A 115,343-nucleotide genomic window follows, 5' to 3' on the forward strand; every position below is an offset into this window, starting at 1 on the left:
TATCTGGCCACCTTGGACATGCTCTCGGGCAAGTACCCTTCGGATGAATTCGCCACGCTCAAGCCGCGGCTGATCTGGGACCGGGATGCCGGCACCCTCACCGCCCGGCCCGGGGCGCAGCGCCTGGCCGTGATTTCCGGCGGCACCATCCCGGACCGCGGGCTGTTCGGGGTTTTCCTGGCCGGATCCGAGGATGACAAGGCGCCCAAGCGCGTGGGCGAGCTGGACGAGGAAATGGTCTACGAATCGCGCGTCGGGGACATTTTCGCCCTCGGGGCGACCAGCTGGCGCATCGAGGACATCACCCACGACCGGGTGCTGGTCACCCCGGCCTTCGGCCAACCCGGAAAGCTGCCCTTCTGGCACGGCGACGGGCTGGGACGCCCGGTGGAACTCGGGGCAGCGCTGGGCGAATTCACCACGAAGCTGCTGGCCAGCGAACGCACCGAAGCGGCCGAAGTGCTGCACGGCAGCGGGCTGGATCCGTTCGCCGCGAACAATCTGCTCAACTACCTGGACGAGCAGCGCCGGGCCACCGGCCAGGTGCCCAACCACCAGAATTTCGTGATCGAGCGCTTCCACGACGAGCTGGGCGACTGGCGGGTCATCCTGCACTCCCCGTTCGGCTTGGCCGTGCACGCCCCGTGGGCGCTGGCCGTCGGCGCGCGGGTCCGCGAACGCTGGGGGCTGGACGCCTCGGCGATGGCCGCCGACGACGGGATCGTGCTGCGCATCCCCGCCATGGACGATGAGCCGCCCGGGGCGGACCTCTTCGCCTTCGAAGCCGACGAGATCATCGAGGTGGTCACCTCGCAGGTGGCCAATTCCGCGTTGTTTGCCTCCCGCTTCCGCGAATGCGCCGCCCGCGCGCTGCTGCTGCCGCGGATCAACCCGACCAAGCGCACCCCGCTGTGGCAGCAGCGCCAGCGTGCCAGCCAGCTGCTGGATGTGGCCCGCAACTACCCGGATTTCCCGATCATCCTGGAAACCGTGCGCGAATGCCTGAATGATGTCTATGATCTGCCGGCACTGTCCAGGATCCACTCCAGCATCTCCTCGCGGGCCATCCGCCTGGTGGAAGTGACCACCGAGCTGCCTTCGCCCTTCGCCCAATCCCTGCTTTTCGGCTACGTGGCGCAGTTCCTCTACGAATCCGACGCGCCGCTGGCCGAACGCCGCGCCGCCGCCCTGAGCCTGGATCCGGTGCTGCTGGGCGAATTGCTCGGGCGCAACGACGTGCGCGAGGTGCTGGACCCGCTGGTCATCGCGGCCTTGCAGGATCAGCTGCAGCATCTGGCAGCCAACCGCCGGTTGGCGGGCATGGAAGGCGCCGCGGACCTGCTGCGGCTGCTGGGTCCGCTGGATGCCGGGCAGCTGGCCGCCAGGCTGCGCGATCCGGCCGATGACGAAGCGGCGCTGGATCCTGCCAGCGCCCGGGCCCACGCCGAGGCCCTGGTTTCCACGCGCCGGGCTTTCACCTTGCGCCGCTCCGGCCAGCTGGTGTACGCGGCCATCGAGGATGCCGGCAAGCTGCGCGATGCGCTGGGCACCCCGCTGCCCACCGGCATCCCGGCGGCCTTCCTGGAGCCTGCCACCGCTCCGATCCAGGACCTGGTCTCGCGCTTCGCCCGCACCCACGCCCCGTTCACCCTCGGGGAGCTGGCCGCGCAGCTGGGACTGGGCGTGGCGGTGCTGCGCCCCGTTCTCGACCAGCTGGTGGCCGCCGGCCGCTTGTCGCTGGGGGCCTTCCGCCCGCTGGAGCTCGTCCCCGAGGGCGTGGCCGGCGACGAATACTGCGACGTGTCGGTGCTGCGCACCATCCGCACCCGATCCCTGGCGGCGCTGCGCGCCGAGGTGGAGCCGGTGGACCAGGACACCTACGGGCGCTTCCTGCCGGCCTGGCAGCAGATCGGTTCTTCGCTGCAGGGAGCCGACGGCGCCTATGAAATCGTTGCCCAGCTCGCCGGCGCCGAGGTCCCCGCCTCCGCCCTGGAATCCTTCGTGTTCCCGGCCCGGCTGAGGGGCTACCAGAATTCCTGGCTGGATGAGCTGTGCAGCTCCGGGGATATCCTGATCTGCGGCGCCGGAGCCGCCGGCGGCAAGGACGGCTGGCTGTCGCTGCACACCGCCGAGCATGCAGCGCTGAGCCTTCCCCAGCCCGATGCCAGCGCGCTGCAAGCCCTGGACCTGCGCGTGCTCCAGGCCTTCGAGTCCACCGGCGCCTACTTCGCCGAGGAGCTGGCCGGGCGCATCCACCGCAGCGATGAGCCGGCGGCCAGCAGCCACGAGGTCGCCGAATCCTGCTGGAGGCTGTTCTGGGCCGGGTACATTTCACCGGATACCATGGCGCCGATCCGCGGCTACCTGGCCGGCGGAAGCACCGCGCACAAAATCGCCAAGCCCGCCCCGCGGGCCCGCGCCGCACGATTGAACCGGCTCTCCGGGCTGAACCGGCTGGCCCGGGAACAAGCCGGCGGGCCGGCGCGAGGCTCGCGCGGCGCGGCCCGCTGGTCGCTGCTGCCCGCACCGGTAGCGGACCCCACGATCAGCGCCCACGCCACCGCGGAAATCATGCTGGAACGCTACGGGGTGCTCACCCGCGGCTCGGTGGCCGCCGAGTCGGTGCCCGGCGGCTTCGGCCAGCTCTACCGGGTGCTCTCGAAGCTGGAAGAAGCTGGCCATGCCCGGCGCGGCTACTTCGTCGAGAAGCTCGGCGCCGCCCAGTTCTCCACCTCCACCACCATTGACCGGCTGCGCGGATTCCAGCTGGCCGATGACCCGCGCCGACAGCCGGTGGCCACGGTGCTAGCTTCCACCGACCCGGCGAACCCCTATGGCGCGGCGCTGGCTTGGCCTGCGACCGAAACCGGGCACCGCCCCGGGCGCAAGGCCGGCGCAATCGTCGGGCTCCTCGACGGGGCCCTGAGCCTCTATCTGGAGCGCGGCGGGCGCACGGTGCTGACCTTCGGGCAGCTGCCCGAGCCGTCCTGGCGCATCCTCGCCACGGCGATGGTCGCCGCGCTGCGCACCGCCCAGGTCGACAAGATCGCCATCGCCACGGTCGACGGGCAGCCGGTGCAGGACCATCCGGTCGGCGCCGCCCTGCTGGGCGCCGGTTTCTATGCGACGCCCCAAGGCATCCGCTTCCGCCGCTGACCCGCTATCGAAGGAGCGTTGCCCATGCCCGAAGGCGATACCGTCTACCGCGCCACCGCCCGCCTGCACCAGGCGCTGGCCGGCGAAATCCTGCTGGCCTCCGATTTCCGCGTCCCGGCCCTGGCCACCGTGGACGTCGCCGGGTACACGGTGCGCGAGGTCGTCCCCCGGGGCAAGCACCTGCTGATGCGCCTGCAGCCGCCGGCTACTGCGAACCCGGCCTTCGCCCAGCCTGCGCTGACCTTGCATTCGCATCTGCTCATGGAAGGGCGCTGGGATCTCTATGCGCCAGGCGAACGCTGGAAGCGCCCGGCGCATACCGCCCGGGTGGTGCTGGAAACAGCAAACGTCAAGGCCGTGGGCTTCGAGATCGCCCAGGTGAAACTGCTGCCAACCGAACAGGAGTCCGAGGTGGTCGGCCATCTGGGACCCGACCTGCTCGGGCCGGACTGGGATGCGCAACGGGCGCTGGACAACCTGCGCGCCGATCCGCAGCTGGGCATCGGGCAAGCGCTGCTGGACCAGCGGATCATGGCCGGGGTGGGAAATGTCTACCGCAGCGAGATCCTGTTCCTGCGGCGCGTGCATCCGCTCACCGCGGTGGGCGAGGTGGCCGGCCTGCCGGCATTAATCGAACTGGCTCACCGCTTGCTGGTGGTGAACAAGGACCGGTCGCGGCGGGTGACTACCGGGCAGCCGCGCACCCGCGACCCGCTGTGGGTCTACGGCCGGGCGTCGAAGCCCTGCCTGCGCTGCGGAACCCGCATCGGGCTGCTGCGCATTCCCTCGGCTTCCACCGGTGCTGAACGGGACTGCTACCTGTGCCCTTCCTGCCAGCCAGCGGCCTAGGCGGCGGGGCGCGGTTGCAAGCCTAGAGGTCGACTTCGCCCTGCACGCAGCTGTTCACGTCGCCTCCCACCCAGACCACGCCGTCCTCAACGCGCAGATGCACCCGGCCCTGGTACCCGATCGCGGTGCCTTGGGCGGCGATGTAGCGTTCGGGAGCCAACCCGGAATCGGCCAGCCACCGGGCCAGGCCCGCATTGAGGCTGCCGGTAGCCGGGTCTTCCCACACTGGGTCCCCGCCGACGAAAGCACGCACTTCGAACTGCGTGCCGGCCCCTGGCTCCCGCGGACCTGCAACCCCGATGGCCAGCGTCCCCAGGGCGTTGGGATCCGGGTCCAAGGCCAGTACCTGCTGCGCACTGGAGAGCCTCACCCCGATCCATTCCGGGCCGTTGACCAGCCATGAGGCATCCTGGATCTGCTCCCGGGGAATCGCCAGTACCTCGGCGATGCGCTGCACCAGCAATTCGGCAACCGGTTCGTAGCGGGTCAGCGGCGGTGCAGCGAACCATAGCCGTTGCGGCTCAACGCGCACCTCCACCAGCCCGGCGGCGCATTCCTGGATGACCCGTCCCTTCTTCTTGGGAACCCCGCCGGCCTTCAGCCAGGCAAAGGCCGAGCCCAGCGTCGGGTGGCCGGCGAAGGGGAATTCCTGGGTGGCAGAGAAGATCCGCACCCGGTAGTCGGCGGCCGGATCCTCCGGTTGCATCAGGAACGTGGTCTCGGCCAGGTTGGTCCACTTGGCAAATCCTTGCATCTGCCCGCTGGCCAGGCCTTCTGCATCGTGGACCACAGCCAAGGGGTTGCCCAGATATGCAGTGGGAGAAAAGACGTCGACTTCGCTGTATTTACGCATGGCCATCGAACCAACCTAGCAGACCGCGGCCTGCGCGGTCCTGGCAAAGATGGGAGAATAGCCCCTATGGCTATGGAATCCCCGCTTCCCGTGCGCAACGGCGTCAATGCAACTCGTCTTCGCCTCCCGCGGACCGGTTCGTGGGCAACTGTCGCAGATTATTTGCTTGAGCGCTTCGGCCATGTGGATCCAGAGGGCATCCTGCGCCGCTTCGATGATCAGCAGATCGTTGGCTTGGGCGGCACTCCGCTCACCCGCCAGACGCCCCTGGGCGAGCACGAATTCATTTGGTACTACCGTTCCCTGCCGGTAGAAACTCCCATTCCCTTTGAAGCCAGGATCCTGCACCAAGACGAGCATCTGCTGGTCGTGGACAAGCCGCATTTCCTCCCCACCACACCCGGCGGACGCTTCATCCAGGAATCCGCGCTGGTGCGCCTGCGCAACCAGACCGGCATCGATGATTTGGTGCCGATGCACCGGCTGGACCGGGCCACCGCCGGGGTCATTCTTTTCGCGGTGAATCCGGCGACCCGCGGCGATTACCAGATGCTCTTCGAACGCCGCGAGATCGCCAAGCGCTACAAGGCGGTGGTCGCCCTTCAGCCGGGCGAAGGCCTGGAAACTGGACGGGTGCTGCATCCAAATGGGGAGCATTCGCAGGTCAAACCGGAATCCGAGCTGCGTGACCTGCTGCAGCGGATGCCGTTGCTCTTCGAGAACCGGATGGCCAAGGTCAAGGGCAAGCTGCGTTCCATTGTGGAAGAAGGGGAGCCGAACGCCCAGACCCTGGTCAAGCTCGAGGTGATCGGAACGAGCACCGGTTTCCATGCCGGGCTGGAGGTCGCCTTGATGGATCTGGAACCGCGATCGGGCAAGACCCATCAGCTGCGAGTGCACCTGGCTTCCTTGGGCCTGGGCATCATCAATGACGCGTTCTATCCGCGGCTGTGGGATCTGGCCCCTGATGACTACCGGCGCCCGCTGCAATTGCTGGCGCACACCATTTCCTTCACCGATCCGCTGACCGGCCACGCGCGCAGCTTCAGCTCGCAACAGCGGCTACTGGAAGCGCCGTCGGTCCCATAACCCCTTCTCACGGGGGAAGAATTGCCCTAGGCTGGTGCCTATTATCCCGTGACCCGTAAGGATGAAGGCAAGATGGCCGAACACCAGCGGACCCCGCAACTCGATTCCCTGGTGGAGTCGGCCCAGTCTGCCATTGCTTCGGCGGCAGAACGGTCCTCCTTCGTGTTGCCCTACGCGGCGCCGGATCATCGCCCCAACCCTGCAGTGGAACCTTTCGATACGGTCCGCGGCTACCTCTTGGGCGCTTCGGGCTTATTGCTGCTACTGACCTCGTTGGCGTTGCCTTCCGGCCTGCATGGACGCGCGCCGTCCAGCCTGCTGGATACCAGCCTGGTGCATTCGGTGTTGTGGCCGGCAACTGCCATCGCGCTGGTCCTCAGTGCCGCGTTTTCGCTGCGCCGCGACCAGCTTTCGGCGCGACGCCAACGAATCATTTCCCTTTATTCGATCCCGGCCACAGCGATGATGGCCTGCGCCATCACCCTGGCCTCCGGGTTCTTGGCCATCAGCGCGGCCATCCTGGCAACCATTGCTTCGCTGCTGTCCCTGTACGGCGTGCTCCAGCTGAACAGGAATACTGCGCGAAACCGCATGGAGCGCTGGGCAACCGATGCCCCGGTAAGCTTCTTTGCCGGTTCCAGCCTGGTCTATGCCCTGCAGCTCTGGTTTGCCGCCGCCGGATGGAATGACGGCGGGCAGGGACTTCCTGCTGTGGTGGTGACGGCCGGAATTTCAGTGGTTGCCGCCGCCTTCGCCCACTCGGAGCGCGGCCGCCACGCCTTTGCCAGCGGCTTCGGAATCTGCATGATCGCCGCTGCCATCCAGGGCTGGCTCAATGAGTCCGCACCGCTGTGGGTCTGCGCGGTCTGGATCTTCATGGCCTTGCTGGTCTTCCTGATGGCCGAGAACCGCCGGTTCCAGATCAGCCATGCCGAGCACCGTGCGCAGCGCGGCAAGCCCATAGAGTTCTAGGACTGGCCGCGCCCGCCACGGGTGCCTAGCGTGGCGCCATGCGGATGGCTCCATCAAGGCGAATGGTTTCGCCGTTGAGCATCGGGTTGGCCACGATGTGCTCCACCAATGCCGCGTATTCTTCCGGACGTCCAAGACGCGAAGGATGCGGCACCTGGGCTCCGAGCGAGTCCTGGGCAGCCTGCGGCAGGCCGGCCATCATCGGCGTGTGGAAAATGCCCGGTGCGATGGTCATGACGCGGATCTGGTGGTTCGCCAGCTCGCGAGCCAGCGGCAGGGTCATGGCCGCTACTGCTCCCTTGGAGGCCGCATAGGCCGGCTGCCCGATCTGGCCGTCAAAGGCCGCCACCGACGCGGTGTTGATGATGACCCCGCGTTCGGTGGTTCCCTGCTCATCGCTCAGCGCTTCGCTATGCGCCATGGCTTCTGCGGCCAGACGGATCACGTTGAAGGTGCCGTTGACATTGATGTCCAGCACCTTGGCGAAGCGCTCCAGCGGCAGCACTCCGTCGCGGCCCAGCACCTTGCCTGGTGTTGCCACACCGGCGCAATTGACCAGCACCCGCAGGGTGCCAAGTTCCTTGGCACGTTCGATGCCGGCAGCCACCTGCTGCGCGTCAGTGACATCAGCTGGCACGAAGCGGACATTCGCGCCGATCTCGGCGGCGATTTCATCGCCATCCTCACGCGGCAGGTCGAGTACCACCACATGCCTGGCCCCGGTGGCCAGCTTCTGCGCCGTGGCGCGTCCCAATCCCGATAGGCCGCCGGTGACCAGAGCGACTGAATCCTGCAACTGCATGTTTACCCCTTTGTAGACAGTGGTCTTGTGATCTACATTACTGGCCAGTTGCGTGGAGGCGAAGAATCTTGCCCGCGGGCATGGAAAAACCGCTGGACCCCGCGATGGGATCCAGCGGCTCTTGCACTGTCCTGCAGCCTAGTGGCTCGGAACCGTCGCAGGCTCGGCTTCGACTCCAGCCGATTTCTTCTTGCCGCCAAGCAGGAAACCGATCACCACGATGCCGACGCTGCAGCCGGCACCGATCAGGAAGCCAGGCTGGAAGCCTTCGACCGAAGCGGTCAGCGGATCGCCGCCAGCCGCGATCTTCGCGGCGGTGGATGAGGCGACAACGCCAACCAGCAGGGCGGTGCCCATGGCGCCCGCCAACTGCTGCAAGGTCGAGAGCAGGGCCGAACCGTGCGAGTGCAGGCTGTGCGGCAGCGGGTTCAGCGCAGTGGTGAAGGCCGGGGTGAAGATGAAGGCCAGGCCCAAGCTCATCACCAGGTGCATGACAACCAGCAGCCAGATCGGAGTGTCCACATCCAGGACCACCGCGTAGCCCAGCAGCGAAACCAGCAGCACCAGGGCGCCGGGAACGATCAGCGGACGGGCGCCGACCTTGTCGTAGAGCTTTCCGACCAATGGCGCCAGGACACCCATCAGCAGACCGCCCGGGAGCATGATCAAACCGGTGGTCAGGGTTTCAATGCCCAACACGTTGGTGAAGAACATCGGCAGCAGGATGATCACGCCGAACAGCGAAATCATCGAGAACATCATCAGCACCAGCGAAAGGGTGAAAGCCCTGTAGTTCAGCGGACGCAGATCCAGCAGCGCCTTGTCTTCCTTCTGCAGGTTCAGCTGCAGGAAAACGAAAGCGAGCAGGCACAGAATCGCGCCAACAAGGATGCCCAGGTTCAGCGGGGTGACGCCAACCGACAAGCCGCTGAGGCCGTAGACCAGGCCGCCGAAACCCGGGATGGCCAGAATCAGCGAAGGAATGGACAGCGGCGTCGAGGCGCCGTCAACGTCCTTGGACAGTCGAGGGGTGCCGATCAGCAGAGCCGCTACCGCGATCGGGATGATCACGATGAACATGAATCGCCACGACAGGTACTGCAAGATCAGTCCGGATACCGTCGGGCCGATGGCCGGGGCTACGGAGATCACGATGGAAACATTGCCCATCAGCACGCCGCGGCGCTCAGCCGGGACCAGATGCAAGATGGTGGTCATCAGCAGCGGCATCATGATGGCGGTGCCGCTAGCCTGGATCACACGGGCCACCAGCAGGACGCTCAGGCCCGGCGCGAGGGCAGCCAGCAGGGTGCCCAGAGTGAACAGGCCCATGGCCAAGACGAAGACATTGCGGATGCTCATCCGCTGAAGCAGGAAGCCGGTCATTGGAATGACCACGGCCATAGTCAGCATGAAGATGGTTGACAGCCACTGAATTGCGTCAGCGGTGACATTGAATTCATCCATCAGAACAGGCAGGGCCACGTTCATGATGGTCTCGTTCAGGATGACCACGAAGCTGGAAACAATCAGCACCGCAATCGTGGTGAAGTTCTGTTTGCTCAGTCGTTCTGGAGCGTTCGTCACGGCAGGAATCTGCTTCCACGAGGATTCGGAAAAAGGAAACGCTATCTGACGCTTGCGGCTGCTTCGCCGGGCAAGGAAGTTCAAATAGCTCTATCGATTTTATCGCTTGGGATTGCGGTGCACTAGGGGTGCAGGAAACCTTATAGGTGAGTTCGGCAACACAGATCCAGCTTCACGGAATGTCGAGGGTTTGTGTACGAAGATAGAACCATGAACGTGCGCACTCCTGACCCATACCCTGGATGGCTCTCCGAAGAAGACCTCTACGAGGCACGGCAGCGCCTGCCCATGCTCTACGTCGAGGCCATTCCCGTGCGCCTGGACCCGCTGGGCTACGTCAACGAGGTGGGCCTGCTGCTCACCGGCGATGATGACGGGCGCATGCTGCGCACCTTCGTTTCGGGGCGCGTGATGTACCGCGAGACCATACGCGCCGCGTTGATCCGCCACATCGAAAAGGACCTGGGCACCATGGTGCTTCCGCAGCTTCCGGCTTCACCGGTGCCCTTCACCGTTGCAGAATACTTCCCGGCGCCGAGCGAAACCGGCCTGACCGATGATCGCCAGCATGCCGTATCCATGTGCTACATCGTGCCGGTTCGCGGCGAGACCAGCCCTCGCTCCGATGCGTTGGAGCTGACCTGGCTTTCGCCCAGCGAAGCGCTCAGCTCGGATATCCAGGGCGAGTTCGCTGGCGGTCGAGAAAATATTCTCCGTCAGGCATTAGCCCATGTCGGAGTGAATATCTAGCCCTGCTGCCCGCTGTTTGGAATGATTCCCTGCCGGCGCTTGATGATTGATCCAACCCAGCTTCCCAAGAGCACCCCGAGCATGCCCACGGTGCAGCCGATCAGGGTCTCGACCACGCGGTCGTACATCACCGAGCCGCTCAGGCCCGTCACCAGCGAGACGCCCACGAGCGCCATCGGGGTAATGAAGACCTGCGCCAGGAAATAGTTGCGCATGACCAGCAGCTCGGCCATGAATTGGCATATGGCGATGAAGGCGAGCAGGATCCAGACCTGCGGGTTCAGGAAGATCAAGACCGCCATCAGGACCATGCCTGCCAGGGTGCCAAGCATTCGGTGCACGCCGCGCCGGATGCGCAAGGTCGTGGTGTGCCCGACCAGGGGAACCACCGCGGCCACCATCGCCCAGTAGTTGTGCCCGGCTTCCAGGCTGCTGCCCACGGTATTGGCCAAGGTGCCGGCCACGCCGGCCGTCAGGATGTAGAACAGCCCTTCCCACCAGATGGCCTTGCGGACGTTATCCGATAGTGGCGGCAGCGGGGTGCGCTTCCACAAGCTGCTCCACTGCCCGAGTGCACCGGCCGCACCGATGGCTACCGACAACAAGATCGTCAGGGCCGACACGAGCAGGGCTTCGCCGATTGGCGCGGGGACGGGGATCGAGGCAATTGCCGCGAATGCGAAGATGTGGAACAGCGAACCGCCGGGCCGCAGCCGCATGAAACCCACCAGCACCGAGCAGGCACCGGCCACGAAAGTCGTCGCGCCAACTACTTGCCACTGCTTGATTCCAGGGTCCGAATGGTCGATCCACCAGTGCGAAGCGGCCAGCGCCAGGGCGATTACCGCGAAGAACAAGGCCCCGGAACGCACCTGCATCCGCAACCGGTTCCAGTAGCCGTCCACGCGCCCATACACGCCGGTAAAGGCGCCGAACACGGCAAAGACCACAAGGTCCAGCCGTTCAATCGCGAAGAGGGTGATCAGAGGCGCAAAAACACCGATGCCGGTGCGCAGGCCGATCCAATGGTCCTTGCGGGCAGGCCCCAGCGTAATGAGCGCCTTGGCGGATTCCTTCAGATTCTCCAGACCCACATCTTCCTTCCGTCGCGTTGGACACAACACGTACGCTCCATTATTCGCGCTTTGCCTTGTGAAACGTTAGGTTTTGGCGCACATTGCCCCTGTCGTTTTCCTCACCGCGCGGTTAATACGGCACACTTGGTACGTGTCCGAAAAGAACTTTGACCCCAGTGCCCCGCATGCCCGCCAGGATGAATTCGGCTTTGAAGTCGGAACCCGGCTGACCGCTCCGGACGGTTCCCCGATGTTGGGACGTACCGGCGTTATCCGTACCCCGCACGGCGACGTCAAGACGCCCGCGTTCATTGCGGTAGGCACCAAAGCTACCGTCAAGGCAGTCACCCCGGTGCAGGTCCAGGAGCTTGGCGCGCAGGCTGTGCTGTCAAACGCCTACCACCTGTATCTTCAGCCGGGCGCGGATATCCTCGATGAAGCCGGCGGACTAGGCAAGTTCATGGGCTGGCAGGGCCCGACCTTCACCGACTCCGGCGGATTCCAAGTCATGAGCCTGGGCTCGGGCTTCAAGAAGGTCATCGACATGAAGTCCGTAGACCAGTCTGGTCCGGACGACGCCGTGGCCCCGGGCAAGGAACGCCTGGCCAATGTGGACGAGGACGGCGTCTGGTTCAAGTCCCATCTCGACGGCACCAAGCACCGCTTCTCCCCTGAGATCTCCATGGGCGTGCAGCACCGGATCGGCGCGGACATCATGTTCGCCTTCGACGAGCTGACCACCTTGCAGAATTCCCGCGGCTACCAGGTCGAGTCCCTGGAGCGCACCCGGCGCTGGGCCGAGCGCTGCATTGCCGAGCACTTTGCATTGACCGACTCCCGCGAAGGCAAGGAATACCAAGCCTTGTTCGGCGTCATCCAGGGCGCCCAGTACGAGGACCTGCGCCGCAAGGCCTGCCAGGACCTGGGGGCCATGGCCTTCGATGGCTTCGGCATCGGCGGCGCCTTGGAGAAGGAAAATCTGGGAACCATCGTCGGCTGGTGCGCCGAAGAGCTTCCAGAGAACAAGCCGCGCCACCTGCTGGGCATTTCCGAGCCGGATGACGTCTTCACCGCGATTGAGAATGGTGCCGATACTTTCGACTGCGTCTCGCCCACTCGCGTTGCGCGCAACTCGGCGTTCTATACCCCCTGGGGCCGTTTCAATCTTTCCGGCGCACGCTACAAGCGGGATTTCACTCCGCTGGTGGAAGGCTGCGAGTGCTATGCCTGCAAGAACTTCACCCGTGCGTACATTCACCACCTGTACAAGGCCAAGGAACTGCTCAGCCACACGTTGATTTCCATCCACAACGAGCAGTTCACTGTTTCGCTGGTTGAATCCGCGCGCCAGGCGATCGAGGACGGAACCTTCTTCGAGCTCAAGGACAAGGTGCTCTCCAGCTACTACGCTGGCGAACCGGATCCGCAGGGCCAGCCGGCCGCCCTGTAGCCAAGGGCCGCAAAGCAGTCGAGGCATCGATTCTCCACACACTGGGCAGTGCAAGGAGAATCGATGCCTCGGGCTTTTCTAGGCCGAAACGCCCTGCCCTGCGCGGGTCATCGGCAAATGCATGATCCCGTCGTCGTCATAGTCTTCTCCGGAGCGGAGGAAACCGAACTTTCCGTACCAGCCCTCCAGCTGGGTCTGGGCGCTGAGCTGGATCTCCGCCTCCGGAGCGCAAAGCGCCACGGCACGCTGCATGAGTTCCCCGGCCAGGCCCCGGCCTCGGGCTTCTGCGGCCGTTGCAACCCGCCCAATGCGCGGAGTGCCGCTTGCGCTGTCCATGATTCGCACAGTACACAGCACTTTCCCGTTCTCGGTGGCCACCAGATGCACAGTGCCGGCATCCAGATCGCGGCCATCGATGTCCGGGTAGCACGATCGCTGCTCGACGATGAATACCTCGGCACGCAGTTTCAGTATTGAGTAGAGCAATTCTGCGGAAAGCCCATCGGGCTCGTGGATGGAAATCAAATCGTTCATCCTCCAAGTCTACCTACGCCCCCGCGCCCAGCTTCCTGCCGGAAAGTTGAACCAGGGCACTTGCACCAAAGAGCATTGCCGCGATCCACAGCAACGGGGGAATGGGAGTACCGGGGCTGAGCACCAAGAAGAAAATTGGCGAGAACGTGGCAGCTGCCCGAAGGAAAGTCGCTGTTCCCAGGAAAAGATACGTGGCCACGGCCGAGTCGCTGGTGGCTCCCCCGAGTAATGCATCCCAGTCCCGTTCTTCCCTGCTGGCGTGGGCACTGCTAGCCGCAGCACACCCCAACGCGGCGACCAGGCCTGCGGCGGTCCAAAGCCAAATGCGATCCAGCTGGATCATGCCCAGCATTCCCAGCCCGCCGGTCAAGAACAGCAAGGCGGTGGCTGAAAATAGCATCGCATACAGCGTTGCTGCCCGCATCAGGCGCTGTTCCGAAATCCCTAGCAGCTGGGTGAGCTGCCGTTCGGAAACAAGCGGTGCAATGGTCGCGGAAATGCTCAAGGTAAGAACCAGGCAGAGCACCAGGTAAAAGGCCGCTGCGCTCAGCGGGTTGGCAATTCGCTGAACCGTGGCGGCCAACGCGAAAGCCAGGAGCAGGAACCCGGCCACCGAATGCCAACGGCCTCCCCTCAGCAAACGGAGGCAGAGAATGCGCCACGCCACCGGCAACTTGGCGGTGAGCTTGCCACCGCGTGCGCGCCTGCGGCTAATAGCGGATGTCGCCGGAGCCGAGAGGCCTCGCGAGTCGCCCTGCATCAAAGCCCCCACGGCGAATTGCTGGTGCTCTCCGGCAAAACGCAACGCCTGGCCCGGAATCTGGTCAAAATGGCGAAACGCACCGTACGTACTCGCGCCGCTAAGTACCAGGACAACGAGCAAGGCGAGCACCCAGGCAGCCGGCTCCAAGGTGGCCGCAGCCATAGCGCCAACCAGGCTTTGGGCCCAAGGAATCTGGAACATCAAGAGCATCCACAGCACGGCCAAGGCGATGAGCAGCCCGAGGCCCACCCAGTCGCAGATCCGTCGCGCAGCTATTTGGTGGTTCTTCCCCTGGATCGCCGTGGCCGCGTTGGCAAGCCCGACACCGGCCACTGCGAAGCAGGCGAGCCCAAGGACTGCAACGGGTACCGGGAGCGATCCGGCCAGCCCCAGCATCACGATCAGCCACAGCGCACCGGCAAAGCTGCTCGCGAAAAGACCGATGAGCACCGCATTTCGCCACGTCGGCTGACGGATAGCCCGGAGCTTGACCGGCAGCGGCAGCCACCAGTCGGCCTTGGCCGCACTGAGCCCGCAAGGCCCCAGATAGAGCATGAGCCGAAAGGTTGCCAAGCCGGCCAGGGCCAATAGCACGAAAGAGAGGTCCTGCAAGCGCCAGACGGCGCTAGGCAGCACTTGGTGCGCTACGCCCTCGCCCAAGAGCACAAACAGCATGCCAAAGAGTGCGCTGAAGAGGTAGGCCAACGCCACCAGCGCGGCCAGCGCCCAGACATAGGCATCGGAAAAGCTGTCGAATTTCTCGGAGAAATTCCGCCGCTTCTTCGCTCGATTGACCACTTCTCGAGGATTGAAATCAACGGCATGGCTTGCAACCCGGCTAGCGCTCAAGCCACTGCGCCCCTGCCTGCGGATCAAGCAGTTCGCCCTCGTCTTCATCCAGAAGCAGCACTTGGTCCACGCAGCTTCGCAGCATCAGCGGATCATGGGTCACCGCTAGCAAAGTTGTTCCCCTGCCGCGTACCCCGGCAAGCCGCTGGTACAGCTTCTGCCTGATACGAAGGTCCAGGCGTTGTTCCGGTTCGTCAAGAATCAGCAGTTCTGCCGGACGGATCAAGGCCGCGGCGAGCAGCAGCTTACGGCGTTGGCCAGAAGACAGCTCGCCGGGAAGGTGATCGGCAGCAGCAGTGATTTCGAAGAAGTCGAGTTCTGCCTGGACTAACTGGACCCAATCATCCAGTCCGTGTCCACGAGCGACCATTTCCAGATGTTCGCGCACGGTGAGTTCTTCGAAGAAGGCGCCATCGGTGACCTGTACTGCGACGGTACGGCGAAAATGCTCCGAGCTTTCATTCACGGGAAGGCTTTGGAACTCGACGGTGCCTTCCACCGGAATGAGATGTCCCAGGATGGTGCGGATCAGTGTTGATTTTCCGCTGCCATTGGCACCGATAATTCCTAAGCCAGCACCGGGAGCCAGCTGCAGGTTGATCGGCCCGCAGATCACGCGATTGGGATAGCCAATGGTCAAGTCGCGTGCTTCTAGCTGAACTCCAGCGCTTTGACCTGTCTGCATGCCATCGATTCTAGTGTCCGGATACAGCTGTGGGCATCGCCCTCACGGATGATGCCCACAGGATCACTAGCTTGCGACGGCCGCTTGGCTGTAGCCAGGTTCGCGCTTCTTGAACCATTTGATGACCATCGAGGTCACCGGAACAAACAGGACCTCCACGGCAGTCTTGTAGATGAAGCCCACCACCACGTAGTTGATGAATGTCGGCGCATCGGCGATGCCGATAACTGGCGCTGCAATGGCACAGAAGATCAGGGTATCCAGGAACTCCCCAACACCGCTGGAGCCGATCAAGCGGAGAATCAGCCCGCGCTCGCCGGTACGTTCCTTGAGCTTGACCAGCACCCATGAGTTGGCCAGCTGCCCCACCAGGAAGCCGCAAGCGGAGGCGACGACGATCTGCCAGATCGGGCCAAGGGCGCGCTCAAATGCGTCTTGCCCGTCGTAGAACTCGGCTGATGGCAATTGGATCATGACCCAGAAGCAGAACACTGCGAAGAAGGCCAAGGCGAAAGTCACCAGGATTGAACGGCGAGCCGCCTTCAATCCGTAGACTTCCGCAATGACATCGCCCAGAATGTAGGCCAGCGGGAAGAGGAAGAAACCGCCATCGGTGACCAGCGGACCGAAGCTGACACCTTTGGAGGCGCCGATATTCGAAAGAATCACGACCGCGCCCATCAAGGTGAGCACCGTGGAGAAGTAGGGAGAACCCGAAGAAGCGAAAACCGCGTTCTTGGTTCGAATCAGATTGTTGCTGGCGTTGGAATCGCCCATGAAATTTTCCTTGTCAAAGTGGTTCGCCAGAACATCGCTAAAAGGCACGGCCCTGCCCACGAATCAAAAGGGTGAAGGTTCCATGCCTGCGCGCTGTCCCGCTGTATTAGCACTTACGCAACAAGTATCCCATGCATAACTGCGGCCACGTTCTCACCTGTTGAAGACCAACCATGTTTCAGAAATCAAAGAATTCCAAAATTCATATCTCACTTGAATGTCTTCGAACTATAAATTCGAGGAAACAAATAGTGCAGTGACCGTCCTCCCGTACATCAGCATGAAAATTTTCCTTTTTTGAACGCGTTCAAATAATTGGTAGAATCGGATCCACCCACTTCCATCCAAAGGCTCCATGACAACGCAACCACGCACCGAAAAAGGCCAGCAGACCCAAGCCAAGCTCTTGGCAACTGCCTTGGAGTGCTTTGCCACGGACGGATATAAAGCCTCGAGCATGCGTGCCATTGCTTCGAACGCAGGGGTTTCCCTGTCGCATGCGTACTACTACTTCACGTCCAAAGAGGAGATCGTTGCCCAGCTCCTGCTGAACCTGCGCAGGGAGCAATTCGATCTTTGCGCGGGGATGCTCGCAGAGGGAAATACCCTCGAAGCCAACATCCGCGCAGTACTCGACACGGGCGTCGAAGCGTTGGCTCCCTATCACGATTTCGGGCCTGCGTTCCTGCGTCTGATGCTCGCGCGCGATATGGGCAACGACGAGATTTCCAGCATTGAATTGGAGATATGGGAGAAGGTCGTTTCCGGATCCCGCCCGTTGCCCCCATTAGGCATACGACGCGATCTGCCGAAGTTCTTGCTGCTGGTCTCCCGCCAGATCTTCTCGGCGTGGGCTTTCGACCAGTCGCCGCAGCAGCGCCGATCCAGGCTTCTGATGAAGAACATGGCACCGGTTGCCGCCAAGTTCGCGGTGCTCTGCCGCTTGCCTGTGGTGCGCTCGCTCTTTGAAGATGTGCTGGCACTGATGGATCCAGGGCCAGCAGGGATTGCCGAGGTGTCCATGGCAGATCCTTCACCGCTGAGACGGCCGAAAGCCTCCTGAAAAGCCGCGGATTGCGCGAGCCGGCAAACACCCTGACACAGAGTTCCGTATCACCGCGCCTTAAGGCGTAAAGTCAAACATGCCGATAGGTGATCCCTAGCGAACCAAAGGAGAATGCAGCACTATGAGCGCAATGGCACGAGCACTGCCAAGCTGGACCCACGACTACGCCACGCTGCGTGATCGCATTGCTTCCTTCCCGAACCAGCACGAGATTCGTTCGGTGAATCAAGACGGCGAAGACGTGGAAATCCTCCGCTACTGGCCTGATGCTTCCTGGTCCGCGCCAAAGGACGCGCAGCGCTTGATCCTCTTGGGCACTCCCAACGACGGCACCGCTGCAGAACTCGCCACTTCGGGTTGGCAGCCAAGCACGACCATGCATCTGCTGGCCGGCAAGCCCGACGACGTCGAGCAGGTAGTCAAGCTCGCCGATACGTCCGGGCTTTTCGAGGCTCCAATGGATAACTATGACGTCGTTGAGGTGACCGACTTCGACCGTCCGGTCGCCCGAGGACGCATGCGCTACGGCGAAAACTACGGCCTGCTTACCGACCCGGACCTTTTCTCCCCCGCTGATCCCGATGCGGCTCGCCGCGCGGTACTGGCTAACTTTGCAGGCGCAGCTTTCGGCCACGGGCTGCCCTGGCTGCTGCTGGTAGCCACCGCAGAACACGCCCAGCAGCTTCCCGAGGGCTGGTCCAAAGCGACCACGCTCAGCTTCTGGCAGCACGGCTAATCCCATTCCCTACCCGCACTACCCGCAATTGAGACTATGACTAATACAAACACTGCCTCTCCAGCCATGACCCTGACCATCGCTGGTTCCGAAGCCACTGGCGGCGCAGGCGCCCAGGCCGATTTGAAAACCTTCCAGGAACTGGGAACCTTCGGCATCGTGGCTTTGACCTGCATCGTCTCCTTCGATCCCAAGGACTCCTGGAACCACCGCTTCGTTCCCGTTGACCAGCAGGTAATTGCCGATCAGCTCGAAGCCATCCAGGCCTGCTACGAGGACAAGCTCAGCACGGTCAAGCTGGGCATGATGGGCTCGCCAGCAACGATCAACACCGTTGCCACCGCGTTGAATTCCCAGCAGTGGGACAACGTACTGCTGGACCCGGTGCTGATTTGCAAGGGCCAGGAACCAGGCCACGCACTGGACACCGACGAAGCCCTCAAGGCTGCCTTGCTGCCCTTGGCTACGTTCGTCACCCCGAACCACTTCGAGGCTGAACAGCTCTCGGGAATCAAGATCACCACCGAAGATGATCTGATCGAAGCCGCCAAGAAGATCCACGAGGTCTCCGGCGCGGCGGTCCTGGCCAAGGGTGGAGTCCGCATCGCTGGCGAAGACGCCGTGGACGTTTTCTACGATGGCACGACCCTCGAGGTCTTGCGCGAGAAGAAGATCGGCGAAGTTGCGGTCTCCGGCGCGGGCTGCTCGCTGGCCGCAGCCGTAACTGCAGAGCTGGCCAAGGGCGCTACCCCGCTGGAGGCAGCCCGCACAGCCAAGGCGTTTGTCACCGAAGGCATCCGCAACCGCGTTTCTGGCAACACCCCGTTTGACGCACTCTGGCAGGGCGGCCGCCGCTAGGCCCTGGCTGCTGGAGTGTTTGCTGGCCACTGCCGTTCACGGCGGTGGCCAGCAAACTGCTTTAACCGTGATCCCAGTCATTGGCCTAAGCCAACCGCACTTGTTATGGTTATTCCGGAAGTGCTCAGAATCAATGCGTGGAGAACCACAGGAGGGAGCGGTCGGCTATGCAAGCCACTTTGACGCTCTGCCCGTTCGTCTGCGTATCGAACGGGGTTGGCAACACATTTTCCGCTTAGGGCTTCTGCCTTAGGCAATGTTCCAGTGCCCCCAATTTTTCGTTCCCTTGCAGACCTCAACACCTTGACGATTCGTGATTCCGTGCGCTCATGAAGCGCGTGCGGACTATTTGAGGATTTCCCATGCAGCCATTGACCGAAAAAACCATCCGCTCTTCCTTCATCAACGCCAGCCGCCAAGAAGCGAAGAAATTGACCCTGCCCGAAAACTTTGCCTCCCTCGAGTGGGATTCGCTGGAGTACCTGGGTTGGCGCGACCCGAAAATGATGCAGCGCGGCTACCTGCTCCACACCGATGAAGCGGGGCAGACCCGCGGCATCCTCTTGCGCCCCACCGACGGTGGCCGCAAGCCGACCAACGCCACGATGTGCGAGATGTGCCGCGATGTGAACATCCCCTGCGCGGTAGGCATGTGGACGACCAAGCGCGCTGGCCAGGCTGGACGTGACGGCAATACCTTGGGAACATTGATCTGCCTGAACTTCGAGTGCTCCCGCAATGTGCGGATCCCGCCTCCGAAGAATCCGATCTACCCGGACCCAATGGTTGTCGTTGCCGAGCGCATCCAGCTGCTCGACGAGCGCGTGCATAGCTTCCTGAACCGCCTCTAGGCAACCGCAGCCTTCAAGCCGATTCCGGCGCCGCCCGCCCAGCAAGTAGTGAACTGATGAGTAACAAAGCGTCCAAATTTTCTCAAAAATGGACGGGCCCATCAGGCCTTGCTGGGCGGGTTTGTCGCAGTGGTTCGCGGATTTTATTGTGAAATTCCCAAGCCAGCACAATATCCAACCAAAGGTTACTATTCAATAACCCCTTGATATATGAGCTACGTCACCTAAGATTCCAGCTATGGGTATACGCACTAGCGGACGTTTACCCCGGACGATCATCAAGGCTCGCACCGCTTTTATGTCGCCCGCCCATGACGGGAGCAGCACCGCTATCCAGCCCAGCTAGGAGAATCATGGTCACTCGCCGCACGCAGAGAGTGCCGCGCCTGATTTTGGGATCAGCCACTGCGCTTGCACTGGCTGTTACCTTGTCAGGACCGGCAAGCGCAGCAGGAATCCCCCAACCAGGCGACGGCGAAAATGCCGCGTCCCTGCCAATCACCAGTTCATCAGCGCTGTCCAACCTGAAAGTCTCCGGACCTCTTGCCAAATCAACTGGTGAAGTGTCTGTTTTCGTTCAGTTCCAGGGTGATGGCGCCTTCGAGACGGTGAAGAAGTCCGGCAAGAAGAAGGACACTGCCAAGGTCAAGAAGATCGGCAAGGAGGTCAAGGCCAAGGGCAAGCAGCTGGCAGCCGAGGCCAACTCGAAGGTCATCTACACCACGCACAACGCACTGCAGGGTGTCGCACTGACCGGTGATGCCGCTGATCTGCGCAAGCTTGCACAGCGTAGCGACGTTGCCAAGATCAGCTCCATCGTTCCCAAGAAGCCCTCCAACCGCAGCTCGGTAGTTGACACCGGCGCCCTGGAATCATGGAAGTCCCTGGACAAGACCGGCGACGGCGTCAAGGTGGCTGTACTGGATACCGGTGTGGACTACACCCATGCCAGCTTCGGCGGCCCGGGCACCTTGGAAGGCTACAAGGAAGCCCAGGCTTCCGATGAGCTGCCCGGTGCAGATTCGGGCCTGATCGACACCAACAAGTTCATTGGCGGTTGGGACTTGGTTGGCGATGACTACAACGCCGACTCCGACGATCCCACCTACCAGCCAATTCCGCATCCGGACCCTAACCCGCTTGACTGCCAAGCTGCCGGACACGGCTCCCACGTTGCCGGAACCACCGCAGGCTATGGCGTCAACGCCGATGGCTCGACCTTCACCGGGGACTATTCCTCGCTGGACGCCGACGCGCTGGCGCAGATGAAGGTCGGCCCGGGCTCGGCCCCTGATGCACAGCTCATCGGCATCCGCGTCTTCGGTTGCGGCGGCTCCTCCTCCGTGGTTGGCCAAGCACTGGACTACGTACTTGATCCGAACGGCGACGGCGACTTCTCGGACCGCGCCGACGTGGTCAACATGTCCCTTGGTTCGGATCATTCCCCGGCCAACGACCCTGAAAATGACATTGTCGACGCCCTGAGCGCAGCCGGCATCCTCTCGGTTGTCGCTTCCGGCAATGCCGGTGATGTCACCGACGTGGGCGGTTCGCCGGGCAACTCGCGTTCCTCGCTGACCGTAGCCAACTCCGTTGGCTCGCACGTCACCCTGGACAAGATCCAGGTCGATGGCCCCGACAATGTCGCCGGTTCGGCCTCGGGCCAGTACTCGGCGAACTTCAACTACACCAATGCTGATCCGGCCGCCTTGTCCGGAGAAGCAGTGATGGCTCCGGCCGATAACGCATTCGGTTGCGACGCTTTCGAAGAAGGTTCGCTGGAAGGCAAGTGGGTTTGGCTGCAGTGGAGCGAGAACGGCGAGTTCCCTTGCGGTTCCGGCGCCCGCTTCAACAACGCTGAAGCCGCCGGTGCCACCGGCGTCCTCTTGGATGCAGAAAGCAACCTGTTCGATGCAGGCATCGCCGGCAACGCGACCATCCCAGGTGCGCAGTTCACCTTGGACGAGTCGAACAAGCTGCGCCCAGCAACTGAAGCTGGCACGCTGCAGGTTACCCTGTCCCCCGAATTCGTTGGCGGTTCCTCCAGCGAGTCCGGCGTTGCAGACACGCTGAATTCCTCTTCATCGCGTGGCGTCCACGGTTCCAACGGCGTGGTCAAGCCGGATGTGGCTGCCCCAGGTACCCAGATCGGCTCGGTTGGCGTGGGCACCGGTACCGGCACCGCCGTGATGACCGGTACCTCGATGGCCACTCCATTGGTTGCTGGTATCGCCGCGCTGGTTCTGGAAGACAGCGACTACACCCCATATGAAGCCAAGAGCATCATCATGAACACCGCGGCCACCGACATCAAGGCCGCCAATGGCGAAGCCTACGGTCCGAACCGTGTTGGTTCCGGTCGCGTGATGGCCGATGCCGCACTCCAGAGCCCTGCTTTCGCCTACGATTCCGAGGCAGCGGATCTGACCAGCGTGGTCTTCGGCGTTATCGAGCTGGGAGGCAAGAAGCCGTTCAGCGCGCAGCGCGAAATCACCATTGAGAACACCAGCGGCAAGGCGCAGAGCTACGACGCCAACTACGTGGCCGCTACCGAGATCCCAGGCGCAAGCTTCACCTTGGATCGCAGCAGTGTCACCGTGCCGGCCGGCGGCAGCGCCAAGCTGAACGTCACCCTGAGCGTTGACCCGCAGCAGTGGGCCAAGACCATCGATCCAACCATGGCTACCAGCCAGTCCGGTCTGGCTCGTGCCTGGGTTGCCGATGCCAGCGGTCGCGTCGAGCTGACTGCCAGCAATGCTCCGACCCTGCGCATTCCAGTCCAGGCAGCACCCAAGCTGGCTGCTGACATGGAGGGCAAGCTCAAGAAGATGAAGAAGGGCGCGGATACCACCACCCTGAGCCTGAAGGGCAAGGACATCACTGCTGGCGAGGGCGCTACTTCGGTCACCTCCCTGCTCGGCGCCTTCGAACTGGGTGCTTCGAGTGAACGCGGCGACGATTCGCTGGACAGCATCCCGGCGGCCCGTTCCGTGGACCTGCAGCACGTTGGCGCATCGAGCACCGCTGCCCGCACCGGTGTGGCTGACGGCCTGCTGAACGTCGGCATCTCCACCTGGGCCAACTGGGCCCACCTGGCTGGCGGCACCGAGCTGGATGTCGAGATCGATACCAATGGCGACGGCGAAGCCGACTTCGTTACCTTCAACGCCGCATTCGACGAAGTTGACCTTGACCTGGCAGCAACCTTCAACCTCGCCACCGGCGAGCAAGTTGATCTGCAGCCAGTGAACGGCATGCTCGGCGATGTCGATACCAACACCTTCGACACCAATGCAGCGGTCTTCCCGATCTCCCTGTCAGCCCTGGGGCTCGATGAGGATTCGTCGGAGATCTCCTACCGTGTGCTGGGCTACTCCTGGTACAACACCGATGAGAACGGCTCGATGATCCCGGTTGACCAGACCGACTGGATCGACTTCAACGTGGCAGCGCCACAGGTTGATTTCGGTGCAGAAGGCACCTTGTTCACCGATCTGTCCGGTACCCAGATCCCGGTGACCGTTGCAGACAGCACCAAGGCATCGAAGGCACTGTTGCTTCACCTGCACAACGGCAATGATGACCGTGCACAGGTTCTGGAAGTAACTGACGGAAAGAAGAAGGGCAAGAAGTAGGCCTTCCACCTCCCAAGAGCAGGCCCGGGGCACTTCCTAGCGAGTAAGGAAGAGCCCCGGGCCTACACCTTTAAGATCCAGCCGCGCAGCTTATTGCATGCGCAGCTTCTCTTCGAGAACCAGTACTGCGGCTTCTCTTACCTGGGCCGCGAATTTCCCATCGGCCTTGGCCTCGGCTGCCAGGGCCTTCGCCATGGTGATGGCCGGAGCCGATTTTACGCATAGCGGAACAGTTCCGCCGGCGGCCACGAACTTCACTGCGCGCTCGCCCACCGGCAGGTAGCCGACCTGCTTGGCTTCACAGAGATCATCGGAAATCACGATTCCCCCATACCCCATTTGCTCACGCAGCAATCCGGTGATGATCTTCGAAGAGAACGGTGCATCATTCTTTCCATCGAGCCGGGAGTAGCGGGCGTTGGAGACCATGACCCAGGACTTGCCCTGCTCGATAGCCTGCTCGAATGGCTGCAGATCGCTGGAGTCCGCATCGATCTTCGTATCGGTCACTTTGGTACTGGTATCGGTGTTCCCAGCGACCCGGCCCAATCCGGGGAAGTGCTTGACTACCGGTTGCACGCCTTCGGAGCGCAGCGCTTCGTTCACCGTCGAAATGGCCTTGGAGACCCCCGAGGCGTCATGCGCGTATTCGCGGCCAAAGTAGCCGATGGGTGCGTTGCCGGTGCCGATACTGGCAGGAACAACGTCCGCCACCGGAGCCAAATTCACGTTGATGCCGGCTTCAGCCAGTTCTTTCCCGGCGGCGCCCACTTCACGCTCCAGCTTCGATACAGGCCACCCTCCCTGCGTCAACGCAGTCGGCAGTTCGGTGAAACCGGGGCCCTGGAGCACCCGGACAAAGCCCCCTTCCTGATCGGTGGCCACCCAGACCGGCAATTGCCCGGGAATGCCGGACTCCAAGCCCTGGGTAATTTCCTGGACCTGGGCAGCGGTCTGCTTCACCGGCAGTTGCGAACGGCCACGCAGGAAGACATTGGAAATTCCCTGCTTCTTCATCGCAGAAATTTCCGCAGCGGTTGCTCCTGTTGCCGGGACACCGGCCATCACGAGGCTCGCTGCCTGTTCGCTGGCGCTCAGCTCGTCGGCCAGCGCTTCTGCTTGCTGGCGCAGAGAGGGCTCCTGGCTGCGGCTAGGCGATGGGCTTTCTTCAGCCCCGGAGTTGCCGGACGGGCTGGGAGTTGCCTGCTGCGCAGGAGTCCTCGTACTGCTCGGGCTGCTGGAGCTGCCCGCGGACGTGCTCGAAGCTGGTTCTTGGGCATTCGGCGCACTGCAGCTAGCGAGCATCACCGTCATCAGGATTCCGACTGACATGAGCTGCTTGGCACGGGTAGTCATGAGATCATCCTCCCACCGTAAACTGCGAAGTTGCCGAAGAGCCGAGAACCTTTTGCCGTGGGCAGAACGCTAGGCACGCACCACCAGCAGTTCATCCCAGTCGGTGGTGTAGCGCTGCGAAATATGCTCTCGTTTCATCGACCATTCAGGGATTTTGGCCATCCCGGCATGCCCCAGGCCAATGGATTTGGCACCGAATCGAAGGGAGATATCCTGGACTACCGAAGAGACGTTCTCTTGTTCCTCGGCAGCCGGATCGGGACTCTGGCCAAAGAGGTCCAGCTGTGGCTCGCCCGGAGAATCGCTGAGCCCGGAGAGGATCACTCCCCCGCGAACATAGTCCATTCCCGGTTTCATCAGATCCCGCATCGCGGCAATTGCCAGCTTGCTGAGCACGATGGGATCCCGCGTCGGACGCGGCAGGCGCACCTGGGCACTGGGGAATGAGGCTTCTCCCCGGGCGAAGCGGCTGGTGCCCGCGGTGACGGTAAGCAATGAAGCGTACAGGCCTTCGCGCGCCAAGCGGCCGGCAGCCTTCTGCGCATAGATGGACATGACTTCTTCCATCGCTTCATAGGTGCGCACCGGCGTGGAGAAGGAACGGGTGAACATGACCTGGCCGCGGTCCGCGCGCTCCTCCACCGGACCGATGCAACGTTGCCCGTTGAGTTCGAAGACCGTGCGCTGCAAGACGACAGAAAACTTCTTGCGGATCGCCAAAGGGTCAGCTGCTTGCAGGTCCGCGATGGATTCAATGCCCATGGCTGCCAGCTTGGCACCGGTTTTGCGGCCCACGCCCCAGACATCGGTGACTGGAACCCGGTTCAGGATACTGCCCAGGACCTCGGGATCCATGAGCTGCTGGACGCAGACTCCGCCCAGTCCCGGATTGTGCTTGGCAATATGGTTGGACAGCTTCGCCAGGGTCTTGGTGGATGAGACACCCACGCAGACTGGCACCCCAATAGTCTTGTCAATGGCGGCACGGATCTGGGCCGCGGTGCTGCGCACCTGCTCCAGGTTGCCTTCCAGGCCGACGAAAGATTCATCGATGGAATACACCTCGTGCCAGGTCCCGAAGCGTCCGAGCAATTCCATGACACGGGCAGAAATATCCCCGTACAGTTCATAGTTGCTCGACCGCACCGCAAGGTTGTGGGAGTCCATATAGCGTTGGACCTTGAAGAAGGGTTCTCCAGTAGGAATGCCCAGATCCTTGGCTTCCTGGGAACGGGCCACCACGCAGCCGTCATTGTTCGACAGCACCACCACGGGACGATTGCGCAGCGAATAGTCGAAGGCCCGCTCGCAGGAGACGTAGAAATTGTTGACGTCCACCAGGGATACGTGGTCAGCGGACATGATGCAGGCACCTGGTAATGACGCCGAAGACACTGACCTCATCGCCTTCGGCCAGTACTACGGGCAGGGGCGATTCATCGCTGAGCAGCCCAACCTCGTGGCCGTCAATCTGCCAGCGGCGCACCAGCATCTGCCCGTTGAGGTTGACGATGACCACAGAGCCGTGGCGCACGGCCAGCGATCGGTCCACGATCACTTCATCGCCGTCGAAGATACCAGCTGACCGCATGGCGTGGCCCGAGACGCGCATGATGAAAGTGGAGACACGGTCACGGACCAGCAACCGGTTCAGGTCCAGTCCGCCGTCAAAATAATCGCGTGCTGGCGAGGGGAAACCCATCGCGGATACCGCTTGGACCGGCCCTTGGGTTGCTCCCGGAGGCATCAGCTCCTGCTCTTCAGCCACACCCCACCACTTTCTAGTACAAATATTCGAATACTTGAATTGTAGCGTGTTATCCAGCAACCTTCATGTTTCCGGCGAGCGCGCTAGCCCCGGGACTCCGTGGCAGAGGTCCTCCCATGGACCCTGGCCTGTGCTTTCCAGCTGTACAGCGCGGCGGATACAACGATAACCAGCAGCGTCGCGGCACCGGAGACCACGATAATTGCCCTGGCCGGGCCAATCAGCAATCCCGGGGTGCCGATGAGATAGCCCAATGCGACCATGATGTTGATGAGCATCCGCAGCTGCGCCCAAGCAGCACCATGGCGGGATTCCGGCACGTATTCGTAAATGGCTGTTCGCACTCCAGTATTGTGCAGTCCATTGCCCAGCCCGCCGGCAAGGAACACCAAGGCCAGGCCAGCCGCGTTGGACCAGAGCCCTTCCGTGAGGATCGCGGCGCCCACCAGCCCTCCACCGAGCAGAATCGGCAAGACGCTTCGGGTACCGAAGCGGCGATTGCCTCCCAGCAGGGAACCGAACACTGCGCCCACGGACCAGGCACCGAGCAATACCGCGTATCCAGTGTCGTTATCGGTGATCCCGCGCAGGTAGAACACCCCCGAAACGCCTTCTGCTGCGGTAAACAGCACGATCGCTGCCACCGGGAGCAGCAAGATCCGCAATTGTGGATTGCGCGTCAATGCAGCTCCACCGGGCGATACCGGTCCACCCGGATCCGGCTCGTTCCCTGCGTCTGCTCCTTTCCCGTTGGCGGCTTGCGAGCGGGACAGGAAGATGGCCGCCAGGGCCAGTGCCAGGAATCCTGCCGCCGCGTACCAAAGCACCGCGCCGATCCCCGCTTTCGCGAAGACGAGTGAAGCTATCGCCGGCGCGATGATTCCCGCAAGGGACGTCGCTACGACAAGGAAGCTGCTGGCACGAGCAATGCTGAAGCCTCCGCGGATGCGCGGAATGATCTTGAAAATGACCGCTCCGTTAACCACCGCGCAAATACTGGCCACAGGCATCAAGGCGAGGCTCGCGAAGATATTGGAGGCAATGGCCATCACCGCGAAGATCGCCACGTGCACGCACAGGTTCAGGATCCACACCCGGACAAGGGCTGACCCGTCCACCCAACGCCCTATAGCCGGAGCGGCAAGGATCGGCGGAACCAAGCCGGCGAGGAACAACGCGGTTACGCCCCAGGACCCCAACTGATCCGCGGATTCCAGGGTCAAGGCAAAGACCGCCATGCCCTCGCCGAGCATGGAGAGCAATGCAACCACGCAGAACAGGACGCAACGCACCGAAGACTGCACCTGGCCCCCTTCCTCCGCGCGCATGCCACGCTGGCCTAAAGGTTCTAGTCTATGGGTAGGAGGATTCGCCTCCGAGGACATATTGCGCCAAAGGAGTCTCGTGAAAGTATTACTGGTCAGCTGCGGAGATGTCGCCACCGAGGCAGGACTGCGGCTCCAACAGGAGGGCCATCGCGTCACCGGCTGGCGGCGCAACAGCCAGAAGCTGCCCGCAGGATTTACCGGCCACAGCGTAGACCTGCTCGATGCCGCCCAGTGGCCAAGCATCGATCCGCAGACCGAAATCGTCGTGCTCACTCCCGTGCCAGCCACCCGCGATGCCGATGGCTACACGCGCGGCTATCTGCAGGTCGCCAAAGAACTGGCTTCACGGCTGACAGCCCAATGCCCCAATCTTCGCCGGCTTATCTACATCTCCTCCACCGCAGTGATGGGCGGCGCCAACGGAGAACTCGTCGACGAATCAGCACCGCTTGCCCCAGCTAGCCCCACCGCGCAGGTCCTTGCGCACACCGAGGCAGCGCTCGCCGGCAGCGGCCTGCCGGTAACAATCCTGCGGGCGTCGGGAATCTACGGCCCGGGCCGCACCCGGCTCATCGATCACGTCACTGCCGGAGCCGCACAGATTCCCGCGGGCTCGCATTGGACCAACCGCATCCACCGCGATGACCTGGCCGCGGCCATCGTTCACGTTGCGGCGCTGGGAGAGCAAGCCGCTGGCCTCTACCTGGCCAGTGACAGCACCCCAGCCCAGCTAGGCGAGGTCTACCAGTTTTTGGCCAAGGAACTTCATTTGCCTGCGCCGGAAGAGGCAGGACAAGCCCCGGCTCGACGTGCTGCCGACCGCCGGCTCGATAATTCCAAGCTGCTAGCCAGCGGGCTTGAACTGCAGTATCCGGGATTTGCCGAAGGCTACCGCGCGATCCTTGCCGGGGCATCAACCCGTCACGCCTAAAGCGCGTAAAAGACAGCCTTAAAGGAAAACCGGCTTGCAGCGCATCGCCATGATGCACCGCAAGCCGGTTCTTTTATTTCGTTCCGGGTGTGGACCGAAACGCCTAGAACCCCTTGCGCAAGGGGTTGAAGTGCCGGGCGATGCCTGGAACCTCCTGGCCAGCAATCTGGGCAGCCAGGATCTTGCCAGTCAGCGGTCCCAGCGCAACGCCCCACATGCCGTGGCCACCGCCAACCGACACGCGCGAGGATCCGGTCTGGCCAATGAGTGGCATGCCGTCCGCGGTGCATGGGCGTCCACCCACCCATTCTTCTTTGCGGTTCTCCCAGTTAATCCCCTGGTAGACCGGGGTCGCAGCGGCAACGATGGCCTCAATGCGCTTCGGCTCCAGCTTGTGGTTGGCGTCGCGGAATTCCATGGTGCCGGCGATGCGGAAGCGATCGCCCAGCGGGGTGCAGGCAACGCGCTGGGTCGGGAAGTAGATCGGGTGCGTTGGCATGTGTTCCGGCTCCACGGTGAACGAGTAGCCGCGGCCTGCCTGAACCACAACGTTCACACCGAACTTGCTGGCCATGTCGGTCATCCAAGCACCGGTAGCCAGCACCACGTGATCCGCGGTGATTGAACGGCCTTCGGAACCGATGACGGTGACCGAGCCGCCATTGTCGCGCACATCGGTGACGTTGAAGGCTCCGATGATGTCGCCGCCGCGGGCGATGACGGATTCGGCCAGTGAATCCATGAACTTCGGCGGGTTGATGTAGCGCTGGTTCTTGATGGCTACGCCCGCAGCGACCTTATTGGACAGGGTCGGCTCGATGCCGCGCAACTCGTCGCCGGTGAGCAATTCGTAATCAACTTCGCCGCCGGTCTTCTCGATCATCTCGAATTCATGCAGCAGCGCATCGCGGTCGCTGAGCGAGGTGAAACCGGTCAAGAATGGATTTGCCGGCTTGGTCGGCTCCTGCACTCCCGGCCCTGCCGAAGTCGCCTGCGCGATTTCGTCGAAGGCATCCAAACCGGTCGCGCCGATTTCCGAGTAGACCCGCATGGCTTCTTCCCACTTCTTCGGGGTCGAGTGCCAGGCAAAACCGATCAGGAAGCGGAGCAACTTGGCATCGGCCTTCAGCGGAATGTACAGCGGGGATGCCGGGTCGAGCATCATCTTCAGGCCGTTCTTGAAAATTGCAGGCTCCGCGATGGGCAGGGTCAGCGCTGGGGTCAACCAGCCGGCGTTACCCCAAGAGGAACCGGACGCGACGCCGCCGCGATCCACGACGGTGACCTTAATGCCCGCTTCCTGCAGGTACCAAGCGGTCGACAGGCCAACAAAGCCAGCGCCTACAACAACGACATGATCTGGCACGCCTACTCCAGCCATGATCCACTCTCCTAGCATTTCGACGGCCTCTCCACACGAGCCCGCATGTCTTCACTGTCGCGCGATCCCCAGGGAAAATCAACGCGTCCTGACGATTCGACGGTGAGCGCCACCACACCGGCAGGAGGTTCGTGTTTCTTGCGGTAAATGATTGCCTATTCCGAACTTTCAACAAGTACTTCCTCCCGTACGGGCACTTTCCCCAGAGGCTGCATCACTATCGCCCATCGGGAACTTCGCCTCCAGCGCGTCCTGCGTAGACTGGAGAGAAGCGAATTACCAATCCCGCCGATCAGCCATTTCTAAGGAACTGCACCACACTCATGGCCTCACGTAAACCAGCCAAGAAGAAGCCTGCCCAGGGTCATCCAGCCCGCCGTTCCGGCGCCAGCAGCGTGCCTTTTGAATCTGAAGTGCGCCAAGCTCTTCAGCCATTCAAGTCCTCGCTCTTCCGCCACTTCCACGAAGAGGGCCAAGCAGCCAGCGAGACCCGCGCAGCGCTCGAAGGGCTCACTACCCTGCTGACCGTGCATGCCCAGTTGCGCCAGAGCGTTGACGTCAAAACCCTGGATCCGACGATTCTGGGTGAACAGCTGGGCCACTTGACGTCGCTGGGCAAGGAAGTTTCGGAAGCCAGCGCTGCGATCCTCAAGCATTACCTGACTTTCCTGGGCACGACCGCTAATTTCGGCGGAAGCGTGGATGACTTCAAGCAGACTTTCGAATTCCTCTCCCGCATGGCTGGCGATTCACCCATCGTGGCACCTTATCTCGAAGATGATGAGGCCAACGGCAGCCTCGAAGCGATGCCCTTCGTTTTTGCGGCTCGCGAGTTGATCAGCTGGGTTGGCGAAGGCAAGCCGACCACCCCAGCTGGCGTACTCACCGGCGATACGCTGCAGGATGCGGCCAGCGCGCTGGGCCTGTTCGTCAAGGTCGATGAATCCGCCGGCGTTCCAGAGGATGCCCAGTGGGAGCCGGAAGACGGCACTGCCGTTTCTTCGCTGGCCGACATTCCACGCCTATCGGCATACTGGGACGCCCTGATCGGCACGGCCATGCTGCGCTACCAGGAACCGAACGCAACCCCAACCGAGTCGCTCAGCGATGCGCTGCTGGCATCCAGCGGACAAGGCGCCCGCTTGGTCAAGGAGCTGATTGCAGAGGTTCTCTACTCGCACATCCTGATCAACACCTTGGAGCAGCCGGGCAAGGCGCAGATCGCCGAGATGGTGGCCGGCGTGTTGAGCAATGCCGCATCATCGACACCGCCACGTGCCGAGTTCGCGTTGCAAGTTCCGACCGAAGATGACCTTCCCGCCGAGCAGCATCACCTGATTGCCAGCCTTGAGGAGGTTGTCCCCCAGGTCGAGTCCCTGCTGCGCGTCTTTGAACGCGAAGGCCTTGTCGAGATTAATGACGAGATCACGATTCCTGTGGTCTTGCGCTCTTCACTGGAACGAGCGCTGGCCAAGGTCTCTGATCATGTTTTGAAAGACACCCAAGAGGCAGAGGCTTCCGAGGTTTAGACCACCAGCAACGGCAAAGGGTGCGAGAGCTAATTCGAGTTCTCGCACCCTTTGCCGTTGATTCATCGACTAGCCGATGCACGTGGCCAGCTCGGCGTCGTGCCACGGCAGGCGATCGAACCATGGGCCCCGCTTGGTTCGCCGGCCTTCACGGCCAAAGAATCTGCGGTTGCTTCTGCGTTGATCGCAGCATCTGCCGTCTTGCTATCAAAGCCGCCCTTAGGCTCCACGGCCAGGCCTTATTGTTGCCAAACAACCGTATCTGCCTGGGTACTCATGCGCGCTCGCTTCCCAGACAGGAAATGCTCTCCATAGGCGCAACACCCCGCCACGCAGGCCCATTCCGACCTGAGGTGTGAGGCAGAACGCAGAAACACGGGCTGGGTTTAAGTTATAAAAGGTACGTTGCATTACTGACAGACAACGGCGTGCGATGGGGGCACAGCGCCGATGAAAGATCAGTCCGTTTACGCAATGCAACGTACCTTTTAATCACCCTCGGATCCTTAGTGATGCCACTCGCAAAACACCACCAAGTACCTTCCCGGTGATCGGTCTTCACCGATACATGTCTAACTTATCGCGTCCTGCGAAAATCCGAAATCATACTTTAGTAGGAGGGTAGGGGTCAGAACGGGATGCTTGCGCGCAGTGCCCAAACACCGTTTTCGGAACTGGTTGCAAACTTTCCACCAAATGCACGCATCCTGTCACCCATGCCAATCAGGCCTGTCCCGCCTTCGGGCAACCCACTCGCCTTCTTGTCGAAATTCCCCATCTGATTAGTAATTTCCAGGATACCCTCTGCCCCTTGGACCGTGAGTTCGAAGGTGCACTTCCCGCCCAAGGCACCGTGCTTTATCACATTTGTTGTACCTTCTTGCATGACCCGATAAATCGCAGTCTGTGCAGAACGGGGCAATTCGGAAATTTTCTCGTCAGTGGTGGAGCTCACCTCGAAATTTGCCTCTTTTAGCCTCTGAACGAAAAGTTCTGCACCCTGAAGCGCGTAAACAGTAGTAGCGGCCGGCTTATCAATGCCCTGGGACGAGGGATCTGCCATGGTCCCATCAGCCCTCAGGACATTGAGCATCAGGCGTAAATCGTGCAAAGTCTCAGTACTCAGTTTGGCGATGACATCCAGAGCTTCGAGGGCCTTCTGCCCATCGTTTGCGAATTTCGCGGCCTTCGACTGCATGGCCACGACCGTGATGTCATGCGCGACAATATCGTGCAGATCCCGGGCAATGTTCTTTCGCTCCCGGTCGACAGCAAGACGAGTCTGCTCTTTGACCGTATGCATTTGCCGAAGAGCGAGCTCGTTCTTCTCGCGCAGCAAGTAAATATTCCTCGTTAAGAAGAACGCCATCGCCGTCAACGGGGCAATCCCGACAAGCAGAACCGCGTCTTGCCCGGACTGGACGCCGAACTGCACCATCCACGCTGCGGACAAGGTTAGGAATAAGGCCCTAACACTCATGGCACTGGCCGTAGCTGCCAGCGCCGAAAAAATCATGAATGAAACGACAGTCCAGAAGAACAAGGCGCCGTCCGTGAGGAAGAAATAGGCAACTGCCACAAACAATCCGACGGATACGGCAACCCAGCGAAGACCAAGCACAAGAATTGCGCACAGTCCAACGCCGAGCAACGCGCCTCGAACCGAAATATCCGACGAACCACTAAATCCGTCTTCCAGCAGAGTCACGAACTCGCTACTGGAAACCGCGATCAGAACCGCAATACCAGTCCAAACAATGACACCCCGACCAGCGAAGAGCTTGGTCAGGGTGTCCTTTAGTCGTCCATTCATATGCCGAATAATTCCCGGCTCAGATGATCAAGTCAAATAAACCGCGTTATGGGCAGGCGACGCCGTAGCGTTTGCAGAACCACTCCGAGAAGGCTGAGCCAAAGCCAGCAGGAGTAGCAACGTTGCCACTGCTGGAGGCTGGAGAGCTCGCGGCAGATGCAGGAGCTGCCACGGCGGTCAATGGTGCCAGAACTAATGCTGCTACGGCCAGCATTTTCAAACCCTTCATAACAAACTCCACATCAGATCAACTTATATACTTTCAGGTGAACAGGCCAACATGAGGCCACCCGCATCGAATCAGAGGAATCAGATGGAACAAATAAAGGTCCTTATTGTCGATGATGAACCTCTAATTCGGCATGCGTTGGGCACAATCCTAGCAACAGACCCCGGAATTGTAACGGTTAATTCTGTTGAAAATGGACAGGCCGCCGTCGAGTATTGCAGCGGCAATCAAGTGGACGTTGTGCTCATGGATTTGCAGATGCCGATAATGGACGGGGTTAGCGCTACTAAAGCAATCAAATCTGCCGAAGACAGCCCCTCAGTGCTTGCCATTACCGCCTTTTCTTCGGACGACTATCTGGTTCCGGTACTGACCGCTGGGGCCAGCGGATACTTGGTAAAAGACTCTGAACCAGATGAAATTATTCATGCGATCCATGCCGTTCACCAAGGAACTGCAGCCATTTCCCCGTCGGTTTCTTCTGATCTAGTTTCTGCGGTTCGCGAAGCTTACCGGGATAATTCCCAAGACATTCAAGAACTGGCCTATGACTTGGGAATTACCAATCGGGAATTCGAGATTCTAAAACTGCTCGCACGCGGGCTAAACAATACCGAGATTTCAAGAACTCTGACTATTTCCGAAACCACGGTTAAAACCCATATGGCGAAGATTTTCGTTAAGCTGAATGTTCGCGATCGGGTCCAGGCCCTGGTTGCGGCCGCGCGTATGGGCCTTATCGAAATCCCGAAAGACTAGCGCCTGCTTTCCAGCTATTAGTGTGAAGTCAACCTCTTTGACACCTTGCCCGGCTGGTTCGGGAATATCTGCGCGCCATATGCGTTGAACATGAGCATAGACCGCTCAAGTTTCTATTAGGAGGCTCACTTGCCAGCATTTTTCGGCGCACCGTCAGATGGCTCGTTTGAGGAATTCCTCTCTCGATTCCTGTCTTCACGTGCCCAGGCAGCACGTCCCATCGACCTCACGCGCCTGCTTTCCGCCCGCACCCACGAAGCGGTAGCCACCGCGGCAGCGATTTCCCAGGAGCATGGCCACGACGAGATTGATTCCCTGCACCTCCTGATGGCTCTGCTGCGCACCGAACCAGTCGGCGAGCACCTGACCGCCATGGGTATCGACATCGAGGCTTTGAGTGCAGATGCCATCGCGCGCATGCCCAAGTCCCAGGAGAAGGGCGAGAAACCATCCCACCTATCGTCGGCAGCTCAGCGCAGCCTCTTTGACGCCTATCAGGTTGCTCGTAACTACGGTTCGACCTACATCGATCCTGATCATCTTTTCCTGGCCTTCGTTTTCAACCCGGAATCTCCGGTCAGCCAGCTCCTGGCGCAGCACGGCATCACCGGCCAGTCCTTGCAGCAAGCCGCCATGGAGCAGGCCCAGCGTGGCCAAAACGATACCCAGAACCAGTCCGATTCCGAGTCCGACGTGTCCATGCTCGAACGCTACGGAACCGATCTGACCCTGCTGGCCTCCGACGGCCAGATTGATCCGGTGATCGGACGCAAGGAGGAACTGGATCAGGTTATTGAAATCCTGGCCCGTCGCACCAAGAACAACCCTGTGCTGATTGGCGAGGCCGGCGTGGGCAAGACCGCCATTGCCGAAGGCCTGGCCCGCGCCATCATCGATGACCAGGTACCAGCCCAACTGCGCAATGCGGCCTTGATCTCCATTGATCTTCCGGGCATGCTCGCCGGAACCCGCTACCGCGGAGATTTCGAGCAGCGGCTCACCGGCCTGCTCGACGAGGTAGCCGCAGCCGAAGGGCAGGTGCTGATATTCATCGATGAGATGCATCTGCTGGTCGGTGCAGGCTCTGGCGAGTCCGGCAATATGGACGCCGCAAATATCCTCAAGCCGCGTTTGGCGCGTGGCGAGCTGCACATGATCGGCGCCACTACGCTCGATGAGTTCCGCAAGGTGGAGAAGGACAGCGCGCTGGCTCGGCGCTTCGGCAAGGTTACTGTCGCCGAGCCGTCGGAGGAAACGGCACTGGCCATTGTGGACGGCCTGCGCGAATCCTACGAGGATCACCACCAGGTGCAGTACACCCCCGAAGCGCTCAAGGCCGCGGTGACGCTCTCTGCCCGCTACCTGAACGACCGCCAGCTTCCTGACAAGGCCATCGACTTGATCGATATCGCCGGTGCCCGGCGGTCCATCGCTGCCGGAGATGCCGAGGATGTGCAGTCCCTGCGTGCCGAATTGGTAGACGCCGAGCGTGAGAAGTCACGCGCTATCGGCGAGGAACGATTCGAAGAAGCTGGCGCATGGCGTGACCACATCGTGGAGATGACCGCGCGCATCAAGGCTGCTGAGGAGGCCGGCGATGCAGGGGTCACCCGGGTAGTGGATGAGAAGCAGATTTCGGAAGTGATCTCCCGATCCACCGGCATCCCCACCTCGCGCATCTCGGGAGATGACAAGGCACGCTTGGCTTCGCTGGAAGATTCCCTGCATGCTTCGGTCATCGGCCAGCACGATGCCGTTGCCGCTGTGGCACGCGCCGTGCGTCGCAACCGTACCGGAATGTCGCCAGCAGGTCGCCCCATCGGCTCGTTCCTTTTCCTGGGTCCCACCGGCGTCGGAAAGACCGAACTGGCCAAGGCCCTGGCTGCAAACCTCTTCGGTTCGGCTGAATCGCTGGTTCGAGTCGATATGAGCGAATACGGTGAGAAGCACACCGTGGCGCGCCTGATCGGAGCACCTCCGGGGTACATCGGCCATGACGAGCCCGGCCAGCTGACCGAGAAGATCCGCCGCAACCCGTATTCGGTCGTGCTGCTCGATGAAATCGAGAAGGCTCACCCGGACGTGTTCAACGTGCTGCTGCAGGTACTCGATGACGGCCGGTTGACCGACTCAGCCGGGCGCACTGTCGATTTCTCCAACACGCTGATCCTGATGACCAGCAACCTGGGCGGCGAGTACTTGGCCAACAAGGCCGGAAACTTCGGTTTCACCTCCGCCAATGCCACCAGCGAGGCTGGAGAAATCCGGGCCAAGGTCATGGGCAAGGTACGCGAGTTCATGCGCCCAGAGTTCCTGAACCGGCTGGACGAGGTACTGCTGTTCTCCAAGCTCTCGCAGTCCGAGATTGGCCAGATCGTCAAGCTGGTCATCGCCGAGACCGAAGCTCGCTTGGTGGACCAGGAGCTGAAGCTGGAGGTGAGCGACGCTGCCGTGCAGTGGCTGGCAAACGAAGGCTACGACCCCGAGTTCGGTGCTCGCCCGCTGCGCCGGCTGGTACAGCGCAAGGTACAGGATGCCATTGCCGACCTGCTGATCAGTGATTCGCTTGCCGCTGGTGACACCGTTTCGGTGGACTACGCCGCTGGCATGCTGAAGGTGCAGAAGAAAGTCGAGATGCCGACTCCACCTGCTCACAACGAGCACGCGCCAAACTACTTCGATAGCTAGGCCGGCCTAGCCCATAAAGGGGCTTGCTTGGTCGGGACTTCCGTCCCGGCCAAGCAAGCCCCTTTTCTTCGCTTAGAAAGTGCGCTAGTCAGCTGCAGAAATGCAGTCAACCTCTAGCTAAGCAGGAAGACTCCCGGTACCTTTGACTGCATGGCGAACATTGGAATGATCACCCTTGATGCCCTTGACGAGAAAGCTGCCTCGGCTTGGTGGAGGGCTGTTCTGGGCGGGAAATATCTGGGCCAGTACCCGGGGTTCACCATGATCAGCGTCCCTGGCTTCAGCGCGAGGTTGGGGTTCCAAAAAGTTGATGAGATCACTGCCGGCAAGAACCGGGTTCATCTCGACTTGGAAGCAAGCACCAGCCGCGAGCAGGAAGTCGCCCGTTGCACAGCCGCTGGCGCAACACGCGTTGAGGACCACACCGAAGATCCCACTTTTGGCTGGACCATTATGCGCGATCCTTACGGAATCGTCTTTTGCATTTCCGACCCACACGAGGACTGAGGACATGTCGCTGTTCGCCAGGAAATCATCGGAGGCTTCGACTCACCGGGTGCAGATCCATTTTGCCCAGCCGATGACCGAACGCCTGCGCAAAGATCATGAAGCGGGCCTGCTCGATACATTGTTGCCCAAATACAAGTCTTCCGGAACCATCATCAGCGCCAAGACCACATTGGACGCGTCCGAGGAGCCGATCTCCAGCGACATTAACCTTGAAGTGGCCACCCCCGAACCGAAGAAGCTGTTTTCCGAATTGCTCTCTTCGCTCATCGATGGAGGACTGGGGCATGGTTCCTGGCTGATTATTGATGGACAACGCACCGAAGTAGGCGGCAGCGAGTACGTTTTGCTTCGAACCAGGCTTGGGGCCGAATCGGAATCGGATCTGGAGCCAACAGTCAGGGCCCTGCAGCATGCATTGGGTGACGGCGAAATCGGATGGCATGAGGATGTCTACTACCGGCATGATGGCCCGGTGTTCGTTTACAACGGCGACTCCGCCCAAGCCATCATCCACACATTGGAAACAGAACTGGTGAAGCATCCGTTGCTGGGCAACGCAGAGATCCTTTCGGTTTCCCCGCAACAGTAAAAGGACTCGATGGAACTCTCCACCACTAAGGTGCCTTCCGAGGAACAAATACTCTCGCTCTACAACGCGGTGGGCTGGAGCGCCTATACAGACAACCCAGACGTACTATTCGAAGGCCTGAAGAATTCAGCATGCGTAATCTACGCCTACGACGTAGACCACCAGTTAATCGGCCTTGTGCGCGTGGTCTCGGATAATGCCACCATCTGCTACGTCCAGGACATCCTGGTGCGTCCATCTACGCATCGCACCGGCGTAGGCCGTGCTTTGTTCTCTGCCGTACTAGTGAAATATGAGCATGTGCGTCAGCTGGTCCTGATCACCGATGATGAACCCGGGCAACGTGCCTTCTACGAATCCATGGGGCTCACGGAAGCGTCGGATTTCCGTCCCGGTGCGATCCGGACCTTTGCCAAATTCTCGTAACAGCTCTCCCTTCGCTGCCTGGCCTGTATAGACTGACCATTCATCGATAATGAGGAGTTATTCTTGCGCACCCGTTCGGTCATTGCCCTGTCATCGTTGGCTTTGCTTCTAGCAGGGTGCAATGCAGCTCCCGAACAAGCAGCGCCAGCCGATTCGACGGCGGCTTCCGTCGCTGGCTCCACTCCGGCGGCACAGCCCGCGGCCGAAACCGGTGAACCCGGTGAAACCGCCCCCGAGCCTGGACCCGCGGAGTTGGACGCCAACGCCAATTCGGGACAGGCCTGGGCAGATTCCAAAATTGAGATGTGGAAAGAAAACTCTGGCATCAAGTCCACCAAAGGCTTCTTGTATCCCTACAACCTAATGACTTCTTGGGAATCTCCGGCACCTGGTGCCATCAATATCTTCTTGGATAACAGCATGAAGTTTGGAACCCAGATGCGGGAAAGCTACGAAACCAACGAGGATGAGCTGCGCATGATGGGCCGAATCATGTTCGAAAGCGTAGGCGAGGCCTCGCCGGAATTGGAATCTGTCACCTTCGCTACTGAAGACGGCAATAACTCAGGAACTTTCACCCGGGCTCGTACTGGTGCCGATCCCGAGGACCGCAAAGCCTGGGCCTCGGAAAAGTACACGCAGTGGCTGTCCGCCATGAACGATACCTACAAATCCCTATGCGGCGCTGAAATCACTGAGCTGGAAATCTACCGCACATGCCTGCCCGCTGACCCCCACGCCTACGTTGAGAAAGTCGAGTCGCCTGCGCTTGGCGAACTCGTCGTCACCCTCGCAGACGGTCCATGGATCGACGGCGAATACGACATGCCCGCATCGATCTTCGTCTCGGGAAATATGATGCTCAAGATCAACGAGCGTGCGGCAACCGGCGAAAAAGTTGAAAAGCTGACGGTACTGGCCAGAAATGGCGATGACACCGATACGGCACTCCGCAAGGACTGGGAAATGTAGTTCATTTCCTTTCATGATCAGTTGATGGGCCCTCAGCCCCTAGGGTGGTACCTATGACCCAAGAACTCTCCATTCCATACGAAGACCTGGAACTCAGCGCGCTCTGGGACCGAGCAAAGGCGGCGAAGGCCGTCATCGTGCTCGCACACGGTTCAGGTGCTGGAAAGGATCATGACTTCATGGCCGGCTTTGCGCTAGCCGCTGCGAATCTGGGTGCCAGCGTCCTGCGTTTTAATTTCCCCTACATGGATGCTGGAAAGAAGTTTCCCGACAAAGCGCCAGCGGCGGTCGCAGTGTGGCACCAGGTCCGCCGTTGGGTTGAAGAACACTTGGCTGAAGGCCTGCCAATCTTCACGGCAGGAAAGTCCTTTGGCGGGCGCATCGCTTCCCTGTCAGTTGCCGAGGGCATGCCCTCGGCAGGGTTGATCTTCCTGGGGTACCCGTTGCACGCGCCTAAGAAGGAAGAGAAGCTACGCGATGAGCATCTCTACCCGATTGCGGTGCCGATGCTTTTCCTCGAAGGCACCCGAGATCCCTTTGCCAACCCCGAAAAGATGGAAGAAGTCGCCAGCAAGCTGAACGAGCACAGCGAACTTTCCTGGTTCGAAGGTGGCAACCATTCCTTCAAGGTAGCCCGCTCCGGCCGCACCGTTGCCCAGGATGGCGCGTGGCTGGCGGAAACTGCTCTTGCCTTCATCTCCAAGCACATCGCATAGTCCAACGGTCCTAGTCCACCTGCTTTTCCAGGAATCGGTAGACCTCGGTTTCATCTACTCCGGGAAAGGCTCCGGTTGGCATGGCCGCCAGCAAGTGGGTATTGGCGCGCGTAGCCGGCCACGCATTGCCGAACCACTGGCTGGATAGGTCAGCAGGTGGACGGCGGCAGCAGTTCTCGTCCGGGCAGGTGGATTGGCAGCGCTCCTTGGTATCCCGCCCGCGGAACCACTTCACATGCTCAAAAGGCACGCCAATGGACAAGGAATACAGTCCCGAGGAATGGCGCTCGGTGCGCGCCGTGCACCAGAAGGTCCCATTGACGGTATCGGTGTACTGCTCGAAGGAACGGAACTTATCCATCTGCTCGAAGACCACGCGACTTGTCCAATACCGGCAAATGGTTTGTCCTTCAATGGCACCGGTGTGATCGGCTGGAAAGTTCACTCGGTCATTCTCATAAGCCTTGTGCAAGATGCCCGATTCGTGGACCTTCTGGAAGTGGCAGGTCATCCCCAGATGCTCGGTGGCAAGGTTGGTGAACCGGTGGGCTGCGGACTCATAGGACACGGCGAAAGCATCGCGCAGATCCTCGATGGCCAACTCACGGTTGTTCTTAGCTCGCCGCAAGTAGTCCACCGTGGACTTTTCCGGCATCATCAACGCCGCGGCAAAGTAGTTGGTCGCGACCCTCTGCGAGAGGAAATCGAAATAATCGGTTGGAGTCCTATGACCCAATACGTGATGCCCTAGCGCCTGCAGCAACACCGAACGAGGATCATGTTCCGAGCGGTTCGCCTGCGTCAGATAGATACGCTTGTTCTTCTGGTCAGTCACCGAACGCGTGGAATGCGGAAGATTGCCCACGAAGCGCAGGCTGAATCCCAGATGCTCGGCGATATCTGCTGCACGATGATGCGAGAGCGGCCCTGAATCGTGGCCAACTGCAGAGAGGACTTTGGCGGCTTCCTGCTCGATATCCTTGTAGTAGTTGTTGCGTTGGCGCATCTCATGGCGCAACGCGGTATTGGCCCGACGGGCTTCTTCAGGGGTCGCGGCCTGCTCGTTCAGGCGGCGTTCCAATTCATGCTGCAGTCCCACCAGGGATTCCAGGACGTCCATGGGCAGACGCGTGCCAACACGAACGGTAGGCAATCCCAAGGACTCGTACAGTGGACCGCGTTGGGCACGTTCCAATTCGATCTCCAAAGCAGCACGGCGCGATGGCGGTTCGGTGCCCAGCAGATCGTCGACTCCAACCCCCATGGCTCCAGCCAGGGACTTAAGCAGCGATAGCTTCGGTTCGCGCTTGCCGTTTTCAATCAGCGACAACTGGCTCGGCGCGGTGTCAACGAGCGCCGAGACATCATCCAAGGTCAGTTGCTTGCCCTTGCGCAGAAAGCGGATTCTGCGGCCGAGAGCAATGGCGTCGAGTTCTGTATCTTCGCTGCCAGCGCCATTGCCGGCTGAGTTCACTGAGCGATTCCATGTGGTTGCAGTCACATGACAAGGTTATGCCAAGGATCGTGAAAATTTCTAGATCTTCCGGATTCAACCCGTAATTCAATCGCCCAGCAGTGACGCGGAAGCAAATATTCACGGTTCTTTCCTTGCTTCCCCGGCGAGCTACTCTCAACAAATGCACAGCCTTTCTGCGGAATCTTCAGCGAAGCGCAAACGTTGAAACTACAAAGAGATCCCGCAAGGAGCACCATGCACGCAGTCTCCACCCGCCCCCTACCGGCCCCGCGCCATGCCCACGATCCACCCCGGACTTTGGTCATCGTCGGCACCGATGGCGCAGGCAAAAGCACCACTATTGAAGCTTTTGTACAGCAGCTGCGCAACGATCGCATTCAGGCTCGTAGGCTCGCAAACGTCGCCGCGCGGAGCTGGCTTACCAAATTCTCTCGCGCCCTGGGAATCACGTTCCCGACTTTCACCCAGGATTTCTTCGAAACTTCCATTCGCAGCTTCAATGTTGCCCGCAATATGCTTTTCGCGGCCCGCTCTCCCGGACTCAGCGTGATGGACCGGCACCTGTATTGCCAATTAGTGCTGCGGCGCTTACGTGGCCATCCTCCGGGACTGCTTCTCCCCTGGCTTGCGGCGAAAAGTACCGAGCACGCGAGAATTGTCCTGCTCGACATCGACCCCATCCTTGCCTTTGAGCGGATCAATTCCCGCGGCAAAGACGACGAAAGCATGGAGTATCTCAGGGACAGTCGAAATGAGTATCTGCGCCTTGCGCAAGTGCACGGTTGGATAACTCTTGATGCCTCGCTGCCCACATCCCAGCTGGTTGAACAACTTCGCTTGGGCATCGGCAAGTAGACTCGTCCCATGAGCGAAGCACAAGCATCTTTTGCACCGGGTTCCATTCTCGAATTGGCGCAAAGCACCAAGAAGCAATGGGAGCTAGGGCAGGTCCGGCTCATTGCGAGCGGCATTCTGGCGCAGGACGGAACGTTGTGGTCCAGCGAACTGCGGGAATCAACCTGGCAACTGTCGATTCGCTCTATCGAGAAATCTGCAGCCTTCACTCCGTCGCCTTCGGCTCAAGTCTTCACGTTGATCGCCGGCGATTTCGTGCAGCTGGATGTAGACGGGCAAGAGCACGGATTGGAACCGCTGCGCCCGTTGAAATTCGAAACGAGAAATTCTGTCCAGGCGAGCCAGCCCGCCGAAGAACTGCTCATCGTGCACGTGGCCGCCATTCCAGAGCAGGTACGACCCACCGTTCGCATTGTCGAGCTGTCCAAAAAGCGCGAGCAGTACCTCTTTGATGGGCAACTGGGCCTTTTGGTCCAGGGCTCCGCCAAGCTCTTGCTCGGCGACAGCGAACAGTCGCTGGGCCTGCGTGACACCGTCGTTGGCTCTGACGCCGGTGAACCACGCATCTCCGGCCGCGGTTTCATGGCTGTGGTCTCTTTCGACCAGCCCTAGCGCGTTCCGGCTCAATCAGCCATTGTCGCAAGATCCATAAATCTTCGCACTCAGAAACTGCACTGCCGGCCAAGAATATGGGCCATAGCGACAAGTCCAGGCCCCCATCTGGCAAAAGCCAGCTACCAGTCCAGACTCTGATACTTCACGTTTTTGGCCTGCTGCATAATGCCCTCCATGGCGAATCAGCACCTGCGGTTTCCATAAAATGCCAGCCCATCAGTGATTCACCGATTCTCGCAGAGCCCGGAATCGGCCTGCTTTGGCTTCGCCCTTATCCAGGCTTGCTGTTAAATTTCACTCTTCTTCGCTAAGGATTGATTCAATATCAGCTAATTTCCATGCTTTGACTCACACTCAGCGCAAGAAGCGATAAATTTCCATTTTTGTGAAGAAGTGGAAATCTTAATTCGAAAAACCTCTGTTGAAGCCCTCGCACCTGCGGAAAAGTAGTTGTCACGAAGAAGTTCACAAGATCACCTTCCGATCGACATGAACCCGCAGCTTGTGCGAAGGAGCCAAGGCAATGACTACTGAAAACACCAACGAAACCTCGATCGACAACCGAATCGCAGCCATCGAGAGCGACTGGGAAAACAACCCCCGCTGGAACGGCGTAACCCGCGACTACAGCGCTGCCGACGTCGTGAAGCTCCAGGGCCGGGTCCAGGAAGAGCACACCCTGGCCAAACGCGGATCCGAGAAGCTGTGGAAGCAGCTCACCGAGGAAACCCCCACCGGCGGCTACACCAACGCGTTGGGCGCACTGACCGGCAACCAGGCAGTGCAGCAAGTCAAGGCCGGCCTTCGAGCCATCTATCTTTCGGGCTGGCAGGTAGCAGCGGATGCCAACCTTTCAGGCCAGACCTACCCGGACCAGTCGCTGTACCCGGCCAATTCGGTTCCCCAGGTCGTGCGCCGCATCAACAACGCATTGCAGCGTGCAGACCAGATCGAGTTCTCCGAAGGCATCCAGACCGTCGAAGACTGGATGGTCCCCATCGTCGCTGATGCAGAAGCCGGCTTCGGCGGCCCGCTGAACGCCTACGAACTGATGAAGTCCATGATCACCGCTGGCGCATCGGGCGTCCACTGGGAAGACCAGCTGGCCAGCGAAAAGAAGTGCGGCCACCTCGGCGGCAAGGTGCTGATCCCGACCCAGCAGCACATCCGCACCCTGAACGCGGCCCGCCTGGCCGCCGACGTGGCTGGCACCCCTTCCGTAGTTATCGCCCGCACCGACGCTGAAGCGGCAACGCTGATCACCTCGGATGTCGATGAACGCGATCAGCAGTTCATCACCGGCGAGCGCACCCCGGAAGGCTTCTACAAGGTCACCAACGGCATCGAGCCATGCATCGCCCGGGCCAAGGCCTACGCACCGTACTCGGACCTGATCTGGATGGAAACCGGCACCCCTGACCTGGAGCTGGCCCGCAAGTTCGCCGAAGCGGTCAAAAAGGACTTCCCGGACCAGATGCTTTCCTACAACTGCTCGCCGTCGTTCAACTGGAAGAAGCACCTGGACGATGCGACCATCGCGAAGTTCCAGCGCGAACTAGGTGCCATGGGCTTCAGCTTCCAGTTCATCACCCTGGCCGGATTCCACGCATTGAACCACTCGATGTTCGACCTGGCCTCCGGCTACGCGAAGGACGGCATGAGCGCCTACGTCGAATTGCAGGAACGCGAATTCGCTTCCGAGGCCGCCGGCTACACCGCCACCAGGCACCAGCGCGAAGTCGGCACCGGCTACTTCGATGCGATCTCCACGGCGCTGAACCCTAACGCCTCAACCCTGGCCTTGGTGGGATCCACCGAAGAAGGCCAATTCCATTAGACCCTGATGGGTCGATGGTGCTAGCCGGCAAAGGCGCCGGCTAGCACCAGCACCATTTCCAAGATTTTTAAGGACGCTGCCATGAACTCCCCCATCACCCTGAACAACATCACCATTACCGCTACCCCCGTTCGCTACCAGGAGCAGATCCTGACCAGCGAGGCCCTGGACTTCCTTTCGGCCCTGCACACCGCATTCGAACCGCGCCGTGCCGAGTTGATGCAGCGCCGCCAGGTCAACCGGGCGCGCATTGCCAATGGCCGCGATCCGAAGTTCCTGGACGAGACCCGCGCTATTCGCGAAGACGATTCATGGCAGGTCGCCCCGATCGCTCCGGGGCTGGAAGATCGCCGGGTGGAAATCACTGGCCCGATCGAACGCAAGATGGCTATCAATGCGCTGAATTCCGGGGCCAAGGTCTGGCTGGCCGACATGGAGGATGCATCCTCGCCAACCTGGCAGAACGTCATCAAGAACCAGGTCAACCTGATCCGGGTGCTGGATCAGGACCTGGACTTCACCGCACCGGATGGCCGCGAGTACAAGCTGAACAGCTACGATCTGCAGCAGCTGCCAACCATCGTGGTTCGTCCCCGCGGCTGGCACCTGCCGGAGAAGCACCTGCTGGTTGCCGGCACCCCGATGTCCGGTGCGCTGGTGGACTTCGGACTGCACTTCTTCCACAACGCCAAGCGCCTGCTGGCAGCCGGACGCGGCCCGTACTACTACCTGCCGAAGCTGGAGAACCATCTGGAAGCACGGTTGTGGAACGACGTGTTCAACATGGCCCAGGATCTGATGGATATCGAGCGCGGCACTATCCGTGCCACCGTGCTGATCGAGACCATCACCGCCGCATTCGAGATGGAAGAGATCCTCTACGAGCTGCGCGAGCATTCCTCGGGGCTCAATGCTGGCCGCTGGGATTACATCTTCTCGATTATCAAGAACTTCCGTTCCCGCGGACCGCGCTTCGTCTTCCCGGATCGCGACACCGTGACCATGACCGCCCCGTTCATGCGGGCCTACACCGAACAGCTGGTGCGTGCCTGCCACCGCCGCGGGGCTTCGGCCATCGGCGGGATGAGCGCATTCGTTCCCAACCGCAAGGACGCCTCGATCAACGAGCTGGCGTGCGGCAAGGTCCGCGAGGACAAGGCCCGCGAAGCAGCTGATGGCTTCGACGGCTCCTGGGTTGCCCACCCCGACCTGGTTTCGGTTGCCCGGGAGGTGTACGACGAGGTGCTCGGCGAGAACCCCAACCAGTTGCAGCGCACCCGCGAAGATGTCGAGGTTTCCGGCCCGGCCCTGCTGAACATCGAGAGTGTCACCGGCAAGATCACCGAACGCGGCATCCGCGACAACATCGAGATCGGCATCCGCTACATCGAGTCCTGGCTGCGCGGCAACGGTGCTGTGGCGCTGCGCAACCTGATGGAAGATGCTGCTACCGCCGAGATCTCCCGTTCGCAGCTGTGGCAGTGGATCCACCAGTCGGCGATCACCGATGAGGGCGAGATCATCACCCGTCGCTGGGTCCAGGAACTGGCCGAGGAGACCATGGAGGGCTTGGAGCGCTTCGAGGGCGATCGCTTCGAGGAAGCCGTGGAAATCTTCGAAGCTTGCGCCCTGCGCGATGACTTCCCGACCTTCCTGACCAAGAACGCCTACCTGCGCTACCTGGATGCGCCAGCCCGCACCCTGGAAATGGCAGGTTAGGCAGTACCCGAGACCCGGCCGATAGAAAACAGTCGTCCCTGAACGTCGGCCACGCAAAGCGGCATTCATCCGTTGGTAACCAGTCCAGCGGGTGGATGCCGTTTTGCGTGTGCGGTGGCTAGGCTGTAGCCATGGCTTTCCAGTTCAAGAACCCGGCCGAGGACCTGTGGCAGCCCGATCTGCTGGGCGAGGATTTCTCGCAACGGCCGCTGCCGATGTCGGACGGTTCGACCGCGACGTTGATCAGGCACCGTCCGCGCAGAACGCTGCGCCTGCCGCCGCCATTGCGCGGGATCGCGGTGCTTTATGTGCATGGCTGGTCGGACTACTTCTTCCAAGAAGAGCTCGCCGAGTTCCTCAGCGAAGCCGGAGCGGATTTCTACGCACTGGACCTGCGCCATTATGGACGGAACTTGCCGGTAGACCAGGCCACCAAAATCGCCGAGCACAGAAGCCCGGGCTTCACCACCGATCTGGAGGAGTACTTCGAGGAATTCGACGCGGCCCACCGCATCATTTCCAGCGCGCATCCGGGCACCCGCTTTGTCCTGCTCGCCCACTCCACTGGCGGGCTCAGCGCTTCTCTGTATGCGGCAGCCAACCCGCAGAAAGTTGATGCGCTGGCGCTGAACAGCCCGTGGCTGGAATTCCAGGCCAGCGAGATCGGGCGCACCGCCTTGGCGAGGATCGTCCAGGCGGCCAGCAGCCGCAACCCCCACCGCTTCTTGCCGACGGTGGATCCAGGGTTCTACACCCGCACGGTCTCCAGCCAGTTTTCCGGCGAATGGGATTACGATCTGGGTTGGCGCCCGGTCAACGGCTTCAAGCTCACCGCGGGTTTCATCTCTGCCGTCTTCAATGCGCAAGCCAAGGTGAAGAAGGGGCTGGATCTCCAGATGCCCACCCTGGTGATGCTTTCGGCGGAAGACTATTTGCTGCCTCGCTGGCACGACACCGCCACCCGCGCCGACGTGGCCTTGAATGTGCAGGTCGTCGCCCAGCGCAGCATCGACCTAGGCCGGGAACTGCATTTGGTGCGCCTGCCCGGCGCGCTGCACGACGTGTTCCTCTCCTCGCCAAAGATCCGCTCCAAGGCCTACATGGCGTTGGGCTCATGGCTTGCGGTCGTCAAGAACCGGCAGCGTGATTCGCTGGTGGCCTCCAGCATCCGCCGGATTGTTCCTTCCGGCATCTAGTGCGGCTTAGCCCGCGACCTTGCTGGGCACCTGGTCATTGACCAGTTCCAGCTGCCAATCGCCGGGCTCATTGCCGATAATGGCAACCGAGCCATTGCGGATGGTGTCCAGTTTGTAGCCGGCGAAGTGCGAGAGCGTGTAGCGGATAATGGTGCCGTGGCAGATTACCGCGACGTTCTTGCCCGGGTAGTCTGCTGCAATCTGGTTGATTGCGCGCAGGCCACGGTCAACTACAGATTCCAGTGGTTCAATTCCACCACCGTTCTTGTCCGGCCATAGCGCCAGCGCTTCGGTCTCAACCATGCCCTCGCCCTGGGCGTAGTCGCGCTCGATCAGCAGGTCGTAGCTAGGACCAAGTTCCAGTCCCAGCCCGTCGGCAATGATCTGTGCCGTCTCGCGTGCCCGCGAGAGCGGCGAGGAAACGATAGCGTCCCATTGGCCGCCGTCCAGCACCGAGACAGCCTCGCGGGCTTGGGCTCGCCCGGTATCGTTCAGGGGGATGTCGCTGGAACCCTGCAAGCGGCCTTCGAGGTTCCATTGCGTCTGTCCGTGGCGGACGAATCCTAGTTTCATAGGCCCATTCTCCCACCCGGCAGGTGGCCAACAGCAACCGCTGGTGGCCAAGCTCACGATGGATCTGCAACACTTAAGCGCGTCATGGCTGCCTGGAGCGCATAGGATTTTCACGGCTGTGCCCTGCCTTTGGCGCGGGCCCGTCCCCATCGAACGCACCCCTTATAGGATCCGAGCATTACTATCGTGAACGAAATAAAGGCGTCTCTCGCCCGCGGGCTGACTGCCCGCCACATCCGCTTCATGGCCCTCGGCTCAGCTATCGGAACGGGCCTTTTCTACGGCTCCTCTTCTGCTATCCAGGCTGCTGGCCCTGCCGTCCTCTTCGCATACATGATTGGCGGCGCTGCCGTCTTCATCGTCATGCGTGCCATGGGCGAGATGGCTGTCAAGCATCCGGTTTCCGGATCCTTCGCTCACTACGCTTCGCGCTACCTGGGCCGCTTCGCCGGCTTCGTCACCGGCTGGACTTTTGCCTTTGAAATGGCCATTGTCGCGATCGCCGATGTGACCGCGTTCGGCATCTACATGGGCTTCTGGTTCCCGCAGGTGGCGCAGTGGATCTGGGTGCTGGCGGTCGTCCTGCTGATCGCTTCGATCAACCTGATGAAGGTCAAGGTCTTCGGTGAAACCGAATTCTGGCTGGCTATCATCAAGGTGACCGCAATTATCGCCATGATCATTGGCGGCGCCGCCCTGATCATCTTCGGCTTCAACGCCCCTGAGACCGAAACCGCAACCGGCATCGCTACCCTGATGAGCGCTGGCACCCTGTTCCCCAACGGCTTCGTGGGCCTGCTGCTCTCGTTCTCCGTCGTGATGTTCGCCTTCGGCGGCATCGAAACCATCGGCATCACCGCTGGTGAAGCAGCTGATCCTGCCAAGTCGGTTCCAGCCGCCATCAATACCGTGCCATGGCGCATCCTGCTCTTCTACGTAGCTTCGCTGGCCGTAGTCATGATGCTCTTTGACTGGCGCCAGATCGACGGCTCAGCTTCGCCATTCGTGCAGATTTTCGACGGCCTGGGCATCCCGGCCGCCGCCCACGTGCTCAACGCCGTGGTGATCACCGCAGCCGTTTCGGCGATCAACGCCGATACTTTTGGGGCTGGCCGCATGCTCTACGCCATGTCCGAGATCGGCCATGCTCCGAAGTCCTTTGGCCGCATCTCGCGTACCGGCGTGCCGTGGATGACCGTGGTCATCATGGCCATTGTGCTGCTGGTCGGCGTGGTGCTCAACGCCCTGCTCCCGGAGTCGCTGTTCACCATCATCGCTTCCATCGCTACCTTCGCCACCGTCTGGGTGTGGATCATGATTCTGACTTCGTACCTGGCCATGCGACGCAAGGAAGCCGCGGCGGGCCGCGGACCGGCCGTTGCCCGCGAATACGCTGTGCCCGGCGGCACCGTTGCCGTATGGATCGCCTTGGCCTTCATGGTCTTCGTTGTCGTGCTCTTGGCCCTGAGCCCGACGACGCGTGTAGCCCTGTACACCGGAATCGCATGGCTCGTGCTTCTGGCCGTGCTCTTCAAGCTGCTGGTACGCCCAGCGGCGCCAATCAAGTAGGACAGCGACTCCTTGCTGAGTTAGCCACCGCGCAATAAAATATGCCTGGTTTCGCATAAAGCGAAGCCAGGCATATTTTTTATGTCTTTCTACTTGATCCCGGTGGAGGTTCCGGCCTGAGGCTCCGAGGGCGACTCCAGGCCATGGGGTGTGCGCAGCTCCTGGAACAACGCCAGGCTGGCCCACGCGAGCATGCCGCCTGCGACGATCCACAAGCTGCCGAGCCCCAGCCGCAGGTAGGCCAAGACGCCACCCAGGGAACCCATGGTGATCATCAGCCAAAGCACTGCGTAGCGCATCCATAGCATCCGGTAGCCGCCGCGGTCCGACCCGGTGGCCAACCCGATGATTGCTCCACCGAGTGCCTGCCCGAGCTTGACCAACGTGCCGGTCATATACGTCAGGCCCAGGGAAACCTCTCCCGAACGAGTGCAGGAAACATTGACCACGCCCATCGCGGCGGCCAGCAGCAGAGCCGTCAGCTGCGGCAAGAAATTCCCGGAGATGGCCGCAGCGAGCAGCAGTGCCGCACTGGAATACATGGCCACTGGCCGGCGCAGCCTATCGAGCCGGAAGGTAACCAGCGTTGCGAGGATGACACCTGCGACAAAGCAGCCCACCAAGGACATCGCCATCGCCCATCCGGCAAGGTCCCCTGTCATCAGCGCCACGGAGGAACGCGTGGAGTTTCCCGACATGAAGGAGAGGAAGTAGCCGCCGAAGTGCACGAATCCGACGCCATCGACGAAGCCTGCCATCGCCGTAATCGTTCCGGCGAAGAGGATTCCGCGCCATCGAAGGTTCTTTGCCACTTGCCCTGCTTTCTCTCGCCATCAGCACCATCCGGTTTCCGTAGGAGCCCTGCCATTATCTCCCCCGAAATCAGCAGCTGCGAATAAGGAATGCCCGGTGAGCAAAAGTTGTTACCTCAAGCATGAGCGAAAATACTGCTGTCCAGTCCCCGGAAGACAAGCGCATCCGCGTGGATATCTTCTCCGATATTGCCTGCCCTTGGTGCTTCATCGGCAAGCGCCGCTTTGAGCGGGGTGTCGAGGCGTTCGAATACTCCCAGAACGTGGATGTCTACTGGCACTCGTACCAGCTGGACCCGAGCCTGCCTGAGAACTATGACGGCAGCGAGGCCGAATACCTCTCCAAGATGAAGGGACTGGGCCAGGAACAGGTCGCCCAAATGCTTGACCATGTCACCGCCCAGGCTGCTGCTGAAGGATTGAACTACGACTTCGCCAACTTGAAGGTCGCTAATTCCTTTACTGCACTACGCGTACTGGAATACGCCAAGAAGCATGGTGCCGGAAACGAGATGAAGGAAGCGCTGCTTTCTGCCCACTTCGAGAAGGGCCTGAACACCGGAGACCTAGAAACGCTGCTCGAACTGGCCGGAACGCTGGGGCTGGATACCTGCGAACTGCGTGCGAAGCTCTCGTCCGGATCCTACGTTGAGGAAGTCAACGCAGATATCGTCCAGGCACGCGAGCTGGGCATCAGCGGTGTTCCTTTCTTCATCATTGATGGAAAGTACGGCATTTCCGGCGCCCAGCCAGCCGAGGTCTTCGCAAATGCGCTGGCCCAAGTGCATTCCGGAGATGTGCAGACCCCGTAGCCAGCTATTTGCTGCAGACCAGCTTGCCTTCAGAAGTATCGAGCTTGCGTTCTTTTTCCAGGCCGTCGAACTTCTCCCCCAGCGCCAGGTCCACCCGGCTGCCCCACTTCTTTTCGTCGTAGATGAAAACGATGCCGGGGATCTGGCGCTGCACGGTGAAAGCCTGGGCATAGCCATCAGGCCCGGCAATGACCGCGCCAGTGGTTTCGGAGAGCGACTTCCACCCGGAAGTCAGCGACGAAATCTTGAAGCCACGCTTTTCCAGTGCCTCGGCAGTGTCACCCGCAAGACCCGAAATATCGGTAGTGTTCAGCACGCGTATTTCGACATCTGAGGGTTTTTGGTACTTGAAATCGATGGCCGGGCACTTGGGGTTTTCGATTTTCGTCTCGCTTGGCTTCGGGCTCGCAACGGCGGCAGGCTCGCCACCCAACTTCAGCGTTCCGTTGAAAACGAGTACGGCGCCGGCCAAAACCGCGATCACCAGCAGGGCCATCACGGAGAAAACAATGTTCTGGCGTTTGCGGGCACGCCGCTTAGCCTGGCCGTCCGAGCTGAAACTTAATTCTTGCTCGTCGACAATATGCGCACCGTGCCATTGCCCCGGGTCATCGCGATCACGCATCATTCCACCTTGCTCTGGTCAGCCTTCGGCAGCTGCTGGCCTGAAGGCGACGTCATCGTCATCCTCGTGGCGCTAGCTTATCTAACTAGCGTCCAGATCCAATATGCGTGCGTGTATTACCGAGCGATGATGAAGCGCCGAGCGCAGCGCGCGGTGCATCCCATCCTCCAGATACAACACGTCCCGATAGCGCACTACATGCGGGAACAAGTCGCCATAGAAGGTGGAATCCTCAGAGAGCAATGTTTCAAGATCCAAGGTGGCTTTGGTGGTGACCAAGTCAGCTAGTTTCACTTGCTGCGGGGGAAGTCCGCTCCAATCACGCGCCGAAGAATAGCCGTGGTCCGGGTATGGACGGCCTTCACCTACCGCTCGAAAAATCACTATTCAAGCATACGGACAAACTCTCCAGACCCACAGACCTGCAGATCAGGCGCTAGTTGGCAGGCCCCAGGAAGGCCACTTCCCGAGACGGCGCCGATTGAGCCGGGTGGCAGCCGGACTCGCCGCGCAGTTGCCGGGCGAATGCTACACGCGAATGCGAATAATCAGACACGCAATGCGAAAAAGCAAGGATTGTTACGCCAAGGGAAACTTGGAGGAACCGGGCGTAACTTTAGCTGGTAACAATCGCGTCATAAGGTGCACTCTGGGTTTATGAACAACGTAGTCACCGAGATCCCACTGCTCGATATTTCTACCGCACGCAATGCTGACGGCTCCTTCAACAAGGATTTCGTTGCCGCGATTCGCGACGCCGCACACCGCGTCGGCTTCTTCCAGATCGTCGGATACAGCGCATATGCCGGGCAGGACCAGGAACTGCTCGACACCATCGCAGAATTCTTCCAGAAGCCCGTTGAGCAGAAAATCAAGCTCGATAACCGCAATAGCGCCCAGTTCCGCGGCTACACCCGGATGGGCACCGAAATCACCCGGGGCCGCGCCGATGCCCGCGAACAGATCGACTACGGACCGGAACGCGAGACGTTGGCGGTCGTTCCCGAGGACAAGCCGTACTTGAACCTGCAGGGCCCGAACCAGTTCCCTGCCGATTTCCCCCAGCTCGAAGAGCGCGCCATGGCGTGGGCCGAGCTGATGAACAAAACCGGCCACGAGCTGCTTTCGGCCATCGCTGTGGGGCTGGGCTTGCCCGAAGGCCACTTCGACGAGCCATTCGCCAACACCCCGTCATGGATGGGCAAGTTGGTGCACTACGTTTCGGGCGACGTCGTACCAGAGTCGGGCAACCAGGGCGTTGGCCTGCACGCCGACTACGGCTTCGTCACCCTGCTGCTGCAGGACCAGGTTGGAGGGCTGCAGGTGCAACCCTACGGCCAGGAAGAGTGGATCGAGGTGCCGCCGACCCCGGGTGCATTGGTAGTGAACCTCGGGGAGATGCTCGAAGTCGCGACCAACGGCTACCTGATGGCCACCATCCACCGCGTCATTGCGCCACCAGCTGGCGTTGACCGCTACTCGGTGCCGTTCTTCTACTCCCCTCGACTGGATGCAGTGATCGACAAGGTCGAACTGCCAGCCGAGCTGGCTGCCGAAGCTCGCGGCGTCTCCGATGATCCGGAAAACCCAATGCTGGCTTCCTACGGCGCCAACGTGCTCAAGGGATGGCTGCGAGCCCACCCGCAGACCGCGGCCATCCACTACCCAGAGCTGGCCAAGGGGCGCAAAAGCGCCTAGGCCGTGAGCTTCTGCAGGGATCAGGAGCTGCACACGCAAAACCTGTTGGCGTCGAGCTGGTGAGAGATTACCGGCCCGGCGCCAATAGGCATTTAAAGCGCCTCGCTTATTCGACGCCGGAAAGCACGCAGAATTCGTTGCCTTCAGGATCAGCCATCACGATCCAGCTCTCGTCCTCCCGCTGGCCCACATCGGCGTAGCTGGCCCCCAAAGAGATCAGGCGATCAGCTTCTTCTTGCTGCTGGGCGTTTTGAGGACGCAGGTCCAGATGGAGGCGATTCTTGATGCTCTTGGTTTCGGGCACTTGCGCGAACGTCAATTTCAGCCCGCCCGGGCCTTGGGATTTGGACCCAATACTGACCAAGCCGGCTTCTTCTTCCAATACGTCATAATTCAGCGCTTCGCACCAGAACCTCGCCACCAGCATCGGGTTCGCGCAGTCGACGGCGATTTCGCTCAATACACTTGCCATAGTCTTACCTTGCCGAAAGATTGCTGAACAGTTGCCACGGATACTACCCGCCAGGTTCTGGCAATGCCGGTAAGCGCAAAAAAATAATGTCCCGGCTCATCGTTTTCACGATGAGCCGGGACATTACATTCGGCGGAGGATAGGGGATTTGAACCCCTGAGGGCGTTAACCCAACACGCGTTCCAGGCGTGCGCCATAGGCCGCTAGGCGAATCCTCCTCAGTTTGCTCCGTGGAGCAGGATCCAGCATATCTAAATTCTCGCTCAATCACGAATCGGACGTTTCCACGTTGCTTCCCAGCTCATTCTTGAGGCGTCAAACCCCTGAAATTCGGTCATTTTGCACCTTTTCACCATCCCGATCTTTTCTCCAAAGGCTGCCGTTTGAACAGATCAATACTGTAAACATGAGTAAAAGAGAGGTATTTCACAGCCAAGACGACCCTCGCCGACTGCCTATCAGCCCGCCCGGGACAAGGAGTATCCCCGGAATCGATGGTCTTTGGGCCGCGAACCTGGACAAAGACAATCTCTTTACCCAGATCGCCGCTACCGCCATAAACCTTTATGACCAGTCGCCGGTCACTGCATCCGCCCAGGGCCTGGAGCGGCTGAAGACCATTGCCCGGCTGCACAGCATGTTGGATGCTGCCGAGGCAGCGGTGTTGGCCGATAGCTACGAGTATTCGGTCGCCGAGACGATCAGCCACGGAACCCAAGAGCCGCTGCTGGATGACCCCGGCACAACGGAAGAAACAGCTGAAACTCATTCTGCCTACTTCTACGGTGTCAATCGCTCCGACGAGTCGCTGATCCGTTCTTCCTTTGTTGCCGAGGCATCGGTGGCAATGCGCTCCTCGGAAAAGAAAGTCCAGGACAAGTTGTTCTTCGCCGAAGGACTGCGCCATCTTTGCGCAGACACTTTGGACGCCCTGAGCGTCGGTGAGATCACGACCAGATCCGCGCAGGAGATCGTCAAGCACTCTCAGGATCTGGCACCCGAGGACGTGGCACTAATGCAACGAACCTTGCTGCCGATAGCGCGGCAGGCCGCTGACTCCGCGATAGCCCTACGTGCCAGGAAAATGCGTGAGCGATTGCATCCAAAGCCCATTGAAGAACGCCACAAGAAAGGTGCGGAGGACCGCAAGATCACCTATTGGCACGAGGCCAATGGAATGAGCGTGATTCAGCTGCATCTGCCGGTGGAAAAGGCGTTGGGCATTATCAATACCGTCAATTGGCATGCCGTACGCAATGTTGATCCAGCTGATAATCGGACCGAACAGCAACGACGGCTGGACATTGTTTGCGATGCGTTGCTCGATGGTTGGCCCGCAACCGAAGGGACCCCGCTCAAAGCTCGTGTAGCTGTCACGATTCCTGCGCTGGAAATGCTGGCCAACCCTAAACGCGCACTAGCTGACCTTGAGGGCTACGGGCCGATCCCAGTAGGGACAGCGCTGCTAATCGCAAAAGACGCCCCGTCTTTCATCAAGGTGCTCACCGATCCTTGGTCAGGGGCAGCTATAGACGTGGGCCGCGAAAAGTACCGTCCGTCCAAGGCGCTGCGTGATCTGCTGCGAAATCGGGATATCGTCTGCCGCTTCCCCGGGTGCAATCGGCCCGCCGAAGCATCCGAGATTGACCACATCGATGCATGGGCAAAAGGCGGGCACACCACGCGCAGCAATACGCATTTATTGTGCAAGCGGCATCAGATGTTCAAGCACGTGCTGGGATGGCAAGCCACCTATCTTCCGGACGGTTCAGTGAACTGGCGCTCCCCCAACGGCATGATTTGTGTTGAGCTTCCCGGCAGCGTCACCAGCGTCCAGAACTTCGACTTCGAGAAGGAGCAGACGCCCATGTTGCCTACCGTCCAGCTCAATGACCGCGTTCGACGCGTACTTGGGTGGCTAGAACCGCCTGAAGAAGCGACCGGCTGAGGACGAACAGCATTTTTGGTCAAGATCTCCGAGCCATGATTTGCAAGCTGAGAGCAAGCGCACGCCTGCCGATTTTCATCCAAGCGCCAACCTCGGGTAGTATTTTTGGTGACCCCTCGTGTGGTGTCATCCTGTTGAACTCCCCCAGGACCGGAAGGTAGCAAGGGTAGATGGGCTCTGGCAGGTGCATGAGGGGTCTTTTACTTTCTTACGCAAGCCGAATGGAGTCCACGTGGGCGCTGGCCGTTTCGCCCCTAGCCCTTCGGGGCCACTCCACCTTGGCAATTTGCGCACGGCCATCCTCGCTTGGCTTTTCGCCCGCTCCTCGCAACGCAAATTCCTACTGCGCATTGAAGACTTGGATCGTGTTCGTTCCGGCGCCGAAGCCATCCAAATTGCTGAATTATCGTCCTTGGGCCTTGATTTCGACGGCGAAATTCTCCGACAGTCCGACCGCCTTCCGATTTATCTCCAGGCCGTTGAGCGGCTCAAGGCCCGCGGCTTGGTCTATGAATGCTTCTGCTCGCGCAAGGACATCGCCGAAGCCGCAAGTGCTCCGCATGCTGCGCCCGGCGCCTACCCGGGAACCTGCCGCGATCTGAGCGCCAGCGAACGCTCGGCTAAAGCACAGAACCGTCCAGCCGCCTTGCGACTGCGTTCAGAAGTGAACGAATTTTCTGTTCATGACGAACTATTCGGCGATTACACCGGTGCGGTAGATGACTTCGTCCTGATCCGCAACGATGGAGCTCCCGCCTACAACCTTGCGGTTGTCGTCGACGATGCGTTCTCAGGCATCGACCAGGTCGTGCGCGGAGATGATTTGCTCTCTTCTGCGCCGCGGCAGGCCTGCCTGGCATCGCTACTGGGCTACACGGTCCCGGCCTACGCGCACGTACCGCTGGCACTGAACACCAAGGGCCAGCGCTTGGCTAAACGCGACGGTGCAGTAACACTCGAAGAGATCACCGAACAAGGTGTGCATCCAGCCAACGTTGTGGCGATTTTGCTAGAGTCATTGGGCTTGCCCAGCACAAGTTTGCAGGCAGCCCTGGAAGCTTTCGATCCGGCGAATCTGCCACGTGAACCGTGGACCGTCGAACCATTGAATATTGTCCAACAGCTGATGCCTAAAGCATCAGGCAACTGATAGGGAACCGGTGTGAGTACAGCGCTATATCGCAGATATCGTCCCGATACGTTTGGCGACGTTATCGGCCAGGAGCACGTTACCGCGCCCTTGATGACGGCGCTGGAGAAGAACCGCGTCAACCACGCCTATCTATTCTCCGGTCCGCGCGGTTGCGGCAAGACGACTTCTGCCCGCATTTTGGCCCGTTGCTTGAACTGCGAGCAGGGCCCTACGCCCGTTCCTTGCGGCACCTGCCCAAGCTGCGTGGACCTTGCCAATGGTGGCCCGGGTTCGCTGGACGTCATCGAGATTGACGCGGCCAGCCATGGCGGCGTAGATGATGCCCGCGATCTGCGCGAGCGCGCAACCTTCGCGCCAACTCGCGACCGCTACAAGATCTTCATCATCGATGAGGCCCACATGGTCACGGCGGCAGGCTTCAATGCCTTGCTGAAGATCGTTGAAGAGCCACCGGCGCACATCAAATTCATCTTCGCGACTACCGAGCCGGAAAAGGTCATCGGCACCATCCGCTCGCGTACCCACCACTACCCATTCCGCCTGGTTCCGCCAGAGGCATTGCTGGCGTACCTGCAAGTGCTCTGCGAACGCGAAAGCGTCGCGGTAGCCGAAGGCGTACTGCCACTGGTGATCCGTGCTGGCGGCGGGTCGGTCCGCGACACCCTTTCGGTGCTGGATCAGCTGATCGCTGGTGCCCGCGATGGCAACCTGGATTACGAGACGGCCATTGCACTGCTGGGCTACACCCACTCGACACTGCTCGATGAGGTCACCTTGTCGCTGCACGAAGCCGATGGCGCTGGTCTGTTCGGTGCGATTGACCGCATCATCCAGACCGGTCTGGATCCCCGGCGCTTCGTTGAAGATGTGCTGGAGCGCTTCCGCGATCTGATCATCGCCAAGGCCATGCCAGAAGGCCTGGAGAAGATCTTGCGCGGCGTACCAGAAGACCAGCTTGAATCCCTTCGCTTGCAAGCTGGCTTGGTCGGTGCAGGCGAACTATCGCGATGGGCCGATGTCACCAACAAGGCCCTGAGCGAGATGACCGGCGCAACTTCGCCTCGTCTGCACCTGGAATTGCTGGCCGCGCGCTTGATGCTGCCCGGTTCGCAGAATTCCGACAGCGCTTTTGCCGCTCGGCTGGATCGGTTGGAGCGCCATGCGATGACCGGTGGAGCGCTGCCTGCGCTTGATGAGAACGACGCTGCAAGTGCTGGTGCCTCAATGAACGCCACTCCTAACCCGGGCGCCGCGCGTCAGGGTGCTGCCGCAGTACGCGAAGCCCTGGCCGCCGCCAAATCCCGTCGTGAGGGTGCACCCGAACCGGCTGAAGCGCAGGGCGAACCAGTGGCTGGCGAACAGGCCCCACAGGTTCAGCCAAATCATGCCCAGCCGCAACAGCAGGCTCCCGAGGCTCCAGCGCAAATGCAGCAGCCCGCGCAGCACGCAGAACCAGTTCAAGCTCAGCGCACCGAGCAGCCTCAAGAGACTCCGCAGCCAGTGCCTGCCGAGCAGGAAACGCATCCCCAGCAGTCCGCGCCATCACAGCCACAGCCACAGCCACACGATGATGATCCAAATGCTCCGCTGGATCCAGGCGCGGCAGCGTCGCTGAACACTGGTGAAGCCGCTGACTGGGGTGCAACTTGGGGTCCAAAGGGCGAAAACTACTCGGTGACCACCGAGGTGCAGCCTGGTCCGAGTATTCCGGCAGCTCGTCCGGAAGGCGTGGCACCATTCAGCTTGGTCCCTGATCCTTCCAGCGGTGAAGACCTGTCATTCGGCACCGGGGTCTCCATTGATGACGTGAAGCAAAATCCTGCCATGGCCGAATTCGCACGTCGTGCGGCTGCCAACCGAACACCACAAGCACCGCAGTCGGCACAGCCGCAACAGGCACCAGAAGCTAGCCAGGCTGGCGTGGATGCTCAGCGCCACGCTGCCCACCAGGCGCAAGAACAAGCCCAACGCGAACAAGCTGAACGCGAAGCACAACAGCGCGCCGCACAAGAACAGTCCCAACGCGAACAAGCTGAACGCGAAGCACAACAGCGCGCCGCACAAGAACAGTCCCAACGCGAACAAGCTGAACGCGAAGCACAACAGCGAGCCGCGCAAGAACAGGCCCGACGCGCTCAAGCACCGCAACAGCAACAGCAACAGCAACAACAACAGGGTGCTCAGCAACCTCAACATGGTGCCCCTAGCGGGATGCCGCAGAGCCAGCCAGCACCACAGGACACCGGCTCACCGGTGGCGATGTTCCAGCAAGCGTGGCCAACGATCTTGCAGCAGTTGCAAGGCAGCTCGCGCGTCCTGCATTCCATGGTTGCCACCTATGGCTCTGTGGCAGGCTTCGATGGCCGCACCCTCACCTTGGCGTTCAGCAATACTGGCCCAATCGTGAATCTGCGCAACCGGCCGGATCTGATGAATACGCTGACCGGGGTTCTGTCCCAGGTCACCGGTGCACCGATCGAAGTGGTCCTCACCGAAGGCGGCTCCAACCCCAACGGTGGTGGTTCCCCAAAAGGTGAGCGCCGGCCAATCCCGGCGCCAACCCCAGCACCAACTAAGTTCACCAAGGCTGTAAGTTCTGCTGGGGCGGCTGCGCGCGCTGCGGCACGGGCCCAAGCTGCCGCTCCGGCACCGCAGCAGCGTCCGGTATCCGCTGTGCCAAGCTCGGCACCAGTCGCGCCTGCACCACGCGCCCATGACGGGTACGACAGCTCCTACGATGACGTCCCGCCTCCAGCGGATGAACCCTACTTCGACGAGCCACCGTTCCCAGATGACCCGTACTACGTGCCAGCTGGTTCTGTTCCGGAAGCGCAGCAGGTGCAGCCGCAGCAACAGGCCCCTGCCCCGGCCGTGGCTCCGCAGCCGACCCCGGCAGCGCCAGCACCGGCGCCGGCGGCTAGTGCACCACGGAGTTTCGGTGGGCCTCCGGTGGCTCCCAAGCCCCGGATGACTGCTGGCATGACGGCGCGCCAGGCTGAGGGCGGTGTTCCGAACATTGCACGTCCGGTTTCTTCGACCCCGTTGCACCCGGAAAGCACCACCGATTCGTTCGGGAATCTAGCGGTTGGCGAATCCGGGCAGCAGGCTCCACAAGCTATGGCGCCATCAGCTCCATCGGTTCCGGAAGCCCCGGCGCCGCGGACTGCCCAAACGCAGCCGCAGGTCCGCCCCCAGCATCAGGAACAGCCTCGCCAAGAGCCGGCCGCACCGCTGCAAACCCCGGCAGCCCCGCAGCCGGCCCCTGAATCCGCTCCGGGATGGGGCGCTCCACAGGCTGAACCGGCACCGGATCCTGCGGACTCGGCACCGGCGGCCTCAGGCCGCATGAGCCGATACCAGCAGCTGATGGACCAGGCGAAGAACGCACCCAGTGCGCCGGCGCCTGCCCAGGCGGCGCGCGGCTGGGGCGGTCCTGCTTCGGCTCCCGCGCCTGCTCCGGTGCAAGAGCCCGAGGAATTTGTCCCGAGCGACGATGATATCGAGGTCGAGGATTCGGCACTGATCGGTGTTCAAGCCGTGGAACGCCTGCTCGGCGGCATGGTCATCGAGCAGCGCGACGTCAACGGGAATGTAGTGGAAATCAAACGAAGCTTGTAGCCGGCACCACGGCGAACTGTCGGAGTGAGACACTAGGGTGTACCACGGAACAATTTCACGGTATTGAAGCAAGCTAGAAAGTAGGCGCACGTGTACGAAGGTGCTGTACAGGAACTGATCGACGAGCTCGGTCGCTTGCCTGGCATCGGCCCGAAGTCGGCTCAGCGCATTGCTTTCCACATTCTTGACGCCGATGCCGAGGACATGACCCGGCTCGCCGCCTCGATCCAGCTGGTCAAGGAAAAGGTGAAGTTCTGCGAGATCTGCTTCAACATCTCGGAGCAGGAAACCTGCGCCATTTGCCGCGATGAACGCCGTGATGGCACCAAGATCTGCATCGTGGAGGAGTCCAAGGACGTCCTGGCCATTGAGCGCACCCGGGCGTTCTCCGGCAAGTACCACGTGCTCGGCGGTTCCATTAATCCGCTGGCAGGCATTGGCCCGGAACAGCTGCACATCCGCGAGCTGGTAACCCGCTTGGCCGATGACTCGATCACCGAACTGATTCTGGCCACCGACCCGAATCTCGAGGGCGAAGCCACCGCCGTGTACCTGGTGCGCGCGCTAGCCCCTTTGGGCATCCACATCACCCGGTTGGCCTCCGGCCTGCCGGTGGGCGGCGATCTGGAATACGCCGATGAAGTGACCCTGGCCCGCGCCTTCGAGGGACGTCGCGCTGCCGGCCGCACCGCGCCGGGTCCGGCCCGCGCCAAGGCCCAGAAGCAGGGATCCGAGGAGCAGGCGCCGCAAGATCAGTCCGGAGAAGCTGCAGAGAAGCCGAAAGCCCAGCTATCCGAACCTCGCCTGCTGCACGTTGGCGGTGCGCCGGTTTCTTCCAGCAACGCTGGCGAAGGGCCTTCGCATCCGGTAGTCCCCGAGATGGATAGCCGTCGCAGCCAGTAGTTCTGGTTGCCTTGGAACGCTCTGCACTCTTCCGGTTCGCCGGCTTGAGCGCAGGGCGTTTTTCTATGCCAGCACGGTGATGTGGGGTGAAACACGCTTAGTTGATAATAGTCAACTATCGCCGTATAGTTGATATCAATCAACCATTCAGGCCCTCTATGCCTGACCCTAAATTTTTGGAGCTTCCATGACCGCAACCGCACCGGTCGCCAAGCCCAAGATGACTCACCGCGAAATCCTCACTGCCCTCACGGGCATTTTGATGGGCATGTTCGTCTCCATCTTGGCCAGCACCGTCGTTTCCAGCTCGCTGCCAGTGATCGTCTCCGATCTCAACGGCAGCCAGACCGCCTACACCTGGGTGGTCACCGCCACCTTGTTGGCGACCACCATCTCCACTCCGATCTGGGGCAAGCTCGCCGACCTGGGCAACCGCAAACTGCTGCTGCAGATCTCGCTCGGCATCTTCGTGCTGGCCTCGGCCGCCGCAGGTTTCTCGCAGGACACCAGCTTCCTGATCACCATGCGCGTCGTCCAGGGCCTGGCCGGTGGCGGCGTAGGCGCCTTGGCGCAGATCGTCATGGCCGATTTCCTCTCCCCCCGCGAACGCGGCAAGTACATGGGCCTGTTCGGCGCGGTCATGGCCGTTGGCACCGTGGGCGGCCCGCTGATCGGCGGCTTCGTTACTGACACCATCAACTGGCGCTGGAACTTCTTCATCGCCCTGCCTTTCGCCATCGCTGCGGTCATCCTGATCCAGCGCACCTTGCACCTTCCGGCCATGGCCAAGCGCAAGGTCAAGATCGACTACTGGGGCATCGTCCTGCTTTCCTCCGGCGTCTCGCTGCTGCTGATCTGGATGTCGCTGGGCGGCTCGCAGTTCGAGTGGGCCTCGACGACCAGCTACCTGATGATTGCCGGTGCGGTAATCCTGCTGGCGCTGTTCATTCTGGTCGAAGCCAAGTCCTCCGAGCCGCTGCTGAGCCTGGGCCTGTTCAAGAACCGCACCTTCACCTTCGCGGTCATCGCATCGCTGGCCGTTGGCGTTTCGATGTTCGGCACCTCGGTGTTCCTCAGCCAGTACATGATCATGGCCCGTGGCGCATCAGCCACCATGGCCGGCCTGATGACCTTCCCGCTGATGGGCGGCCTGCTGGTCATCTCCACCATCGGCGGTGCGATGATCTCGCGCACCGGCAAGTGGAAGGCACTGGTTGTCACCGGTTCGGTGCTGATCGTCGTTGGGCTGTTCCTGCTGGGAACCATCCACTACGACACCAACTACGCGTTGGTCGCCGCCTACATGTTCATCCTCGGCGCCGGCATGGGCCTTGTCATGCAGAACATGGTGCTGGTCGTGCAGAACTCGGTCCACGTCAAGGAACTGGGTGTAGCCTCCTCGGCCGTGAACTTCTTCCGCACCTTGGGCGGCACTGCGGGTACCGCAGGCCTGGGCGCCATACTGGCGACCACTGTGCCGAACATGATCGCCGACCGGCAATCCGATTTGGCCGCAGCCCTGGCTTCCCTGGGCGACCAAGCCAAGGAGCTGACCGCAGCATTGGGATCGGGCACCCTGCCTTCAGTTGCAGCGATGCCTGAACCGGTCCGCGTGATCTTCGAGTCCATCTACGGCGACGCAGTGCCTTCGCTGTTCACCATTGCCGCTCCGCTGTCGCTGCTCATCGTCGTGGCTGTCTGCCTGATCCCCAACCAGTCGCTGAAGACCCAGACTGCAAGTGAACGCATGCAGGAGCTGGCTGCTGAGGACCAGGACGCAGCCAAGGCAGAAACGCCAGCTGGCAACTAGGAGATCCGGTGCAGGTTTCAAGCAAAGCCGAAGACTTTCCCGCCGCTCAACGTCCCGATCTCTATGCCTCAGCCGAACAGGAGTTATTTTCACTGATCGCGCTGACGGCGCGTGCCAAGCGGGAACTGGCCACTCGGCTCGACAGCCGGCTCACCCCGGGATACCTGCCCGTGCTCGGGATGATTCTGCGCAGCCAACGCATCACCCAGTCTGAAATCTGCGAACACTTGCTGGTCGATAAAGCTGCGCTATCGCGCATGATCACCAAGCTGGAACAGCTGGCGCTGGTCAAGCGTGAAGTCGACCCGGAAGACCGGAGGGTGTTCCACATCCTGCCTACCGAGCTTGCGGTTGAAAGGTGGCATGAATGCTTCCAAGGGTGGCGTACAGAGCTCCGCTCGCGCATGACCAATTGGGACAATGAGGATCTGTCGGCACTCATCGACCTCCTGAGCCGATTGAATTTGGAAATCAAGTCCCTCTAGAGCGGTCCAATCCCAGGCCGGTCTTCTCGGAATTACCGAGAAGACCGGCCAGGGGCTTTTAAAGCCCACTACATGCACCGGCAGTTCACGGCTTCGCACAGCGCCCTCGCTCACGGCCCATTCCCCGGCGCCAGACAGCGGCGCCGCGGCCACCTTGTTGTTGGAGCTTGCCAGGTTTCGGTACATGGGCACTTCACTGGGCAGATCAGGGAAAATCGAAATCCGCACTGGTTCAAGAGTGGAAGGAATGGGCAGGCATCATGGATGCCGCGGGCCTGCGCGACATGACGCAGAACGAATGGATTCAGAGGCTGCTTCCGCTGATGCAGGACCCGCAGAAAAGCGGCAGGCTCCTGCGGGCCCGGCGCATCGCTTCGGAGTACCGACAGCTCCAAGTCCGCCCTAGACTGTCCTCATGGCAACAAAAAGCAGCAACCTCCCGGCCATCGCAAAGGCCACCGGCATTGAATGGGATCAGTGGTGCGCCAAACTGCGCGCTGGCGGAGCCGATCAACTTACGCACAAGCAGATAGCCGAACTGGCTTTCACCCACATGCCCCCAACCGTCGATACTCCGGGCTGGTGGGCTCAATCCGTGGCTGTAGCCTATGAGCAGCACATTGGCCGACGCCTGCCCGGCCAATCCCAAGACGGCACCTTCCAAAGTTCGGTGAGCAGCACGATCGATGCTGATTTGGATACCGCGCTGGAACGCTGGATCGCCTGCGTCCAGGGGCGCCAGGAGTTCAACGGCCACCAGCTTTCCGAACCTGCACGCACCAGCGGCTCAGAGCGATGGCGCTATTGGCGAGCTGATTTCAGCGACGGAACCAAGACACAGGTAGACATTGGCCTCAAAGGTGGAAAATCCTCGGTTGCCATAAACATTACTAAGGCTGGAACACCTGAACAGGTGTCTGGATGGAAGGGCTTTTGGCGACAAATTTTGGCTGAATTCAAGGGGTAGCCAGTGTTTTTCAACAACCTGCATTGAGGTTCCTAGGCAATATGACCAATGGTTACCTTCACAACTAGGACATGTCGCCCCGTAGCTGTCACAATATTTATCTGGTAGATGTCTCGCGCCACAGTTCCATCAAAAACCACCGGCGGCGAGGCACAGCTTTCAACAGGTGGAGTGAGTGCCCATGGGCCTAATTGTTCAAAAGTTTGGCGGTTCTTCCGTTTCAGATGCCGAAGGCATCAAGCGTGTAGCGCGCCGAATTATTGATACTAAATCCAAGGGCCATGACGTCGTTGTCGTTGTTTCCGCAATGGGCGACACCACCGATGACTTGCTGGACCTGGCAGGCCAGCTTACCGATGATGCACCAGCCCGCGAGATGGACATGCTGCTCTCCGCTGGCGAACGCATCTCGATGTCGCTGCTGGCGATGGCGATCAACCAGCTCGGCGAGCAGGCTGCTTCATTCACCGGCTCGCAGGCAGGCTTGATCACCGACTCCACCCACGGCAAAGCCCGCATCATGGAGGTCTCCCCGCAGCGCGTACGCCGTGCCATCGACCGCGGATTCATCGCCATCGTCGCCGGTTTCCAGGGCATGAGCAAGGAATCCAAGAACATCACCACCATGGGCCGTGGCGGCTCGGACACCACCGCCGTCGCGCTGGCCGCAGCGCTGGGCGCCGATGTCTGCGAAATCTACACCGACGTGGACGGCATCTACACCGCCGACCCGCGCGTGGTCGCCTCGGCCAAGAAGATCGAGAAGATCACCAGTGAAGAAATGCTGGAAATGGCCGCCAGCGGCTCGAAGATCTTGCACCTGCGTTGCGTGGAATACGCCCGCCGGTTCGGCGTGCCGCTGCACGTGCGCTCTTCATTCAGCACCAACGAGGGCACCTGGGTGCTCCCGGATCCCGAAGACAAAATCAAAATTCAAGAGGGAGAACCCTTGGAACAGCCAATCATCTCAGGTGTCGCCCACGACCACTCCGAAGCCAAGGTCACCATCATTGGCGTTCCGGACATCCCCGGCAAAGCAGCACAGATTTTCGGGGTTATCGCCGCTGCGCAGGCCAATATCGACATGATTGTGCAGAACATCTCGACCCGCGGTTCGGGTGCCACCGATATCTCCTTCACCCTGCCGATGACCGAGACCAAGCATGTGCTTGAAGCACTGAACACCGCGAAGCCGGAGATCGGTTTCGAGGAAATCGAGCACAATGACGAGGTTGGCAAGCTCTCGCTGATCGGTGCCGGAATGCGCTCGAATCCAGGAGTCTCCTTCACCTTCTTCGAGGCATTGCACCGCGCGGGCGTGAACGTGGACATGATCTCCACTTCAGAGATCCGCATCTCCGTGGTCACCGACGCCGACAAGCTCAACGATGCAGTACGCGCTATCCACACCGCGTTCGATCTGGATACCGACGTGGAAGCCACCGTCTACGGCGGCACCGGCCGCTAAGCGCCGACAAGCTGAAAAGGAGAACGCCTGCGAAACAATTACTGTTTCGCAGGCGTTCTCCCAATTAACTGCTATTTATTCGGTTCCAGCGTCTTGGTGTAGACGATTTCGCCCAAGCCATTGCGCAGCGTGACGGTGAACAGGTCCTGCTCATCGAGGTCGACGTGGCCGAAGAACTGGCCCTTGCCATCGCGCGGCGACTGGTTGGTGCTGCCAGCCAGCGAGAAGTCCACGCGTGGTCCGAAAGTGCCATCCATTTGGTTCGGCCCGAAGGAACCGGCATTGACTGGACCGGCCACGAATTCCCAGAACTCATTGAACTCGCTGAAGGCTGCACGCTCTGGAGAGTAGTGGTGCGCCGCGCAATAGTGCACATCCGCGGTCAGGAAGACGACATTCTTGATGCCGCGGTCCTTAATGGCCTTGAGCAGGCGGGCAAGTTCCAGCTCGCGGCCTAGTGGTGCGCCGTGGTCTGCGTTGGAAATTGATTCCTGCGCCTTGCCGTCCGGAACAATGATGCCCAGCGGCAGGTCGTTGAGAATGACTTTCCAGGTTGCCTTGGACTTGGCCAAGGAATCGACTAGCCAATTCAGCTGCTCTTCGCCGAGAATTGAAGTGGACTTCTCTTCCATTCCGGCGGTGTTCTCGGACTTGTAGCTGCGCATGTCCAATGCGAACAGGTCCATTGCTGGACCACGCGAGATTTTGCGGTAGATGCGTGCTGCCTCGAATCCGGTGCCTGCGCGCATGGCGCGCGGGTCGGCGATCGGCTGGTATTCCTGCCAGGCCTGGCGGCCGCGGGCGGCAAGGGTGTTGATATCGCGCACCGTGTAGCGCTCATCTTCGATGACCTCACCCGGCCACCAGTTATTATGGGTCTCGTGGTCATCCCACTGGGCAATCACCGGAACCTCGGAATACATGGCACGCACGTTGCGGTCCATCAGGTTGTAGCGGTGCCGCCCACGGTACTCGGCCAGGGTTTCGGCCACCTTGGAGACTTCCTCGGTGACCAAGTTGCGCCAGATCTGGCCGTCCGGTTCCACAACTTCTGCGGCAATCGGGCCGTCGGCGTAGATGGTGTCGCCGCTGTGCACGAAGAAGTCCGGCTTGGTTGCATGCATGGCCGCGTAGGCGCGCATGCCACCGATTTCTTCGTTGATGCCCCAGCCCTGGCCAGCGGTGTCGCCGGACCACACAAAACTCTGGGCACGGGAGGCGTCGTGGTTGCGGCGACCGGTCAACGCCGGTGCGGTGCTGAACCAGCCGTTCTGAGTCTCGCCAAGGGTGCCGTTATCGTCCTCGAAACCGATGCTGACCGCGAAACGGGTACCGGCAGGCAGATGCTCGGCATTGATCTTTGCAGTGAAGTCAGTGGCCTCGCGGGCGTAGGCACCGCGCAAAGTCTTGGCGAAGGATCCACGGCCGCGGATGATTTCCCCCGCTTCGTCCACCGCACGCAGCTGCGCGCGCAAGCGGCCTTCCCCGGAGCTGCGAGCCCAGAGTACGGCATTGCTGGCAGAGACATCCCCCATGGAAAATCCGCTGGTCAATCCCAGGCGGGAACGCACGAGTCGGGGACTGCTGGAAGCCAGCGCTGTTCCAGTGGGCCCAACCAAGGTCAAAGCACCTGCGCCAATGGCGCCGGTGAGCAATTTGCGTCGCGAAATATTATTCATGGGATTCAGTGTTCACGACTTGATCAGCCATTTCCTTGAGCCCAGATGAACACCAAGAGAAATCGTTCGTGTCCAGTCCACACCACGAATCCAGAGATCCTGAACTCCAAAGCACGCCCATTACTGGCAGACTAGAAAAATGAGTTCACCTCAAGTCATTTCTGGCCCGCCGTCGGCTGGCCACCCAGTTCCTCCAGCTGTGCGCACTGCAGCCGGCCAGGCGGAAATCGAGGGTATCTGGCAGAACGCATTTGGCGGGATAACATACCGGCTTGGGCAGGGCGAGCCGATGCGCTTCGCCAAGTGGTCGCCGGGATGCCCTCCCGAAGAGGACGGCGATCTCCTGGCTGAAGCCCTGCGCATGCGGTGGGCGGGAGAATTCATCAGAGTCCCCGAAGTGCTCAGCTGCGGACAGCATGCTGGCGGCCAGCTGCTCGTCACGGCAGCATTGCCCGGGCACAGTGCAGTCAGCGAGCTTGGCAAAAGCGATCCGGCGCGATCCGCGTTTGCAGTGGGCGCCGGTCTGCGCCACCTGCACGATCGGCTGCCGGTCGACCAGTGCCCCTTCAGCTGGGATCTGGAATCCCGCATCCAGCACCTGCCTGCCCGGGAGCAAGCTGCTTTGCTGGCTGAAGTCCCGGAGCTTGATCTCGTGGTCTGCCATGGCGATGCTTGCCTGCCCAACACGATCATCACCGACAGCCATGATTTCAGCGCGCATGTGGATATGGGGAAATTGGGTCTTGGAGACCGCTGGGCGGATCTCGCCGTTGCCGCATGGAGCACCGAGTGGAATTACGGGCCTGGTTTCGAACAACATGTCTACGCCGGGTACGGAATCGAACCCGATGAGCGGAAGGCGTTGTTCTACCGAAAGGTCTGGGACGCAACCTAGGAGGCCGAGCCGCTAGCGTGCCACGTAACGGTGCTCGGGACGGCCACGAGTTCCGTATCCAAGCTGCAGCTCCAGGGATTCATTGGCCACCAGCGCCGCCAAATACCGTTGCGCTGTCGCACGGGCAACCCCAATTGCCTCCGCGACCTCGGCGACGCTCATGGGTTCGGTAGCATCCTTGACGCAGGAAAGAACTGCCTGTTCGGTGGGGGCGGCACCCACCGATGCGTTGGTTTCTTCGCCCCCTTGGAGCGCCCGGTACAACCGGTCCACGCCCTGCTGGTTGAACTCCGCGGTCCCGGTCAATTGGCGACGATAGCGAGCCCAGCCTTTGAGCTTGGCGGCCAGGGTCTTGGCCTCAAAGGGCTTGATGATGAACGCCAGTGCGCCCGAGCGCAACGCTTTGTCAATGTTCTTCGGTTCAATCGCCGCGGAAATCATGATCGCATCAACATCGAGTTCTCTCAGCAGCTCGATTCCACTGACATGCGGCAGGTAGAGATCCAGCAATACCAAATCAGGTTTCAGGCTCTGCACCATTTTGGGCACAACACGCGGATCCTGCACAGGCTCCAGGGCCTGGAACCCGGGAATGGCGTTGACCATCTCAGCGTGCAGCTCTCCTACCCGGAAATCGTCATCGACAATTAGCACCCGGTAGTTGCCGCTGGAATTCTCGCTCAATGTTGCGCTCCTTCAATCTCGTCGTTTTCCGTATTGGCTGGCTCGACTAGTACGGCCGGCAATCTTGCTGCGATAACTGCCCCGGAACCATCCGTCCCGCGGTCCGCTATCCAGACGTCCCCGCTGCGGGCTTGGGCGAGCCGTCTGATCAGCGGCAATCCGACGCCATGGCCATGATCACCGCCCAGATGGGATCCGGTGCTGACGTCCCGGGTGAAGATATCCTCGTCGGTGGTAATGCCGGGTCCAGAATCGGCCACGGCTATGTGCAAGGTGTTCCCTTCGGAGAGCAAGTCGATTTCCACCCAGGGTTCTGCATCTGTGCAAAGAGCTGCAGTGAAGGCGTTATCCAGCAGATTCCCCAGGACTGCGGTGGCGTCTTGGGCATCGTGGGCCGAGGCGATGTGTCCGAAAAGCATGGATTGGGCAGACACTCTCAGTTCTATGCCTTGTTCATGGGCGCGCACCGCCTTCGCCGAAATAAACGCCGAGAGGTAAGCGTCCTGGATGGCCTCCAGCCCGGGAACCTGAGCGATCTTCGGCCCGGATTCCATCACCTCACGCAGGTAGTCTTCTGCCTGTTCGATCTTGCCCAAGTTGATCAGCCCGAGGACTGCGTGCATCCGGTTGGCGAATTCATGGCGCTGGGCGCGCAGCGCATCGGCCATGTCCTGGACTGCATCGAGTTTGGTGCCCAGCGCTTCAAGGGTGGTGACATCATGGAGCAGCACGACCAGTCCGAGGTCCACTCCGTCACGGTCGACCTTGGTCACGCGGGCTATGAGCGAGTTGCCATTGGCCGCAAAGCGCACCGGTGCCGGGTCGCATTCCTTGATCGCCCTGACCAGCCGGTGATCCAAACCAGCGGATTCAAAGTGGCGGCCGACCACGTCTTCCAATTCGGTGCGGTGCGGCAGTCCCAGCAATTGCCTGGCGGCCCTGTTGCGCACGGTAATCCGGCTATCGGCGCCAATGCCCATGACACCTTCGGTAACACCGTAGAGCACGGCCTGCTGGTCCCTGACAAGCTGGGCAATTTCGGCCGGTTCCAGCCCAAGGGTCTGGCGCTTCAAACGGCGTACGGTGACTCGTCCGGCAAGCACTGCCAAGGCTGCGCAAATCACCGCAAGCAATACAATCCAGGCGAAGGACCCAAGCAGTGCCCCGGTCAAGGAGTCAGTGGTCACGCCCACGGAAACCTCTCCGATGACCGCACCCGCGTTACTGTAGACCGGGACCTTGGCGCGCACCGATTCACCAAGGGTTCCGTGTTCCCGGGAGACCGCTTCAATGCCTTCCAGCGCCACCGGGTCAGTAGAAACCATTTGGCCCAGTTCCTCGGGGTTCGGATGGCTCAAGCGCAGTCCGCGGTCCTCGGTAATCACCACGAAATACGCTTGCTCTTGCCCAATGACAGCGCCTGCCAGTTGCTGCAGTTTTCCATCGGCGAGCGCCTTGGCATCCAGCTCGTCCAGCTTTGCATAGTGCGAGACCTGCTCAACTACTTCCGGCAAGACGGCCACCGAACGAGCTATGGTCAGCGAGGTATCTTCGGCTTTTGAATAGACGCGGTCATAGCTGGCGAAAAGCGTTCCGGCGGTAACGAGAACAATCAGAACACCTACGACCAGAAATTGAAGCCGCATGATGCGTGATGCGAAATGCCGGGTGCCGGCGCCAGAACGGAACATGCCACCCAGCATAAACCCATCTTTCCACTCTCGTGATTTTAATGAGCAAAAAGTTGGCAAAGAACTTAAGCCTTCAACAATAAGCACAAGACGCGCAAAGTGAGCACCGACACGTACCTTGAATGGGTGCCCCTCCTAGCTTGTGGGGACTAAGGATTCACTCACACTGAAATGGAGGTCGGGTCAATGCTCGTTGTACTCGGATTCCTCATGGTCGCCACCTTCATGGTGCTGATCATGACAAAACGCATGACGCCGCTGCTGGCATTGATTCTGGTTCCAACCATCTTCGGCTTGTTCACCGGTGCTGGATTCGGCCTTGGCGACATGGTCATGGACGCGGTCAAGGACATGTCCAGTACCGCAGCCCTGCTGATGTTCGCCATCATGTACTTCGGCATCATGATCGACGTCGGCTTGTTCGACCGATTGGTCTCCGGCATCCAGAAGCTAGTGGGCAACGACCCCGCCAAGGTCGTCATGGGCACTTCGCTGCTCACCGGCGTAATTTCCCTCGATGGCGATGGCTCGACCACCTTCATTGTGGTTACCGCGGCTCTGCTGCCGATCTACCAGCGCCTGGGCATGAGCCCTGTGGTCCTGACCTGTGTTGCAGGCCTGACCAATGGCACGCTGAACATCGTTCCCTGGGGCGGCCCAACGGCCCGCGCGGCAGCGGCACTTGGCGTTGACGCCTCGGAAATCTTCGTGCCGATGCTCCCTGCGCTGGGAATTTCCCTCATTGTCATTGCCCTGTTCGCATGGCAGATGGGCGTATCCGAACGCCGCCGCTTGCAGCGCGAGCGTCCGGAAATCTGGGGCACCGAACTCGGTGGCGGCAACGTTTCCACCCCAACCGGAGGAAAGAGCCCTGCTGGCACTTCCCCTGCCGGAGGCAACCTGGCCGTACTGGAATCCGTGGCTCGCAAGGGCGATGGCACCGAAGCTTCCACCTTGGACGGCACCGTCCTGGATCCGGATCGCGAGACCCTGCGCCCCAAGACCTTCTACTTCAACCTGGCACTGACCGTCGCCATCATGGTGCTGCTGGTAGTCGATGTCACTCCGTTGCCCTACCTGTTCATGGTGGGTACCGCGATCGCCTTGATCGTCAACTTCCCCAAGGTCTCCGACCAGGTGAAGATGATCGCCGCGCACTCCAGCGAAATCATTGCCGTGGTCTCCATGGTGCTCGCCGCGGCAGTGCTCACCGGCGTGCTCTCCGGCACCGGCATGGTTGATGCCATGAGCCAGTGGCTGGTGGATGTCATTCCTACCTCCATGGGTCCATACATGGCAGTACTGACCGGGCTGATTTCGATTCCAGCTACCTTCCTGATGAGCAATGACGCCTTCTACTTCGGCGTCTTGCCAGTTCTCGCCGAAGCCGGCGCGCATTTCGGTGTACCAGCGGTGGATATGGCTCGCGCCTCCATCACCGGACAGCCAGTGCACATGCAGTCTCCGCTCGTTCCAGCCATCTTGCTGCTGGTGTCGCTCTCTCGTGTGGACTTGGGCGATCACCACAAGAAGGTGCTGTGGCGTGCGTTGGTGGTCTCCTTGGTCATGCTCGCTTCGGGCATGCTCCTTGGTGTCATCCACATGGGCTAACGCCCCAGGACCAAAGGTCCGTCGTCAGCCAGGCTCCGTGCCACCCGGACATTTCCAAGCGGGTGGCACGGAGTCCGGTGTTTAACCCGGGCTGACCCTGTTGGCAGCCCGCCGGAGGCTGCCGCATGCAGCTATTCGAGCACCCAGTTGCTTCTTCCCGGCAGCCATTGACCATCTGCACAGGGCGCCGGTTCAGCAAGCACAGTTTCCCGTGAAAAACTGGAGGCAGGGCAAGACGTGCACAGCGCGTGCTTCCCCTGGACCGGATGGACCCGCCACTGGGCCACACCGCGAATTCGACCGTCTTCTCCCGACGCAAAGGAAGGCTCCAGCGCATGGAAAGAGAACCTCTGGACAACAGCATCTCCCTGGCCCAGCTCGAAGCGGTTGTCATGATTGTGGACTATGGTTCCTTCACCGCCGCCGCGGATATCCTTGGCATCTCCCAGCCCTCCTTGTCCCGGCGCATTAGCGCGTTGGAGCGCACTCTTGGCATGCCCGTGTTCCGGGCCGCTGGAAGGGACATGGTGCTGACCGAGGTTGGCCGGAGCATCATTCCTGCCGGCCGCCGCGCACTGCGTGAAGTCGCCGCGATCGGAACCATTGCCTCTTCCACGCGTGCATTGGCCACCGGATCCCTGCGCATCGCGGGGTTGCCTTCCCTGGTTGGAGGAATCATGCCCGAATACATCGGCCCCTTCCATCGCCAGCACCCCGGTGTCCGGATAGAGATCCTGAGCGTGGAGGACGACGAGCAGCTTGCCGATGCGCTTCGCCTGAATCGCGCCGATGTGGCTTTTGGAGTGAACGAGCGCATCCCCGCGGACCTCATCGGCAAATCCCTGCGCGATCAGCAATTCTCGGCCGTCGTATCCGAGGATACCGAGGTGGACCCGGACACTGGGCTAAGCACAGAATTGCTCAATTCCCTGACTCTGGCCACCCTCCCCCAGGGCACCTCGATTCGCAAGATCACCGACGAAGTTTACCGGAGCTTGAAGGCCACCGCTCCGCGGCTCATCACCACAACGCAACGCGACGCATTGGTCCATCTGGGCATCGCCGCCGGCGGCATCACCTTGGTTCCACGGATCATGGCCAGCACCGCCGTGATCTTCGGCGGCAAGCAGGTCCCGCTGAGCTTGCCAGCCAGCAGGCCCCTGGGCGTCATCTACCGCCGCGAAGAATACCGCAATCCGGCGCTGGGCGAATTCCTCGAATACCTCTGAGACAGAGATCTCCAGGCGGTTTCCGCTCTCCTGAACTGCGCGCGAAATCGGCCTTTCATGCGCTGCATGCATGGCTCTAATCAACCATGCTATTGGTTCCAGCGGCGTTCCACGTGGTCAGCTTGATGGGTAATCCGGCCATGGTCCTACCAAGGAGAGCAAGATCGTGAATTCCCAACGAACACCTTCCTCTGCCAGGCGTAGTTCCAAACGATCGCGGCGCCGGGTAGCTGCCATCATTGCAGCGGCGCTGGTGCTGGCAGTAGTTGTGCCGACCAGTATTGCTTTCCTGCGCCTGCAGGGGAATATTTCCGTCTCGGCGCTCAGGGCGTCTGAAGCGGATGTCCCGGACTCCAGCGAAGGCCTGAATCTGCTGGTGCTCGGTTCCGATAGCCGGGATTTCAGCTCCACCGGCTTCGGCACGGATAACGGCTCCCGGCGCAGCGATTCCATGCTGCTTGTCCACTTGTCGCCAGGCAACGAGCGCATCGAGGCGGTCCAGATCCCACGCGATACCGTCTTGCAGCGCCCGGCCTGCGCGGATACCGGGTCCGGCGCTTATGCCGGAGGATACGGCATGATCAATTCTGCGCTGAATTACGGTCCCGCGTGCTCTGTCGCCGCGGTGGAAGCGCTCACCGGAGTTCACCTGAACCACTTCATTGAGGTGGATTTCGAGGGATTCATTTCAATCATCGACGCACTCGACGGAGTCAGCGTGTGCCTGGCCCAGCCAATGACCGATCCGAAAGCGAACCTGGATCTTCCAGCCGGGCTGCAGGAGCTGGACGGAACCGATGCGCTTGCCCTGGCCAGGACCCGCCATGCCGTTGGCGATGGAAGCGACCTCGCTCGGCTCGGAAACCAGCAGAAGGTCATGTCCGCAATAGTCCAGCGTGCCACCAGCAAGGAAGTTCTCGCACGCCCGGACCGGCTCTACTCTTTCCTTGACGCGATTACCTCCTCGATGACCGTTGACCCGGAACTGAGTTCGCTACCGGAACTTGCAGGATTGGCTGCGCGGGTCAAGGACGTTCCCACGGACAAGATCACCTTCATGACCATGCCGACCCAGCCTGCACCATCAAACGCCAACCGGGTTGTCCCGGCTCCCGACGCGACCCTCATCTTTGAACGCATCAAGCAAGACATCCCGGTGAATCCGGATTCCGAGTCCGAATCCGGCTCCGAATCCGATGCAGGAGAAACTGCCACGGCGAAAACCTCCGCCCGGCAGCTTCCTGTCAGCATAGCCAACGCAGCGCGAGTGAGCGGACTGGCCGGCAAATTCGCCAACGAAGCCACGGAGCAAGGCTTCACCGTCACTTCAATCACTACCGCGGCGTCCTTGCAGGCGCAAACACGGCTGCTGATTCCGGATACTGATGCAGCCAGGAAAACAGCCGACGCATTCGCCAAGGCAGTCGATCTCGACATCGAGGCAACAGTCGCCGATGTCGAAAGCATCGAATTGATCCTGGGCCAGGATTACCAAAACCTGGGGCGGCCAGAAAAGCATCCCGTCAAGGTGAACAGCCGCAAAGCAGACCAGAAACTCTGCGGCTGAGCCGGCCCCAAGGGCAGGCCGCGCCACCGGAAAATCCTGCCATGCCGCGATGGCTGCCAGGCGAATCTCCGTTTGCCCGCGGCTGTTGGCCTTCGTATTCCGGCTGGGCTGCACCTGCCAATTCCGTTTGACCGCGTCCCTTGCAGCGAGGTGATTCACAGTGAGCATTGCAGGCATCAATGGCAATGAATTCATCGTGCTGGCCATTTTGGCGGCCGTGCTGCTCGGACCTGAAAAATTGCCCGACTACGCAAGGAAACTAGCCACGCTGATTCGCGAGTTGCGCCGACTCGCCTCTGGTGCCCAGGAACAACTCCGCGAGGAGCTTGGCGAGGATTTCGCGGACATGGATCTGAAGAAGTTCGATCCGCGGCAATATGATCCTCGAAGGATCATCAGCGAAGCGCTGCGAGATCAACTCGAAGAGCCGCCTGCCCAAGGATTCCCGGATTCTGCCCGCTCAAGGGGACCCGAGACAAGGAGTTCATCATCACCGCCAGAACCCTCCGGTCCGGCCCCTTTTGACGACGAAAGCACTTAGGACGCCATTGCTCCTTGCCGCAAGTGTCCGCTGGCCGCGCGAGCAGTGAATACGGATCCGGTGGACAGGATTCATTCATCGCAGTCCCCAAAGCTCCACCCGGTTCCTTCATCCGGATCGCACGGATTCCGGCATCTATCCGCAACCGGTCCAGCTTCGCTGATTCGTCGGCCAACCGTGATGGCCGGCCGAAAAAGGATTCCCGGGATCGGCCACCAGCCTGCTGCCGGCCTAGCTTGCAGGCATGCCGGCGCTCCAATTCGGAACGGTATTTTTCCTAGTAGTGCCTTCACAGCAATTCAGGGAGCAGGCGCCACTGCCCGGGCCCAGCGCTTTGCTTCCGGCGATGGTCGATGACTCCGGCTGCTCGCCACGCACTTGCGCTGCCCGTTCCAGGACCAGATCGACCAAGCCGCTGACAAACGACGGTGAGGTGCCAACACTGCCGGCACGGAGAAACGCCATCCCCAACTCGCGCGCGGTATCTGCCGCTTCGGTATCCAGATCGAATTTGACCTCCATGTGGTCCGAAACGAATCCGAGGGGTACAACCAGAACGCCCTCAGTTCCAGTTTCCGCAAGCTCGCGCATGCGGTCATTGATGTCCGGTTCCAACCAGGGAGTGTGCATGGATCCAGAACGGGAGCAGTACACCAGTTCGGCATCCAGCTGCTCCTCACCAGCTAGTTCCCCGCCAATCCAGGCCATGAGCTCCTCATGCTGCCGCTGGTAGCCGGCGGTGAACTTCTGCGATGATTCTTGCATCGCAGTAGGGATCGAATGGGTGACATATAGGATCTTGTGCCGGTTGCGGTCCAGGCCGCCGACGAGCTGCTTGAATTCCTTCAATCCCTTCCGCACGCAGTCCAACTGCGCATGAGCGAATCCCGGATGATTGTAGTACTGCCGGACTTTATCGATCACCACCTCGAGGCCCTCTTCTTGCAGTGCCGCCACAGTTCCGGCGAAATCCTCGCGGTATTGCCGGCACGAGGAATATGAGGAGTAGGCCGACGTATCGATGGCCAGGAACCTTCTCGAGCCGTGCCTGCGCGCATGGTTTCCGACCACTTCGGTGAGGTACGGTTCCCAATTCCGGTTCCCCCAGAGCAGTGGCGTATCGATGCCGCGGGCTGCGAATTCCTCTTGGACGGCTTGCTGCAAAGCCTGGTTCTGCTCATTGATCGGAGATTTTCCGCCGAACATGTAGTAGTGCTCGCCCACCTCTTCAAGGCGCTCGTCCGGAATCCCTCGTCCCCGGGTAACGTTTTGCAGGAAAGGCAGGACATCTTCGGGCTTTTCCGGCCCGCCAAAGGACATCAGCACAACTGCATCAAACGGCGCTACCTGCATGTTTCCCATCGGGATCGTCCACGCTTTCTTCTCGGGCAACTGCCGCCATGGGCAAAATTCCCCGGAGCTGGCAGTCGCAAGCAATTACCTAGATTAGCTTTTATCTAGCCAAGCTAACAATAATTGCTTTGCCTCCGAATCGCCAGCGGGCGTCGCCGACCCCTAACGACTGCCCAGGCTATGAGCCAGTTCCAGCTCAATGCGCTCATTGCGGAACTGATGACCGGCATCGAGCAATTTGCGCGGGACAATTTTCTGATCGGCCATGGCCAGAAGGTGGGACCCTTCGGCTCCCAGCAGCAATTTGGGAGCCGCGGCAGGAACCGGAATGATGGCAGGCCGCCGCACTGCGCGCGCCAAGGCCCTGGTGAATTCGGCGTTGCTCACCGGCTGCGGTGCCACCGCATTGACCGGACCTGCCAATTGCGAATCCCAGAGCGCGCGATGGTAGATGTCCAGCAGGTCATCAAGCCCGATCCACGAAAGCATCTGCTTTCCCCCTGCAAGGGGACCGCCCAGGCCTGCGGAGAATACAGGACGCAAAACGGCGAGCATCCCGCCTTTGGGGCTCAGCACGATACCGGTCCTGATCTGCACCCGGCGCATGCCGCTGTCCCCGGCATTCGCCGCACGTTCCCAGCGGTCCACCACGTCAGCCAGGAAATCCGGAGTCCTGGCCCGCGGGGAATCGGTCTCGTCCAATGGGTGCGGTCCGGCTGAAGCACCGTAGAATCCGATGGCCGAAGCGCTGATGAAGGTCCGGACACCTGAACGTGACGCCAGCAGGGCAAGGGATCGGGTCGGTTCGATGCGGCTGGAGAGAATTGCCTGCCGATGCGCTTGGCTGAACCGGCCGAAGATGCTGGCTCCGGCCAAATGGATGACCGCGTCGCAGCCATCGAGCAGGCCCGGGTCAGGATCCAGCGGATTCCAGCGCCGTTCGCTTGCCGATTCCGGCTCGTGCCGCACGAGCTTGACGACCCGGTGCCCGCCGGTGGACAAGAAGGCGCACAAAGCCTGTCCGACTAATCCGCTTGAACCGGTCAGCGCTATCACCAGCGGCTTCAACCCGGCCTGCGCCGCCCGCTGGTGTGCGGCAAAATCGTCTGCCAGCTGGCGGTGGCGGTATGCAAGCATCGATTCGATCTGCCGTCCTGGCATATTCGACTGGATGCAGTCACCCACGGTCGTGCACTGTGCGCCCGCGGGCTCGAAGTAATGCTCATGCCGCCACTGCACCACCCGGGCAGGAAGGCCGCGAACCCCTTCGGGTTCAAGCTGGTCGACGAAACTGCGGTTCTCCGCGAACCCCTCAGGCTGGTGCTTGGCATTCCACAGCACTCCGCCGGGAAGGCCCAGCACGGCCGTCCCGTCCTTCAGCGAACCGGCTTCTTCAATGACCTTCAGCGGAAGCCACGGTGGCAAGAGCCGCTGCATGGCCCCGGGTCGCGAGAACCAGTCGAAGACAACGGATGCAGATGCCGGAAGTTGGCTGGAGCGCTCAGTGTTCATGGCCCCATCCTAGAGGCTTCAGGCAGGCCGGTTCCCGAGGATGGGAAATTGCTGGATTCCGTCGCAATGTCTGGTCCGGCGCCGCAATGAATCCCTCGGTTTCCTGCAGCACGCTATCCCGGCAGACTTGGAGCAGGAACAAGAACTTCTGGACAGAGCTTGATTGCGGACAACTAACGGACCGGCTGTTGCCCGAAGCGGCTGCCAATGCAACCAGAAAGCTAGGCATACCATGCAGGAAGATAGTCGAAGGGAGGATCCTCGCCCACCCGCCCGTCGATGGCTTCACGCAAGAGATCCGCATGCCCTGCATGCCGCCCATACTCTTCAATCAGGTCGCAGATGATTCTGCGTATCGACGCATGCTTGCCTTCGATGGCCAACCCCGAGCCCGTGTCCAGCTTCCTTTCCTCGATAACGGACTGCTGGATTCCCCGGCTTTTGGCCACGGCCCGGTCGTAGCGTTGATAAAGATTCTCCGGATCCTCTTCCAGATCAACCACGAAGTGCTCGCGCCCGTTGGCAGTGAACCCAAGGAGGACTTCAGGTCGTTGCCCGGCAATGGAGTAGGTGAATTTCTCATCTTCGACAAGGGCAAGATGCTGGAGCAATCCGCCCAGGCTGAGCTGGCTGCTGGGCAACTTGGTTGCCAGCTGTTCGATGTCCAGCCCGTCGGCCTTGTATCTGAAAGTGGCGCGCAGCCTGTCAAGCATCCCGAACAGATGCTGCTGGTCGGAGCCGCTCATTGGCGGTTCCCAGGGAGGCAGGATTTCCATGGCGTACCCCTTTGCGAGAAGTGTGAGTTGGCGTACCAAACTGGTTTCATCGGCCCATGAATTGAATAATTAGAAGTATGCCTCTGACCGCCGCCATTTTGGAACCCTCGCAGTGGATGCCGCATGCCGCTGAGCATGAAGCGCGGGCTCGGGCCTTTGGCGAACCTTTCGTGGAACGGCGGATGAAGGGCAAGAAGCATCCCATCGAGGACTTCCTGTTCACCTATTACACGCAAAAGCCGGGCCAGCTCTACCGCTGGCATCCAGGGATGAACGTGGTTCTAGCCGGAGACGCGGCCCAAGAACGCGGCGAGTGGAAGTTCTACCGCAAAGTCCAAACCGGCCACGGTACGGGATACCACTTCGATGCGGAGGCATTCGGCAAGGCGCGTGCCCGGGCCATCGAGTTTGCCCGCATCATTCTGGCCGGCACCGCGCAGCGGCCAGGAAACTTCTCCTGCTTCGGCCTGCATGAATGGGCGATGGCCTACAAATCCGAGGTCAACGGCATCCGCCATGAATACCTCCCGCTGCGCTTGGGTGCGCAGGGAACCGACGAAGTGGTGGAAACACACAAGATCCGTTGCACCCACTTCGATGCATTCCGCTTCTACACTCCCCAGGCGATCGAGCTCAACGAGCTGCAGCCGACCAGGGAAACCCAGCGCGACCTGGAACAGCCCGGTTGCCTGCACGCCAATATGGATCTGTACAAGTGGGCCTATAAGCTCTCCCCTGCGGTGCCAAGCGACTTGGTCATGGACTGCTTCGAGCTCGCCTGGGACATTCGCACCATGGATATGCAGGCGTCCCCCTATGATCTGGGCGATTGGGGCCATGAACCCATCCGCATTGAAACTCCCGAGGGCAAGGCCGCGTACGTGAGATTGCAAAAGGAATTTGCCCAGCGTGCCGACTCGCTGCGCAATCAATTGCTGGAAGTCGCCAACAACCTGCCAATCTTCCCGGAAGACTAGAACTTATTCGCGGCCGCAGGCAAGATTGATCCATGGTTACTGCACGGGGCCTTCGCCTGATTCCGGCCGGTATCGCGCTCGGCTGCGTGAGCCTCTCGCTGGCTTCCTGCGCCACCAGCATCGGACAGGGGCCGCAGACCCAATTGGAAATCACCATTCGCGATGACGGCAGCGAAATTTCACAGCAGTACTCCCTGGAATGCACCGGCGAACAAGCCGCTGAATCCAGCACATTGCCGAACGCATCCAAAGCTTGCTTGCAGCTCGAGCTTGAACCCGGTGCCATTGCCGGAGAAGTTGATCCCCAGGAAATCTGCACCGAAATATACGGTGGACCGCAACGGGCCGAAATAAGCGGAACCCTGCACGGCGAGACGGTGAATACGAGCTTTTCACGGCATAACGGCTGCGCCATCGATCGTTGGGATGCCGCCTCATTTCTACTCGGTTCCGTGAAATCATGAGTCGATAACCCCTGAATAACTGCGCGGAGAAACTAGAATAGTGAGACTATGGAGTTTTTCCTGCTGGTTATCGCGCTGCTATTCGCCACGATCTTGATTGTCGGCATCGGGGAACGCATTAAATTGCCCTACCCGATCTTGATGCTGATTTTCGCGACGCTGGCAGGTTTCTTGCCGTTCATGCCCGAAATGCATATTGAGCCCGAGCTGATCCTGCCGATCTTCTTGCCGCCTTTGCTTTTCGCTACGGCCCAGCGCAGCAGTTGGTCGGTGTTCCGCTTCCGCTGGAAGGCCCTGATCCGGCTGGCCGTGGTGCTCATCGTGGTGACAGCAGGCACCGTGGCCGCTACCGCGCTGGCCTTCTCCCCCATCGCTTCCATTCCGCTGGCATTGGCGTTGGGCGCAGTAGTGGCCCCGCCTGACCCGGTCGCGGTGGATGCGATTGCCACCAAGGTGAAAATGCCGCGGCGCCTGACGTCCCTGCTGGAAACCGAGGGCCTGTTCAACGACGCAATGGCCATCGTGATCTTCCAGCTGGCCGTCCAGGCAACCCTGAATGGCTCGGAAGTCGGACTCGAAATCATTCCGCAGTTCCTGCTCGGTGCCGCAGGGGCGGTAGTCCTGGGTCTGGCCATGGGCTGGGCCATCGGCGCCTTGAACCGTTTCGTTCCCAACCTGGCAGCGCGTTGCGCGGCCACCTTGGTGGCACCTTATGCGGTCTACATGATTGCGGAGGAGCTGCATATTTCAGGGGTCATCGCAGTGGTGGTGACGGCCCTTGAAATGGTGCGGCGGGACCGCCCACAGGACTCTGCCGAACGCCTAACCCGGCAATCCTTCTGGGAAGTGCTCGAGCTACTGGCCACCGGCCTGGCTTTCGGCTTGATGGGCATCGAGATGAACCAGGTGATCCAGGAGGAAGGCAGCAACCTGATCGGCTTCATCCCGGGCATCGCCGCAATCTGCTTCGTGGTCATCGCAGTGCGTGCGCTGTGGATGCTGGCGACCTACTACCTGCCCAACCGCAGCAAGCCCAAGATTCCTGCGCGCAAGGATGCGCTGGTGCTCACTTGGTGCGGCATGCGCGGGCTGGCGACTTTGGCCTTGGCCCTGGCACTGCCCAAGGTCGCAGCGGATGGATCGGCCATCGAGGGACGCAACTTCGTGGTGGTCGCCGCTTGCTCCGTCTTGCTGTGCACTTTGGTGCTCCCGGGCCTGACCTTGCCAGCGCTGATGCGCGTGCTGAAGCTGCGCAACAACGAGCAAGATGCCAAGCGTGCCCGCCGGGCCCTGGCCCGTCGCGCCGAGGCTGTCGCACTGGCGGCGCTGCGCAAGAACGTGCAGCTCGAAGAGCTGCCGGAGAATTACCAGCAGGCAGTGCGCCGGCGCATGAACTCGCTGCATACCATCCTGGCCAAGGACCCGGATCCGCACGATGCGATCTCGGACGAAAAGTACACGCAGATTCGCGCGGTGATCGCCAAGGCCGATTCGATCCAGGCCATCGCCCTGGAAGCCGCCCGCGACGAGCTGCTCAAGGCCCGCCGCGAACCGAATATCGACCCGCACATCGTTGACGAGATTGTCGGCCGCCTTGACCGACGCACCGCAACCCTGGATCGCTAGGCGGCCTTGCGCTCCAGCTTCACGATGACTTCGTAGTGGCTGGTCTGCGGGAACATGTCCATGACGCGAGCCTGCTGCGGAGCGTAGTTCTCCAAACGCTCCAGGTCCCTGGCCAGTGACTTCGCGTTGCAGCTGGAGTAAATGATGTGCTGGACATCGGACTCGTTCAGCCACTTCGATAGCTCTGCGGAGATACCGCGGCGCGGAGGATTCACGATTACCGCCTCTGGCGCCCAGCCGGCACCCAGCGCGAATTCGGTTGCGTCTTGGACCCTGAAATGGATGTCATCCAGCTCCATGGTCTTGGCGCTGGTCTTTGCCGATTCAACGGCTTCCCCGCTGGTCTCGATGCCGTACACGGTACGGTCCTCGGTAGCGCAATGCAGTGCGAAACCACCCACCCCGCTGTACAGATCCCAAACGCTTTCGGGGTTGGCATCGTTGATCCATTGGCGGGCCTGCCGGTACAAGGCGGCAGCGATCTCGCTGTTGGTCTGGAAGAAGCCCTGGGGGCGCAGGTGCATCGGTACGCCGTTCAGCCCGAATTCCAAGGTGGTTCGGCGGGTAAGAATGATTTCTTCTTCGCCTTCCAGCACTGCCTTGTGCTCAGGCAAGAAGTTCACCGACACCACGCTGTGGCGTGGAAGCTGCTCAAGGAATTGCGGCAGCGAATCACGCAGTGCCACAAAATGCTTCTTGGTGCGCAATACCCAACGGACCATCACCGAACCGGTATCCGACAGGGTGAGAATCACATGCTTGAGTTCGCCCTTGCGCTTGGGAACGTCGTAGGGAATGAGCTTCAGATCATGAATGAACTGCTCGATGACCGGGAATACGGCACGTAGCGGTGCTGCGATGACTCCGCAGTTGCGCAGATCGACACCGTGGCCGTCGGCATCCAGGATGCCGATGGTCGGCTGGCCGGTGGTTCCGGAAATGACCATTTTGGCTTTGTTGCGGAAGCCCTGTTCGCTACTGGCTTGGGGCGGAAGGAATTCCAGGCCTGGGAAGCCGGCCAGCAGCTGCTGGCAATCCGCTACCTTAGATTGCAGTTGCTGGGCGTAAGGCACCGTCATCAAGGTGCATGAGCGGCAACGGGAGGCAGAAAAGTAAAGGCATTCCATGGTGCTTATGATTTTAGCGAAGATCGGCCGGCACCGAGCACAGAGAAATCTTGGCGCTGATTGACCGCAAATTTTCAGCTTTGGCCGCTAAGCTCGCAATTGATCAAAAGTTACTGAGCAGAATCCCTGCATGATGCGAAAGCCATACGGGGAAGGGTTGTTTAACCGCGAAAGGACAGATGGCACTTCATACCGGGCTATCCACGCATCGCCGTGGCATTGCATTGCTTGCACTCCCCCTTGCTGCCGTGATCGGCGCCTGCACGAGTTGCGCCGCTTCTTCACCCCAGGCTCATGAAGTTTCTTCCACCCCGGTTCCCGCCCCGTCTTCCAGCAGTGCCACCGAAAAATCCCTGCCCGCTCCGAGCAAGGCCGCAGCAAGCTCCAGCGTCCCGCTTCCGGCTCCAACCGGGAACAATGCCACTGCTCCCACCACGACTCCGAGCAATTCAGCCAAGCAGCCCGCCGGCACTCCGGCCAAGCCCGAAAGCTCCAAGACATCGCTGTCGCCCCTGGCCTCGGGTGCCAACACTGGTGCCTCCATCAAGGCGCTTCCCAGTTCAGCGGCCGAAATGTCCAAGGCCACCACGCAGCTGTTCGCTGCAGTGAATCGAGGCAAGCTGAAGGACGTCAAGGCGGCGCTCAAGGATGGAGCTGACCTCGACGCGCAGGACGAGGCCGGTCGCACCGCGCTGATGCGTGCAGTCATCAACAAGAACCCTGCCATCGCCAAGACCCTCTTCGAAGCAGGCTCGGATCCCGACAAGAAGGATGACTTCTACGAGTCGCCGTTCCTGCGCGCGAGCGCCAATGGCCAGGTTGAAACGCTGAAGCTTCTCATTGACGGCGGGGCCGACCTCACGGCGGTAAATCGCATGGGCGGGACCGCTTTGACCGTCGCCAGCGAGAATGGCCGGGTTCAGGCCGTGCGCCAGTTGCTCCGCACCGATATCCCGGTAGACCAGGTTAATGACCTGGGCTGGACGGCCCTGCACGAAACCATTGTCCTGGGCCAGGGCACCGCCAATGCCATCACCATCGCGCGTTTGCTGATTATCAACGGGGCGGACCCGCATTTGGAGGACCACTCCGGTTCGGATGCATTCAAGCTAGCGCGTGAACGCCAGCAGAGCCAGATGCTGACCATGCTGCAGGCTGCAGCCAAGCGCTGAATCCTAGAGGGCGTCGAGGTAGAACCAGGCGCCGTCCTGCTTCACGAAGGTGCTGACCTCATGCTGCTGCGCTTCATGCCGGCCGTCGCGATAGTACGCAGCGAATTCAACCACCCCGCGGGAGGCCGCCGCGCCGCCAGCACGGGTTGAAATGATCTCCAAGCCGGTCCAGCGCATCTGCGAATCCAAGTCCAGTTCCTTGGGCCTCGTGCTCTCATGCCAGGTCGCCAGCAAATACTGCGACAGCCCCAGCACGAAGGCGCTGTAGCGTGAGCGCATCAGCTGCTCCGCGGTCTGCGGCAGCAAGGAGCCGTCTTCCCTTCCGTCATGCAAGGGTTTGCAGCAGTTCTCGTAGGACAGCTTCGCAGCGTCCAGGACTCGGCAGGCGCAGACGGTTTGACTAGCATTTTTCACAGTTTCAGCATACGCGTCGAGCGCGCTTCGACAACCCGTGAGCCTAAGATCACATGACTTAAACCGCAGGATATCGGTGCTATCGCGCACAGGGACGTTTTCCCCATCACATTCACGGGTAGACTATGAAGGCAAGCTCGCGGAGCGCCAAATCCCCCTGGTGTGAGACGGCATCTCCGTGTGGCATTTAACTTAACCTCGCCAACAGGAGATATGCCGGATGCCCCGCATCGTTGTAGATGTCATGCTCAAGCCAGAAATCCTTGACCCTCAGGGCAAGGCCATCGCGGGAGCTCTTCCCCGCCTAGGCTTCACCTCCTTCGAAGCTGTCCGCCAGGGCAAGCGCTTTGAACTGTCAGTGGACGGCGAGGTGACCGAAGAAATCCTCGCCCAGGCTCGCGAGGCTGCAGAAACCCTGCTTTCCAACCCGGTGATCGAAGATGTCGTCAACGTCGAGGTATTCGAAGACTAATGAGCGCCGAACTTCCCCTGATTGGCGACTATTCAACGCCAAGCACTGAACTTTCCGGAGCGCGCATCGGCGTGGTGACCTTCCCGGGCACCCTCGATGACCGCGACGCCGCTCGCGCCGTGCGCGCAGCCGGTGCCGAAGCGGTGTCCCTGTGGCACGCCGACACCGACCTGCAGGATGTCGACGCCGTGGTGATCCCCGGCGGTTTCTCCTACGGCGACTACCTGCGCGCCGGCGCGATCTCCCGCTTCGCACCGATGATGGCGAAGATCGCAGATGCCGCGAACTCCGATGCCAAGCTGCCCGTGCTGGGCATCTGCAACGGTTTCCAGATCCTCACCGAGTCGCACCTGCTGCCCGGATCGATGATCAAGAACGACCACCTGAAGTTCATCTGCCGCGATCAGCTGCTGCGCGTGGAGAACAACCAGACCGCGTGGACCAACGGCTTCGAAGCAGGCCAGGAAATCACCATCGTGCTGAAGAACCAGGATGGCCAGTACGTGGCCGACGAGAAGGTCCTGGACGAGCTCGAAGCGGAAAACCGCATCGCGTTCTCCTACGTGGGCTGGAACCCGAACGGCTCGCGCCGCTCGATCGCCGGCGTGAGCAACAAGGCCGGCAATGTTGTCGGCCTGATGCCGCACCCGGAGCACGCCATTGAGGCCGGCTTCGGCCCGGACCACCGCGGCACCGACGGGCTGGCATTCTTCACCAGCGTTCTGACCCACCTTGTTGGAGGCAAAAAGTGAGCCAGGAAGCCACTAAGGAATTCAATATCGACACCGTCGATAACGCAGCGGGCACCCCGGATGTAGAACTGCCATGGGCAGAGCTGGGCCTGAAGGACAACGAGTTCGCCGAGATCGTGAAGATCCTGGGCCGTCGTCCGACCGCCGCTGAATTGGCCATGTACTCGGTCATGTGGTCCGAGCACTGCTCGTACAAGTCCACCAAGAACCACCTGCGCCAGTTCGGCCAGAAGGTCACCCCGGAAATGAAGAAGGACCTGATGGTCGGCATGGGCGAAAACGCCGGTGTCACCGACCTGGGCGACGGCTGGGCCGTGACCTTCAAGATCGAGTCCCACAACTCGCCTTCCTACGTCGAGCCGTACCAGGGTGCCGCTACCGGCATCGGCGGCATCGTGCGCGATATCATCTCCATGGGCGCCCGCCCGATCGCCGTGATGGATCCGCTGCGTTTCGGCGCGATCGACCACGAGGACTCGCAGCGCGTCGTGCACGGCGTGGTCTCGGGCATCGGCGGCTACGGCAACTCGCTGGGCCTGCCGAACATCGGCGGCGAAACCGTCTTCGACCCGATCTACCAGGGCAACCCGCTGGTCAACGCACTGGCAGTTGGCGCGCTGCGCCACGAAGACCTGCGCCTGGCCAATGCCTCGGGCGTGGGCAACAAGGTCGTGCTCTTCGGTGCGCGCACCGGTGGCGACGGCATTGGCGGCGCTTCGGTGCTGGCCTCGGAGTCCTTCGATGACACCAAGCCATCCAAGCGCCCGGCGGTCCAGGTAGGCGACCCGTTCGCCGAGAAGGTGCTCATCGAGTGCTGCCTGGAGCTGTTCAAGGCCTCGCTGGTCGAGGGCATCCAGGACCTGGGCGCCGCAGGCATCTCCTGCGCCACCAGCGAACTGGCTTCCAACGGCGAAGGCGGCATGCAGGTCGAGCTGACCAACGTGCTGCTGCGCGACTCCACCCTGACCCCGGGCGAAATCCTGATGTCGGAGTCCCAGGAACGCATGATGGCCGTAGTCACCCCGCAGAACATCGAAGCGTTCGAGGCCGTCATGGCCAAGTGGAACGTGGAGTACTCCTGGCTGGGCGAGGTCACCGACACCGATCGGCTGATCATCACCTGGAATGGCGAAGTCATCGTGGACGTGGACCCGAAGACCGTCGCCCACGACGGCCCGGTCTACGACCGACCGTATGCCCGCCCGCAGTGGCAGGATGCGCTGCAGGCTGACACCTTCAAGTCCTCGGAAGCCGGCGCCAACCTGCCAGCTACCGGCGAAGAGCTGAAGGCCGCCGCCCTGGAGCTGATCGCCAGCCCGAACATGTGCGACAAGTCCTGGATCACCAACCAGTACGACCGCTACGTCGGCGGCAACACCGCGCTGGCCGCCCCGGATGATGCCGGCGTGATCCGCATCGACGAGTCCACCGGACTCGGCGTGGCCATCGCCACCGATGCCAACGGCCGCTACACCTACCTGGACCCGTATGCCGGCGCCCAGCTGGCGCTGGCCGAGTCCTACCGCAACGTCGCCACCTCCGGTGCGATCCCTGCGGCGGTTTCGGACTGCCTGAACTACGGCTCCCCAGAGGACCCGGATGTCATGTGGCAGCTGGCCGAGGGCATCCGCGGCCTGTCCGATGCGTGCATGGAGCTCGGCGTCCCGGTCACCGGCGGCAATGTCTCGCTGTACAACCAGACCGGCGACAAGGCCATCCACCCAACCCCTGTGGTGGCGACCCTGGGCAAGTTCGACGACGTCGCCCGCCGCACCCCTTCGGGCTGGCGCGAAGAGGCCGACGGCCAGGCCATCTACCTGATCGGCACCACCGCCGATGAGCTGGACGGCTCGGAGTTCGCCAACCTGCGCGGCCACCTCGGCGGCCTGCCGCCAAAGGTCGACCTGGCTGCCGAGAAGGCACTGGGCGCAATCCTGATCAACGCCAGCCGCGACGGCATGATCGACGCCGCGCACGACTTGTCCGAGGGCGGCCTGCTTGCAGCGCTGTCCGAGATGGTCCTGCGCTACGGCGTTGGCGCTCGCGTGGCCCTGGACGAGATCAAGCAGCGTGACGGCATCGATTCCTTCACCGCGCTGTTCTCGGAGTCCCAGGCACGCGCCTTGGTTGCCGTTCCACGCAGCGAAGAGGTCCGCTTCAACGACATGACCAGTGCCCGCGGTGTCACCGTGGCCCGCATGGGCATTGTCGATGCGCAGTCCGGCGTCCTGGAAGTCCAGGGCGAGTTCACCGTTTCGGTGGATGAGCTGCGCGAAGCTTCCGAAGGCACCATGAAGAAGTACTTCGGCTAGTTTCTGGCCCACCCCTGGACGGCGGTTCTCCTCATCGAGGAGAGCCGCCGTTTTGCATGCCTGGATGATGTGGCGCTAAGCAGTGCTCCAAGGTCTGCTCCAGCCCCGAGTCCGATGCGTTCTGGCGCCTGTGCGGCTGGGATGGAGACCGGTCGAGGCGCAATTTCCGGATATAGTTGACACGTCAATAACTTTAAGTCATGATTGATGCATCAACAAAGTTCTGGACTACAGGGAGCACGCAATGAACGCCTTCGAGAACATCGAATTCGGCCTCGACACCTTTGGCGACGTACCCAGCGACAAGTCAGGCAAGCTGGTAACCCATGCCCAGGGCATCCGCGCCACGGTCCAGGAAGCCATCGCGGCCGATCAGGCCGGCGTCGATGTGATCGCTGTCGGCGAGCACCACCGCCCCGAATACGCCATCTCCAGCCCCGAGACCGTTCTGGCGGGCATTGCCACGGCGACCGAGCGGATCCGCCTCGGATCCGGCGTGACCGTGCTGTCTTCCGACGATCCGGTCCGCGTCTTCCAGCGTTTCGCCACCGTAGATGCCTTGTCCAACGGACGTGCCGAGGTCATGCTGGGCCGCGGCTCCTTTACCGAGTCCTTCCCGTTGTTCGGCCATGACATGGCTGACTACGAACTGCTTTTCGACGAGAAGATCGACCTGTTCCACAAGCTGCTCGACGAGAAGCCGGTGACCTGGCAGGGAACCAAGCGTGCACCGCTGGAGGATATGGAAGTCTTCCCGAAGACCGAGTCCGGCCGCCTGAACACCTGGGTGGGCGTGGGCGGTTCCCCGCAGTCGGTCATCCGCACGGCGCACTACGGATTGCGCATGATGCTCGCTGTCATCGGCGGGTCCCCCGAGCGCTTCGCACCCTACATCGACCTGTACCGCCGGGCCAACGACCAGTTCGGCCACCCAACCCTGCCGGTGGGCCTGCACTCCCCTGGCTTCGTGGCAGATACCGACGAGTTGGCCCGCGAGCACATGTTCGACGCCTACAAGGAACAGCGTGACCGCATCGGCGCGTCCCGTGGCTGGAGCCCAATGGGCCGCGGTGAATTCGAGCACGAGATCAGCGAAGGCTCGCTATACGTCGGCTCGCCGGAAACCGTGGCCCGCAAGATCGCCAAGACCCTCAAGACCTTGGATATCGGCCGTTTCGATTTGATCTACTCCGGCGGCGCGGTAGAAGTTGGCGCCCGCTTGCGTGCCGTGGAACTCTACGGCGAAAAGGTCATCCCGCTGGTACGCGAAATGCTTTCCGAGAGCTAGACCCGGATTCGAAGACATGCCTGAAGGAGAGAAAATGACACAGCAGACCATCGGCATCCTCGGCGCTGGAAAGATCGGCACGGTTCTTGCCCGCCGCGCCTTGCAGGCCGGCTACAAGGTGCTCATCGCCGGCTCCGGCGACCCCGGCGCCATTGCCCTGACCATCGAGATCCTGACTCCGGGCGCGCTGGCCGTGGATCCGGCAACCGCCGCGCGGGAAGCCGACATTGCCATACTGGCCCTGCCGCTGGGCAAGTACCGGAATATTCCGGTTGCCGAGCTCGAAGGCAAGCTGGTCATCGACGCCATGAACTACTGGTGGGAAACGGATGGCATCCGCGAGGACCTGAACGGCCCTCAGGTCTCCACCAGCAAGTTGATCCAGGAGTTCCTGCCAGGTTCGCGGATCGTCAAGGCCTTCAACCACATGGGCTACCACGACCTCGAGGACGAGTCCCGTCCGGCCGGCGCCGAGCACCGCAAGGCCATCGCGCTGGCCGGTGATCTGGACTCCGACGTTGACCAGGTAGCACTGATCGTTGATGATTTCGGCTTTGATCCGCTGCCGATCGGCCCTTTGGCTGAAGGCTTGCGCCTGCAGCCGGGCCAGCCTGCTTTCGGCGCGAACAAGCCGCGGGCCGGGCTCGCAGCGCTCATCGATGCCGCGCAGGTCCAGGCCTCAGCCTAGCTGCGCGAGCACCTCGTTCAGCGCTTCGGTGGACGAGGGGTGGGTGAAGATCTGGTCGCGCAGTTCAGCGGCAGTCATGTGCTGCCGCATGGCCAATGCCACCAGGTTGACCACTTCCTGGGAGTCCACGTGCATCAGCGCCGCTCCGAGGATCTTCTCGCTGCGCGCATCGACAACGAACTTGATGATGCCCCGCGGGTCGCCCACGATCTTGGGGCGCGGCATGGCGGCGATCTCGGAAACTTTCTTCACCGCGATCCTGACCTGCAGCCCCTGTTGTTCAGCCTGCTCCTCGCTCAAGCCGACGCGAGCCAGCGGCGGGGTGGTGAAGATGGTGTACGGAACAGCAACCCGGTCCTTGGTGCTGCGTGTTCCGTCTCCCAGCAGCCCGCTGGCCACGACCCGGTGATCGTCGAGCGAGACATAGGTGAACTGGGGACCGCCGTTGGCGTCGCCCAGGGCATAGATGCCCTGGACATTGGTGGACAGGAACTCGTCCACCACGACTTCCCCGCGGGTGCCCGTCCGGACCCCGGCGGCTTCCAGCCCCAGGCCGGCAGTATTCGGCACCCGCCCCAGGGCAATCAGCACCGCATCCGCCTTCAGCTGGTGCATCCGGCCCTGGCGTTCGTAGCTGACGGTGGCGCCATGCTCGTCCTGGCTGATCGAACGCACCGAAGCAGAACTGGTGATCACGGCGCCGGCGTCTTCCAGGCAGGACTGGACTTCCCGGGCCACATCCGGGTCTTCCTTGGACAGTGCACGGCTTCCGCGATCCAGCACCGTGACTTTCGATCCGAACTGGGCAAACATGGAGGCGAACTCGATGCCGACATATCCCCCGCCCACCACAGCCAGGGTCTTGGGCAGCTGGGCATGCTGGATCGTTGTGGAATCATGCACCCGCCCGCCGATCTGCGCCCCTTGAATGTCCGGGACCGCGGGAAGCGCGCCGGTGTTGATGATGATCTTCGCCGCGCTCAGCTCCAGCTCATCGGAACCGGCAGTGACCCTGACGCTTCGAGGTCCGGTGAATGCGGCCTTGCCGTTGACCAGCAGCACCGACTCCAGGTCGTCGAGCATGGAGAAATTCTTAGCGCGCATCATGGCAGTGAGCTTGTCCCGGCGCTGGACGGCGGCTTGGAAGACCTGCTGGTCGTATCCGGCGCCATCGCGGGATTCGGCATCGTGGATCAAGGCCTTGGTCGGCACGCAACCGATATTGATGCAGGTACCGCCATGCATCTGGGTGGACTGCTCGATTAACGCCACCCGCTGCCCGGCCCGGGCCAGGGTGCCTGCCAGGGTCTTGCCGCCTTTGCCCCACCCGATGATGATCGCGTCGAGTTGTCCGTCCGCGCTTGCTGAACCCACGATGAACTCCTAGCTCTTGCCGCCTTGTCCTAGCACGAGTCTTGTTCGCGCAGGCCGCTTGCGTCAACCTTTGCCCGGACAGCCCGGAGATGAAAAATGGCGGACCACACCTTCTACAAGATGCGATCCGCCAGTTACAGGACGCTCACCTGGCTATTGGCCGGCACGGCCACGAGCAGCTGATTCGATGAGGTTATCGCCGGGCAGTGCAGCACCCGAGGCCACTGCCTCGATCCAGGTAGCGGTCGGGGCCACCGCAGCCCAGCTGGAATTCAGCACGGCCATCAGGGTTTCATGCACCTGCTGGGCGGGGATGGAACCGGCAGCGTTGACAATGTCGATCGCGCCGGTAGCATCGGAGAGCACTTCCACGGCGAACCCCAGCGGTTCGGCAGCCGCGGCAGAACCGATCACGCAGTTATTGGTCATGTAGCCCACCAGGGTCAACGTGGTGATTTCACGCTCGCGAAGCCACTCTTCCAGGCCTGTACCCGCGAAGATGCTGGCATAGTTCTTGGAGAATTGGTGCTCTGCAGCTTCCATCCGATCCTGGATCTGCGGGTGCAGGGCATAGGTAGCGGATTCCGGGGCGAAGACGGGGAATCCCTCGGGCGCTTGGTGCTGCACGACAACCACCGGGATCCCGGCCTTTGCCGCTTCGTCCATGGCATTGGCGATGGTGGCTACCGACTGCTCGCGATCCGGGTACTGGATCTGCAGCAGGCCATCAAAGTATTCCTGCTGTGCGTCGATGACGATTAGTGCTCTGCGTGGTGCGGACATAGTGAGTTCCTCTTTCCGATGTGTCGAGATGGCGCCATACGGCACCGGGTGTTTCAGGTTTTATTTAGCCGGCCGGTAGTGCTGGGCCATGAGCTGCACGGTTTGCACCGCTGCGCCAGGGGTGTGGCTGCCAAGGACCATCATCAACTCATCCGCTCCGGTCCACTGCTGCAGCGCTTCCAGGCGCTGGGCCACTTCGGAAGGCGTGCCGGCCAGGGTGCGGTTGGTGTACATGTCAATGATCGCTCGCTCATTGAGCGTGGCCGGATATCCTGCGACCTCCTGGGCGGATAGCAGTGCAAAGGGTTCACGCTTGAACATCCGCAGCATGGCCATCGCCATAGTCGAGGCCTCGGCACGGGCGTATTCTGGATCCTCGGCCGCGATGACGCTTTGGCTGATGAGCACGTACGGACGGTCGAGCACTGCCGAAGGCACGAAGTTCTCGCGGTAGATGCGCAGCGCGGTGTCGATATCGGCATCGCCGAACTGCAAGGCGAAGGCGTAGGGCCGGCCCAGCCGCGCGGCCAGCTGCGCCGAATACGGCGAGGAGCCCAGGATCCACAACGGGGTCTGCGTTTCCGGTGCGGGCAGGCGGTTCTGCTCGTTCTGCCACGGGCCGGGCACTGCATGGACTTCGCTGTAGGGGTGCCCTGCAGGGAAATCATCATTCAGGAATCCCACGAGCTCGGCCAGTTGCTCGTCGAAGGTTTCGTTGGATCCGGTTCCGCGGCGCAACGCGGCCGCGGTGGCCCCATCGGTACCTGGCGCGCGCCCGACACCCAGGTCGATGCGCCCCGGAGCCAGCGCTTCGAGCATGCCAACCTGCTCCGCGACCACCAGCGGCGCATGGTTGGGCAGCATCACTCCACCCGCGCCCAACCTGATCCGCTGGGTGTCGGCGGTAAGCCGGGCCATCATCAGCAGCGGCGATGCCACGGACAGCGCGGGCATGGCATGGTGCTCGGACATCCAGAAACGGTGATATCCGGATTGATCCGCAGCCTTGGCGATATCGATGGTGTCCTGCAGGCCATCTTGGGCGGTTTGCCCTACACCGGGTCCGCCTCCGGTGTGAACCGACAGGGCGAAGGGAGCGGAGCCGAATCGTGGCACTGGCTGCAAGGCCAACCTCTTTTCTCATGTTATTTCAATTTTTTACCGTGATACACACACTAGCAGATGATCACGGTAAAACAATACTGATACCATGAGGAACATGTCCCAGATGCCCCTTCCCCCGAGCCCCGGAACCGCGCAGCACTGCAGCATCGATCTGGCCAACAGCGAAATCCAGCTGCCTGGCGGCAAGAGCTTCGACGCGCTGGCTAGCCCGGAGGACACCACGCAATGGCTCATCGTGCGGGGTCTCGTGCCCCAGGAAGCGGCGCTGCAAAGCTATTGCCAGAATCGGCTGGTCACCCTTCGCAGCCAGATCAGGAAAGCTTTCCATGCCAGCGCAACGGGCACGCCCGTGGCCCGGGAAGTGCTGCAGGGCATCAACGCCGCACTGCTGGCAGCACCGAGCACCCCATTGCTGCACCATGAGCCGGGCAAAGGATTCTTCCGCGCATTGGAACACCCCGCCACGCAATTGACCGAGCACGCCATGTCGCGACTTGCCGAGGACGCCGCAGCACTGCTGAGCAGCGAAGAAGCGGGCCTGCTGGCCCAATGCGAGGCCGAGCCATGCACCCGCTACCTGCTCAAGACCCATGGCCGCCGGCATTGGTGCTCCACGCGTTGCGGTGATCGCGTGCGGGCGGCCCGTTCGTACGCCAAGAAGAAGAGCCAGCAGGATTCTTCTGCCGCCTAGCCCATGGCCTGAGGATTCCCGCCAGCGGCGCAGCCGAGCACCTTGCATGCCGTGGCACGTGCCAAGCAGCATGGAACACTAAAGGCTCCCACCATCCGTAGATGCTGGGAGCCTGAGGAACTGCGGGCGGAACGCCTAGATCTTCTTGACGATGGAAGACTTCAGTTCCATCTGGCCGAAGCCGTCCACCTTGGCGGCGATATCATGGTCGCCAGAGCCTTGGACCAAGCGGATATTGCGCACCTTGGTTCCAGCCTTCAGCGCACTCTGCGCGCCCTTGACCTTCATGGTTTTGGTGATGCTGACGGTATCTCCGTCCTGCAGCGCATTGCCGACAGCATCCTTGATCACTGCTTCGACAGCTTCGGCTACTTCGGCCTCAGCGTTCCATTCATGTGCGCACTCTGGGCAGACCAGCAGGGCATCCATTTCGTAGGTGTACTCGCTGGAGCATTCAGGGCACGGTGGCAAGGTATCAGACATGAAGCTGATTTTAGTGACCGGATATGCCCCATGTCGAATGAATCGGATATCGAATAATCCCCGGAATTCCGCGCTGGAAATGGCACGAACCCCAGGCCTTGAACACTTCCTGCCCTCCAGCTTGAAATTACTTGTTTTCCACGCCGGATATACCCCATACTCAGGCATACAGGCTGGTGCCCACACCGGCCGGGTTAGGGGCACACCATGTCTAAGCACCACAAGTACAAGAGCTACGGTCCGCAGTACACGGTGACGCCAAGGGAAGGGCTCACCCTGGAAATCCTCGCTCAGGCCGAAAAGGCCGGGGCAAAGGCAGGATACGCGATGGCCAAAGAGCAGCTGTACCGGAACATCGGCAACAGCTCTGTGCTCAACGAGCAGGAAACCGACGAATTGCTGGCCGCTGCCGAACGTGCCGGCGCCGCGGCGGCACTCACCGCGGCACGCAAAGTCCTGGATAAGACACTGCGCACCTCGTTCAAGCACTACCACCACTCAACGGCGCAGGGGCCCGCGCAGCAGCTTGCCCCGCAGCCATTTGCTCCTGCGCAGACGCGCAGCTACTCGGAAACCTACGAGGAGCCCTTGGCCCAGCACACCCCCGCCTTGGGATATCTGGATCCGCCAAGGGAAAAGGTGGATCAGCACATTCTGACCATCACCCGGGTAGAACAGCTGAACGCCCAGATGGTGCGCATCATTGCCGGCGCCCCCGATCTGGATGGCTACCGTTCCAACGGGGCGATTGATGAATACGTGAAAGTCTTTGCCGCTGACCCCGCCCTCGGATTAGAGCCTCCCTATGATCTGCGCGCCTTGCGGCAGCGCCTGCCCCGCGACCAGGTTCCGCGTTCCAAGTCGTACACGATACGTTGGATCAACGCGGTTGTGCCGGAAATAGCGATCGACTTCGTAGTTCATGGGGAGCCTGGGACTGTTGGCCATTGGGCCGGGACAGCGCAGCCCGGGGACCCACTGGTTATTTCCCCCTCACGGAGCAAGTCATCATTGTCGCTGAATGCCGACTACTACGTGCTGGCCGCGGATGAAGCAGGCATCCCGGCGATCTGCAAAGCCCTCGAAGCATTGCCCTCGGATGCGCGCGGTCTAGCGTTGCTCGAAGTTGCCGATCAGAACGCAATGTTTGACGTGAAACATCCTCCAGGCGTTGATTTACGCTGGGTGCCGCGTGACGGCGTTCCGGCGGGCCGCAGCTCACTGCTGGCCGATGAGCTCCGTTCCTTGCCGCTGCCCCATCTGCGGCTTGGGCTAATCGCTCATGCCGAGCGTTCCACGGTCAAAGAGATCAGCCAAGTTGCGCGGCACTGGCACCTCGACAAGCGTTCCTCCCACATTTCCTCTTACTGGACCCTGCGCGAGGGGAGATTACGCCGCTAAAAGCTGGATCAGAGTGATCCGCAGCATCACAACGGCACGCACAGGGACAAGCTCTTTAACTCCGGATAACCTTGGAAGCATCGCATCCGCACTGGTTATCCGAGGAGTGTCCATGGCTCAGCCCGATAGCACCAGCAACTTCGCGCGCTTTCTCGGCGGTGTTTTGCTGATTGCCCTCGGACTCGTCCTGATGCTCAACTCGGCGAGCGCGGTCCGGCTGATTATTTGGCTGCTGGGCGCTGGCCTGTTGATTGCGGGCCTGGTGCGCCTTGCCGAGGCTCAACAGGACTCCGTTCGCCGCTGGCCAGTGATGCTTTCTGGCGGCCTGCTGGCGCTCAGCGGGGTCGCCCTCCCGCTCTGGCATCGCGCCAGCTTGCCGGTCCTGGCTTTGGCGACTTCACTGGTTCTTCTCCTGGGCGGAGTGCTCAGACTTGCAGCGGTGCTCCGCGGGCAGCGGCAGCATTCCTTCCGCGGCGCTCTCACAGCACTTGCCGGTGTCTTTGGCGCGGCTCTGGTGATGTTTTGGCCCAGGCTTTCCTTGTGGGTGCTCGGCGTCGCTTTCGGCGGCTGGTTATTCCTTTTGGGAGTCCACTGCTTGTGGTCTTTTCTCCGGCCTCGCCTTCCGGCAATTCCTGGCTGGCTCCGCGCTGCGCGTAGCGCTAGCCTGACAGGATTGAGCGCCATTGGCCTCGTCGCCGTGCTCGGACTCGGAACGATCACCGCTTTTCTGCATAGCCAAAGCGATACGGCCGCCGCGGATGATTTCTATTTGCCGCCAGCTAGCGTTCCTGCTGCCCATGGCCAGTTGCTGCGCGCGGAACCGCTGGCCAAGAGCACTCTGCCGAACACTCTCGCCTGGCGAATTCTGTATACGACGCAAGGTCACGATGGCTCTCCTGCAATAGCTTCGGGCGTGGTGACCGTGGCCGAGTCCGCCACGGGAACCCTACCTGTCATCTCATGGGCCAATGGGACCAAGGGCGTCATGTCCCAGTGCGCGCTGTCCATGGGACCGAATCCTTATGATGATGGTCCAGCTGCTGCCCGTGAAACCATGTTGGCTGGCGGATGGGCAGTAGTCGCTACCGATTACGTCGGCTTGGGCACCGCCGGCCCTCATCCCTATTTGATTCCGGCTGCCGAGGCGTACGCGGTGCTTGACGCGACTCTTGCTGCAGGTCAGCTGCAAGACCTGCATTCACGAGGAGTCCGGCTAGGACAGTCCAGCGTAGTGTGGGGCCATTCCCAGGGCGGGCATGCGGCTCTGGCTACGGCTGAAGCCGCCGGGGACTACGCTCCGAACCTGGAGATTCTCGGCATCGCCGCCATGGCCCCGGCAACCAACCTTCCGGAATTGGCCGAGTCGGTTGCTGATACCGCGGCGGGAAAAATCATTTCCAGCTACATTGCCGCCAGCTGGAACCAGCTGTATCCGGATCTGGGCATCGACGAGCGGTTGACGACCCGTTCTCGCATGGCGGTAAACCAGCTATCCCAGAATTGCTTTTCCGGTACGGGCGCGCTGACCGGCTTGGCCCAGGCCAGCCAGCTCTTCGAACCGATTCTCAGTTCCGAGGCTCTCGACGGCCAGCTGCACTCGGTGCTGAAACGCAATTCGTCCATCGTTCCGGCGGGCTACCCGGCGTTCATTGCCCAGGGCGCTGCTGATTCATTGGTCTTGCCCTCGATGCAGCGCGAGTTCTTCAGAAGTTCTTGCACCCCGGATGCCCAGATTGGTTACCTCGAGTACTCCGGACTGGACCACATGCCGCTCGTCGGGGCAGACTCGGCACTCAATGAAGATCTTGTCGCCTTCACCCACTCGCTGCTTGAGGGGAAGCCAGCTTTCCCTGAAGGCTCCACCCTGTGCAGGAAATAACCGTTTGCGATGCCACTCTGATTCCTTTTGTTCTTGTACCAGCGCACGGGCCCGTGTCTGGGGAACATAAAATAGGTTCGGAAAGACTTCCAGTAATTCATTGCCGTTCAATGCCGCCTAGCCATTTTCTGGCCGTCGGCCCAGGAGAATCCTAGTGCGTCCCAGCTTGTCCCGAATCGCAGTTGCCTTGTGCCTTGGCATCTTGGCCTTTTCCCTTGGCTCTTGCGCGGCGTTACCTGACGAGCAAGGGAGAGATGCGGGCACCGCGGCATTTGAAGCCGGGCATTGGCCACGCACCTTGACTGATTCAATGCATGACCCCATACGGATCCCGGCAAAACCTGAACGTATCGTCTCGACCTCGGTAGGACTCACGGGTTCACTGCTGGCCCTGGACGCGCCGGTCATTGCCAGCGCAACGGCGCCGGCGGGGCCTGATACCGATGGCGACGGTTTCTTCAAGCATTGGGCTGATGTTGCCTCGGACCGCAAAGTTGATCCGCTCTACGAGATCGGGAAGTTCGATCTGGAAGAAATCGAGGACCAGAAACCCGACCTCATCATCGTGGCGGCAACAGGAGCAGACTCCGAAGTCGACAACGTAGGTGCGCTGAGGAAGATTGCACCAACCATTGTCGTGGACTACGCAGATAAGGACTGGAACGAACTTTCAAAGTTGCTCGGGGATGCCACTGGTACCGAAGAACGAGCACAGCAGAACACTGCAGCCATTAACGAACGGGTTTCAGCACTGAGAAGCATGCTGGCAATCCCATCCGGAACCACGGCTTCAATCATTTCCTACGCAGCCCATGGCATATCCCCGATCGCTAAAACCACCGGGCCGCATGCGCAGCTGTTCAGAGGACTCGGCTTCACGGTGGTATCCACGCCAAAGAAGTTCGACACTTCCACACAGCCAAGGGAAGATTTCAGTTTCGTCAGCTACAGGGATCTGCCAGCAACGCTCACTGGAGATGCCACCTTCCTCTTGGCCGCAAACAAGAAAGCGACCACGGCATTTACCTCGGATGAATCACTAGCCCAGCTGCCATCGGTGCAGAGCGGCAGCGTCTTTCCGCTCACCACTGCCCACCTTCTGGACTACTACGCAACCCAGAAGATCTTGGACTATTTCGAACACGATTTTCCAGGTCTGGGCTCTTCTGAGCTCGAGTAGCAGCATTCCTTGAAGCCGGTACATCCGACCTCACGCCACAACACGGATCATGGACGGCTAAATGGTCCGCTCCACTGCCTATAGTTCAAGTCAGAGCATCTTCTAGCTCAAGCACCAGCCACCTTAGGAGTAGTACTACCGCATGCGTTCGCTGCGCCGCACCTTATCTTTGTTCGCCCTCCTGTCCACCCTGGTTCTGAGCTCGTGCTCTTCATTGGAGACCATTGAGTTCCCGCCCCTTCCTGATGCCCAAGCCGCACCGACGCCAAGCACCGCAGAACAACGTGATATCTACGCAGAATCCCTTGAACTGCTCAATGAAGTTACGGTCAAAGGCCGCGCACCAAAAACCGGCTACGACAGAGCGGAATTCGGCAAGGGATGGAAAGATCCGGACCGCAATGGATGCGATGCGCGCAACGACATCCTCTCGCGTGATTTGGTGGACGTGACATATAAACCGGCCACGCGACCCTGCGTTGTATTGAGCGGAACGTTCGATGATCCCTACACGGGCAAGACCATCGAATTCAAGCGCGGCCAAGGCACCAGCACCTCCGTGCAAATCGACCATGTTGTCGCCCTGTCCGATTCCTGGCAAAAGGGCGCGCAGCGCTGGGATGCCGAGATCCGCTTGGAATTTGCCAATGACCCGCTGAACCTGCTGGCTTCCGATGGCCCCACTAATGCTTCCAAAGGCGACAAGGACGCGGCATCATGGTTGCCACCCAACAAGAGCTTCCGTTGCACTTACGTCTCGCGGCAGACCCAGGTAAAAGCCAAATACGACGTTTGGATGACCAAGGCAGAGCACACCGCGATCGGGAACATCCTCAAATCCTGCATCTAGCAGTCAGGCAGCTTCGCCGGCCCTCATAGCCGTACGCAGGACATCGCACGGAAACATCCACCTTAAGGCTTATCGTCAAATCGATGGACTTGTGGCAAAATGGATATTATTCAACACGTTAGCGATTATGTTCTGCGATGGCTTGGCCTGATCCTCTACTGCAAGGGCGCATGATGAAGACACGAATCCCCGGAGTCCTCCTACTGGTTTCCAGCGTGTGCATCTTCAGTTTTGCACTGACCACCACGCAGCGCGAGGCAGCCACTGCCTGCTGGGTCGTCTCCACCCTCATGTTCATTGGAGCAGCCATGCTGCTGCTGAGTGCGATCCTTGGAACTTCCACCGTCACCGCAGGTGACCCGCGGCATAAGCGTCAGCAATAACTGCATACTCCTCTAATCAGAAGCAACCTCTTGGCCTATGGCTGGGAGGTTGCTTCTGTTGAATAACCGACAGTACTTGTACTTCTGCACCTAAATTTAACGCCAAAGCATCGACAGGTTCATTCAGATGCGATAGACATATGTCTTGTCACACTCGTCACTTTTAGGAGTACCCATGCCTGCATTCAGGCAGATAAGAAAACTCGGTCTCGCTTCGCTGGCAACGATTTCGCTGGCCGCCACCGGTGCCGCAACAGCTCAGGCTACATCCACGCAGAGTGCTTCCCTGTCGCCAGCCGCGGGTACTGAAGCCGTCACCATTGATCTAGTTGGCATCAATGACTTCCATGGCCGCATTTCTGCTGACAGAAGCTCTGCCGGCGCTGCTGTGCTGTCCGGTGCTGTAGATGGAATGCGTGCAGAAAACGAAAACACCCTATTCGTCTCCGCCGGCGATAACATCGGCGCCTCAACCTTCGCTTCCGCCTCGCAGGATGACGAACCAACCATCGCTGCCCTGGGTGCTGGCGGCCTGGATGTCTCGGCAGTAGGCAACCACGAGTTCGACAAGGGATTCGCGGACCTGACCGGACGCGTCATCGACAGCTACGCCGATTCCAGCGGTGTCAACGGCGCAGACTTCGCACTGGGCGCCAATGTCTATGAAAAGGGCACCACGGCTCCTGCCCTCCAGGAATACGCGATCCGCGAGATCTCCGGTATTTCCGTGGGCTTCATTGGCACCGTTACCGAAGACATGCCTTCACTGGTTTCCCCAGCTGGCATCGCCGACCTGGATTTCGGCAGCGAACTGGAAGCAGCGAACCGTGTAGCTGAGCAGCTCTCCGATGGCGATGAAGCGAACGGCGAGGCAGATGTAGTGGTGCTGCTGACCCACAACGGTTCCGCTGGCGATCAGTGCGCAGATATTGCCGAAGAAGACAGCGCCTATGGCGAGCTCGTTCGCGAGGCCAGCAACGAGATCGACGCGATCTTCTCGGGCCACACCCACCAGTCCTACGACTGCGAAATCGCGGGCCGCCCGGTGATCCAGTCCCACCAGTACGGCACCACTTTGGGCAAGGTTTCCTTGCAGGTAGATCCTGAGACTGGCGAAGTCACCGAGGCCGCTACCGAGCGCATCGCCTTGGCAACCGAGGGCGCTGACGGCGAATGGGTGGGCAACTTTGATGCCAATGCCGAGGTCGCAGAAATCGTTAGCGCCGCTGAAGCGGAAGCTGAAGTGGTCGGCAGCGTGAAGATCGGCGCCATCTCTGAAGACATCCTTCGTGGTGGAGAAGAACCCGGCCAGGACCGAGGCGTTGAATCCACCCTGGGCAACACCGTAGCCGACATCCACCTATGGGCTACCTCTAATGAGGATTTCGCCAGCGAACCAGCCGAGATCGCATTCATGAACCCAGGCGGCCTGCGTGCCGACCTGCTCTACGGCCAAGATGGCACAGTGTCCTACAAGGCCGCAGCCGAGGTCCAGCCATTCGCCAACACCCTGATCACCTTCAACCTCACCGGGGAGCAGATCCGCGAGGCCCTGGAGCAGCAGTGGCAGCCTGCAGGTTCGGAACGCAACAAGCTGCATCTGGGCATTTCCGAGGGTCTCGCCTACACCTACGTCGAGGATGCTGCCCAGGGCGAGCACATCAAGGACATCACCTTCAAGGGCGAGCCGCTGGACGAGGAAGCAACCTTCCGTGTCGCAGCCAATGCATTCCTGGCTACCGGTGGCGATAACTTCGCCGCGTTTGCCGCCGGCACCGATCATGCTGACTCCGGCCAGATCGATTTGGACGCCACCGTGAACTACTTCAAGGCACATGACGTTGTTGAGCCGGCTCCGCTGGGCCGCGCGGTCCTGCAAGAGCCTGTTGCGCCAACGCAGTCGCCGGATCCTTCGGATGAGCCAACCGGGGAGCCAACTGAATCGCCGGAACCATCTGAGGATGCAACCGACGACGCGACCGAAGAACCTACCAGTTCGCCAGAGCCAACTGGGGACGCGACCCGGTCCCCTGACTCGTCTGGCGAGCCTAAGGACGAGCAGAAGGATGATTCCCAGAACCGGGACTCCGAAGATCTAGCCGATACCGGATTCGGCACCAGCTGGATCGGCATCGTCGCCGGTGTCGTTGTCCTGGCAGGCATCGCCTTGGTACTGATACGCCGCTTCGGCAACAAGGCCGGACGCTAGAGCCCAAGGGCAAAGATAAAGGCAAAGGGAAGAACCAAGAGGTTCTTCCCTTTGCCTTTGTCCCAATAACTTAGTCGATGACCAGTTCGCCCATGGAATCCCAGCCTTCGCCGTCTACCTTGCGGGAAACGATCTTCGGGGTGGAGACCAGGTGTGGTCGCATGGACTCAAGACCGGCTGCGAAGTGGGCGGAGTTCACGTGGTTTGCCGCGGCTTCGTCATCGCGGAAGGCCTCAACCAGGACGAATTCGTTGGGGTCTTCGACGCTCACGGACCAATCGAAGAAGATGTTGCCCTCTTCGGCGCGGGTTGCCGCGGTGAATTCAGCGACATGGCCCATGAAGTTCGGGGTGGATTCTGGCTTTACTTGGTATTTAACAACGATGAAGTACATGTCTCTAGTCTAGGGTTCCCTTGTTAATTGCGCCTTGCAAACGAATGTATTCTTTATCCCTTAGGGGCATGCCGTCGACCACTAAATCGTATGAATCCTCGATGAGCTCGCCCATCAGTTGCGGGTCGAGTCCTGCACGAACCGAATTCCAGTGCTTCTTATTCATGTGATAGCCCGCGGTGATCTGCGGATGCTCGCTGCGCTGCTGGTCTGCCAGAGCCGGTTCGCATTTCAGGTTCAGCACCAATTCGCCTTGCAGGTGCATGAGCAACCCAAATATTTTGCCTTTGCCCGGATCCCTGCCCGCCACCTTGAATACGGTGCTGTCAGGGCCAAAGGGATAATCGGCGTAAGCGCACGGCATGCGCAGGCACAGCTGCGTCCACGCATTTTCCAATTCTTCTTGCCCAGCTGTTGTTGCCATCAATGCCTCGCTAGCGAAATGGGTACTCGATCTTGGGACAGGTATCCATCACTACATCCAGTCCCGCATCCTTGGCCCGTCGGGCGGCGGCTTCGTCAATGACGCCCAGCTGCAACCACACCGCCTTCGCTCCCACGGCGATGGCTTGGTCAACGATGTCTCCCACCTTGGAAGAGTTCACGAAGCAATCCACCACGTCAATGGGGCCTGGAATGTCAGCAAGCTTCGCGAAGCCCGCTTCGCCCATTACAGTTTCCGCGCCTAACGACACCGGAATAATCTGCATCGACAGTTCATCACGCAGGAAACGGGCGATGGACGGAGCTACGCGAGCAGGGTTGTTGGTCAGCCCGACAACCGCCCAGCGTCCAGGCGTGCTCAACAGCCTGCGGATTGTTGCCGAATTATTTACGTGCTGCGTGTCCATGCACGACACCATACCGCGTCGCTGGCACTTTTGGCGTCCAGGTACTGAAGTTCGTCCAGTTGGCAGGACCCGCCCATGCCACTGGCCTTCCAAGCGTTCGGAATTCACTGCTGCAGCTGAACCGCTTTCCCAGTGGCTGCCGCGCTGTTCTGCGAGAACGCCCCGCGGTGCTTAGCCGCCGGATGATGCGCGGGCAGGTAATCGCCACGGCCAAAGACCTTTTGGCGCAGGCTGCCCTCGGCATATCCACTTTGGGCCAGGCCACGGCGGCGCAGTTCGGGCAGCACTCCGTCAATGAAGTTGTCGTAGGAGCCGGGAAGAACATGATTCATCACGTTCAGGCCATCGATACCAGCATCCTGCCAGCGTTCGAGCTCATCGACAATTTGTTCCGGGGTCCCCGAAATCTGCTGTGCCTTGGCGCGGTAGTAGGCCAAGTCGCGCAGGGTCGGATTGCCGCCGGGCACCGAAGCCCGGGCTGCTTCAAGTACTCCCTGCGCGCCCTCGGTCTGGATCTGGCCGATCGGGGTATCCAGGTCCAGTCCGCCCAGATCCACTCCGATACCGCCGCCGATATGCGCGATGATGGCGTCCAAGTCCAGGTACTCGTCGTATTCGGCTTCCAATGCCTTGGCTTCAGCTTCCGTGGAACCGACGAGGAAGGACAAGCCGGCAAAGACCTTGATGTCATCGCGGCCGCGTCCGGCAGCAGCCAGGTGCTCGATCAGCTGGGCATTCTTCTTCGCCACGTACTGTGCGTGCGGGGCAAAGAGGAAGGTCGCCTCGGCGTGAGTGGCCGCGAACTGCGAACCGCGTGCCGACGAACCAGCCTGGAAAAGGAACGGGGTGCGCTGGGCACTTGGCAGTGCCAGGTGCGGACCGTCAATGGAGTAGTAGTCGCCGCGGTGGTTGATTTTGTTGACCTTGGCCGGATCTGCGTAGATTCCGGAAATCTTGTCGGCCAGCAAGGCGTCCTCTTCCCAGGAGCCCTCCCACAGCTTGTAGGCGGCGTCGACGTATTCTTCGGCCCAACCGTAGCGGTCATCATGCCCGACCAGTTCTTTCCCGCCGAAATTGCGGTGCGCATTTTCCAGTACGCTGGTGACGATATTCCAGGCCACACGCCCCTGCGAGAGGTGATCCAGGGTGGAGATCTGCCGGGCAAACTGGAATGGATGGGATTGGATGACCGAGCTGGTCATCGCCAGGCCGATGTCCTTGGTGCTGGCGGCCAATGCCGAAAGCAGGACCAGCGGATCATGGCTGGGGACCTGCAGTCCCTTTCGTACGTGCGATGCCCAACCACCCTCATGCTCGCCGTAAAGGCCAACCACGTCAGCGAAGAACAGCGAATCGAACTTTGCCTCTTCCAGCTTCTTGGCCAGGTCAACCCATAGGCCCAGTTCATGGAACCGATGCTGCTGCGCTTCGGGGTGGCGCCACATTCCGCCAAGGATATGGCTGGAGGTGTTCATCAAGAAGGCCGAAAGCAGCAAGCGCGGGCGTTCGTTGAAAGTACCCATGATTATTTTCCTGCCTTTGCTTCGCCGATCGAGTTCAAACCAGTAGGAATGCTGCCGTTGATGAAGTAGTCCCCCACCGAGCGTGCCTTGAAGGCCACCGGATTGTGGGTGGCCACCGTGCGGGCATTGCGCCAGAAGCGGTCCAGCGACTTGGAGGTCGAAATCGCCGAGGCCCCGGTGACGTCGAAGAGCTCGCTGGTGGCGTCCAGGACCAGCTTCGGCGTGGCCACGTGGGCTTGCTGGACGGCAAGCTCTGCGCGCAGGTAGGCCGCTTGCGGGTCCAAGCCCAGATCCTCGTCGAGCGCCGAATCCAGTTCCCGGGCTGCGGTGACCACGATGCTCTCTGCAGCGAAGACATTGGCCGCCAAACGGCCGACAAGTTCCTGGATCTGCGCGTCATCCTTGAACAGCGCGCCGGAGCCGGTGTTGAAGGTTCGCGTGCGGTTGGCAACGATGCCTGCTGCGGCATTGCGGGCCCCCTTGCCGATACCTGCCAGTACGGCGAGCAGGCACAGCTGGAAGAAGGCAGGTTCGAGGGTGGAAGCTATCTTGCGCTGAATGATATTGGCTTCTTCCACCGCAACGTCAGTGAATATCGCGGTGCCGGTACCGGTCAGCGGCTGGCCGAAGCCATCCCAGTCGTCAAGGATCTCCACGCCCTCGGCATGGCGATCGACGATGGCGTATTGGCGCCCCTCAATCCCGTCGGTGGTCGCCATGACCACTACCCAATCGGCGAAGATCGAGCCAGTGGTGTAGTACTTCTCGCCGCGCAGCACCCAGCCTTGCCCGGTCTGGACCAGCTTGGTATTGGTGGTGCCAAGGGCATTGCCGCCACGCTCGGTCGCAGCGTTGCCGAAGATTTCCCCGGCAAGCACCCGCGGGAACCAGCGGTCCTGGAACTCTGCCGGCTGCAGGGAGATGGTTTCGACGAAGGAGAAGTGGCTGCGCAGCAGGTGCGCTACATTCGAGTCCGCCGCGGCCAGCTCGATCAGCAAGCGGAACAGATGCTCGTGGCTGATAGGCGAACCGCCATGGCTTTCTGGCACACGCAGCGTGGTGAAACCGGCATCCTTGAGCCACTGCACCTGCTCGAAAGGCAGGATGCGCTGCTGCTCGCGTTCGGTAGCGCCCTGCGCGACACGGGTGAACACTTCGTTGAAGTGTGCCAGCAGTTCCTGGTAAGCCGCTTCGGTATGCTGCTGGGACGAAGGGCGGAAAATTGCCAAGGCTTCAGCGCTCATGGTTGCTCCTTTATGATCTGGGAAATGGTTTGGAATGGCTAGGCGCTGCGCGTGCCGGCCAGTTCGCGAAGTACGTTGCCGGGATTCGCCGCAAGCAGCGTTCTGGTGTACTCATGCTGGGGGTTGGAGTAGACCTCTTCGACAGTGCCCGACTCGACGATTTGCCCTCGGCACATCACGCCGACGCGGTGACTAATCCGTTCCACTACATGCAGGTCGTGGGAGATGAACAGATAGGTCAGTTGCTCTTCACGTTGCAGCTGGTCGAGCAATTCAAGGATCTGTTCCTGGGTCAGTACATCCAATGCACTCAATGCTTCATCAAGAACCAGAACTTTTGCGCCGCTAGCTAGAGCACGGGCTATAGCTACCCGCTGGCGCTGGCCTCCGGAAAGTTCACCCGGACGTCTGCCAACCAGCTGTTCAGGAAGGTTCACTTGTTCCATCAGCTGCGCTGTACGCTTCGCACGCCAAGCGCTATCACCCAGGCGGTAGTTGACCATTGGCTCAGCGATGATCGAGCCGATTGCCTGGCGGGGGTCAAGTGCCGAGTCAGGGTTCTGGTAGACCAATTGCGCTTCCCGCCACAGATCATAGCGCTGCTTGCCGCTGATGCCGGCAACTTCTTTTCCGTTGACCAACACCGAACCTTCGGTGGCTGGGTGCATTCCCATGATGATTTTGGCTGTAGTGGATTTTCCTGAACCCGATTCGCCGACCAGCGAGAACGTGGTGCCTCGCTGCACTTCAAAACTGACGTTGGAAAGAACTTGGTGTTCGTCGCGGCCTTTGCCGAAGACCTTGCTGAGGCCATCCACAGTGATTGCCATATCCTCCGAGTCTGAAGGTTGCTGTCGATCCTGATGCGCATAGGCCTGATCGAGCAGTGCCTTGGTATATGGTTCGGTGCTTTGCGCTACCAACGCTGGAACGCTGCGGTCCTCCAGGATCCGGCCAGAATTCATCACCAGTACGCGGTCCGCAATGTCAGTCGCAACAGCAAGATCATGGGTGACAAAGAGGACTGTGGTTCCCCTCTGGCGTGCCAGTGACACGAAAACTTCCAATACCGTGCGTTGCACGGTGACGTCCAAGGCGCTGGTTGGTTCATCAGCGATGAGCAGCTGAGGGTTCAAGGCAAAGGCAATCGCAATCAGCACGCGCTGCTTCAGGCCACCAGAGAGTTCGTGCGGGTATTGGTCCAGTCGGCTTTCCGCACGGTCGATATCAACGCTCTCCATCAGCTCAATTGCCTTGGAACGCCATTGCGCCTTGGGAACTGAACGTGACGGATGCAAACGGAAGACTTCAATGATCTGAGAGCCAATGGTCTTCACCGGATCCAGAGAAGCACCAGGATCCTGTGGAACTAATCCAATGCCTGCGCCACGAATCGCACGCCAATCGGCCATGGAAAGATTAGTGACTTCTGTACCGCCGAAACGCACGCTTCCCTTGACCTTCGCGCTTTGCGGCAATAAACCGATGAGTGTCTTGGCCAGGGTGGATTTGCCCGAGCCGGATTCACCAACAATGGCAATGATCTGCCCCGCGGGGACTTCCAAATTGATATTGTCAGCAGCTACTGTGCCCTGGTCGTACTGGACCGTTAGATCTTCAATGCGGATCGCTGCTGAAGAAGCGTCGTTCGTTGCGTTCATGGTCTTGTCCGTTCATCAAAGAGTAGGGCTAGAAGCGGAATGCCTTGTTGATGGCACGTCCCAGTACTGCTGTCAGCATTACCGCCGCCACGATAACCAATCCCGGCAAAGTGGTCAGCCACCATGCCACCGAAAGATACTGGCGTCCTTCGGAAATCAGCAGTCCCCATTCAGGGGTCGGCGGTGGCGAGCCGAAGCCCAGGAACCCCAAACCGGAAATTGCAAGAATCGCAGCACCCAGATCTACAGCCAGCAAGGAGAGAACCGGACCGATGATGTGCGGGATGATGTGGCGACGTAGCACAGTGAAGTATTTGCCGCCGCTCATCAAGGCCGCCTGCACGAAATCGCGTGATCGGACCCTGAGCACTTCAGTGCGCACGAGGCGAGCGAATGCCGCGATCGAAGCGATACCCACACCTAGGCCCAAGGACAGCGGTCCCGGTTCAGTTGCGGTAACCAGAATCAGCGCGATCAGGAAGGCAGGAACTGCCAGGACAACATCGACAAAGCGCATTGCAACGGTGTCTGCGAACCGTCCGGCGGTCGCCGCCAGCAGTCCGAGGACCGAACCCACTACGCTTCCAACCAAGCAAGCCAGACCGGCGGTCAGCAGTGTCTGGTGAGTTCCGTAGACAACTCGGCTGTATACGTCACGCCCCAGATGATCTGTTCCGAACAGGTGCTCCGCATTTGGCGCTAGCAGTTTGTCAGCCGGCACACCCGTAATTGGGTCTTGTCCAGTAAAGAACGAAGGGAAGAAAGCCCACGCCGCAAATAAGAACAGCGGAATGAGAACCCACCAGGCAGCTAACCAGCGTACTGCTGGATTACGTTGACTGGTTACAGTGCTGGTTGGAACTTGGCGCTGATCTTCATTGGCCACTGATCCAATGTGCTTGGTCAAGAGAGTCATTAGTCCTTCTTTCCTTATGCAACCAGCGAGCGGGTTGACCTGCTTGTCGAAGCGACGATTCGCGGATCAATCTGAGGGTGGATGAGATCTACCAGCAAGTTGACCCCCGTGAAGACAATGGCTGTCAGAAGCACCAGTCCTTGGACCAATGGGATATCCTGCGCGGTAACTGACTGCAAGATCAGCTGGCCTAATCCTGCACGCGAAAACACCGTCTCCGTGATAACCGAACCAGCAAGCAGAGCGCCAATGGTGATACCCGCAATGGCTAGTGCGGCAGGGGCCGCGTTCTTCAAGGTGTGCCTGTAGAAGATCCACGCTTCGCTGGCGCCTTTGGCTCTCAGCACGTCGATGAATGGCTGCCTATTAACTTCCTGCACGCTTTTGATTAGCACCTGGGCGATCGGAGCGCTCAGGTGCACGGCGAGTACGAAGATAGGCACTGCCAGCGACATGAATGAGCCGTCCGGGAACAGTGACATCACTCCGAGCTGCACTGCCAGCAGCTGCAGGAGCACCAGGCCCAACCAGAAAACAGGAATGGACACCATTAGCGGTGGCAGATTCAGCAGCGTCTTGCGCAGTTTTTCGCCCTTGGACAGGCTCGCCGCTGAGGCGATGATCAGGGCGAATACCACCGACAAAACGAATGCGCTGCCAGCCAGAATCAGGGTGGATCCAGCTACTTCACCGATTCGATTCGCTACTTCCGAACCGCTGGACAAGGAATATCCGAGATCTCCGCGAAGCAATCCCAGCAGCTGCGTGAAGTACTGCACGAAGACCGGCTGGTCGTATCCGTAGTACGCCTTCATCTGTGCAATGGTGGCCGGATCCGCGGCTGAGTCAGTGCTCAGGAAGATCGTGACCGGGTCATTCGGCAAGGCCTGCACAGCGATGAAAACCGCCGTGTAGGCCAGCCAAATGACCAATATTGCCTGTCCCAATCGTTTTGCGATGTAAATGCCCATGAGCTCGGTTCCTAGCCGTCGTTCTTCCAAGCACCTTGGAAGATTGGTGCGGTACCGGAAGTGAATTCAACGTTGGCGGAGTTATTGGCCCCATAGACCTGAACTTCGTCCCAAAGAATCAAGGTCAAGGCTTGGTCAAGCACCAGGGTACGCTGTTCTTCTTCCACCAACTTCAGGTGCTCTTCTTCGGTGGTTGCTGACTGCTCTTCGGCGAAAAGCTTGTTCAGTTCAGGATCGGCGCGAAGTGTCTGATTGTTGTTCGCAGTTGCGTAGACCGGGCCCAGTCCGCCGTATGCGAACTGGCGGGTGCCGAAGAACTCCACTTTGTCGTCGACAAGCGCGTTGGTCAGGAAAGTATTGTCCGCCGCGCGGTTGACCAGCTGGACGCCAATCTCTCGCCATTGCTGTTCAATCAGTTCGAACGCTGGCTTGATGACCACGGAGTTATTGGAGGTGGAGACCGTTACTTCCAGTTTCTTTCCGTCCTTCTCGCGAATGCCATCCGCGCCCGGCTTCCAACCGGCTTCATCCAATAATTGCTTGGCCTTTTCTGGGTTGTACGCCAGTTCGGAAGATAGGTCTACGAAACCTGGAGCCTTATGGTTCAGGATCGATCCGGAGATGACGTAGCTATCCGAGAGAACGGTTTCCTTAATGGCCTGGCGGTCGATTGCAATCTGCAGCGCTTGGCGGACTTTGACGTCTTCAAGCTTTCCCGAGCCAACACGTACTGCTGCGTGGTTGGTGGTCAGGTCTACGCCTTCAGCAGCTAACACCTTGCCACCGTTGGTACCCAGCACTTGTTCATCCACCGGTTGCAAGCCTCGGACGAGATCTACCTGCGCGGACTGAACTGCCCCGGCACGGCTAGCTACCTCAGGAAGGTATTTGATAACCAAGGTATCCAGGTATGCATCGCCCTGGTTAGAGGCAGATTCTGGTGCCCAAGCGTAGTCATCGCGGCTGGTGAAAACCACTTCTTCATCAGGCTTTTCCGATTCAAAGACAAACGGTCCGGAACCAACAATCTTGGAGATCGAGGACTGCGCGGCGTTATCCAGTTCAAGGGTTTTCGGGGACACCAATCCAGCAGTTACTGAAGAAGTCGCCCGAAGGAAATTGGCATCCGGACGCTTGAGCGTGACCTTGACCTTGTTGTCCCCAACGACCTCTGCCGACTTGTAGGCGGCAAAGTCAACGTTCGGTGCAATCTGAGCTTCCTTGATGCCCTGACCCAGCGCGTCCAGGTTCAGTTTCACGGCTTTGGCATCCAGTTTGGATCCGTCTGAGAAGGTGACTCCGTCGCGAATGGTGAACGTGAACTCGGTCTTGGCATCGTTGGCTTCGAATCCGCTGGCGATCCAGCCAACCAGCTTGCCAGCTTCCACGTCGTAGTAGGTCAGGCGATCAAGGACGGAATTCAGTACGTTGGCCTTCTCATAGAAACGCGCTGCCTGAGTCTGCCAATTGTTGATGGGGGTAACTTCAGCAAAAGTGAAGGTACCGCCTTCTACTGGTTCCCCTGGATCGGCTGCTGCTTCAGCGGCGCCAGTAGTATTGGCGTTGTTTCCGCATGCAGTGAGTGACAAGCCCAGAACGGCAAGGATTGCAGTGGCCTTCAGGCCAAAATGTGCTGTACGCATGGTTACAGATGTCCTCTCGGTTGGTGCCCCGAGGATTACGCATAGATTCCCTGTACGTTCTGCCTTGATTCCGGGACTACCCACGGCGAGTTTCTTCCGGCAGACCGTTGAGAAATTTAGCAATCTCCATCGGTCCTGGCCTTAGCACCGCTCCCGTTTACGGGTGGTTGCTGCGACTTCAACGAGCCAGGTCTCTCGGTCGCTCTGGATGGGGTGTCCGGCTGTACCGGCCGAACAGTTCAAGTCTGCAACCCCTGAATTCAGCAGACAAGCGTTACGTAAGCAGGGGTCATGAAGTCGCAGAACGCGTCCTGAAACAGCCGATACACGTCATGCTGCGCGTCATAAAATGCAATGCGCCGGACATAAAACGCTTTGTGACGCCAACTGTGGACAGATCCATGCGAATCCTTGCTTAATCGGCATTCCCATTCGATGGTTCCGGGAATTACCTCACGTCCTCGCCGGTTGTAGCAGATGCAGACCAACGAGAGGACCCCATGAAGATCGCAATTACCGGTGCCACCGGACAGCTTGGAAATCTAGTCATCGACGCGCTGCTTGCGCGCGGGGCGAATGCCGCTGATCTGGTCGCCATTGGCCGCTCCGAGCAGAAGCTGGAACCACTGGCAGGCAAAGGCCTGGAAACCCGCGTTGCCGATTACAACGCCCAGCCAACTCTCGTGTCCGCACTCGAAGGCATAGACAAGCTGCTGCTGATTTCGGCCAGCGAGGTGGGCCAGCGCGTTGCCCAGCATGAGAACGTCATCAACGCGGCCAAGCACGTGGATGTCTCGCTGATCGCCTACACCTCAATTGCCAACGCCCTGTCCGGCGGCATGAAGCTCGCCGACGAGCACATCGCCACCGAACGGCTGCTGGCCGGATCCGGCATCGACTACGTGCTGTTGCGCAATGGATGGTACATCGAGAACTACACCGACCAGCTGATGGGCTACCTCAACAGCGGCACGGTGCTCGGTGCCGCCGGCGATGGCAAGATCAGCGCTGCCGCCCGTGCAGACTATGCGGATGCCGCTGCGGCCGTGCTGCTTTCCGAGGAGGACCAGAACGGCAGGATCTACGAGCTGGGCAGCGATAAGCCATTCACCCTCGCCCAGCTTGCTGGCGCGGTTGGCGCTGCCGCCGGCCAGGACATCGCCTACCAGGAAATGGATCCAGGGCAACTGGAAAAGATCTACGCTGATGCCGGCGTCCCCGGACCGTTCGCGCACATCCTCGTCGATACCGACATGCGCATTCGAGAAGGAGCGCTGGAAGTGGACTCCGGGGAGCTGGCTCAGCTGATCGGCCGCGCCCCGGCTTCCTTGGGCAAAGTCATCAAGGACAACCTGGACAAGTAGCCCAGGTGCACTAGGGTTCCAGCGGGCAGGCATTGGCGGCGATCGAGGCCGCGGTGCCTGCCCGCCGCTTTAACGCGTCACAACCCGGAATATTCGCGCGGCAATGCCGAAATTGCCGCGCAAACCCATGGTGCTGCGTGTCACAACCGCGCGGCGAGTTCCCGCTCCCGTAAATTTGCGCATACTTCATCCCCACCTGCAGAGGAGATCAAAGCATGCCACGAGTACGTTTAAGATCAGTTGCCTGCGCGGCAGCCATCGCCTTGGGCCTGGGAGCTTTCTCAGCGCTTCCGGCGAGCGCCGAACCACGGCACACCCAGAAGGACCCGACCGCCATCGGCACTGGAGGCGCAGTCTCGTCGGTCGATCCGGAAGCCACCGCTGCCGGCATCGAAATCCTGCGCAAGGGAGGCAACGCTGTCGATGCGGCTGTGGCAACCGCGGCGGCACTGGGCGTCACCGAACCCTATAGCGCAGGCATTGGCGGCGGCGGATACTTCATGCACTACGATGCGAAGTCGGGCAAGGTCAGCACCATCGACGGCCGCGAAACCGCACCGGCAGGCATTGCGCATGATGCATTCATCGATCCTGAAACCGGCGAGCCGTATAACTTCACCCCGGAACTGGTCACCAGTGGTGT

99 protein-coding genes, 1 tRNA gene, 1 other RNA gene, 1 pseudogene and 1 riboswitch (2 of these 103 running past the window's edge) are annotated in these 115,343 nt (G+C 60.7%); of the genes and pseudogenes, 60 read left to right on the forward strand and 42 right to left on the reverse strand.

What is annotated here, in order from left to right; translation table 11 throughout:
- Window positions 1-3,156, forward strand: partial view of an ATP-dependent helicase gene (locus tag ACFVHU_RS11330; protein WP_388024488.1) — the 3' portion only. 1,509 nt of this gene lie to the left of the window's left edge; 3,156 of the gene's 4,665 nt are visible here — the last part of the coding sequence; the start codon falls outside the window, past its left edge; the stop codon is at window positions 3,154-3,156.
- 24 nt (window positions 3,157-3,180) lie between these two features.
- Window positions 3,181-4,005, forward strand: coding sequence for a DNA-formamidopyrimidine glycosylase family protein (locus tag ACFVHU_RS11335; RefSeq protein ID WP_388024490.1), 825 nt, complete (start codon window positions 3,181-3,183; stop codon window positions 4,003-4,005).
- Window positions 4,006-4,027: 22 nt separating this feature from the next.
- Here ACFVHU_RS11335 and ACFVHU_RS11340 read toward each other — a convergent pair whose 3' ends face one another.
- Complete coding sequence (locus ACFVHU_RS11340; RefSeq protein ID WP_388024492.1) at window positions 4,028-4,864, reverse strand: PhzF family phenazine biosynthesis protein; 837 nt, start codon at window positions 4,862-4,864, stop codon at window positions 4,028-4,030.
- A 60-nt stretch (window positions 4,865-4,924) separates the two neighbouring features.
- On the opposite strand from ACFVHU_RS11340, the gene ACFVHU_RS11345 reads away from it, so the two are divergent.
- Entirely contained in the window at window positions 4,925-5,947 is a 1,023-nt protein-coding gene (locus tag ACFVHU_RS11345; protein WP_388024494.1) for a pseudouridine synthase, read from the forward strand.
- 48 nt (window positions 5,948-5,995) lie between these two features.
- On the forward strand, window positions 5,996-6,919 hold the full coding sequence (locus tag ACFVHU_RS11350; protein ID WP_388024495.1) for a hypothetical protein: 924 nt from the start codon (window positions 5,996-5,998) through the stop codon (window positions 6,917-6,919).
- 25 nt (window positions 6,920-6,944) lie between these two features.
- On the opposite strand, the gene ACFVHU_RS11355 is transcribed toward ACFVHU_RS11350, so the two are convergent.
- Together ACFVHU_RS11355 and ACFVHU_RS11360 are read right to left on the reverse strand one after the other, a co-directional pair.
- On the reverse strand, window positions 6,945-7,721 hold the full coding sequence (locus ACFVHU_RS11355; protein WP_388024496.1) for an SDR family NAD(P)-dependent oxidoreductase: 777 nt from the start codon (window positions 7,719-7,721) through the stop codon (window positions 6,945-6,947).
- A gap of 138 nt (window positions 7,722-7,859) precedes the next feature.
- Window positions 7,860-9,308 carry an MDR family MFS transporter gene (locus tag ACFVHU_RS11360; protein WP_133834369.1) on the reverse strand — a complete coding sequence of 483 codons (1,449 nt, stop codon included), beginning with the start codon at window positions 9,306-9,308 and terminating at the stop codon, window positions 7,860-7,862.
- Between the two features lie 210 nt (window positions 9,309-9,518).
- Between ACFVHU_RS11360 and ACFVHU_RS11365 the strand changes: the two genes are divergently transcribed.
- Complete coding sequence (locus tag ACFVHU_RS11365) at window positions 9,519-10,058, forward strand: NUDIX hydrolase family protein (RefSeq protein WP_105658590.1); 540 nt, start codon at window positions 9,519-9,521, stop codon at window positions 10,056-10,058.
- Here the strand turns inward: ACFVHU_RS11365 and ACFVHU_RS11370 are convergent.
- A complete protein-coding gene (locus ACFVHU_RS11370; protein ID WP_388024499.1) occupies window positions 10,055-11,152 on the reverse strand; it encodes an FUSC family protein in 1,098 nt (365 codons plus the stop codon). The two genes, ACFVHU_RS11365 and ACFVHU_RS11370, sit on opposite strands and share 4 nt — an antisense overlap.
- A 133-nt stretch (window positions 11,153-11,285) precedes the next feature.
- Between ACFVHU_RS11370 and tgt the strand changes: the two genes are divergently transcribed.
- Window positions 11,286-12,584: a tRNA guanosine(34) transglycosylase Tgt gene (gene tgt / locus ACFVHU_RS11375; RefSeq protein WP_105658591.1), complete on the forward strand. Its 1,299-nt coding sequence runs from the start codon at window positions 11,286-11,288 to the stop codon at window positions 12,582-12,584.
- A 78-nt stretch (window positions 12,585-12,662) separates the two neighbouring features.
- Here the strand turns inward: tgt and ACFVHU_RS11380 are convergent, their stop codons facing one another.
- The 4 genes from ACFVHU_RS11380 to ACFVHU_RS11395 all read right to left on the reverse strand — a co-directional run bounded on the left by ACFVHU_RS11380 (window position 12,663) and on the right by ACFVHU_RS11395 (window position 16,192).
- Complete coding sequence (locus ACFVHU_RS11380; protein ID WP_332594861.1) at window positions 12,663-13,118, reverse strand: GNAT family N-acetyltransferase; 456 nt, start codon at window positions 13,116-13,118, stop codon at window positions 12,663-12,665.
- A 13-nt stretch (window positions 13,119-13,131) separates the two neighbouring features.
- Window positions 13,132-14,679, reverse strand: a complete 1,548-nt coding sequence (locus ACFVHU_RS11385; RefSeq protein ID WP_388024502.1) for a hypothetical protein — start codon at window positions 14,677-14,679, stop codon at window positions 13,132-13,134.
- Between the two features lie 40 nt (window positions 14,680-14,719).
- Complete coding sequence (locus tag ACFVHU_RS11390) at window positions 14,720-15,415, reverse strand: ATP-binding cassette domain-containing protein (protein WP_388024504.1); 696 nt, start codon at window positions 15,413-15,415, stop codon at window positions 14,720-14,722.
- A 66-nt stretch (window positions 15,416-15,481) separates the two neighbouring features.
- Window positions 15,482-16,192, reverse strand: a complete 711-nt coding sequence (locus tag ACFVHU_RS11395; protein ID WP_388024506.1) for a queuosine precursor transporter — start codon at window positions 16,190-16,192, stop codon at window positions 15,482-15,484.
- Window positions 16,193-16,547: 355 nt separating this feature from the next.
- Between ACFVHU_RS11395 and ACFVHU_RS11400 the strand changes: the two genes are divergently transcribed.
- The 5 genes from ACFVHU_RS11400 (at window position 16,548) to ACFVHU_RS11420 (ending at window position 23,338) form a co-directional block, all read left to right on the forward strand.
- The gene (locus ACFVHU_RS11400) at window positions 16,548-17,255 is read left to right on the forward strand and encodes a TetR/AcrR family transcriptional regulator (RefSeq protein ID WP_388024507.1); all 708 of its coding nucleotides are present in this window, start codon (window positions 16,548-16,550) and stop codon (window positions 17,253-17,255) included.
- A gap of 124 nt (window positions 17,256-17,379) precedes the next feature.
- The gene (locus ACFVHU_RS11405) at window positions 17,380-17,994 is read left to right on the forward strand and encodes a hypothetical protein (protein ID WP_332487405.1); all 615 of its coding nucleotides are present in this window, start codon (window positions 17,380-17,382) and stop codon (window positions 17,992-17,994) included.
- A gap of 36 nt (window positions 17,995-18,030) precedes the next feature.
- Entirely contained in the window at window positions 18,031-18,852 is an 822-nt protein-coding gene (locus ACFVHU_RS11410) for a hydroxymethylpyrimidine/phosphomethylpyrimidine kinase (RefSeq protein WP_332487402.1), read from the forward strand.
- A 362-nt stretch (window positions 18,853-19,214) separates the two neighbouring features.
- Window positions 19,215-19,703: an FBP domain-containing protein gene (locus ACFVHU_RS11415; protein ID WP_105658599.1), complete on the forward strand. Its 489-nt coding sequence runs from the start codon at window positions 19,215-19,217 to the stop codon at window positions 19,701-19,703.
- 563 nt (window positions 19,704-20,266) lie between these two features.
- A complete protein-coding gene (locus ACFVHU_RS11420) occupies window positions 20,267-23,338 on the forward strand; it encodes a S8 family serine peptidase (protein ID WP_388024510.1) in 3,072 nt (1,023 codons plus the stop codon).
- Window positions 23,339-23,428: 90 nt separating this feature from the next.
- Here the strand turns inward: ACFVHU_RS11420 and ACFVHU_RS11425 are convergent, their stop codons facing one another.
- The 4 genes from ACFVHU_RS11425 to ACFVHU_RS11440 form a co-directional block, all read right to left on the reverse strand.
- Window positions 23,429-24,694: a glycoside hydrolase family 3 N-terminal domain-containing protein gene (locus tag ACFVHU_RS11425; protein ID WP_388024511.1), complete on the reverse strand. Its 1,266-nt coding sequence runs from the start codon at window positions 24,692-24,694 to the stop codon at window positions 23,429-23,431.
- Between the two features lie 69 nt (window positions 24,695-24,763).
- Complete coding sequence (locus ACFVHU_RS11430) at window positions 24,764-26,056, reverse strand: Y-family DNA polymerase (RefSeq protein WP_105658602.1); 1,293 nt, start codon at window positions 26,054-26,056, stop codon at window positions 24,764-24,766.
- Window positions 26,046-26,462: a LexA family transcriptional regulator gene (locus tag ACFVHU_RS11435; protein ID WP_105658603.1), complete on the reverse strand. Its 417-nt coding sequence runs from the start codon at window positions 26,460-26,462 to the stop codon at window positions 26,046-26,048. Before ACFVHU_RS11435 ends, ACFVHU_RS11430 begins: the two co-directional genes overlap by 11 nt.
- An 83-nt stretch (window positions 26,463-26,545) precedes the next feature.
- Window positions 26,546-27,790 carry a hypothetical protein gene (locus ACFVHU_RS11440; protein WP_388024514.1) on the reverse strand — a complete coding sequence of 415 codons (1,245 nt, stop codon included), beginning with the start codon at window positions 27,788-27,790 and terminating at the stop codon, window positions 26,546-26,548.
- A gap of 76 nt (window positions 27,791-27,866) precedes the next feature.
- On the opposite strand from ACFVHU_RS11440, the gene ACFVHU_RS11445 reads away from it, so the two are divergent.
- Window positions 27,867-28,721 carry an NAD-dependent epimerase/dehydratase family protein gene (locus ACFVHU_RS11445; protein WP_388024516.1) on the forward strand — a complete coding sequence of 285 codons (855 nt, stop codon included), beginning with the start codon at window positions 27,867-27,869 and terminating at the stop codon, window positions 28,719-28,721.
- Between the two features lie 103 nt (window positions 28,722-28,824).
- On the opposite strand, the gene ACFVHU_RS11450 is transcribed toward ACFVHU_RS11445, so the two are convergent.
- The gene (locus tag ACFVHU_RS11450) at window positions 28,825-30,102 is read right to left on the reverse strand and encodes an NAD(P)/FAD-dependent oxidoreductase (protein WP_388024518.1); all 1,278 of its coding nucleotides are present in this window, start codon (window positions 30,100-30,102) and stop codon (window positions 28,825-28,827) included.
- Window positions 30,103-30,425: 323 nt separating this feature from the next.
- Between ACFVHU_RS11450 and ACFVHU_RS11455 the strand changes: the two genes are divergently transcribed.
- Window positions 30,426-31,631, forward strand: coding sequence for a hypothetical protein (locus tag ACFVHU_RS11455; protein ID WP_105662421.1), 1,206 nt, complete (start codon window positions 30,426-30,428; stop codon window positions 31,629-31,631).
- Between the two features lie 628 nt (window positions 31,632-32,259).
- Here the strand turns inward: ACFVHU_RS11455 and ACFVHU_RS11460 are convergent.
- Window positions 32,260-33,444 carry a sensor histidine kinase gene (locus ACFVHU_RS11460; RefSeq protein ID WP_388024520.1) on the reverse strand — a complete coding sequence of 395 codons (1,185 nt, stop codon included), beginning with the start codon at window positions 33,442-33,444 and terminating at the stop codon, window positions 32,260-32,262.
- A 313-nt stretch (window positions 33,445-33,757) separates the two neighbouring features.
- On the opposite strand from ACFVHU_RS11460, the gene ACFVHU_RS11465 reads away from it, so the two are divergent.
- The 7 genes from ACFVHU_RS11465 to ACFVHU_RS11495 all read left to right on the forward strand — a co-directional run bounded on the left by ACFVHU_RS11465 (window position 33,758) and on the right by ACFVHU_RS11495 (window position 40,333).
- On the forward strand, window positions 33,758-34,432 hold the full coding sequence (locus ACFVHU_RS11465) for a response regulator transcription factor (RefSeq protein WP_105658609.1): 675 nt from the start codon (window positions 33,758-33,760) through the stop codon (window positions 34,430-34,432).
- A gap of 129 nt (window positions 34,433-34,561) precedes the next feature.
- The gene (locus ACFVHU_RS11470; protein WP_388024523.1) at window positions 34,562-37,120 is read left to right on the forward strand and encodes an ATP-dependent Clp protease ATP-binding subunit; all 2,559 of its coding nucleotides are present in this window, start codon (window positions 34,562-34,564) and stop codon (window positions 37,118-37,120) included.
- Between the two features lie 150 nt (window positions 37,121-37,270).
- Window positions 37,271-37,627 (forward strand): VOC family protein, encoded by a 357-nt coding sequence (locus ACFVHU_RS11475; RefSeq protein WP_388024525.1) that lies wholly within the window; start codon window positions 37,271-37,273, stop codon window positions 37,625-37,627.
- 4 nt (window positions 37,628-37,631) lie between these two features.
- Window positions 37,632-38,219 (forward strand): hypothetical protein, encoded by a 588-nt coding sequence (locus tag ACFVHU_RS11480; protein WP_388024527.1) that lies wholly within the window; start codon window positions 37,632-37,634, stop codon window positions 38,217-38,219.
- A gap of 9 nt (window positions 38,220-38,228) precedes the next feature.
- On the forward strand, window positions 38,229-38,645 hold the full coding sequence (locus tag ACFVHU_RS11485) for a GNAT family N-acetyltransferase (protein WP_105658613.1): 417 nt from the start codon (window positions 38,229-38,231) through the stop codon (window positions 38,643-38,645).
- Window positions 38,646-38,897: 252 nt separating this feature from the next.
- Window positions 38,898-39,617, forward strand: a complete 720-nt coding sequence (locus ACFVHU_RS11490) for a hypothetical protein (RefSeq protein ID WP_286134682.1) — start codon at window positions 38,898-38,900, stop codon at window positions 39,615-39,617.
- A gap of 53 nt (window positions 39,618-39,670) precedes the next feature.
- Entirely contained in the window at window positions 39,671-40,333 is a 663-nt protein-coding gene (locus tag ACFVHU_RS11495) for an alpha/beta family hydrolase (RefSeq protein ID WP_105658615.1), read from the forward strand.
- Window positions 40,334-40,343: 10 nt separating this feature from the next.
- Here the strand turns inward: ACFVHU_RS11495 and ACFVHU_RS11500 are convergent, their stop codons facing one another.
- The gene (locus tag ACFVHU_RS11500; protein ID WP_181148926.1) at window positions 40,344-41,807 is read right to left on the reverse strand and encodes a helix-turn-helix transcriptional regulator; all 1,464 of its coding nucleotides are present in this window, start codon (window positions 41,805-41,807) and stop codon (window positions 40,344-40,346) included.
- Between the two features lie 237 nt (window positions 41,808-42,044).
- Here ACFVHU_RS11500 and ACFVHU_RS11505 point away from each other — a divergent pair, with 237 nt between their 5' ends.
- From ACFVHU_RS11505 to ACFVHU_RS11525, 5 genes are all read left to right on the forward strand, one after another.
- Window positions 42,045-42,665 (forward strand): thymidylate kinase, encoded by a 621-nt coding sequence (locus ACFVHU_RS11505; RefSeq protein ID WP_388024530.1) that lies wholly within the window; start codon window positions 42,045-42,047, stop codon window positions 42,663-42,665.
- A 9-nt stretch (window positions 42,666-42,674) separates the two neighbouring features.
- The gene (locus ACFVHU_RS11510) at window positions 42,675-43,277 is read left to right on the forward strand and encodes a HutD family protein (protein ID WP_388024532.1); all 603 of its coding nucleotides are present in this window, start codon (window positions 42,675-42,677) and stop codon (window positions 43,275-43,277) included.
- A 526-nt stretch (window positions 43,278-43,803) separates the two neighbouring features.
- Entirely contained in the window at window positions 43,804-45,117 is a 1,314-nt protein-coding gene (gene aceA / locus ACFVHU_RS11515; RefSeq protein WP_105659180.1) for an isocitrate lyase, read from the forward strand.
- Window positions 45,118-45,198: 81 nt separating this feature from the next.
- Entirely contained in the window at window positions 45,199-46,836 is a 1,638-nt protein-coding gene (aceB, locus tag ACFVHU_RS11520) for a malate synthase A (protein WP_388024534.1), read from the forward strand.
- A 131-nt stretch (window positions 46,837-46,967) separates the two neighbouring features.
- Window positions 46,968-48,032 carry an alpha/beta hydrolase gene (locus tag ACFVHU_RS11525; protein ID WP_388024536.1) on the forward strand — a complete coding sequence of 355 codons (1,065 nt, stop codon included), beginning with the start codon at window positions 46,968-46,970 and terminating at the stop codon, window positions 48,030-48,032.
- 6 nt (window positions 48,033-48,038) lie between these two features.
- Here ACFVHU_RS11525 and ACFVHU_RS11530 read toward each other — a convergent pair whose 3' ends face one another.
- The gene (locus ACFVHU_RS11530) at window positions 48,039-48,605 is read right to left on the reverse strand and encodes a histidine phosphatase family protein (protein ID WP_332594869.1); all 567 of its coding nucleotides are present in this window, start codon (window positions 48,603-48,605) and stop codon (window positions 48,039-48,041) included.
- A gap of 186 nt (window positions 48,606-48,791) precedes the next feature.
- On the opposite strand from ACFVHU_RS11530, the gene ACFVHU_RS11535 reads away from it, so the two are divergent.
- A complete protein-coding gene (locus ACFVHU_RS11535; RefSeq protein WP_388024538.1) occupies window positions 48,792-50,174 on the forward strand; it encodes an amino acid permease in 1,383 nt (460 codons plus the stop codon).
- Between the two features lie 89 nt (window positions 50,175-50,263).
- On the opposite strand, the gene ACFVHU_RS11540 is transcribed toward ACFVHU_RS11535, so the two are convergent.
- Complete coding sequence (locus tag ACFVHU_RS11540) at window positions 50,264-50,986, reverse strand: YoaK family protein (RefSeq protein ID WP_388024540.1); 723 nt, start codon at window positions 50,984-50,986, stop codon at window positions 50,264-50,266.
- A gap of 122 nt (window positions 50,987-51,108) precedes the next feature.
- Here ACFVHU_RS11540 and ACFVHU_RS11545 point away from each other — a divergent pair, with 122 nt between their 5' ends.
- Window positions 51,109-51,798, forward strand: coding sequence for a DsbA family protein (locus ACFVHU_RS11545; protein ID WP_388024541.1), 690 nt, complete (start codon window positions 51,109-51,111; stop codon window positions 51,796-51,798).
- Window positions 51,799-51,802: 4 nt separating this feature from the next.
- Here ACFVHU_RS11545 and ACFVHU_RS11550 read toward each other — a convergent pair whose 3' ends face one another.
- Both ACFVHU_RS11550 and ACFVHU_RS11555 read right to left on the reverse strand, forming a co-directional pair.
- The gene (locus ACFVHU_RS11550) at window positions 51,803-52,426 is read right to left on the reverse strand and encodes a LytR C-terminal domain-containing protein (RefSeq protein ID WP_105662411.1); all 624 of its coding nucleotides are present in this window, start codon (window positions 52,424-52,426) and stop codon (window positions 51,803-51,805) included.
- Window positions 52,427-52,504: 78 nt separating this feature from the next.
- On the reverse strand, window positions 52,505-52,807 hold the full coding sequence (locus ACFVHU_RS11555) for a type II toxin-antitoxin system VapB family antitoxin (RefSeq protein WP_388024543.1): 303 nt from the start codon (window positions 52,805-52,807) through the stop codon (window positions 52,505-52,507).
- Window positions 52,808-53,080: 273 nt separating this feature from the next.
- On the opposite strand from ACFVHU_RS11555, the gene ACFVHU_RS11560 reads away from it, so the two are divergent.
- Window positions 53,081-54,121: an isopenicillin N synthase family oxygenase gene (locus ACFVHU_RS11560; protein WP_105659189.1), complete on the forward strand. Its 1,041-nt coding sequence runs from the start codon at window positions 53,081-53,083 to the stop codon at window positions 54,119-54,121.
- 106 nt (window positions 54,122-54,227) lie between these two features.
- Here ACFVHU_RS11560 and ACFVHU_RS11565 read toward each other — a convergent pair whose 3' ends face one another.
- Entirely contained in the window at window positions 54,228-54,593 is a 366-nt protein-coding gene (locus ACFVHU_RS11565; RefSeq protein WP_105659190.1) for a VOC family protein, read from the reverse strand.
- 133 nt (window positions 54,594-54,726) lie between these two features.
- Window positions 54,727-54,811, reverse strand: a tRNA-Ser gene (locus tag ACFVHU_RS11570).
- An 89-nt stretch (window positions 54,812-54,900) separates the two neighbouring features.
- On the opposite strand from ACFVHU_RS11570, the gene ACFVHU_RS11575 reads away from it, so the two are divergent.
- The 9 genes and pseudogenes from ACFVHU_RS11575 to ACFVHU_RS11615 all read left to right on the forward strand — a co-directional run bounded on the left by ACFVHU_RS11575 (window position 54,901) and on the right by ACFVHU_RS11615 (window position 66,945).
- Window positions 54,901-56,541: an HNH endonuclease signature motif containing protein gene (locus tag ACFVHU_RS11575; RefSeq protein ID WP_146112294.1), complete on the forward strand. Its 1,641-nt coding sequence runs from the start codon at window positions 54,901-54,903 to the stop codon at window positions 56,539-56,541.
- Between the two features lie 107 nt (window positions 56,542-56,648).
- An RNA gene (ffs, locus tag ACFVHU_RS11580) (signal recognition particle sRNA small type) lies at window positions 56,649-56,745 on the forward strand.
- 28 nt (window positions 56,746-56,773) lie between these two features.
- Window positions 56,774-57,691 (forward strand): tRNA glutamyl-Q(34) synthetase GluQRS, encoded by a 918-nt coding sequence (gene gluQRS / locus ACFVHU_RS11585; protein ID WP_388024544.1) that lies wholly within the window; start codon window positions 56,774-56,776, stop codon window positions 57,689-57,691.
- A gap of 12 nt (window positions 57,692-57,703) precedes the next feature.
- Window positions 57,704-61,312: a DNA polymerase III subunit gamma and tau gene (locus ACFVHU_RS11590; protein WP_388024546.1), complete on the forward strand. Its 3,609-nt coding sequence runs from the start codon at window positions 57,704-57,706 to the stop codon at window positions 61,310-61,312.
- Window positions 61,313-61,402: 90 nt separating this feature from the next.
- A pseudogene (gene recR, locus ACFVHU_RS11595) lies at window positions 61,403-61,993 on the forward strand (recombination mediator RecR); the annotation flags it as partial.
- Between the two features lie 409 nt (window positions 61,994-62,402).
- The gene (locus ACFVHU_RS11600) at window positions 62,403-64,025 is read left to right on the forward strand and encodes an MFS transporter (protein ID WP_105657996.1); all 1,623 of its coding nucleotides are present in this window, start codon (window positions 62,403-62,405) and stop codon (window positions 64,023-64,025) included.
- An 8-nt stretch (window positions 64,026-64,033) separates the two neighbouring features.
- A complete protein-coding gene (locus ACFVHU_RS11605; RefSeq protein WP_388024548.1) occupies window positions 64,034-64,510 on the forward strand; it encodes a MarR family winged helix-turn-helix transcriptional regulator in 477 nt (158 codons plus the stop codon).
- 415 nt (window positions 64,511-64,925) lie between these two features.
- On the forward strand, window positions 64,926-65,477 hold the full coding sequence (locus ACFVHU_RS11610) for a hypothetical protein (protein WP_133834345.1): 552 nt from the start codon (window positions 64,926-64,928) through the stop codon (window positions 65,475-65,477).
- 181 nt (window positions 65,478-65,658) lie between these two features.
- Window positions 65,659-66,945 (forward strand): aspartate kinase, encoded by a 1,287-nt coding sequence (locus tag ACFVHU_RS11615; RefSeq protein WP_105657993.1) that lies wholly within the window; start codon window positions 65,659-65,661, stop codon window positions 66,943-66,945.
- Window positions 66,946-67,016: 71 nt separating this feature from the next.
- On the opposite strand, the gene ACFVHU_RS11620 is transcribed toward ACFVHU_RS11615, so the two are convergent.
- Window positions 67,017-68,624 (reverse strand): alkaline phosphatase D family protein, encoded by a 1,608-nt coding sequence (locus ACFVHU_RS11620; protein WP_388024550.1) that lies wholly within the window; start codon window positions 68,622-68,624, stop codon window positions 67,017-67,019.
- 139 nt (window positions 68,625-68,763) lie between these two features.
- On the opposite strand from ACFVHU_RS11620, the gene ACFVHU_RS11625 reads away from it, so the two are divergent.
- On the forward strand, window positions 68,764-69,519 hold the full coding sequence (locus ACFVHU_RS11625; RefSeq protein ID WP_388024551.1) for a phosphotransferase: 756 nt from the start codon (window positions 68,764-68,766) through the stop codon (window positions 69,517-69,519).
- Window positions 69,520-69,531: 12 nt separating this feature from the next.
- On the opposite strand, the gene ACFVHU_RS11630 is transcribed toward ACFVHU_RS11625, so the two are convergent.
- On the reverse strand, window positions 69,532-70,203 hold the full coding sequence (locus ACFVHU_RS11630; RefSeq protein WP_105657990.1) for a response regulator: 672 nt from the start codon (window positions 70,201-70,203) through the stop codon (window positions 69,532-69,534).
- Entirely contained in the window at window positions 70,200-71,894 is a 1,695-nt protein-coding gene (locus ACFVHU_RS11635; RefSeq protein WP_332488422.1) for an ATP-binding protein, read from the reverse strand. The genes ACFVHU_RS11630 and ACFVHU_RS11635 overlap by 4 nt, the downstream gene beginning before the upstream one ends.
- 186 nt (window positions 71,895-72,080) lie before the next feature.
- Between ACFVHU_RS11635 and ACFVHU_RS11640 the strand changes: the two genes are divergently transcribed.
- The 4 genes from ACFVHU_RS11640 to ACFVHU_RS11655 all read left to right on the forward strand — a co-directional run bounded on the left by ACFVHU_RS11640 (window position 72,081) and on the right by ACFVHU_RS11655 (window position 76,842).
- A complete protein-coding gene (locus ACFVHU_RS11640) occupies window positions 72,081-73,505 on the forward strand; it encodes a CitMHS family transporter (protein ID WP_105657989.1) in 1,425 nt (474 codons plus the stop codon).
- Between the two features lie 335 nt (window positions 73,506-73,840).
- On the forward strand, window positions 73,841-74,734 hold the full coding sequence (locus tag ACFVHU_RS11645; RefSeq protein ID WP_105657988.1) for a LysR family transcriptional regulator: 894 nt from the start codon (window positions 73,841-73,843) through the stop codon (window positions 74,732-74,734).
- A 166-nt stretch (window positions 74,735-74,900) separates the two neighbouring features.
- Window positions 74,901-76,301, forward strand: coding sequence for an LCP family protein (locus tag ACFVHU_RS11650; protein ID WP_388024554.1), 1,401 nt, complete (start codon window positions 74,901-74,903; stop codon window positions 76,299-76,301).
- Between the two features lie 160 nt (window positions 76,302-76,461).
- Window positions 76,462-76,842, forward strand: a complete 381-nt coding sequence (locus tag ACFVHU_RS11655; RefSeq protein WP_286134254.1) for a twin-arginine translocase TatA/TatE family subunit — start codon at window positions 76,462-76,464, stop codon at window positions 76,840-76,842.
- 231 nt (window positions 76,843-77,073) lie between these two features.
- Here the strand turns inward: ACFVHU_RS11655 and ACFVHU_RS11660 are convergent, their stop codons facing one another.
- The 3 genes from ACFVHU_RS11660 to ACFVHU_RS11670 all read right to left on the reverse strand — a co-directional run bounded on the left by ACFVHU_RS11660 (window position 77,074) and on the right by ACFVHU_RS11670 (window position 80,483).
- Window positions 77,074-78,204, reverse strand: a complete 1,131-nt coding sequence (locus ACFVHU_RS11660) for a ferrochelatase (RefSeq protein ID WP_105657986.1) — start codon at window positions 78,202-78,204, stop codon at window positions 77,074-77,076.
- Window positions 78,205-78,357: 153 nt separating this feature from the next.
- Window positions 78,358-79,707 (reverse strand): TIGR01777 family oxidoreductase, encoded by a 1,350-nt coding sequence (locus ACFVHU_RS11665; protein ID WP_388024557.1) that lies wholly within the window; start codon window positions 79,705-79,707, stop codon window positions 78,358-78,360.
- A gap of 221 nt (window positions 79,708-79,928) precedes the next feature.
- Window positions 79,929-80,483: a DinB family protein gene (locus ACFVHU_RS11670; RefSeq protein WP_388024559.1), complete on the reverse strand. Its 555-nt coding sequence runs from the start codon at window positions 80,481-80,483 to the stop codon at window positions 79,929-79,931.
- 77 nt (window positions 80,484-80,560) lie between these two features.
- Between ACFVHU_RS11670 and ACFVHU_RS11675 the strand changes: the two genes are divergently transcribed.
- From ACFVHU_RS11675 to ACFVHU_RS11685, 3 genes are read left to right on the forward strand one after another with little or no spacing between them, the layout of a single operon-like run.
- Window positions 80,561-81,460, forward strand: coding sequence for a 3-methyladenine DNA glycosylase (locus tag ACFVHU_RS11675; protein WP_388024561.1), 900 nt, complete (start codon window positions 80,561-80,563; stop codon window positions 81,458-81,460).
- Window positions 81,461-81,492: 32 nt separating this feature from the next.
- Window positions 81,493-81,924 (forward strand): hypothetical protein, encoded by a 432-nt coding sequence (locus tag ACFVHU_RS11680; RefSeq protein ID WP_388024563.1) that lies wholly within the window; start codon window positions 81,493-81,495, stop codon window positions 81,922-81,924.
- A 48-nt stretch (window positions 81,925-81,972) separates the two neighbouring features.
- Window positions 81,973-83,550 (forward strand): sodium:proton antiporter, encoded by a 1,578-nt coding sequence (locus ACFVHU_RS11685; RefSeq protein WP_105657981.1) that lies wholly within the window; start codon window positions 81,973-81,975, stop codon window positions 83,548-83,550.
- Here ACFVHU_RS11685 and ACFVHU_RS11690 read toward each other — a convergent pair.
- On the reverse strand, window positions 83,547-84,677 hold the full coding sequence (locus tag ACFVHU_RS11690) for a methyltransferase domain-containing protein (protein WP_105657980.1): 1,131 nt from the start codon (window positions 84,675-84,677) through the stop codon (window positions 83,547-83,549). The two genes, ACFVHU_RS11685 and ACFVHU_RS11690, sit on opposite strands and share 4 nt — an antisense overlap.
- A 179-nt stretch (window positions 84,678-84,856) precedes the next feature.
- Between ACFVHU_RS11690 and ACFVHU_RS11695 the strand changes: the two genes are divergently transcribed.
- Window positions 84,857-85,849 carry an ankyrin repeat domain-containing protein gene (locus tag ACFVHU_RS11695; protein WP_388024565.1) on the forward strand — a complete coding sequence of 331 codons (993 nt, stop codon included), beginning with the start codon at window positions 84,857-84,859 and terminating at the stop codon, window positions 85,847-85,849.
- A gap of 3 nt (window positions 85,850-85,852) precedes the next feature.
- Here the strand turns inward: ACFVHU_RS11695 and ACFVHU_RS11700 are convergent, their stop codons facing one another.
- Window positions 85,853-86,263, reverse strand: coding sequence for a YchJ family protein (locus ACFVHU_RS11700; protein WP_133834337.1), 411 nt, complete (start codon window positions 86,261-86,263; stop codon window positions 85,853-85,855).
- A 220-nt stretch (window positions 86,264-86,483) separates the two neighbouring features.
- On the opposite strand from ACFVHU_RS11700, the gene purS reads away from it, so the two are divergent.
- From purS to ACFVHU_RS11725, 5 genes are all read left to right on the forward strand, one after another.
- Window positions 86,484-86,735, forward strand: a complete 252-nt coding sequence (gene purS / locus ACFVHU_RS11705) for a phosphoribosylformylglycinamidine synthase subunit PurS (RefSeq protein ID WP_102598679.1) — start codon at window positions 86,484-86,486, stop codon at window positions 86,733-86,735.
- A complete protein-coding gene (gene purQ, locus ACFVHU_RS11710) occupies window positions 86,735-87,487 on the forward strand; it encodes a phosphoribosylformylglycinamidine synthase subunit PurQ (RefSeq protein ID WP_102598680.1) in 753 nt (250 codons plus the stop codon). The genes purS and purQ overlap by 1 nt, the downstream gene beginning before the upstream one ends.
- On the forward strand, window positions 87,484-89,799 hold the full coding sequence (gene purL / locus ACFVHU_RS11715; RefSeq protein WP_105657977.1) for a phosphoribosylformylglycinamidine synthase subunit PurL: 2,316 nt from the start codon (window positions 87,484-87,486) through the stop codon (window positions 89,797-89,799). The genes purQ and purL overlap by 4 nt, the downstream gene beginning before the upstream one ends.
- A gap of 244 nt (window positions 89,800-90,043) precedes the next feature.
- Window positions 90,044-91,087: an LLM class flavin-dependent oxidoreductase gene (locus ACFVHU_RS11720; RefSeq protein WP_332595241.1), complete on the forward strand. Its 1,044-nt coding sequence runs from the start codon at window positions 90,044-90,046 to the stop codon at window positions 91,085-91,087.
- Between the two features lie 16 nt (window positions 91,088-91,103).
- Complete coding sequence (locus ACFVHU_RS11725) at window positions 91,104-91,775, forward strand: NADPH-dependent F420 reductase (RefSeq protein WP_388024568.1); 672 nt, start codon at window positions 91,104-91,106, stop codon at window positions 91,773-91,775.
- Here ACFVHU_RS11725 and ACFVHU_RS11730 read toward each other — a convergent pair.
- From ACFVHU_RS11730 to ACFVHU_RS11740, 3 genes are all read right to left on the reverse strand, one after another.
- Complete coding sequence (locus ACFVHU_RS11730; protein WP_388024570.1) at window positions 91,767-93,149, reverse strand: FAD-dependent oxidoreductase; 1,383 nt, start codon at window positions 93,147-93,149, stop codon at window positions 91,767-91,769. The two genes, ACFVHU_RS11725 and ACFVHU_RS11730, sit on opposite strands and share 9 nt — an antisense overlap.
- Before the next feature lie 153 nt (window positions 93,150-93,302).
- Window positions 93,303-93,932, reverse strand: a complete 630-nt coding sequence (locus tag ACFVHU_RS11735) for a cysteine hydrolase family protein (RefSeq protein ID WP_105662391.1) — start codon at window positions 93,930-93,932, stop codon at window positions 93,303-93,305.
- A 60-nt stretch (window positions 93,933-93,992) separates the two neighbouring features.
- Window positions 93,993-95,048 carry an LLM class flavin-dependent oxidoreductase gene (locus ACFVHU_RS11740; RefSeq protein ID WP_388024655.1) on the reverse strand — a complete coding sequence of 352 codons (1,056 nt, stop codon included), beginning with the start codon at window positions 95,046-95,048 and terminating at the stop codon, window positions 93,993-93,995.
- 103 nt (window positions 95,049-95,151) lie between these two features.
- Between ACFVHU_RS11740 and ACFVHU_RS11745 the strand changes: the two genes are divergently transcribed.
- Window positions 95,152-95,748 (forward strand): CGNR zinc finger domain-containing protein, encoded by a 597-nt coding sequence (locus ACFVHU_RS11745; RefSeq protein WP_332728319.1) that lies wholly within the window; start codon window positions 95,152-95,154, stop codon window positions 95,746-95,748.
- Between the two features lie 135 nt (window positions 95,749-95,883).
- On the opposite strand, the gene ACFVHU_RS11750 is transcribed toward ACFVHU_RS11745, so the two are convergent.
- A complete protein-coding gene (locus tag ACFVHU_RS11750) occupies window positions 95,884-96,231 on the reverse strand; it encodes a zinc ribbon domain-containing protein YjdM (protein WP_332595209.1) in 348 nt (115 codons plus the stop codon).
- A 207-nt stretch (window positions 96,232-96,438) separates the two neighbouring features.
- Here ACFVHU_RS11750 and ACFVHU_RS11755 point away from each other — a divergent pair, with 207 nt between their 5' ends.
- The 6 genes from ACFVHU_RS11755 to ACFVHU_RS11780 all read left to right on the forward strand — a co-directional run bounded on the left by ACFVHU_RS11755 (window position 96,439) and on the right by ACFVHU_RS11780 (window position 104,133).
- A complete protein-coding gene (locus ACFVHU_RS11755; protein ID WP_388024572.1) occupies window positions 96,439-97,632 on the forward strand; it encodes a siderophore-interacting protein in 1,194 nt (397 codons plus the stop codon).
- 112 nt (window positions 97,633-97,744) lie between these two features.
- The gene (locus ACFVHU_RS11760; protein WP_388024574.1) at window positions 97,745-99,511 is read left to right on the forward strand and encodes a lipase family protein; all 1,767 of its coding nucleotides are present in this window, start codon (window positions 97,745-97,747) and stop codon (window positions 99,509-99,511) included.
- 154 nt (window positions 99,512-99,665) lie between these two features.
- Window positions 99,666-100,691: a Fe2+-enterobactin ABC transporter substrate-binding protein gene (fepB, locus tag ACFVHU_RS11765; protein WP_388024575.1), complete on the forward strand. Its 1,026-nt coding sequence runs from the start codon at window positions 99,666-99,668 to the stop codon at window positions 100,689-100,691.
- A gap of 142 nt (window positions 100,692-100,833) precedes the next feature.
- Complete coding sequence (locus ACFVHU_RS11770) at window positions 100,834-101,541, forward strand: DUF1524 domain-containing protein (protein ID WP_388024577.1); 708 nt, start codon at window positions 100,834-100,836, stop codon at window positions 101,539-101,541.
- A 170-nt stretch (window positions 101,542-101,711) separates the two neighbouring features.
- A complete protein-coding gene (locus ACFVHU_RS11775; RefSeq protein ID WP_105657967.1) occupies window positions 101,712-101,924 on the forward strand; it encodes a hypothetical protein in 213 nt (70 codons plus the stop codon).
- A 175-nt stretch (window positions 101,925-102,099) separates the two neighbouring features.
- Window positions 102,100-104,133, forward strand: a complete 2,034-nt coding sequence (locus ACFVHU_RS11780) for a bifunctional UDP-sugar hydrolase/5'-nucleotidase (protein WP_133834327.1) — start codon at window positions 102,100-102,102, stop codon at window positions 104,131-104,133.
- 70 nt (window positions 104,134-104,203) lie between these two features.
- Here ACFVHU_RS11780 and ACFVHU_RS11785 read toward each other — a convergent pair whose 3' ends face one another.
- The 9 genes from ACFVHU_RS11785 to ACFVHU_RS11825 form a co-directional block, all read right to left on the reverse strand.
- Window positions 104,204-104,527, reverse strand: a complete 324-nt coding sequence (locus tag ACFVHU_RS11785) for a putative quinol monooxygenase (protein WP_105657965.1) — start codon at window positions 104,525-104,527, stop codon at window positions 104,204-104,206.
- 4 nt (window positions 104,528-104,531) lie between these two features.
- Window positions 104,532-104,951, reverse strand: a complete 420-nt coding sequence (locus ACFVHU_RS11790) for an MmcQ/YjbR family DNA-binding protein (RefSeq protein WP_133834326.1) — start codon at window positions 104,949-104,951, stop codon at window positions 104,532-104,534.
- Window positions 104,952-104,961: 10 nt separating this feature from the next.
- Window positions 104,962-105,378, reverse strand: coding sequence for a CoA-binding protein (locus ACFVHU_RS11795; RefSeq protein ID WP_133834325.1), 417 nt, complete (start codon window positions 105,376-105,378; stop codon window positions 104,962-104,964).
- Window positions 105,379-105,482: 104 nt separating this feature from the next.
- Window positions 105,483-106,901 (reverse strand): NtaA/DmoA family FMN-dependent monooxygenase, encoded by a 1,419-nt coding sequence (locus ACFVHU_RS11800; RefSeq protein WP_105657963.1) that lies wholly within the window; start codon window positions 106,899-106,901, stop codon window positions 105,483-105,485.
- 2 nt (window positions 106,902-106,903) lie between these two features.
- The gene (locus ACFVHU_RS11805) at window positions 106,904-108,145 is read right to left on the reverse strand and encodes an acyl-CoA dehydrogenase family protein (protein ID WP_388024581.1); all 1,242 of its coding nucleotides are present in this window, start codon (window positions 108,143-108,145) and stop codon (window positions 106,904-106,906) included.
- Between the two features lie 38 nt (window positions 108,146-108,183).
- Window positions 108,184-109,806, reverse strand: a complete 1,623-nt coding sequence (locus ACFVHU_RS11810) for an ABC transporter ATP-binding protein (protein ID WP_133834323.1) — start codon at window positions 109,804-109,806, stop codon at window positions 108,184-108,186.
- Window positions 109,807-109,834: 28 nt separating this feature from the next.
- Entirely contained in the window at window positions 109,835-110,722 is an 888-nt protein-coding gene (locus ACFVHU_RS11815; RefSeq protein ID WP_133834322.1) for an ABC transporter permease, read from the reverse strand.
- A 14-nt stretch (window positions 110,723-110,736) separates the two neighbouring features.
- Complete coding sequence (locus tag ACFVHU_RS11820; protein WP_133834321.1) at window positions 110,737-111,693, reverse strand: ABC transporter permease; 957 nt, start codon at window positions 111,691-111,693, stop codon at window positions 110,737-110,739.
- Between the two features lie 11 nt (window positions 111,694-111,704).
- The gene (locus ACFVHU_RS11825; RefSeq protein WP_388024584.1) at window positions 111,705-113,336 is read right to left on the reverse strand and encodes an ABC transporter substrate-binding protein; all 1,632 of its coding nucleotides are present in this window, start codon (window positions 113,334-113,336) and stop codon (window positions 111,705-111,707) included.
- A gap of 123 nt (window positions 113,337-113,459) precedes the next feature.
- Window positions 113,460-113,551, reverse strand: a riboswitch (SAM riboswitch).
- A gap of 285 nt (window positions 113,552-113,836) precedes the next feature.
- Between ACFVHU_RS11825 and ACFVHU_RS11830 the strand changes: the two genes are divergently transcribed.
- Together ACFVHU_RS11830 and ggt are read left to right on the forward strand one after the other, a co-directional pair.
- Window positions 113,837-114,700: an NAD(P)H-binding protein gene (locus ACFVHU_RS11830; protein ID WP_133834320.1), complete on the forward strand. Its 864-nt coding sequence runs from the start codon at window positions 113,837-113,839 to the stop codon at window positions 114,698-114,700.
- A 215-nt stretch (window positions 114,701-114,915) separates the two neighbouring features.
- Window positions 114,916-115,343: the 5' end (the start) of a gamma-glutamyltransferase gene (gene ggt / locus ACFVHU_RS11835; RefSeq protein WP_388024586.1), read on the forward strand. Its footprint extends 1,396 nt past the window's final position; the window shows 428 of its 1,824 coding nt (coding positions 1-428); the start codon lies at window positions 114,916-114,918; its stop codon lies beyond the right edge, outside the window.

It is taken from the genome of Glutamicibacter sp. NPDC127525, assembly GCF_042672105.1.
Classification (GTDB): domain Bacteria; phylum Actinomycetota; class Actinomycetes; order Actinomycetales; family Micrococcaceae; genus Glutamicibacter.

What these genes read in the sequence shown, in the direction of transcription:
- ACFVHU_RS11745 (WP_332728319.1), top strand. Translation starts at nt 95,152, where the DNA reads ATGTCCCAGATGCCCCTTCCCCCGAGCCCCGGAACCGCGCAGCACTGC.
- ACFVHU_RS11460 (WP_388024520.1), bottom strand. Translation starts at nt 33,444, where the DNA reads ATGAATGGACGACTAAAGGACACCCTGACCAAGCTCTTCGCTGGTCGG.
- ACFVHU_RS11400 (WP_388024507.1), top strand. Translation starts at nt 16,548, where the DNA reads ATGACAACGCAACCACGCACCGAAAAAGGCCAGCAGACCCAAGCCAAG.
- ACFVHU_RS11825 (WP_388024584.1), bottom strand. Translation starts at nt 113,336, where the DNA reads ATGCGTACAGCACATTTTGGCCTGAAGGCCACTGCAATCCTTGCCGTT.
- ACFVHU_RS11660 (WP_105657986.1), bottom strand. Translation starts at nt 78,204, where the DNA reads ATGGGAAACATGCAGGTAGCGCCGTTTGATGCAGTTGTGCTGATGTCC.
- ACFVHU_RS11760 (WP_388024574.1), top strand. Translation starts at nt 97,745, where the DNA reads ATGGCTCAGCCCGATAGCACCAGCAACTTCGCGCGCTTTCTCGGCGGT.
- ACFVHU_RS11735 (WP_105662391.1), bottom strand. Translation starts at nt 93,932, where the DNA reads ATGTCCGCACCACGCAGAGCACTAATCGTCATCGACGCACAGCAGGAA.
- ACFVHU_RS11695 (WP_388024565.1), top strand. Translation starts at nt 84,857, where the DNA reads ATGGCACTTCATACCGGGCTATCCACGCATCGCCGTGGCATTGCATTG.
- ACFVHU_RS11785 (WP_105657965.1), bottom strand. Translation starts at nt 104,527, where the DNA reads ATGTACTTCATCGTTGTTAAATACCAAGTAAAGCCAGAATCCACCCCG.
- purS (WP_102598679.1), top strand. Translation starts at nt 86,484, where the DNA reads ATGCCCCGCATCGTTGTAGATGTCATGCTCAAGCCAGAAATCCTTGAC.
- ACFVHU_RS11365 (WP_105658590.1), top strand. Translation starts at nt 9,519, where the DNA reads ATGAACGTGCGCACTCCTGACCCATACCCTGGATGGCTCTCCGAAGAA.
- ACFVHU_RS11830 (WP_133834320.1), top strand. Translation starts at nt 113,837, where the DNA reads ATGAAGATCGCAATTACCGGTGCCACCGGACAGCTTGGAAATCTAGTC.
- ACFVHU_RS11450 (WP_388024518.1), bottom strand. Translation starts at nt 30,102, where the DNA reads ATGGCTGGAGTAGGCGTGCCAGATCATGTCGTTGTTGTAGGCGCTGGC.
- ACFVHU_RS11750 (WP_332595209.1), bottom strand. Translation starts at nt 96,231, where the DNA reads ATGTCTGATACCTTGCCACCGTGCCCTGAATGCTCCAGCGAGTACACC.
- ACFVHU_RS11665 (WP_388024557.1), bottom strand. Translation starts at nt 79,707, where the DNA reads ATGAACACTGAGCGCTCCAGCCAACTTCCGGCATCTGCATCCGTTGTC.
- ACFVHU_RS11390 (WP_388024504.1), bottom strand. Translation starts at nt 15,415, where the DNA reads ATGCAGACAGGTCAAAGCGCTGGAGTTCAGCTAGAAGCACGCGACTTG.
- ACFVHU_RS11690 (WP_105657980.1), bottom strand. Translation starts at nt 84,677, where the DNA reads ATGGAATGCCTTTACTTTTCTGCCTCCCGTTGCCGCTCATGCACCTTG.
- ACFVHU_RS11340 (WP_388024492.1), bottom strand. Translation starts at nt 4,864, where the DNA reads ATGGCCATGCGTAAATACAGCGAAGTCGACGTCTTTTCTCCCACTGCA.
- ACFVHU_RS11425 (WP_388024511.1), bottom strand. Translation starts at nt 24,694, where the DNA reads ATGACTACCCGTGCCAAGCAGCTCATGTCAGTCGGAATCCTGATGACG.
- ACFVHU_RS11440 (WP_388024514.1), bottom strand. Translation starts at nt 27,790, where the DNA reads ATGCGCGCGGAGGAAGGGGGCCAGGTGCAGTCTTCGGTGCGTTGCGTC.
- ACFVHU_RS11625 (WP_388024551.1), top strand. Translation starts at nt 68,764, where the DNA reads ATGAGTTCACCTCAAGTCATTTCTGGCCCGCCGTCGGCTGGCCACCCA.
- ACFVHU_RS11775 (WP_105657967.1), top strand. Translation starts at nt 101,712, where the DNA reads ATGATGAAGACACGAATCCCCGGAGTCCTCCTACTGGTTTCCAGCGTG.
- ACFVHU_RS11770 (WP_388024577.1), top strand. Translation starts at nt 100,834, where the DNA reads ATGCGTTCGCTGCGCCGCACCTTATCTTTGTTCGCCCTCCTGTCCACC.
- ACFVHU_RS11380 (WP_332594861.1), bottom strand. Translation starts at nt 13,118, where the DNA reads ATGAACGATTTGATTTCCATCCACGAGCCCGATGGGCTTTCCGCAGAA.
- ACFVHU_RS11725 (WP_388024568.1), top strand. Translation starts at nt 91,104, where the DNA reads ATGCCTGAAGGAGAGAAAATGACACAGCAGACCATCGGCATCCTCGGC.
- ACFVHU_RS11415 (WP_105658599.1), top strand. Translation starts at nt 19,215, where the DNA reads ATGCAGCCATTGACCGAAAAAACCATCCGCTCTTCCTTCATCAACGCC.
- ACFVHU_RS11680 (WP_388024563.1), top strand. Translation starts at nt 81,493, where the DNA reads ATGGTTACTGCACGGGGCCTTCGCCTGATTCCGGCCGGTATCGCGCTC.
- ACFVHU_RS11430 (WP_105658602.1), bottom strand. Translation starts at nt 26,056, where the DNA reads ATGTCCGCTGACCACGTATCCCTGGTGGACGTCAACAATTTCTACGTC.
- ACFVHU_RS11600 (WP_105657996.1), top strand. Translation starts at nt 62,403, where the DNA reads ATGACCGCAACCGCACCGGTCGCCAAGCCCAAGATGACTCACCGCGAA.
- ACFVHU_RS11755 (WP_388024572.1), top strand. Translation starts at nt 96,439, where the DNA reads ATGTCTAAGCACCACAAGTACAAGAGCTACGGTCCGCAGTACACGGTG.
- ACFVHU_RS11465 (WP_105658609.1), top strand. Translation starts at nt 33,758, where the DNA reads ATGGAACAAATAAAGGTCCTTATTGTCGATGATGAACCTCTAATTCGG.
- ACFVHU_RS11560 (WP_105659189.1), top strand. Translation starts at nt 53,081, where the DNA reads ATGAACAACGTAGTCACCGAGATCCCACTGCTCGATATTTCTACCGCA.
- ACFVHU_RS11525 (WP_388024536.1), top strand. Translation starts at nt 46,968, where the DNA reads ATGGCTTTCCAGTTCAAGAACCCGGCCGAGGACCTGTGGCAGCCCGAT.
- ACFVHU_RS11405 (WP_332487405.1), top strand. Translation starts at nt 17,380, where the DNA reads ATGAGCGCAATGGCACGAGCACTGCCAAGCTGGACCCACGACTACGCC.
- ACFVHU_RS11615 (WP_105657993.1), top strand. Translation starts at nt 65,659, where the DNA reads ATGGGCCTAATTGTTCAAAAGTTTGGCGGTTCTTCCGTTTCAGATGCC.
- ACFVHU_RS11610 (WP_133834345.1), top strand. Translation starts at nt 64,926, where the DNA reads ATGGCAACAAAAAGCAGCAACCTCCCGGCCATCGCAAAGGCCACCGGC.
- ACFVHU_RS11790 (WP_133834326.1), bottom strand. Translation starts at nt 104,951, where the DNA reads ATGGCAACAACAGCTGGGCAAGAAGAATTGGAAAATGCGTGGACGCAG.
- ACFVHU_RS11810 (WP_133834323.1), bottom strand. Translation starts at nt 109,806, where the DNA reads ATGAACGCAACGAACGACGCTTCTTCAGCAGCGATCCGCATTGAAGAT.
- ACFVHU_RS11795 (WP_133834325.1), bottom strand. Translation starts at nt 105,378, where the DNA reads ATGGACACGCAGCACGTAAATAATTCGGCAACAATCCGCAGGCTGTTG.
- ACFVHU_RS11780 (WP_133834327.1), top strand. Translation starts at nt 102,100, where the DNA reads ATGCCTGCATTCAGGCAGATAAGAAAACTCGGTCTCGCTTCGCTGGCA.
- ACFVHU_RS11485 (WP_105658613.1), top strand. Translation starts at nt 38,229, where the DNA reads ATGGAACTCTCCACCACTAAGGTGCCTTCCGAGGAACAAATACTCTCG.
- ACFVHU_RS11395 (WP_388024506.1), bottom strand. Translation starts at nt 16,192, where the DNA reads ATGGGCGATTCCAACGCCAGCAACAATCTGATTCGAACCAAGAACGCG.
- ACFVHU_RS11355 (WP_388024496.1), bottom strand. Translation starts at nt 7,721, where the DNA reads ATGCAGTTGCAGGATTCAGTCGCTCTGGTCACCGGCGGCCTATCGGGA.
- ACFVHU_RS11805 (WP_388024581.1), bottom strand. Translation starts at nt 108,145, where the DNA reads ATGAGCGCTGAAGCCTTGGCAATTTTCCGCCCTTCGTCCCAGCAGCAT.
- ACFVHU_RS11645 (WP_105657988.1), top strand. Translation starts at nt 73,841, where the DNA reads ATGGAAAGAGAACCTCTGGACAACAGCATCTCCCTGGCCCAGCTCGAA.
- ACFVHU_RS11800 (WP_105657963.1), bottom strand. Translation starts at nt 106,901, where the DNA reads ATGGGTACTTTCAACGAACGCCCGCGCTTGCTGCTTTCGGCCTTCTTG.
- ACFVHU_RS11685 (WP_105657981.1), top strand. Translation starts at nt 81,973, where the DNA reads ATGGAGTTTTTCCTGCTGGTTATCGCGCTGCTATTCGCCACGATCTTG.
- ACFVHU_RS11675 (WP_388024561.1), top strand. Translation starts at nt 80,561, where the DNA reads ATGCCTCTGACCGCCGCCATTTTGGAACCCTCGCAGTGGATGCCGCAT.
- ACFVHU_RS11495 (WP_105658615.1), top strand. Translation starts at nt 39,671, where the DNA reads ATGACCCAAGAACTCTCCATTCCATACGAAGACCTGGAACTCAGCGCG.
- ACFVHU_RS11670 (WP_388024559.1), bottom strand. Translation starts at nt 80,483, where the DNA reads ATGGAAATCCTGCCTCCCTGGGAACCGCCAATGAGCGGCTCCGACCAG.
- ACFVHU_RS11820 (WP_133834321.1), bottom strand. Translation starts at nt 111,693, where the DNA reads ATGGGCATTTACATCGCAAAACGATTGGGACAGGCAATATTGGTCATT.
- ACFVHU_RS11545 (WP_388024541.1), top strand. Translation starts at nt 51,109, where the DNA reads ATGAGCGAAAATACTGCTGTCCAGTCCCCGGAAGACAAGCGCATCCGC.
- aceA (WP_105659180.1), top strand. Translation starts at nt 43,804, where the DNA reads ATGACTACTGAAAACACCAACGAAACCTCGATCGACAACCGAATCGCA.
- purQ (WP_102598680.1), top strand. Translation starts at nt 86,735, where the DNA reads ATGAGCGCCGAACTTCCCCTGATTGGCGACTATTCAACGCCAAGCACT.
- ACFVHU_RS11550 (WP_105662411.1), bottom strand. Translation starts at nt 52,426, where the DNA reads ATGATGCGTGATCGCGATGACCCGGGGCAATGGCACGGTGCGCATATT.
- ACFVHU_RS11620 (WP_388024550.1), bottom strand. Translation starts at nt 68,624, where the DNA reads ATGAATAATATTTCGCGACGCAAATTGCTCACCGGCGCCATTGGCGCA.
- ACFVHU_RS11475 (WP_388024525.1), top strand. Translation starts at nt 37,271, where the DNA reads ATGGCGAACATTGGAATGATCACCCTTGATGCCCTTGACGAGAAAGCT.
- ACFVHU_RS11565 (WP_105659190.1), bottom strand. Translation starts at nt 54,593, where the DNA reads ATGGCAAGTGTATTGAGCGAAATCGCCGTCGACTGCGCGAACCCGATG.
- ACFVHU_RS11815 (WP_133834322.1), bottom strand. Translation starts at nt 110,722, where the DNA reads ATGACTCTCTTGACCAAGCACATTGGATCAGTGGCCAATGAAGATCAG.
- ACFVHU_RS11530 (WP_332594869.1), bottom strand. Translation starts at nt 48,605, where the DNA reads ATGAAACTAGGATTCGTCCGCCACGGACAGACGCAATGGAACCTCGAA.
- ACFVHU_RS11345 (WP_388024494.1), top strand. Translation starts at nt 4,925, where the DNA reads ATGGCTATGGAATCCCCGCTTCCCGTGCGCAACGGCGTCAATGCAACT.
- aceB (WP_388024534.1), top strand. Translation starts at nt 45,199, where the DNA reads ATGAACTCCCCCATCACCCTGAACAACATCACCATTACCGCTACCCCC.
- ACFVHU_RS11510 (WP_388024532.1), top strand. Translation starts at nt 42,675, where the DNA reads ATGAGCGAAGCACAAGCATCTTTTGCACCGGGTTCCATTCTCGAATTG.
- ACFVHU_RS11720 (WP_332595241.1), top strand. Translation starts at nt 90,044, where the DNA reads ATGAACGCCTTCGAGAACATCGAATTCGGCCTCGACACCTTTGGCGAC.
- ACFVHU_RS11640 (WP_105657989.1), top strand. Translation starts at nt 72,081, where the DNA reads ATGCTCGTTGTACTCGGATTCCTCATGGTCGCCACCTTCATGGTGCTG.
- ACFVHU_RS11410 (WP_332487402.1), top strand. Translation starts at nt 18,031, where the DNA reads ATGACTAATACAAACACTGCCTCTCCAGCCATGACCCTGACCATCGCT.
- ACFVHU_RS11505 (WP_388024530.1), top strand. Translation starts at nt 42,045, where the DNA reads ATGCACGCAGTCTCCACCCGCCCCCTACCGGCCCCGCGCCATGCCCAC.
- ACFVHU_RS11635 (WP_332488422.1), bottom strand. Translation starts at nt 71,894, where the DNA reads ATGTTCCGTTCTGGCGCCGGCACCCGGCATTTCGCATCACGCATCATG.
- ACFVHU_RS11480 (WP_388024527.1), top strand. Translation starts at nt 37,632, where the DNA reads ATGTCGCTGTTCGCCAGGAAATCATCGGAGGCTTCGACTCACCGGGTG.
- ACFVHU_RS11455 (WP_105662421.1), top strand. Translation starts at nt 30,426, where the DNA reads ATGGCCTCACGTAAACCAGCCAAGAAGAAGCCTGCCCAGGGTCATCCA.
- ACFVHU_RS11335 (WP_388024490.1), top strand. Translation starts at nt 3,181, where the DNA reads ATGCCCGAAGGCGATACCGTCTACCGCGCCACCGCCCGCCTGCACCAG.